The organism is Pseudomonas sp. Q12-87, assembly GCF_001269755.1.
GTDB lineage: Bacteria > Pseudomonadota > Gammaproteobacteria > Pseudomonadales > Pseudomonadaceae > Aquipseudomonas > Aquipseudomonas fluorescens_S.
Map to the genome: position 1 here is coordinate 115344 of NZ_LHVI01000036.1, position 114535 is coordinate 229878.

The following is a 114535-nucleotide window of genomic DNA, read 5'->3' on the forward strand; positions in this document are numbered from 1 at the left end:
ATGGCCTGAAAGCCGCCGGGCAAGCCCGAACGTTAAAGCGTTTGTAGGTTTTCTGAACGAGCTGTTTCCCACCCCCACGGCGTGGGACGAGATCGTAGCAAAGGGCGCCCTGAACTCCATCTAAAGTGTCCGCTTCCAGCTCATTACAGGAAGAAGGGCTGCTTCGCAGCCCAGCGGGAGCAAGCTCCCTCGACACGTGGAATATTCATTGAATCATTCCCCGTGGATAGCCGGGCGGATCATGCACCCAGGCGATAGGTGGACTGAACCAATCCCGAAGGAAAGCTGCGACTGGATACCAGCTTCAATTCAACGTCCTGCTGAAGGGCCCCGAACAACGGTCTACCCGATCCGATCAGCACAGGAACCGTGGTGATCACCATGTCGGCGACTAATCCATCACGCAGGAATGACTGCACCACTTGCCCGCCGTCGACATAGACTCGACGTACGCCCTGCGTCGCCAGTTCCTCCATCACGTCCCTGGGTGAGAGGTGGGAGAAACGCACCTTACCCTTCAGCGCCTCGGGCACCGGCGAATTCGCCAGTTGTTCAGACAGCACCACCACGGGCCTTTCATAGAACCAAGTGTCAAAGGTCAGTACCTTCTCGTAGCTTCCCCGCCCCATCACAATCACATCCTTGTCAGCAATGAAGTCTGAGTAGCCATGGTCCTCGGTTGGATCGTCGCGTTGCAAAAGCCAGTCGATGTCACCATCGGGCCGGGCGATGAAGCCATCCAGACTGGTGGCGATGAAAACGTGGGCAGTGGTCATCAGAATCTCCTTGCGGCGCATTGCGGTGCGTGATCAAAAGCCGAATGAGAGGCCTTCCTTGTGTTCTGCCGCTCCGGGGTACGGCACGCAAAGAAAGGTACAGCCCTAATAGTTCTGGACTACGCTCTCCCGTTTACCACTGGGCACGAGGGCGTTGCCTTGTGTGGAACACCCCAAGAATTTGAAGCCGATCACCGAGTACCCGATAGGGAATGAGATAGGACCAATTAGGAACTGCCCATTCCCGTGTGTTCTTTACTCGACCTTCACGGCCCATGGTTGGGAATTGGGCCAACCGTTCTACGCTGGCAAAGATTGCATCGGAAAAGTCGTCAGCAGCCTTGGGGGTTTCAAGGGCTATGTAACTGGCTTCGTCTTCCAGGTTTTTAAGGGCTTTTTCCAGCCACTCAACCCGCATCCCTGCTCCAGCGTCGGGAACGCATCGCGGCTACTTGACCATCGGAGGCGAACTTACCTTGATCGGCCTCCTCTACCGCCAGCTCGATTTGTGCGGTCAACGCCTTCTCGTGCTCGATGTAATCACGAAGAACGTCCATCGCCAAATAGCTCACTGTTTGGCCATTCGTCTTGGCCAGATCAGAGAGTGAGTTCGAAAGGTCTTCCGGCAGGTTCAGGGAAATCCCGGTCATGACAGCCTCGATAGTGAGCGTTTGTTGAGCATCTTACACCGGCAAGAGCCCGCTTAAATTAGCAGGTCGTCGCGAGATACTTCGGGGCACTGTAGGAGCGGGCCTCAATCCGTCCGGCTGGAGCTTGGGGGTTTGGGCATGGATAAGAAGCACCGCTCCGCAGCCCAACGGGAGCAAGCGCCCTCGCCACGGGTTCTGGGGATATTCACCTTATCGCTCCCCCCGCCGATAGCCTCAAATAAGAACATCGTCCGCCCCAGGGCTCTGCTGTCACTCGACTACACTTGCCCAGAAATCACCGCTCCAGGAGCAGTAAGCGATGAAGATCCGCACCAAAGTCATAGGCTCGGGGTTGGTCAGTCTTTCTTTTGCGCTGTTGCTCGGTGGCATCGGGTTGTGGGGTTATCACTCCATGTCCGAGGCCCTGGTGCAGAGCGAGACCAGTATTTCGGCCATGCGCAAGCACATGGAGGCGGACATGATGCACGACGCCATTCGTGCCGATGTGCTTGCCGCTTTGTTGGTGGTGCGCGGGGATGCTCAGGGGGCCAAGGATGTGCTGGAGGCGTTTGACGAGCATTCCCAGCGGATGCGCAAGGTTATTGCCGAGAACGCCGAGGCGAAGTTGCCGGGGGCGGTCGCTCAGGCGATTACTGAGTTGAAACCACAAGCCGATACCTACATCGAGAAAGCCAAGCAGGTGATCGGCAAGGCGTTGAGCGGTGCCCAGGATGGTCATGCGTTGCGAGCCGAGTTCGACACGGCGTTTTCAGCCTTGGAGGAGCGCAACGAGGCGGTCAGCGAACTGATCGAAAACCAGGCGCAGACGTCGCGCGAGCATCAGGACAGCAGCATCCAAACTTCACAAAGTTGGTTGGTCATTACCTTGCTGGCCACGTGCGTGGCGTTGGCGCTGTTGTCGTGGAGCTTGCTCAAGGCGGTGCTCACGCCGCTGAACAAGATCATCCTCAATACCCAGGCGATTTCCCAGGGAGATTTGCAGCGGTCGATGGGAGCGCAAAGCAAGGATGAGCTGGGCCAGTTGCAAGGGGTGATCGAGCAGATGCAAACGAATCTGCGCCAGATGATCGCCACGATCCGTGGCCAGAGCGACGAGTTGAACGGCACGTCGCGGAATCTGGGCGACACGGCGCGGCAGATCGTGGCCAGTGCCGATCAGCAGGCGCAGAGTGCGACCAGCATGGCCGCGAGCATGGAGCAGATGATGGCGAACATCAGCCAGATCCATCAACACGCCGACAGCGCCCGGACGATTTCGGCGCAGTCCGAACAATTGGCTAGCAGCGGCGGGCAGGTGATTCTCGGGGTGGTGGAGGGCATGAACCGGATCGCCGAGGTGGTCAACCAATCTTCCAGCAAGATCACGGCGCTGGATGCGTCCTCCGAAGACATTCATTCCATCATCCAAGTGATCAAGAGCATCGCCGAGCAAACCAACTTGCTGGCACTCAACGCGGCCATCGAGGCCGCGCGTGCCGGCGAGGCGGGTCGCGGTTTTGCGGTGGTGGCCGATGAAGTGCGCAACTTGGCGGCACGCACCACTCAGTCCACCCAGGAAATCACCGCGATGATCGAGCGCATCCAGACCAGCGCCCGGGATGCGGTGGCGAATATGCAGGCGTGCGTCAGTCGGGTGGACGAAGGCGTGAACCTGGCCCAGCAGGCCGGGGTGTCCATCAGCGAAATCCGCACCGGCGCCCGGCATGCCGCCGAGGTGGTGGAAGAAATTTCCCAGACCATTGCCGAGCAATCGAAGGCCAGCGATGAAATGGCCCAGCGGGTCGAATCGATTGCCGAGCAATCCCGGGAAAATACCCGCTCGATCCACAACCTGACGCAAACGGCGGATCAACTGAACGACGCGGCAGGGTCGATGCAGGCTTCGGTACAACAGTTCAAGATCTGACCAGATGCCCGTGGCGGGGGCGCTTGCTCCCGCTGGGCTGCACTGCAGCCCTCCTTCACACCTCGCTCACCTCGAACACAAACGATATCTCCCGCTTCTGGGCACTCCAGACGTACCGAATATGCTTGCCTTGCACCGGAATCGACACCGCCGGTGGGCGAAAAGCGGCTACGCATTCGTGGCCGGGCAGGCGAACGCTGTTGTAGAGCAGCCCCCAAGACAAAGTTTCGCGCAGTTGTCGGGCGAACACTTGGGACGGACCGTAGGCGGCAGGGTCCGGATTGTGGAGGTGCGGGTAGTCGTGGCGGATGTCGTGCAGGGGTTTGACGACCTTGTTGACATAGGTGCGCATGGTCAATTCGAGGTCGGGCTCGTTGGTCGCCCCAAGGAATCGCGCCTGGTGATAGCAGGTTTCGGCGATAGCGGCTTCCTGGCTGCTGGCGGCATAGTAGACGCCGAAAGTGCCGTCGCTGAAGCGGCTGCTTTTGCCGATATGGGTAAACGCCGCCATCACGGGCGAGGAGCCGGGCCCGGAAACCCGGTCTTCGGGGCGCACCCGCGACAGCACGCCGGCTTCAGCCATGAGCCGATCATTGGTCAATGCTTCAAGGGCATAGGCAGTGGCCAGGTCCTCGGGGTCGAGCACGTCTTCAAACAATGTGATCGGCGGGAAGCTGCTGTTGACGATCCGATAGGCCCGTTTCCATTGCGGATCCACCAGCGGTGGCGTCATCAACCGCGCACTCCGTCCAGATAGCGCCGTACATCGGCGATGTCCACCACTCGTCCGGCCAGCATGTAGGTCAGCGCCGACTGGCCGTTGAACGGCGCAGCGGTGTTAGGGCTGCTGACCCATTGATAGGCACGGTCCCGACTGTTGCTGAAGATAATGCTCAGCGCCTTGTGAATACCCATCAGATAGGAAATACGCTCAAGGGTGTCGCGAGGCAGCCGTACGTTTTCCGGCAATTGTTTGTACTTATAGAAAGTCGTGTTTCCAACCTTGCCCAACAATATGCGCTGCTGCTCGACAGTGCAGCCCCAAAGCGTCATGAGATTGAAGAAGAATTTCAACGCGACTCGACCCGCGTCCGGGGAATCCAATTGTTGCTGTGCGTTGAGGGCAATCGAGGAAGTGGCCATGGGATTTGGGCTCCGTTGTTACGGGTGACGCCTAAATAGTAGTACACATATGGATGTAAATTAAGTTTTTATTCGCAAGCGAACAGTCTTTATCAGCCAAAGATGATTTACGCGACGTACTACACACTCCAATACACACCGAAACGGCATGAACGCTAAATGTTGCATAAGCTCCAAAGATCGCCTGCCGGAGCTTTTCGGCACAAAATCGCGACAACCGAGCCAAGGTGCATGATGATAGCCAACACGCACTCCCTGGCACGGGCCAGGTGCACAACAATAGCGAGCCCACTTAAGCAGAGGGCATTACCTCATGGATAGCAGAACCCTACGCAACCTCATGCGCATCGTGCAGACCGGTTCGTTGTCGGCTGCGGCCGAGCATTCGTGTCTTACGGTGCAGGCCCTGGCGGCGCAGTTGAATAAAGTCGAGGAGCAGTTCGGTTTCCGGTTGTTCCGGCGCTCGAACAAGGGCCTGACGTTGACGAGCCAAGGCTCGGAACTGACGCCTTTTATGGATCAGGTGCTGATCGCTACCCGGCAATTGGAAGAGAAAGTCGCGGCGCTCAAGACGCCTCGGCAACGCACGCTCAAGGTGGCGCTCAATACCACCCTGCCAACGGACTTCAACCGACGGATGATCGATCGATTGATCGGCGTCTTTCCCCAGTACCAGTTGGAGTTCAGTTACGCCGAGTCGATGGAGAACCTGAGCAAGCTCAAGAACGAAGCGTTTGACCTGGCGATCCTGATCGGCCAACAGCAAAGCGGCTTTTCCAGTATCACCATGCCGGATGTGCAGGTGCGGGTGGTCGGCGCCCATTGTGGCGACGAAGACGATTCCCTTGGCTTGCTCGGTGACAAGTTCCAGGTGCGTCCGGCAGAAGAATGTCCGTATTCCCACAGCTTTCTTCGCTTTTTGGATGCCGGCCTGGGTGAATATGGGTCAAGCCAGCGGATGGTCTATTCCTGCAGTGAAACCCTGACGTTGTCGTTGATCACTCAGCTCGACGGCCTGGGACTGGTGTCCCGGGAGGCGGCGCTGCGCAACGGGCTGACGATTTTCCCGGACTTCGAGGATTTCCTTGAAGTTCGCCTGACAGTGAACAATCCGGAGTTGTCTAGCCAGGCCCTGCACGATGTAGTGGATTTGCGGCTACAGGAAGGAACCGAGCGCGATGTACGCCGCCGTGCCCACCGCCACACTGAGAAACAGGTTGCGACTGAAATACGCACATAACAGCGTCGGGATCGCGGCGTAAAACTCCGGGCGGTCGAGCTGTATTCGCTGATCCTTGATCAGCAGCGGGGTCAGGCTGATGGCAGCGACGATCGCCACCGGCAGGTATTCCAGCGCGCGGGCGACAAACGGCGGCCAGTGTTCGGTATTGACCTGCAAAGGCAAGGCCCGTGGCAGGAAGGTCACGGCCATCATCAGGGCCACCACCAGGATCAGGAACGTTTGGTCAGGCATACGCCCACCCCGCAGCCAACGAACGTGGCAATGAAGACGTTGAACGGCGAACTGCCCAGCAGGCTCAGCACGCCCATGCAGACGACTGCCGCCAGGGCGGCGATCAGTTTGTTACGGGTATTGCACAATGAGACCAGCACGTAGAGCATCATCGCGGTCAGGGCATAGTCGAGCTGGTACTTGATCAGGTGCGCCGCGTATTGCGCACAAACGGCGCCCAACAAGCCACCCAGCACCCAGGACGTGTGGCAAAACAGGTTGAAGCCAATCAGGTAGCGCACGCTCACAGGCGCCCCACTGCCCAGCTTGACGCTGTGGAAGGCAAAGGATTCATCCGTCAGCCCCGCCGCGTAGCACCAACGCTCGAAACGACTCAGCCCCAATGCCCGCAACGCCTTGGCCATGTAGACGGACATGAGCATGTGCCGTGCATTGATCAGGAAGGTGGTGAGCACGATGGTGGTCAGCGACGCGCCGCTGGAGATCAGTGCCAGCGCCGCAAACTGCGACGCGCCGGCATAGACAAACAGGCACATCGCCACGGGTAACCACAAAGGCAGCCCGGCGTTGACCGCCATCAGGCCGAACACAAACGAAACCGTAAAATAACCCGCTACCACCGGACTGGCTTCAGCGAAGGTACGCGAGGCTTGTGGTTCGACCGCCAGCGGTTGGCTGGAAGTCTTGTTCATAAATCCCTCTCGAAGGTAATTTCACCCCGAGGCTCGCAGAACCCCTGGGCAGCCCAAAAGCGCTTGCCGGCCAGATTAGCATCGTCGACAAAAAGGAACATGCGCAGCACGCCGACCCGCTTCATGTCAGCCGATGCGGCTTCCACCAGGCGCTGGCCCAGGCCGCGGGTGCGATGGAGCGGGCTCACGGCCAGGTGATTGATGGTGCCACGGGTGCCGAGCATGCCGCCAATCACTGCCCCGACCACTTCTCCACTGGCATCGATGGCCAGGTACGCGGTGGTGGTTTCTTGCAACAACACACCGCGCAGGAACCGCGCATCCTGCCATTCACAGAACGACACTTCGTCGAAACCGCGGAAAAACCGCTCCAGGCGCTCGGCATCCCTGACCATGGCCCGACGCAACAGAACCTGCTGTTGCCCCGCGTCGTCCATGGGTTCGAGCTGTTCAGCGAACAATGTCGAAAGCGGTCCCGGGCCGCGAGAAGGAAATCGCCAGGATCTGCCTGAACGCCATCTCATGGCCGTGGGTGTTGCGGGCCGGAGTGACGTAATGGCGCATGTCGCGATCGAGGAAGAACGTGGTGTCGAGGATGTCCTCGTAGGTCGTCGCCGCCAGTTGCTCTTCCTGGGCGGTATACAGCCGGCTCTCTGCGCCAGCCACGTTATGACGGCCCCAGAAGTGCACACCGCTGAAAGGATACCCGTCGCAATGAATCCCTTCGGGGGTGATCTCCAGCTGTTTGCCCGGCTTGATCTCGATGCGAATCTGATGAATCTGGCATTGCCAGATTTCGTCGTGCAATTCCGGCGGCAGAACATTCTTGTAAACGTCGAAGTCCGTGTCGATCAGGCTGCGCATGACGGGGGAATTGATCACTTCGTTGGAAAAATCCTCGAAGTGCCGCTCCAGTCCGCCGACATAGCTGTTGTTGGCTTTGGACTGCACATAGGCCCGGTGTTCGAGCTGCTTGAGCTCACGGGTCGTCGGGTTGTATTCGAAGTCGCTGTAGCGGCGAAAACGCATGCCTGACTCGGCCTGGCCGTAATAGCTGTCGGGCTCCATGTTTTCCCAGCTTTTGGTCAGCCGGACAAAATCGCCGAAATGACCGTAGAGATTGAAGTCTCCACCGCGGACGTTGACGAATTTGTCACGTCTTAGCGCTTCGCCTACTTCCCTGTTCAGAACGATCATTTTTCATAGGTCTCCGCTGCGTTGAGCGGCCTAATCTAGTAGGTGCAGGATTTACGTCCATGAGAAAGTATTTGAAGCATTTCAAGCCCTGCTTGAAACGGAGGCTGAAGATCTATCAATAGAACTTTTTCTATGGAAAACAGAGGGATTTTGCGGTGCTTTTGCCGCTAAACGTTAAAAACCCCCGAGCTTGCGGTCGGGGGTTTTAATCAGGCGCTTATAACGCGATCAAGCATCAAAAGACATTGATCGGGTAGTCCACGAACACCCGCAGTTCGTTACCGCTGACGTTGTACTCGCTGGATTTCTGCGACACACGCAGCACGGAACTGCGCAACCTTACGCTCAGATCCTTGGCCGGTCCGCTCTGGACCACGTATTTGAACTGGTTGAAGATCTCGCGCTCGGTCCCGCCTTCGCTGGTGGAGGTAGTGATGTTGTCACCCCGTACATAAGCGACGTTATAGGTCAGGCCCGGTACGCCGAAGGTGGTGAAGTCCAGGCCATAGCCCAACTGCCAGCTGCGCTCGTCCTCGGCGTTGAAGTCGGACCAGTACGAGTTGGCGAGGTAGATGGTGTTGCCGCCATCACCCACACGGTTCTGATCGCGCTGATAACCGCCATAGGCGTAGCCCAGGTTGCTGTCGCCGGTGCTGCGCTGGTGGGCAAGCGTGAAGCTGTGCGGACCTGTGGCGAAGGTGGCGGCCAGGCTCCAGATCTTGTTGTCGTCGCCGGTGACGTCGTTTTCGCGAACGTAGCTGTTGTCCAGCTTGGTGCGATACCCGTTGAAATCCAGGGTCAGGGACTGATCCTTGGCCAGCGGGAACACATAGTTGGCGTTCACATATTGCTTCTTCAACACGTCTTCGACGTCCGAGGCATAGAGCGAAGCCTTGAACTGCTCGGTGAACTGATAGCTGCCGCCCAACACGTTGATCGACTTCAGGCCACCGCTGTCGCGGCCTTCGGCGCTCTTACGCGACTCGGCAGTGAAACGGCCAGCGTTCAGTTCCAGGCCTTTGATCTCTTTGGAGGTGATCAATGTGCCGGTGTAGCTTTCCGGCAACAGGCGCGAGTTGTCATAGCTCAGCACCGGCAGGGCCGGCATCTGGTCGCCATAAGCCAGCACGGTATTGGAGACGCGGAATTTGACCGCTGCACCGAACTTGGACAAGTCATCGGCCGCATTGCCGCTGTCGCCTCGCTTGAAGAAGTCGATGCCTTGTGCCCCGCTACGGCCCTTGCCGCCGTCCAGACGCAATGCGTACAGGCCGAAGGCGTCTACACCCACGCCCACCGTGCCTTGGGTGAAGCCGGACGAGAACGTTCCGATGGCCGCCTGGCCCCATTCGGCCTTGTCTTTGTTGCCGTCTTTGTAGTCGCGGTTGATGTAAGCGTTGCGCAACAGCACTTTCAAGCTGCTGTCTTCAACGAACCCCTTAGACTCAGCCTGGTCGTTGGCCATGGCGTGTGTCGAGCTCAAAATCCCCAATGCGATCAGACCGATGCGCTTGTTCAACATGATTATTTTCCTTATACGGGTTGATACGCACTGCGGCGGGCAGCCGAAACGGCGCTTTTTGCGCTCTTTTCCGGACTCTTGCTCCTGAAATAATGAAAAGGCCCGCCCACGAATATTCGTGTCGGGCCTTTTTATTATTTAAGAGTCATGGCTGTTAGCCACAGGCGTAGGACGAATGCTAGTCGCGCCGTCAATAGCGTGTCAATTTCGTGAATCGTCTGTAATTAGGCGAAAAACGTCTAACAACCTATCAAAGGGAACAGCCATCCAGGCCACAGGCCAGCGCAGCAGCCGGTGCCTGAACCGGCAGGGCTTGCGCCAGCCATTGGGCGAACGCCTCGGGCTTGCCGAACCACTGGCTGACGTCGATCAGCGTGAACCGGCCATCGCGCTCCAAGGCAAAGGTCGGGAAACCTTGCCCACCAACCTTCGCCAACAAGGTACGGCTGGCCTTGATATGGCCCTGCACATCAACCGCGTCCAGCGTCGCTTGAAACGTGCGTGCCTCAAAGCCGATGGATTGTGCAAGCGCCAGCAGGACGGCTTGGTCGGCGATGCGCCGACCCTCGACGTAATGGGCGGTTTGCAGGTGCCCCAGCAGCTCCAGGCCGCGCCCGCCAAGTTGCTCGGCAGCGAGGATCGCCGCAATTGGCGGTGCCGAGTCGAACACCGCGCTGTCATCGCGTAGCAAGCCTTCATAATAAGCATGGCCAAACGGTTGCCCAGTGTATTCAGCGATACGCCGGTCGTGGGGCATCACGTAGTTGCGCAACTGTGGCGAGACCTGTTGGCGATTGGCTCCGGTCATCATGCCACCGCCATGCAGGATTATCGGCAACACAGCACCGGCGGCCTCCACCAAGGGCTTGGCGCCGTAGCACCAGCCGCACAACGGATCGTAGATGTAATGAAGGGTGCTCATGGAAACTCCACTGGCCGTCAAGATTCGAGGGCAACAGAGTAGCCCCGCAGGCTTTGCGGAAAAACGCCGAAATGGTGTCCAGTCTGTTTCATGTATCGGTCAAATGCGCCGCTTGGGTGGATGACCACCTCCCACAAGGGTTTGGTGTCGATTCGGGAATCTCTTCGCATAAAAAAAGCGCTGCCATCCCGGCCAGCGCTTTTTATCAATCCGTCGAATTCTTATCCTTGCATCACATCCCACAATGCTTCGAGCTCTGCCTCGCTGAACAGGCCAGCAGGGTAACGCTCGACAATCATCAGGCGCGGATCAGGTTCTCTGATCTGACGCGTTCCGTTGGACTTCAACCACTGCGCCACAGCTTGAAGCGACTCACCATTGACGGCCAAGGGATGGCATGTGCTCTCGCTTATCATATTCATTCCAGCGACCCTCCTGGTTGATGAGCGGCCAATTTATCCAAGGGTTATGACAAAACAACTCAGCTCCGCTCCCTGGGACTGTCGGCAAACAGATACAAGAGCTATGCCAATGTTATTGGCAACGCCAATAAACAGGCGCAAAAAACCCGCGCCCCAATCGGGCCGCGGGTTTGCTGGTGTGGATCCAAAAGCGCCGGTCTAGAACCGGCGCGATGGATATCAGCTGGTTGTTACATCGACACTCAATTTGCCCGGGGCGCAGGCTGTTGTTGGGTAAGGCAATGGATATTCCCGCCCCCCAGTAACAATTCGCGACCTGGCACCATGACCACTTCGTGCTGCGGGAACAGGCCCTGCAGGATGGCCATGGCCGGTGCGTCCAGGGGATCGTCAAAACTTGGCGCGATGATGCCGCCGTTGACGATCAGGAAGTTCACGTAGGAACCGGCCAGCCGCACGCTCGGGTTGCGCTCTTGGGAACCTTGCACCGCGTCGACGCCGGCGCACTCCTCTTCGGTGGCATACAACGGCCCCGGGATCGGCATTTTATGCACGATGAATGGGCGCCCCTTGGCATCGGTGCTGTTTTGCAACACATCCATCGCGGCGTGGCAGCGACTGTAGTTCGGGTCCTGCGGGTCATCGGTCCAGGCAAGCAGCACTTCGCCAGGGCGGACGTAGCAGCAGAAGTTGTCCACATGGCCGTCGGTTTCGTCGTTGAACAGGCCATCCGGCAGCCAGATGATCTTGTCCACCGCCAACTGCGCGCTGAGCACCGCTTCGATCGCTTCGCGGCTCAGGTGCGGGTTGCGATTACGGTTGAGCAGGCATTCCTCGGTGGTGATCAGGGTGCCCTCGCCATCGACGTGGATAGAGCCGCCTTCAAGCACAAAGCCTTCGGTACGGTAACGTGGGCTGCGCTCGATCTCCAGGATCTTGCCGGCCACTTGCGAATCGCGATTCCACGGCGCATACAGACCACCGTCGAAACCACCCCAGGCATTGAAATCCCAATCGACGCCGCGCACTTCGCCGTTGTTATTGATCACGAACGTGGGGCCGGTATCGCGGACCCAGGCGTCGTCGCTGGACATTTCCACCAAGCGGATATTGGGCACATCAAGCCGCGCCCGGGCATTTTCGTACTGCGCCGCCGACACCGCCACGGTCACGGGTTCGAAGCGGGCGATGGCCTTGGCCACCGCCGCGTGGGCCGCCTGCGCGGGCTTGCCGCCCAGGCGCCAGTTATCCGGACGCTCGGGCCAAATCATCCAGACCTGGGTCTGGGCCGCCCACTCGGCAGGCATGTGGAAACCGTCCGCGCGGGGCGTGCTGTGCAACGTAGTCATGAATCAGGACTCCAGTGAGCCATCGAAATCATCTTCTGAGCGATGGGCAGAGTGGACTTTATAGCCGATAAAAATCGGCTATAAAAGGGAAAAATACGCAGGACTTCCTGCTACAGCCTAAAAAAATATCGACAAAAATCGGCTAAAGCTCACCGCAACACCTCTGTGAAAGCGAGCTGGCTCGCGATAGCGGTTGGTCAGTCAGATAATTATTGACTGAAAAATCGCCATCGCGAGCAAGCTCGCTCGCTCCCACCTGGATGGGGTAGGGATCTGCTACAGCCCCTCCTCCAGCACCTTCGCCAGCATATCGACGAAGAAGTCGACGCTCTGGCGCGAAGTGACCATGGGCGGCTTGATCTTGAGGATGTTCAGGTAATCGCCCGTGGGTTGCATGAAGATGCCCAGCTCGCGCAAGCGGTTGCACAGCGCCGTGGTTTCTTCGGTGGCCGGCTCCAAGGTGTCGCGGTTGCGGATCAACTCCACACCCAGGTAAAACCCGGAACCATGCACCGCGCCGACCAATGGGTAGCGATCGATCAAGGCTTCAAGCCGAGCCTTGAAATGCCCGCCGACCACTTTGGCGTTTTCCCAGAGTTTTTCTTCCTCCATGACGTCCAGCACCGCCATGCCGATCTGACAACTGACCGGGCTGCCGCCAGCGGACGAGAAGAAGTAGCCCTCGGCTTCCAGCGCCTCGGCGATTTCCCGCCGGGTGATGACGGCCCCCAACGGCTGGCCGTTGCCCATGCCCTTGGCCATGGTGATGATGTCCGGCACCACGCCTTGCTCTTCGAACCCCCAGAAAAACTCGCCCATGCGCCCGTAGCCGACCTGGACCTCATCGGCGATGCACACCCCGCCACGCTCGCGCACCAGGGCGTAGACCTGCTTCAGGTAACCGGGCGGCAGCGCGATCCCGCCTGCGTTGCCGTACACCGGCTCGCAAATGAAACCAGCGAGCTGGCGTTTGCTTTCGGCGATTTTCGCCAAGTTATGTTCGACGCTGCGCACATAATCCGGCGCGCTGTCGGGGCCACGGAATTCGCCACGATAGGTATTGGGAGCAGTCACCGGATGCACCCAGTCCGGACGACTGCTCAGGGCCTTGGGGTTGTCGGCGATGGACGTCGACACCGCATCGGCCGCCACCGACCAACCGTGATAGGCCTCCAGCACACTGAGCATGTCCCGTCCGCCGCTGTAGGCCCAGGCCAGGCGGATTGCCAGGTCGTTGGCCTCGGTGCCGCTGTTGACCAGGAATACCCGGTCCATGTTGGATGGCGACAACGCCAGCAGGCGTTCGGAAAAATCGGCGATGGCCGCATAGTGGAACCGCGAGTTGGTATTGAGCAGCGACCACTGCCGCGCGGCGACCGCCGCCATGCGCGGATGGCCGTGCCCCAGCACCGCAACATTGTTGAGCATGTCGAGGTAGGACCGGCCCTGCATGTCGATCAGGTGATTGCGCCAGCCGCGCTCGATGCGTGGCGGGTCGATGTAATAATGCTTCTGGGACCGGGCAAAACTGGCATCGCGGCGGGCCAGCAGCGCATCCGGATCGATCTCCGGTTCAGCATCGCAAGCCAACCCCAACAACACCGCCGGAGACGGGCACAACGCCTGCCAGGCAGCGGCCCTGGATGGCGTGCAGAACAGCGGCGGGTTCAATTGAGCTCCCCGGCACAACTGCACTTGCAATGGCCCCGCCACTTCGCCCAGCACCTGACCCTTGACCAGCGCCGCCCCGGAATGCAGCGGCGACGTCACGCCCCACAACCGTACGCTGAGCTGGGCGCTGTCCAGTTGCAGCATGCCGTCGGCCGACTTGTGCACGACCCCGGCGAACGGTGATTCGAGGGGCGTGCCAAGCGGTACGTTCAGTTCCACGTGCAACGGATAGGTATCAGGCTCAACGGCGCTGTCCGGCCGAGTGCGAGACAAGCGGTACTGCCCGTAGCGGCTGGCGGCCAATCCGTGAATCGCAGCGGCTTCGCTCAACAAGCGCCGGTCGACGTCCGGTTGCTCCCAGTTGCCGGCCTCGAAATGCGGGCTCAACACGCCCAGGTCAATCAGCGCAAATTCGCGGCCGACCAGGGTTGGCAGCAGCGGTGCGAAGCCTTCGCTGGCAATGGCGGGCAGGCTGTGGCCTGCGGCGCTGAGAATCGCCGCTTCCATCAGCTCGAACGGCACCGAATGGGCGACACGAAAGATTTCCCATTCATGGGCCAAATTATCGCGGCTGTACTGGTTGTCCGGGTCGATGGAAACCTGCTGTTCGCCGCTGAGCACCAATACGGCGGCGCGCGCCACGATCAGCGGCCAAAGCGCCAGTAGTTCCTGGCGCTGCAACGGATTGACCGCGTGATAGGCCTTGATTGCCGGCAAGATAAAGAACGGATCACCGTCGGCATGATGCAGCAGGGCGGCGCAGGTCACCGACAGGTCAGTGATGCGCCAAGTGCGAACCAGGTCGCCGAAATCAATGACGCCCTGCATCTGCCACTGGCGCTGGGCATCGCGCTGCCAGACCACATTGTCATCGGTAACGTCCATGTGGATCGCCTGCACCGGCAGGCTGGCCTTGAGCGGCAGCAAGCGCCGCTCGGCCTGTTCGGCGGTCTCGGCGATCAGCGTGCGCCGTGGCTCGTCCTGGATCACCGGTAGCAGATGGCCGATCAACGCATTGGCATGACGGGCGTCCCATTGCAGCGTGCGCTCCAAACCAGGGTGATCGAACGTGGCCAGGGCCAGGTCGATTTCCGCGCACAGGCGCCCCAAGCCGGTCACGAGGGCAGGTTCCAGATACTTGAGCTGCGTGAGGGACTGGCCGTCGATGTATTCCAGCAGCCGGACATGAACCGCTTGCCCATCGACGTCCAGTGTCAGCAGGTCCGAACCGTTATTGGCGACGATCACCTTCGGCACTTTCACCGCGCTGTGCCCGGCCAGCCGCTTGAGGGCCGCATGCTGGGCCTGGAGCTCCTGGACGTCGTAGTCGCCATGGCAGATCTTCAGCACGAATCGCCCGCGCTCGCTGTCGACGCGGTAATTGAGGTCTTGTTGGCTGCCAAGGGGTCGCAGGTCGCCGCTGAGTCCGTAATTTGCGCGCAGCAGCCCCACCGCCTGTTCGGCGTTGAGCTGTGGGCTTGGCAAACTGGCACGGTGGACCAACGTAGCGAGTGGCATACAACGACCCCTGAGGTGGTTTTGTCGGACGCCTATATCGCCACTGAGTCGGGGGATAAGCAACCCCCTTCTCAGCTGTAGCGTGGCTTGGCATATCGGGCAGGCTGCCGGAGCCCTGATACGACAAGGGTCTTGCCAATCCCATACCGGACAAATCCCTTGCACAGCCTTGATCATGCCGACAAGCTATGCTCCTACTGTTTGGTCGTCTCATGGAAAAAGGCTTAACCGGATGCGCATTCTCATCACCGGCGGTGCCGGCTTCATCGGCTCGGCACTTATACGGCACTTGATCCTTGAGACAGGACATCAAGTCCTGAACCTCGACAAGCTGACGTACGCCGGCAATCTCGAATCGCTGAGCAGCATCGATCACGACAGCCGCTACGAATTCGTCCAGGCCGATATCATCGACCAACCGACAGTCAGCGCGATCCTGACGCGATTCGAGCCCGACGCCATCATGCACCTGGCGGCTGAATCCCATGTGGACCGCTCCATTGACGGTCCGGCGGACTTCATTCAGACCAACATCGTGGGCACCTATAGCCTGCTCGAAGCCACCCGCGCCTATTGGCAGACGCTGGCCGAGCCGCGCAAGGGCGAGTTTCGCTTCCATCATATTTCCACCGATGAGGTGTATGGCGACCTGCACGGCCTGGATGATCTGTTCACCGAAACCACCTCCTATGCGCCAAGCTCACCGTATTCGGCGAGCAAGGCGGCGTCCGACCACTTGGTCCGCGCCTGGCAGCGTACCTACGGCTTGCCCGTGCTGCTGACAAATTGCTCGAACAACTATGGACCGTTTCACTTCCCCGAGAAGCTGATCCCGCTGGTGATCCTCAATGCCCTGGCTGGAAAACCGCTGCCGGTGTACGGAAATGGCGAGCAAGTACGCGACTGGTTGTACGTTGAAGATCATGCCCGGGCGCTGCTCAAGGTCGTCACCGAAGGCACGGTCGGCGAAACCTACAATATCGGCGGCCACAACGAGCAAAAGAACATCGACGTGGTGCGCAGCATCTGCGCCCTGCTCGAAGAACTGGCGCCACACAAACCCGACAGCGTCGAGCACTACGCCGACCTGATCACCTTCGTGAAAGACCGGCCCGGCCACGATCAGCGCTATGCCATCGACGCGGGCAAGATCGAACGGGAGCTGGGCTGGACACCCCGTGAAACCTTCGAAACCGGTCTGCGCAAGACCGTGCAGTGGTACCTCGAAAACCTGCTGTGGTGCCGGCGTGTCCAGGATGGCAGCTATCAGGGCGAGCGCCTGGGCTCGCTTGACCACAAGGATGCGATTGCATGATGAAAGGCATTGTTCTGGCCGGTGGTTCCGGCACGCGCCTGCACCCGATTACCCTCGGGGTTTCCAAACAGCTGCTTCCGATCTATGACAAGCCGATGATCTATTACCCGATCTCGGTGCTGATGCTCGCCGGTATCAAGGATATCTTGCTGATCTCTACGCCCCAGGACTTGCCGCAATATCGCAACCTGCTGGGCGACGGTAGCCAGTTCGGCGTGCAGTTCAGCTATGCCGAGCAGCCGTCACCCGATGGCCTGGCCCAGGCATTCCTGATCGGCGAGCAATTTATCGGCACCGACCCGGTGTGCCTGATCCTGGGTGACAACATTTTCCACGGACAACACTTCGGCGAACAATTGCAGGCTGCCGTCAACCGTCCCAGTGGCGCGACGGTGTTCGGTTATTGGGTCAAGGATCCCGAGCGCTTTGGCGTGATCGATTTCGACCCTGAGGGGCGAGCCATTTCCATCGAAGAAAAACCCTCCATGCCGAAATCCAGCTATGCGGTGACCGGCCTGTATTTCTACGATAACGACGTGATCCAGATCGCCAAGACCATCAAACCCTCCAAACGGGGCGAACTGGAAATCACCGACGTTAACAATGCCTATCTGAACCGCGGGGAGCTGCACGTCGAGCGTTTCGGCCGCGGCTTCGCCTGGCTCGACACAGGGACTCACGACAGCCTGCTGGAGGCCTCGCAATACGTGCAGACCATCGAGCATCGGCAAGGCTTGAAAGTCGCGTGCCTGGAAGAAATCGCCTACCAGCAGGGCTGGGTCAGCCGCGAGCATGTCCTGGAACGCGCCCAGTACTTCGGCAAGACCGGTTACGGCCAGTACCTGTTCAAGATCGCTGGTGAGACCCGATGAAAGTCATCGCCACGTCACTGCCGGAGGTGCTGATCATCGAACCGAAGGTGTTCGGTGACGAGCGCGGTTTCTTCTATGAAAGCTTCAATGCCAAGGCGTTTGCCGAGGCCACCGGCTGCACGCTGCAGTTCGTCCAGGACAACCATTCGCGATCGGCCAGGCATGTCCTGCGCGGCCTGCATTATCAGATCGAACAGGCCCAAGGCAAACTCGTGCGGGTGACGGCGGGAGAAGTACTGGATGTGGCGGTGGACATTCGGCGCAGCTCGCCCACTTTCGGCCAATGGACAAGCGCGCGCCTGTCGGCACAAAACCACCGGCAACTGTGGATTCCGCCTGGGTTCGCCCATGGCTTCGCGGTGCTGAGCGATTCGGCGGATTTTCTCTACAAGACCACAGACTATTACGCGCCATCCGCCGAGCGTTGTATTCGTTGGGACGACCCGGAGCTGGCCATCGACTGGGAACTGGATGGCACGCCGATCCTGTCGCTCAAGGATCAGGCCGGCAAGCCCCTTGGTGAGGCAGACCTGTTCCCATGAATGCTTCCTTGCGCATTCTGATCATCGGCGAGAACGGCCAGGTATCCCGGGCGCTCCAATCGCGCCTGGCCGGCATGGGCGAGCTGATCGTACGCGGCAGCGGCCAGCTCGATCTGGCACGCCCGGATTCCCTGCGCTCGCCCATCGTGGCCCTGAAGCCCGACCTGATTGTCAACGCCGCAGCCCACACGGCAGTTGACCTCGCGGAGACCGAACCGGAGCGAGCGTTCACCATCAACGCCACGGCGCCAGGCATTCTGGCCCAGGCGGCGTCAGAGCTGGGCATCCCGTTGATTCATTACTCCACCGATTACGTCTTCGATGGTCTCAAACCCGCCCCTTATACCGAGGACGACACGCCCAACCCAGTGAGCGTCTACGGCCGCAGCAAACTGGCCGGCGAAGACGCCATTCGACACATCGTCGGCCAGCACCTGATCCTGCGCACCAGCTGGGTGTATTCCGTCGAAGGCCGCAATTTCTTGCTGACCATGCAACGCCTGCTACAAGAAAAACCGCAACTACGAGTGGTGGCCGATCAGATCGGCGCGCCAACCTGGGCAGGCACCATCGCCGACAGCACCGCCCAGTTGATCGAACGCTGGCAGACCGGCCAACATGGGGCGTGGGGCACGTATCACTTGGCGGCCCGGGGCGAGACGTCCTGGTTCGGTTTCGCCCAGGCCATTGCCGAAAGCCTGGTCGAACAACACAAGCCTTGCGCCGTGCTCGAGCCCATCCCGTCCAGCGCTTACCCAACGCCAGCCCAACGTCCTTTGAACTCGCGCCTCGATTGCACACGCCTGTATCGCGAATGGGGCGTGAGCCAACCAGACTGGCGCAGCGCGTTGCAGCAGTGTCTTGCCGGACAAGTCTAGTACGGCCTTACAAATAGTATTTGCGAGGCAACTAGGCATAATACGCCTGTCCCCACAGGCGCTCGATGCTCATGAATTCCACCCTTCCCCGCAGACCCCGTTGGCGCAGCCTGGCCTTGCTTGCCCTGTGCCTGGCGCCGTTGCTGTGGCCGCTGGAGCATTTGGCCGAGCGCTACTACCGCAGCGAACTGGCCGGGCAGAATCGCCAGACCCTAGACCTTTACGTCGCCAACCTGTTGGGCACCCTGCACCGCTATGAAGTGCTACCACAGATTCTCGCCGACCTGCCGGCCTTGCGCGCAGCGTTGTCGGCCCCGGACGACGGCGTTACTCAAGGCAACGCCAACCGGCTGCTGAAAAACATCAGCACCCAGACGGGGGCCGAAGTCATGTACCTGATGGACGCCACCGGCAAGACCCTGGCCGCGTCGAACTGGGACAAGCACGACAGTTTCGTCGGTCGCAACTTCGCCTTCCGGCCGTATTACATCGAAGCCATGGCCGGACGCCTTGGGCGCTTCTTCGGTTTGGGCACCACCTCGGCCAAGCGCGGTTATTTCTTTGCCGCCGCCGTGCGCGACCGCGAAAAAGTCATCGGTGTGCTGGTGGTCAAGGTCGACCTGGACCACACCGAAAGCCTGTGGGGCAAAACCCCGGAGCAACTGCTGGTGACCGACCATAATGGCGTGGTCATCCTTACGTCGCGACAGGAATGGCGATTCCGTGCGACCCGGCCCCTGAGCGACGACGAGAACAAGTCCATCAGCGCCGTGCAGCCCTATCCAACCCGCGACCCCAAGCCCTTGAACCTGGACGCCAATGCCTGGCTGACACAGACCCAGTCCATCGACGAAACCGGCTGGAGCGTAAGCATCCTGGCCCCGCGTACGTTGATCGATCGCCCGGTGCGCACGGTGGTCGCCATTGGCGGCGCGGCGCTGCTGGTCTTGATGTTATTGCTCGGCTTGATGATGCAGCGTCGGCGTCATTACCTGGATCGGATCGCCTTCGAAGCCAAGGCCCGTCATGAACTGGAAGGCCGCGTAGCCGAGCGGACCAGCGATCTGGAAGGCCTGAACCGGCGCCTGAAGCAGGAAGTACTGGAACGTGAACAGGCCCAGCAGGAATTGGTCCGCGCCCAGGATGACCTGGTACAGGCCGGCAAACTGTCGGCCCTGGGCACCATGTCGGCGAGTATCAGCCATGAACTCAACCAACCGCTGGCGGCGATTCGTAGCTACGCGGAAAACGCCGAGATCCTGCTCGACCACCAGCGCACCGACGACGCCCGTGGCAATCTCAAGCTGATCAGTGAATTGACCGGGCGGATGGCCTCGATCATCGCTCACCTGCGGGCCTTCGCCCGCCGCGACCGGCATGCGCCGGAGAGCGTTGCCCTGCAACCGGCACTGGACGATGCCCTGGCGCTGCTGGCCAAACGTCGGCGCAGCATGGAAGTCGAGCTGATCCGAGACCTCCCGGCCGCCACGCTGTGGGTCGAGGCCGGCGAAACCCGCTTGCGCCAGGTATTGGGCAACTTGCTGGCCAACGCCCTCGACGCCCTGACTGAAAAAGGCCCGCCGCGCAAACTCTGGCTCAGTGCCCAGGCCACCGAAACCGGCGTCAATCTGTGCATCCGCGATAACGGCCCGGGCTTCTGCATGGAAGCCCTTGGCCGCGCCGGCGAGCCTTTCTATACCACCAAGACCCGCACCCAGGGCCTTGGTCTGGGACTGGCGATCTGCGACACCTTGATGCGTGCCTTCGGCGGTGAACTGTCGTTCGCCAACCACAAGGAAGGCGGCGCCCTGATTACCTTGAAGCTGCGCGCGGGTGCGCCCGGAGTGAGCCTGCAACCGTCCGAGGACCGTAGTGTATGACCATCGATAACCAGATTGAGGTGGTGCTGATCGACGACGATGCCCACCTTCGTCAGGCCTTGAGCCAGACCCTCGACCTGGCCGGCTTGAAAATCCTGCCCCTGGCCGAAGCCCGGGGCGTGGCCGGACAACTGCCCCGGGACTGGCCGGGCGTGGTGGTCAGCGACATTCGCATGCCGGGCATGGACGGCCTCGAGTTATTGAACGAACTCCACGCCCAGGATCCGGAGCTGCCGGTGCTGCTGATCACCGGCCATGGCGACGTGCCGCTGGCGGTGCAGGCGATGCGTGCCGGGGCCTATGACTTTCTGGAAAAGCCTTTCGCCAGCGATCACTTGCTCGACAGCGTGCGCCGCGCCCTGTCCTTGCGCCGACTGGTGCTGGACAATCGCAGCCTGCGCCTGGCCCTCAGCGATCGCCATCAACTCAGCGCCCGCCTGGTCGGCCAATCCACGCCGATGCTGCGCCTGCGCGAACAGATCGGTGCCTTGGCGGCCACCCGTGCCGATGTGCTGATCCTGGGTGAAACCGGTGCGGGCAAAGAAGTGGTCGCTCGTGCACTGCACGACCTGTCGAGCCGGCGTAACGGGCCGTTCGTGGCCATCAACGCCGGAGCCCTGGCCGAGTCGGTGGTGGAAAGCGAGCTGTTCGGCCACGAACCCGGCGCGTTCACCGGCGCGCAAAAACGTCGCATCGGCAAGTTCGAGTTTGCCAACGGCGGCACCCTGTTTCTCGATGAAATCGAAAGCATGAGCCTGGATGTCCAGGTCAAGCTGCTGCGCCTGCTGCAAGAACGCATGGTGGAACGTCTGGGGGGCAATCAGCAGATCCCCTTGGACATCCGCGTCATCGCCGCCACCAAGGAAGACCTGCGCCAGGCTGCCGATCAAGGGCGCTTTCGCGCCGACCTGTATTACCGTCTGAACGTCGCGCCGCTGCGCATACCGCCGTTGCGGGAGCGGGGTGAGGACGCGCTGATGTTGTTCCAGCACTTCGCCAACGAAGCCAGCGCTCGCCACGGCCTGCCGCCCCATGAACTGCAACCGGCCCAACGGGCATTGCTGCTGCGCCACAACTGGCCGGGCAACGTGCGAGAACTGCAGAACGCCGCTGAACGCTTTGCCCTGGGCCTGGAATTGGCCCTGGACAACAGCGCACCAGACGGCGGTCCCGGCGCACCAGTAGAATTGGTCAGTGGCGGCTTGAGCGAACAGGTGGAAAACTTCGAGAAAACACTGATCGCCGCCGAACTGGCCCGCCCCCACAGCTCGGTCCGCAGCCTGGCCGAAGCGCTGGGCATTCCGCGCAAAACCCTGCACGACAAACTGCGCAAGCATGGGTTGAACTTCGATAGCAGCCACGGTGCGGCTGACGAATCCGATTGAACGCCCGTCAATCCACTTTCAAGCAAGAGGCCCGGCAATGAATCGCGACAGCCGTTACCTGGAATCGATCCTGCACCACGACATCCCGCTGACACGGGACATGGGCCTCAAGGTGCTTGATTGGCAAGCCCGGCAACTGCGCTTGTTCTTGCCGCTTGAGGCCAACGTCAACCACAAGAGCACCATGTTCGGCGGTAGCTTGTACTGCGGCGCGGTGCTCGGCGGCTGGGGCTGGCTGCACCTGGCCCTGCGCGAAGAAGGCATCGAAGACGGGCATATCGTGATCCAGGAAGGACAGATCAGTTATCCGCTGCCGGTCACCCACGACGCGGCTGTCGTCTGCGACGCGCCTGAGGAGAAGGTCTGGAAACGCTTCCTGGCCACCTACCGACGCTACGGCCGGGCGCGGCTGGCCTTGCAGACGCGGGTGATGAATGTCGCAAGCGAGGAAGTGGCGGTGCAGTTCGAGGGGCAGTACGTGTTGCACCGCTAAAAACACCGCAACTCCCCATAGTGAAGGGATTCATAGGGGGTACACCGCTGAAAAACACCATAAATCCCGTGGCGAGGGAGCTTGCTCCCGCTCGGTTGCGCAGCAACCGCCAAAAGCCGGGGCTGCTTCAGCCCAGCGGGAGCAAGCTCCCTCGCCACGGAACAGCAGCTACGGTTCAGGCGCGAGCCAGCTCGAGCAACTTGCCCCGCCACGCCGCTTTCGCCGGCAACGCCAGGAACGACGCGTTCAACAGCGATTCACGTGGCGGATAACAGAACGGCTCGCCGCTCAAGTCCAACACCTCGCCACCCGCTCCTTCCAGTACGCCCTGGGCGGCAGCGGTGTCCCACTGGGACGTCGGCGCCAGCCGTGGATAGCAATCCGCAGCGCCCTCGGCCAGCAGGCAGAACTTCAGCGAACTGCCAATATTGGTCAGTTGCAGTTCACCCAGGCTCGCGCTCAAGCCACTCAACAACCGCTCCTGTTCAGGACTGGTGTGACGGCGGCTGGCAACCACGGTGAACGCTTCACCCGGCGCCAACACGTTGCGAACTGCGATGTGCACAGGCGCGCCACCCTGGTCGCCACGCCAGGCACCCAGTCCCGCGCCACCGACGTAATAACGCCCATTGGTGGGCATCGATACCACGCCAAACACCACGCGGCCCTGTTCTACCAATGCGATGTTGACGGTGAACTCTTCGCTGCCGGAAATGAACTCCTTGGTTCCATCCAGCGGGTCCACCAGCCACCAGCGATGCCAGCCTGCACGCACGCTTTGGGCAATGTTGGCGTCCTCTTCAGAAAGGATCGGAATATCCGGGGCCAACGCTGTCAGCCCGGCCACGATCACATCATGGGCGGCCATGTCGGCAGCCGTCACCGGTGACTCGTCAGCCTTGTGGTTGACCTGCACGTTGGCCCGCCAGAACGGCAGGATCGCGTCTCCTGCCTGGAGCGCAAGCTCGATCACAGGCGCTATCAGCGGATGGGGGAAATTCATGACAGGAAGGCTCCGCGTTGGGACAGCAGGTCACGGGCCAGATAAAGCGCCGCCAGGGCGCGGCCTTCAGTGAATTGCGGGTTTTGCGCCAGGGCTGACAGTTCATGGAGATTGACCTTGTCGACGCGCATCGGCTCGGGCTCATCGCCCTCCAGTCGTTCTTCATAGAGGTCGGTCGCCAGCACCACTTGGATTTTCTGGCTCATGTAGCCAGGCGACAGGGACAACTCCGTCAGGTGTTCCAACTGACGCGCGCCGAAACCGGCCTCTTCCTTGAGCTCCCGCTCGGCCGCTGCCAACACGTCTTCACCCGGCTCGATCAGGCCCTTGGGCAGGGACAGTTCGTAGGCGTCGGTACCGCCGCAATACTCCTCCACCAATACCGCATGGTCAGCGTCGAGCATCGCCACAATCATCACAGCGCCATAGCCCGTGCCTTTGCTCGCCAGACGTTCGTAAGTGCGTTCCACACCGTTGGAAAAACGCAGTTTCAGTTCTTCCACGCAAAACAGGCGACTGGTGGCGACGATCCGACGATCGAGTATGGTGGGTTTCTGGCGCATAGACGGCTCCCTGGGCGATAGCGAGCTACTATACCCGGCCTATTCTGATTGTTTGTGTCGGATATCCGATTACCGCTGGAGAAGTTTTATGGCCATGCTGCCCTGGCATGAGATCGACACGGTGCTGCTGGACATGGACGGCACCTTGCTGGATTTGCATTACGACAACCATTTCTGGATGCAACACCTGCCCCAGCGCTATGCCGAACTGCATGGCGTGAGCCGGGCGATGGCCGAGATGGAGTTGCAACCGCTGTTCGAACGCAACGCCGGTCAACTGCAATGGTATTGCCTGGATTTCTGGAGCACCGAGCTGAAATTGCCGGTGCGCGAACTGAAACTGGAAACCGCGCACCTGATTGCCTTGCGCCCGGACGCCGATACGTTTCTGGCGGCGATCCAGCAAGCCGGCAAACGCGTGGTAATGATCACCAACGCTCATCGAGACTCGTTGTCCCTGAAGCTGGAGCGCATCGAGCTGGCCCCCTATTTCGAGCGCCTGATCAGTTCCCACGATTACGGTTTCCCCAAGGAAAACCCGCAATTCTGGGACGCCCTGCAAGCCGACCTGAACTTCGACCCGGCCCGTAGCCTGTTCATCGACGACACCTTGCCAGTATTGCGCAGCGCCCGGGACTTCGGCGTGGCACACCTGCTCGCCGTCAGCGAGCCGGACAGCCGCCAAGGGCCGAAGGATACGGCGGAGTTCGACGCGTTGATCGACTACCGGACGCTGATTGAAGGGCTCTGAGAAGACTTATGTAGGGAGGGCGCCTGCTCCATCCCCACAGAGGCCTGGTTACTCAGGGATACGCAACACCTGCCCTGGATAAATCTTGTCCGGGTGCGTCAGCATCGGTTTGTTGGCTTCGAAAATCTTGTTGTACTTGTTTGCATCGTGGTACTCAGCCTTGGCGATGGCGCTGAGTGTGTCGCCTTTTTTAACCGTCACGAAACGCGCCGCTTTTGCCACCGGACCGGTCACCGTGATCTGGTCGTCGACACTGCCGACACCGGCGATGTTACCCACCGCCAACAGAATTTTTTCCTTCTCTTCCTGGCTTTCCACTTCACCGGTAACCGTGACCTTGTCACCTTCGATGGTCGCCTGAACGTTCGGATTGCCCAGCCCGACCTTTTCAATGTGCTCTTTGAGCTGTTCGCTGGCATTGGCATTGCCGGGGGTCAGCAGATCGATCAGTTTTTCACCCGCTTCCTTCACAAAGCTAAAAATACTCATGGCGTACGCTCCTTGGGTTTAGTGTCCAGACGCAAAAGACTAGACCAGGCGAGGCGAACCCGGTTCCCAGCCGACCAATGACCCCGCCACCTGCAAGCGCTAGAATCCGAACCTTCCCGCGTCTTGGAGCGAAGATGGACATCAAGCAGCTGAAATTTCTGATCGCGCTGGACGAAACCCGCCACTTCGGCCAGGCCGCCGCCCGTTGCCATATCACCCAGCCGACCCTGTCGATGCGCCTGCGCAGCCTTGAAGAGGAACTCGACTTGCCACTGGTCAATCGCGGCCAGCGCTTTGAAGGTTTCACCGCCCCGGGGGAACGGGTGCTGGCATGGGCACGCACGGTGCTGGCGGCCTATGACGGCTTGCAGGCCGAAGCGGCGGCCTGTCGCGGCAACCTGGTCGGCACGCTGCGCCTGGGCGTGGTGCCGTTGTCGGACTTCGACCCGTTATCCATCATGCAACGCTTGCATGCCGAACACCCCAACCTGCGTTTCGAGCTGTCGTCCCTGAGCTCTGAAAACATCCTCGAACACCTGGCGAACAACCGCATCGACCTGGGCATTTCCTACCTGGAACGACTGGACAATGAACGGTTCGAAGCCCTGCCCTTCGCCCATACCCGCATGGGCCTTTTGTACGACCAACGCTACTTTTTCTTCGGCGAACAACCGCTGACCTGGGAAGCGCTGGTCGAATTGCCCTTGGGCATGCTCACCAGCGGCATGCATTTTCGCCAATCCATCGACCACAATTTCCACAGTCGGGGCCTCACACCACGCCCATTGCTGCAAACCGACGCCGTACATCAGTTGCTCCAAGCGGTACACGGCGGGCTGTGTTGCGCGGTGATGCCGTTGAACAGCGGCCTGGACGTACTGACTGAAGACTTACGTATTCAGCCCATGGAAAGCGCGCAAACCCTTGTCCCGCTTGGGCTGATCATGCGCCGTGGTGCCCCGCGCTCGGCCTTGGCCGAGGCCTGTTTCGCCCTCTATCAGAAATCATCAAGCCCTTCTTGATCGACGTCATCTATTGATGGATCAGTAATAGCAATTAGACGTGGCAGATTGCCGCATTTAGTCTTGTCACTATTCAAACCGTCGGTGATGCCATGAAAACCAAGCCTCCGGCCTGTCCGGTGCCCGCGGTGGAAGCGCCCGTGCCCGCCGCCAGCCAGAGCTATCGCTACTGCGATCTTGACCATTCCCAATCGGACAGCACCGCGCTGGCCGAGGAAGTGGCGTTGGCGATCGCCTATAACGGCATCAGCCAGGCCGTCATGCTGGTCACGCCTACCGATCTTGAAGACTTCATCGTCGGTTTCAGCCTCGGCAGCGGCATCATCAAAGATTCATCGGACATCTATGACCTGCAACTGAGCGGCGCCGGTTCTGCGCACTATGCCCAGGTGACCATCGCCAACCGCGCCTTCTGGAACCTCAAGCAGCAACGCCGGCAATTGGCGGGCACCAGCGGGTGCGGGTTATGCGGTGTGGAAGCGGTCGAACAGGCGCTGCCGAACCTAAAGAAATTGCCCGGCGCGCCGTTACCACCAGCACAGTGGCTCGAAGGCCTGCGCCAGCGCATCGGACAGTTCCAGCCCCTGGGCCAATACTGCGGGGCGGTTCACGCGGCGCTGTTCATGAATGCCGAAGGCGAGTTGCTGTTGGGCCGCGAAGACATTGGCCGGCACAACGCGCTCGACAAACTGATCGGCGCGTTGGTCCGGCAACAGGTCCCGGTGACCGGTGGCGTGGCGATCGTTACCAGTCGTTGCAGCCTCGAACTGATCCAGAAAGTGTTGCGCGCCGGCATCCAGACGCTGGTCAGCCTGTCGTCGCCCACCGGCCTCGCCGTGCAATGGGCCCGCCAGCACAACCTCAACCTTATCCACCTGCCGCAAAAGAGTGCGCCGCGGGTCTACAGCCCTGCGATGGAGAATCAAGCGTGAGCAATCATCAACAAGCCGACCAGAAACCCGTACCGCGCTACAAGCCTTACAAGGGCCCGGCCGGTGGTTGGGGTGCGCTGATCAGTGTCGCCCAGGCCTGGCTGACCAGCGACAATGCGTTGAAGAACATCCGCATGATGCTCAAGACCAACCAGAACGGCGGTTTCGACTGCCCAGGCTGTGCCTGGGGCGACTCGCCGGAAAGCGGCATGGTCAAGTTCTGTGAGAACGGCGCCAAGGCCGTAAACTGGGAAGCCACCAAGCGCCGTGTCGACGGGGCATTCTTTGCCAAGCACAGCGTGACGTCGTTGCTGGAGCAAAGCGATTACTGGCTCGAATACCAGGGTCGCCTGACCGAGCCGATGAGCTACGACGCCGCAACCGACCGTTACAAACCCATCAGCTGGGATGCCGCGTTTGCCCTGATCGGCCGGCACCTGCATGGGCTTTCCAGCCCCAACCAGGCCGAGTTCTACACCTCGGGCCGGGCCAGCAACGAAGCGGCCTACCTCTATCAACTGTTCGTGCGCACCTACGGCACCAATAACTTTCCCGACTGCTCGAACATGTGCCACGAAGCCAGCGGCGTGGCGTTGTCCCAGAGCGTCGGTGTGGGCAAGGGCACGGTGACTTTCGACGATTTCGAACACGCCGATGCGATTTTCGTCTGGGGGCAGAACCCCGGCACCAACCACCCTCGGATGCTCGAGCCGCTGCGTGAAGCGGTGAAACGCGGCGCTCAGGTGGTGTGCATCAACCCGCTCAAGGAACGCGGCCTGGAACGTTTCCAGCATCCGCAGCACCCGCTCGAAATGCTCACCAACGGTGATAAACCGACCAATACCGCCTATTTCCGTCCGGCCTTGGGTGGCGACATGGCGATCTTGCGGGGCATGGCGAAGTTCCTGCTGCAATGGGAACGTGATGCGCAAAACAGCGGCGCGGCAGCGGTGTTCGACCACGCTTTCCTCAACGAGCACAGCATCAATGTGCTGGATTACCTGGCCGTGGTCGACGACACCCCCTGGGAACAGATCGTCGAGCAGTCGGGCATGACCTTGGTCGAGATCGAGCAGGCGGCGCGCATGTACGCCAAAAGCAAGAATGTGATCATGTGCTGGGCGATGGGTATTACCCAGCATCGCCACTCGGTGGCGACCATCCAGGAAATCGCCAACCTGATGATGCTGCGCGGCAATATTGGCCGGCCGGGCGCAGGCCTGTGCCCGGTGCGCGGCCACAGCAACGTGCAGGGCGACCGGACCATGGGCATCAACGAGCGCCCGCCGGCGGCTTTCCTCGACGCGCTGGAGCGCCGCTTCCAGTTCAAGGTACCGCGCGAAAACGGCCACAACGTGGTCGAGGCGATTCATGCCATGGCTGATGGCCGGGCAAAGGTGTTCATCGGCCTGGGCGGCAACTTTGCCCAAGCCACGCCGGACAGCCACCGCACCTTCCAGGCCTTGGCCAACTGCGACCTGACCGTGCAGATCAGCACCAAGCTCAATCGCAGCCATCTGGCCCACGGCAAGGAGGCCCTGATTCTGCCGTGCCTGGGCCGTACCGACATCGATCTGCAAACCGAAGGCGCGCAAGCGGTGACCGTCGAAGACTCCTTCAGCATGGTCCATGCCTCAAAGGGCCAGCTACAGCCACTGTCGAACCAGATGCGCTCCGAGCCTTGGATCATCGCCGGTATCGCCGCCGCGACGCTGGGCAGCCGCCCGGTGGACTGGAACTGGCTGGTCGCCGACTACAGCCGCATTCGCGACCTGATCGCCGACACTGTCCCAGGGTTCAAGGACTTCAACGAAAAGCTCCAGAACCCCGGCGGTTTCTATCTGGGCAACAGCGCCGGAGCGCGTCGCTGGAGTACCGCTTCGGGCCGCGCCAATTTCAAGCCCAACAGGTTGCCGACTGACCTGGTGCACGAGCGCACCCGCGCTACCGGACAATTGCCGGACCTGATCATGCAGTCCATGCGCTCCCACGACCAGTACAACACCACCATTTATGGCCTCGATGACCGCTACCGCGGTGTGAAAGGCCAGCGGGATGTGTTGTTCGTCAACGAAGCGGACATCATTCGCCTGGGCTTCAAGCCGGGGCAGAAGGCCGATATCGTTTCGCTCTGGGATGATGGCCGCGAGCGCCGCGTCAAGGGTTTCACCTTGCTGGCATTCGACATTCCTGCCGGGCAGGCCGCTGCGTATTACCCTGAGGTGAATCCGCTGGTCCCGCTGGAAAGCACCGGTGACGGCAGCGACACCCCGACCTCGAAATTCGTGGCAATCCGCCTGGAAGCAGCAAGCGAGAGCGGGATGATCCTGGCCAAGTCGGCCTGACACAGCCTGGGTGATGGGGGCGCTCGCCCTCATCACGCTTTTCGAGCGCCCACAAAAAAGGCCGTTTTCCATAGAAAACGGCCTGTCCGAAGTAGCTAAAGACCGGCCAAACCTGCTTAAGTTCCGACCAGAAAACAATAACTTAGCGAATTGTGCACAAGTCGTGTTACTCGTCGGATTTCTATTGTCAGCAAGCGAAGCCAGCCTCAGGATCGCGCCGTCATCCCTTTGAGGCTCCTCTATGAAGTTCTCCTCCATTCTCTTGTTGTCCCTTGGCCTGATCAGTGGCGTCGCTTCTGCCGGCGGCACTGCCGAAGCAGGTGTTGGCGGCGCATTGGGCGGGGTTTTGGGTTCGGTCGTCGGCCAGTCCCTGGGCGGCAACACCGGTTCCACTATCGGCGCAGCCCTGGGTGGCGCTGGCGGTAGTGCGGTCGGTGCAGACAAACACAGCCGCGGCGAAGCAGCCATCGGCGGCGCGTTGGGCGCAGCGGGCGGTAACGTGGTCGGTCGTAGCGTCGGTGGCAGCACCGGTAGCCTGATCGGTGCGGCAGCCGGCGGTGGTGCTGGCGGCGCGCTGGGTAACTACATGGGCAAGGACGACGATGATGATCGTCGTTACGATGATCGTCGTGGTGACCGTCGCTACTACCGTGACGGCCATCCAGGTCGCGGCCATGCCTATGGGCATCGCAAGAAGCATCATCGCTACTACCGCGACTAACGGCTGATCGATACTAGCCGTTGAAGATCGCAGCCTCCGGCAGCTCACATAGCTGACTGGGGGCTGCGATTTTTTATTTCAGACCACCAAACGCTCCAAAGCCCCGCGCAACGGATCCGGAATCGCAACTGGCCGATTCGAGGCCCGATCCACGAACACATGCACGAAGCGTCCCGCCGCACAGGCCTCTTCCTCGCCGGCCTTGAACACCGCCAACTCGTACTGCACGGAACTGCTGCCCAGCTTCCCGACCCTCAAGCCGATTTCAATCCGGTCCGGAAACGAGATCGAGGCAAAATAGTCGCAGGCCGAACTCACCACGAACCCCACCACCTCTCCATCATGGATATCCAGGCCGCCGACTTCGATCAGGTAGGTATTCACTGCCGTATCGAAAAAGCTGTAGTACGTGACGTTGTTGACGTGACCGTACACGTCATTGTCGTGCCAGCGCGTGGTAATGGGCTGCAAGTGCGGGTATTCGTTACGTTGGGGCATCAGTTGCTCTTCATGGTTGTTCAATGGTCCACGGGATGACGACTTATCGGTTCGCGAATCCCTTGCCTTGTGCTGCCAGCTCCCCGATCAGTCGCGCAGGCTTCCACTGGTCGCCCTGCTTCGTTTCGAGCTCCAGCAGGCGTGCGTGGATATCGTCGAGTCCCTGCCCGTCGGCCCAAGCCATCGGGCCGCCCTTGTCCGCTGGAAACCCGTAGCCGTTGAGGTAGACCAGGTCGATATCATGGGCCGACTCGGCGATGCCTTCCTGCAGGATCTTGGCGCCTTCGTTGACCAGCGCCAGCAAGCAGCGCTCAAGGATTTCCTCCGGGCCAATCTCGCGACGCTGGAACCCCAACGCCTCACTGACCCGCAGCACCAGTGCATCGACCTCGACGTCATGCTCGGCCTGTCGACTACCCGGTTCGTAGTGGTAGTACCCATTGCCGCTTTTCTGACCGAACCGTCCCAGTTCGCACAAGCGATTGTCCACCTGCACCTCGGGCGCATCCTGGCCTTTGCCTGCCAGCTCACGGGCGCGCCATTCCAGGTCGATCCCGACGACGTCGTACATACGAAACGGCCCCATGGCGAAACCGAAGCCTTGCAGCGCCCCATCGATCTGATGGGGAAAAACCCCCTCCAGCAGCATCTTGCGAGCCTCCAGCGCATAGGGGTGGAGCATGCGGTTGCCGATGAAACCATGACAATTACCCGAGACCACGCTGACCTTGCCCATGCGCTTGCCCAACACCAGGGCCGCGTCCAGCACGGCTTTGGAGGTTTGCGCTCCGCGAACGATCTCCAGCAGTTTCATGATGTGCGCCGGACTGAAGAAATGCAGCCCCAGCACCTGGCTGGGCCGGCGGGTAGCGGCGGCGATGGCATCGATATCCAGCGCCGAGGTATTGCTCGCCAGGATGGCCTCTGGCTTGAGCAGGCCGTCCAGCTCGCGAAATATCTTCTGCTTGAGTTCCAGGTTTTCGTAGACCGCTTCGATCACCAGATCCACATTGCGGATCGCCGCGTAGTCATCCGCTCGCGTCACCCGAGCGATCCGGGCATCGGCCTCGTCCTTGTCGATACGGCCCTGGCGCACGCTATGGCCGTAGGTCTGTGCCACCGCCAGCAGCGCCTGTTCGAGCATCTGCGGGTTGTTGTCGACCCATTGCACCGCGACGCCGGCATTGGCCAGGCACATGACGATGCCGCGACCCATGGTGCCCGCCCCGACCACTGCGGCGCGCTGAATATCGAAGGTTGTCTGGCTCATGTTTGCTCTCTTGTTGGCGATCCAAGGACAGCGTTCACCATAGTCAGGCCCAGGGGGTTTTTGAAATTTATTCGTGTGATGGAGGGCATTCATCGGATGGATTCAGCTCAGAGATACCCCTGGGCCCACTGGCGAACTTCAGCGTACGGATACTCTTCCAAGGCGCCGTATCCGCGAATCTTCCGCGCCTTCAATCGGGTGAACAGCGGCACGCTGATCCCTAACAGGAACCGGGTCACTCGCTCAGCGGAAGGCACGCTACCGGTGTGCTGCTCATGCTTGTGGATAAAATCCGTGCACAGCGCCTCGAAGCTTTTATCCACAAGCGCGGGCAACTCAGGCGGATCCGGCAGGCGGGCGACCTGCCCATGGCACACTGAGCAATGGCCGCACTGCCGGGGCGCATTGTCATCGCCAAAATACTGCGCCAACCGATAGCCGAGGCAGCGATCAGTGGCAAACAACTCAAGCATGGCGTGGATCCGTGCGATTTCACCGCGCTCATGTCGGGTGAAATAAGCGTGCAGCTCGTGGCTCAGGAGCTGTGGGTCAAAGTCCGTCTCCAGCACGCTATACACATCGGTCATCTGTTTGCTTTCCAGCTCGATCCAGCCCTTCTCCTGGAAATAATCCAATGCCTTGACCACCCGATGACGCTCCGCGTGATACTGCTGGTATATCCCGTCGAAGTTCACCGTGGCCCAGGTCCGGGCACGGCTGGAGGTCTGGATGATCGCCGAGACGAAATCCCTTCGCTCACCTTCGAAGTGTTCCAGCAGCACTTGCGGCTCGCTCAGGAACTTGAAGCGGTACTCCGCGAAATAGGCATAACGCGGTGCGATCAGCCGGCGCAGCTCCAACTGGACGAGCAGCGTCTTGAGCGGTAGCTGGCGAATGTTGCTCTGGTCAGCCAGCGGCCCCAGCAGGAATTCCCATTGCCCATCGAGTGCGGCGGCTTTCAGCTCGTCCAGCACGCAACGAATGCCGTCCAGCTCGGGCGTATCGCCGTAGACGAAGTTTTCCAGCACATTGAGGCTGTCGCGGTTGGCCAGCACCAGGCAATCGGAGGGGCGCCCGTCCCGCCCGGCCCGGCCGATCTCCTGGCTGTAGTTTTCGATGGATTTGGGCAGGTCGAAATGCACCACGTTGCGGATATCACTCTTGTCGATGCCCATGCCGAACGCGATGGTCGCAACGATACAGTTGGATTGTCCCTCCATGAACCGTCGCTGGATGGCTTCGCGCTGCTCATGGGGCAAGCCGGCGTGATAGGCCTCGGCACCAATACCGTGCCGGTCCAGGTGCTCGGCAATCTGCTCGGCGGTTCGCTGCAGGGTGACATAGACGATGCTCGGTTGCCCGGGCCGTTCGCCCAACCATTGCACCAGTCGCCCACGCTTGTCCGCGCCGCTCACGGGCTCGACCAGCAAATTGAGGTTGGGCCGGTAGAAGCCGGTCGTCACCACATCGGCGGTGGCGATGGCGAACTTCGCCTGCATGTCGGCGATCACCGGCGGGGTCGCGGTGGCTGTCAGCAGCAACACCTGGGGGATGTCGAACTGACGCTGATAGTCGGGAAGCTTGAGATAGTCAGGACGAAAGTTATGTCCCCATTCCGAAATGCAGTGCGCTTCGTCTACTACCAGCAATGAAATCGGCACTTGCTGCAAGAAGTTACGAAAACGCTCGTTCTTCAGGCGCTCCACGGAAACCATCAGGATCTTCAACTCGCCCGAACGGGCCCGTGCCATGGCATCGCTGGCGTCGTCACGGCTTTGTGCCGAATCGATACTGGCGGATGGGATGCCATGGCGCTGCAGGAACGCCAATTGGTCCTGCATCAGCGCCAGCAGTGGCGAGACCACCAGGGTCAGGTGTGGTAACAGCAGGGCCGGCAATTGATAACACAGGGACTTGCCGGACCCGGTGGGAAAAATGGCGGCTGCCGACCGACCAGCCAGCACCGCGCCAATGGCAGCCTCCTGACCGGGACGAAACTGTGAATAACCAAAAACCTGTTCCAGGGTGCTGTGCATGCGCGGTCGCTCCTTTGACTGCTGCGATGCCCAAAGCCTAGCGGGGCTACGCAGCGAGTCGAGAAAAGGTCAGGGTAAAAAACGATACCGGATGATACAGCCTCAAGCTGCTTATGCTTTGCCACGAGGCGATACAAATCCAGGCACTTTGATGCCTCGTCCCGACTTCGTTGCCACGGTAAGGTGCGTCCCAAATCCATGCGTTACGTCAAGGCCAGGAAGCCTGACGCTCACCTCTATTCAAGGAACGAACCGTGCCACACCTACTTTGCGCTCTACGCGTCCTGACGATAATGTCGGTCTCACTGCTGGCCGGTTGCTTGACCGTCCCGGAACGATCCGGGGTGGATCCGGCTCTATTCGAAACGCCGGAGTATCAGGCCCAGCAAGGCCTTGCCGTCGTCAAGGCTTCCGCGCTCTATGCACGTGGCGGGACCGGCCAGGATGTTGTCGTGGCGCTGATCGACTCGGGGCTCGACGCCAGCCTCAAGGAGTTCGAAGGCAGGTTGGCTGATTCTGGATTTGACTATGTCGAGGACCGTCCCGGCACAGTCGACCGCATCGGCCATGGCACGCAGATGGCCGGCATTCTCGCTGCCAACAAGGACGACCAGGGCATGCACGGCATCGCGTTCAATGCACGGTTGATCCCCTTTCGTTTTGGCGATAACAACGAGCCGTTTTTCTTCGACAGCGAGATCGCCCAATCCTGGCAAAGCGGTTTCGACAAGGGCGCCCGCCTATTCAACAACTCGTGGGCCAACGCCATCCCCGCCACGGAAATCAACGAGGCACGCTACAACCAGGTGATGCCCGACTCCCTGGCCGTTGCCCGAAAATTGGTATCCGACGGTGCCGTGTTCATCTTCCCTACCGGCAACGAACTCAAGCGCGAGCCCCTGGCCGAACCGGGGTTGCCGGTGGCCTTGCCTGAACTGGAAAAAGGCTGGATCGCGGTGGTTGCATTAAAGAACGACGGCAGCGCCATCAATGGAAAATCCAACTACTGCGGTCTCGCAGCTGCGTGGTGCATCGCCGTCCCAGGCGGCGATGCGGGCGCACAGGCAGGCTTGCTCACGGTGGGCAAGGATGGCCTTTACGTCCAAACCGCCGGCACCTCCCCGGCCGCAGCCTTGGTCAGTGGCGCCTTGGCGGCGCTACAAAGCCTTTACCCGCAGCTCAGCCCTCAGCAGATACGCGAACATCTACTGGCGACAGCCAACCGCACAGGTGTCTACGCCAACAGCGAAGCCTATGGCCGAGGGTTGATGGACCTGGAAGCTGCGTCACGACGCGCTCCTGAACCAGTGGCGGTTCAATAATCACAGTGAGTCCAAACCTTCAGAAATCTGCTCGCAGCCTTCCAATTCTCAGTATGTCAAACACATCAATGCGAAAGACGTTCCCAGATGGCTAGCCATTGCATTACGGGCATCAGGCCGCTACCGACAAGCTGATGCACTGGTTCCGAGACCGTTGTGAGACCTTACTTCTTTCCCAACTGACGTCCGTTTCCCCTAAACTTTCCAGCGATACAGACGCGCCTCTTTTTACTTCGGACCTTTCACCATGCATCTCGCGCCAGACTTCCCCGACGACCACGCCATGCGCCAACTCATGGAACTGCTCCACGAAGAAATCGGCTTGCCTGAACGCAAGACGATTCGCCTGGAGACCGCGATCAATCTGGATTTGGGTTGCGATGGGGCGGACGCGCGGCATCTGATGGAAGCCTTGGAAGAGCGGTTCGCCATCGACCTCATCGATTACGACGCTTATCGCTATTTTCAGCCGGAAGGCTTCGATGTCTTTCAAAAGCGCAGGGCCAAGGGCCGTGGCAAGAAGGTGCCGCTGACCATTGCCATGCTCTACAAAGCAGTCAAGGCGCAGAGATGGGACACGCAGGAAGTGGAAGGGGTCTAGGGGACTCGAAAGTCTTCGACATAATCAGTCGCTCATAAAAAAGCCGCCCTGATCAGGCGGCTTTTTTGTCGGCTAACCGACTCTTACAACTGCGGACCCGCCGCCTTGATCGCGTCGCTCACGTCGAACTTCTTGAAGTTCTCGATGAACAAACCGGCCAAGGCCTTGGCTGCTTCGTCGTAGGCAGCTTTGTCGGCCCAGGTGTTACGTGGGTTCAACAGACCGGTCTCGACGCCTGGAACGGCCAGGGGCACGTCCAGGTTGATGATGTCCAGGTGTTCGGTTTCAGCACCGATCAGCGCGCCGCTCTGAATCGCTGCGATCACCGCACGGGTGGTCGGGATGTTGAAGCGTTTGCCAACGCCGTAGCCGCCACCGGTCCAGCCGGTGTTGACCAGATAGACCTTGGAACCGAAGCCACGGATACGCTTGATCAGCAGTTCCGCGTATTCGCCGGCTGGGCGCGGGAAGAACGGAGCGCCGAAGCAGGTGGAGAAGGTCGACTTGATGCCGCTGCCCGAACCCATTTCGGTCGAGCCAACCAGTGCGGTGTAGCCGGACAGGAAGTGATAGGCAGCTTGTTCTTCGCTGAGGATCGACACAGGCGGCAGCACGCCGGTCAGGTCGCAGGTCAGGAAGATCACGGCGTTGGGCTCGCCACCGAGGTTTTTCGGTGCGCGTTTTTCGATCAGTTCACGCGGATAGGCCGCGCGGCTGTTCTGGGTCAGGCTGTCGTCGGCGTAGTCGGCTTTCTTGGTGACTGGGTCCAGGACAACGTTTTCCAATACCGCGCCGTGCTGGATGGCTTTCCAGATAACCGGCTCGTTCTTCTCGGACAGGTCGATGCACTTGGCATAGCAACCGCCTTCGATGTTGAAGACCACGCCCACACCCCAACCATGCTCGTCGTCACCGATCAGGTAACGGCTTTCGTCGGCGGACAGGGTGGTCTTGCCGGTGCCGGACAGACCGAAGAACAGGGTTACATCGCCCTCTTCGCCCATGTTGGCGGCGCAGTGCATCGGCAGCACGTCAACAGCCGGCAGCAGGAAGTTCTGCACGGAGAACAGGGCTTTCTTCATTTCACCGGCGTAGCGCATGCCGGCGATCAGCACTTTCTTGGCCGCGAAGTTGAGGATCACGGTGCCGTCGGAGTTGGTGCCGTCGCGCTCAGGCTCGCAGACAAAATTCGGAGCGTTGAGGATCTGCCATTCATCCTTGCCACCGGCATTGTACTGCTCGGGGTTGATGAACAGGCAACGACCGAACAGGTTGTGCCAGGCAGTCTCGGTGGTCATCTTGACCGGCAGGTAGTGCGCAGGATCGGAACCTACATGCACGTGGGAGACAAAACGCTCGCGCTCGCCCAGGTAGGCTTCAACGCGATTCCACAGGGCGTCGAACTTGTCGGCTGGGAACTTGCGGTTGATCGGGCCCCAGGCGATAGCGTCCTGGGTGGTTGGCTCTTCTACGATGAAACGGTCGACCGGCGAACGACCGGTACGGTGACCGGTACGAACAACCAGCGCGCCAGTATCGGCAAGCTCGCCTTCACCGCGATTCAGGGCTTCTTTGACCAGATCATCGACACTCAGATCGGTGTACACGGCGTTATTGGCTTGCGTCATGAGATTCCCCGTCGGCCCGTGGCCGAGTGCTCCAAACGTTTTGTAGTAGGAAGTCGCGCACTACTACCCGAAAAAAGTGGGCCGGATTATGCCAGAAAAGCCCAAAAAAAGTAGGGCCCTCCCGTCAGTACGGCGTAAATCCGGCGTTTGCCAGGAGATTTACCTGCGCTGAAGCGTTTTAGTGACGGGTATCTGACGGTGTGTCGACACCCGCACCCGCGAACAATTGTGCAATGTCCGCCGCGTCGAACAGGTAGCGCTCGTTGCAGAACTGGCAATCCACCTCGATGGCCCCGCCATGTTCGATCACCAGTTGCTGCGCATCTTCCAGACCCAGACTGACCAGCGCATTGCCGGAACGTTCACGGGAGCAACTGCATTGGAAGCGCAACGGCTGGCCGTCGAACAGGCGCACCTGCTCTTCGTGATAAAGACGATGCAGCACGGTTTCGTTGTCCAGGCCCAGCAGTTCATCGGCGCTCAAGGTGCTGGCCAGGGCGGTGACGTGCTGCCAACTGGCATCGCGCTCTTCCGGGTCACGAATGCGATCGGCAGGCAATTGCTGCAACAGCAGACCGCGTGCGCGCCGACCGTCGGCATAGAGCCAGAAACGCGTATTGGTTTGTTGGGACATGACGAAGTAGTTGGTGAAGCATTCGGACAAGCTCGCACCGTCCAGATCGACGATGCCCTGATAGCGCTGCCCCTGGGTCGGGTCGACTGTGAGGGCCAGCACACCATTGGGCATCATGTCGGCCAGTGTCGCGTCGGGGGCGATCTGTTCGGCGTCATAACGGGCCAGGCCACGGATCTCGCGCTCACTGGAGCACTCGATCATCAGCAGCGGCACCGGGCCTTCGGAGCGGGCCTGGAGGATCAGCAAGCCATCGAACTTCAAGGTGCCGACCAGCAGCGCCGCGGCGGCCATCAGTTCGCCGAGCATCTGCGCGACCGGCTCCGGATATGGATGCTTGGCGAGGACTTCGGCGTAGCTACGCTCCAACGCCACCAGCTCGCCGCGGGCGTCGCTGTCATCGAAGATGAAACGCTGGGTGTAGTCGGTATCCGGTAAATCAGTCATAGGGTCTGGTATCTGAAGTGGTGACAAGTAATGACGGGCATTTTATGGGCATTGCCGGTGGGTTCCAAGCAAGCCGAGGGTTTGTCTGACCGGAAGAGCCTGATAACGCAATCTGAAATGTAATCGTGGCGAGGGAGCTTGCTCCCGCTCGGTTGCGCAGCGAGCGTAAGATTTCGGGGCCGCTGCGCAGCCCAGCGGGAGCAAGCTCCCTCGCCACGGGCCTTGCGCCAGCCTTTCTTATTCGCTGTTGCTGCCATGGAACCTGAACAAATCCCGGCGCTGTTTCTTGCTCGGCTTGCCATCGGTGCTGACACCCAGGGCGCCGGCCTTGCGTTGAGCTGCCGCGGCTTCGCGCTTGGCAATGCTGGCATCCGTTTCACGATAGAGCGCCTGCGCTTGCGGCGCGCCGCGCCGTACGATCGACAGGGCCTCCACCACCACGGTTTTTTCATCGAACCCGGTGCGAATGACAAACTCATCGCCGACACGCGGCTCTTTACCCGGTTTGCAACGTTCACCCCGGTGATGAACCTTGCCGCTTTCGATAGCGGCCTTGGCGAGGGCCCGCGTCTTATGGAATCGCGCCGCCCACAGCCATTTATCGAGACGGACCTTGTCGTCCTCTTCCTTTTTTTGTGTCACTGCAATTCCTCTTTCTGCCAATAGTCAGAACTGTACTACCGTTTTTGTCGGGCGCACGAATCCGGCCCGACAGATAGAATGCCGCCGAGCCGACTTCCCCGGCCCGGTTTGCCTGCAACGTCACGAGCGCAAACAGGCAGGTAGATAACTGTCGCCATTTTGTGATTATTCTGCGTGAATACCGCGATCCGCGGAGTCCACGATCCGATGCATCGATCGCAGGTTGTTTTTATTGAAGACTTTTAACCATTTGACCGTTGTCGGCCTGCGCGAGTGGGTAGCGCTCCCTGATTTGGGAGTCGCGGGCCTGCGGGCAAAAATCGACACCGGGGCCAGCACCTCCAGCTTGCACGCTACCGACATCGAGCCATTCGAGCGCGACGGCGAAAAATGGGTGCGCTTCACCGCGCACCTCGGCACGGTGGTGCAACTGCGTCATCGCCGCTGCGAAGCCCCCTTGGTGGCGCGCAAGACGATAAAGAGTTCCAACGGCCACGCTCAGGTCCGCTACGTGATCAGTACCACGTTGGCGCTGGGTGATCGGATCTGGCGAGTGGAGTTCACCCTCGCCTGCCGCAAGTCCATGCGATATCGCCTGTTATTGGGTTCCAAAGCCTTGATCGACGGCCAGTTGGTGGTCAATCCGGGTACCAAATACGTTCAGGACAAACCGGCATTCCCGGTGTCCACTCTCTCTGCCACAGGTGTTGCATGAAGATCGCTGTGCTGTCGCGTAACCCGCGTCTGTATTCCACCCGTCGCCTGGTCGAAGCCGGGACCGAACGGGGCCATGAAATGGTGGTGATCGATACCCTGCGCGCCTATATGAACATCGCCAGCCACAAGCCGCAGATTCATTACCGTGGCAAACCGCTGGAAGGGTTCGATGCAGTGATCCCGCGCATCGGCGCATCGGTGACGTTCTATGGCTGCGCCGTGTTGCGCCAGTTTGAAATGATGGGGGTGTTTCCCCTCAACGAATCCGTGGCCATCGCCCGCTCCCGGGACAAGCTGCGCTCCCTGCAGTTGCTGTCGCGGCGCGGTATCGGCCTGCCGGTAACCGGCTTCGCCCACTCGCCGGATGACATTCCCGACTTGATCGCCATGGTCAACGGCGCGCCATTGGTGATCAAGGTGCTGGAAGGCACCCAGGGCATCGGCGTAGTCCTGTGTGAAACCGCAACCGCGGCCGAATCGGTGATCGAAGCGTTCATGGGCCTGAAGCAGAACATCATGGTGCAGGAGTACATCAAGGAAGCCGGCGGCGCGGACATTCGCTGCTTCGTGGTCGGTGACAAAGTGATTGCCTCGATGAAACGCCAGGCGCGGCCTGGTGAGTTTCGCTCCAACCTGCACCGCGGCGGCAGTGCCAGCTTGATCAAGATCACACCGGAAGAACGCATGACAGCCCTGCGCGCCGCCAAGGTCATGGGCCTGGCCGTGGCCGGCGTCGACATCCTGCGCTCCAATCACGGGCCACTGGTGATGGAGGTGAATTCCTCGCCAGGCCTGGAAGGAATCGAAACCACCACCAGCAAGAACGTGGCAGGAATCATCATCGAACACTTGGAAAAGAATGGCGGGCCAAACATGACCCGGACCAAGGGCAAGGGCTGACCCTGCACAAAACCCTGTGTGCGAGCTTGCTCGCGATGGCGATATTTCAGTGACGATGATATTGGCTGACACACCGTCATCGTGAGCAAGCTCGCTCCCACAAGGCATCGGCGTGACCTAAGGGAAACTGCTAAACCGCATCCCTTGGCAACATCAGCCCCAACGGCAACCGCACCCGCGCTTCCAGCCCGCCACCCACGCGATTGCGCAGTTCGACGTTACCGCCGTGCATCGAGGCTATGCGCTTGACGATGGCCAGGCCCAGCCCCGTGCCCTTCCCGCCCCGGGCACGGTCGCCTCGGGTGAAGGGGTTGAAAATGGCTTCCAATTCCGACGGATCGATGCCGGCGCCACGGTCCATGACGCTCAGCACCACATAGGGCGCGCTGGTATCACCGGAGACATAAGCCGCCACCTCCACGCCAGTACCGGCATGGTTCAAGGCATTACCGATCAGGTTATTCAGCAAGCGTTTCATCGACACCCGGCGCAGCGGGAACGGCTGGATAGGCTCCAGGCGCAGGTGCACTTTCTCATCGTTCTGGTTATAGGGCGCGGCCACTTCCCGCACCAGCTCGCTGAGGTCCACTTCTTCCACGGACTCGTCGCGACCGTCACGAATGAACGCCAGGAACTGGTCGAGAATCGCATCCATGTCTTCAATGTCGCGGACCATTTCATCGGTCAGGTCGGTGTGCTCGCCCATCAATTCCAGCGACAGCCGCAGCCGGGTCAGCGGCGTACGCAGGTCGTGGGAAACGCCGGCCAGCATCAATTCGCGCTCCCGCCCGGCTTGTTCGACGTCCTCGGCCATCTGGTTGAAGGCGCGATAGACCTCGGTCATTTCGCTGGGTGTATCGCTGACGGGCAGTCGTACGCTGCGCCCTTGGCCCAGTTGGCGGGCGGCATAGACCAGGCGTTTCAAGGGTTGGTTGAGCTGACTGACGAAGATCCACGCCGAAGCCGTCGACAGCAGGCCGATGGCCAGGAACCAACCGAGCACGTTCCAGATCTTCTGGCCACGCAGCGGATGAGGGTACAACGGCACTTTCAGCCAACCATCGCCCAGGCTTGGCGCCCGCACCCACAACGCCGGTGGCGAATGCATGCGCAGTCGCACCTCGGTATCGGCGCCGAGTTCGGCCTGCATCTGCCGCTGATAGATTTCGCTGTAGGGCCAGTGTTGTTCGCCTTCCGGCACACCTGCACCGACGACCCGGATCAGTGTCGCCGCTTCAGCGATCTTCGCCCGGTTGGTCTCGTCCGCCGCCCAGTAAGCCCTTAGTGTCAGGGCAACGCCGTGGCTGTATTGCCGATCAACGAGCACATCCTCGTTCATCAGCAGGTACACCAGGGTCAGTGCCTTGGAGAAGAGCACGACAATGAGCACCAGCCAGAGGGTGCGGGAAAAGAAGCTCTGGGGGAACCAAACCGGGGTTTTCATGAATAACCGCTACACACTTGCAGGAGCGAGCGATGCTCGCACAATAACGGACCGCGAGTCGCCTGGAGGAAGACATTCAGCCCGCCAGGCCACCCGCTCCTACAAATCGCCGATCATTTGCTGGCGGCGCCATCCGGCACGAATACATAACCCACGCCCCACACCGTCTGGATATACCGTGGTTTGGAGGGGTCGGGCTCGATCATCCGGCGCAACCGGGAAATCTGCACGTCGATGGAACGCTCCAGCGCATCCCACTCGCGACCGCGAGCCAGGTTCATCAACTTGTCGCGGGTCAGCGGCTGGCGAGCATTCATCACCAAGGCCTTAAGCACCGCGAACTCGCCGGTGGTGAGCATGTGGATCTCGTTGCCGCGCTTGAGCTCGCGGGTCGCCAGGGACAGCTCATAGTCGCCGAAGGTCACGCTCTCGTCTTCGCTGCCCGGCGCACCAGGCACCGGTGCCGATTGACGGCGCAGCACGGCCTTGACGCGGGCCATGAGCTCGTCCGGGTTGAACGGCTTGGCCAGGTAATCGTCGGCGCCCAGTTCAAGCCCCTTGATACGGCTCAGCTCGTCGCCCTTGGCGGTGAGCATGATGATCGGGATCTGGTTGTTGGCGCCACGCAGGCGGCGGCAGGCGGTCAGGCCGTCTTCACCAGGCAGCATCAGGTCGAGCACCACCAGGTTGAAAACCTCGCGGGCCAGCAACCGGTCCATCTGTTCGGTGTTCGGTACGGTGCGGGCGCGATAGCCCTTGCTGACGAAAAAACGCTCCAGCAGGCTGCTCAGCCCTGGATCGTCGTCAACGATAAGAATTTTTTCGCCTTCAGCAGTTTGTGCTGTGCTGCTCATAGGAAGCTCCTTTGATCTCGGCGCGCATTATGGCCTAGCTGCCGTTATACGCACCGTGTGCATTGTTAGCAGATTTTTCCTCTATCGCCACAAATCCGGGTATCCAGCCTACAGGCCTCGCCCCCTTAAGCGCGGAACGCTGGTTATAATGCGCGGCCCTTTGTGCCAGGAAATGCCGGATCGATAACCCGGCGCGCCACTTTTCTTGCCCTGGCCAGGCAGCACTTTTTGAATTTCGCGGGTCAACAGGCAGCCTTTTGACCCAGGCAGCGGCGCAAGCCAGGCCGCTCAACCAGTCTCGCCGAGCCCGACTCACGCGGTGGCGAGCCTGATTTCACAATTTGTCAGGTGGTTTTATGGACAGCATCAACAGCCGCATCGCCGAGGAACTCGGCGTACGCCCACAACAGGTCGAAGCGGCCGTCGCGCTACTCGATGAAGGTTCGACGGTACCTTTCATCGCCCGTTACCGGAAAGAAGTGACCGGCAGCCTCGATGACACGCAATTGCGGCATCTGGAAGAGCGCCTGCGCTACCTGCGAGAACTCGACGAACGGCGCATCAGCATCCTGGCCAGCATTCAGGAACAGGGCAAGCTGACCCCGCAGCTCGAGCGCGACATCAAGCTGGCAGACACCAAGACCCGTCTCGAAGACTTGTACCTGCCCTACAAGCAAAAACGCCGGACCAAGGGCCAGATCGCCCTGGAAGCCGGGCTCGGCGACCTGGCCGACGGCCTGTTCAACGATCCGACCCTGGCGCCGGAAACCGAAGCCGCACGTTTCGTCAACGCCGAAAAGGGCGTGGCCGACATCAAGGCCGCGTTGGAAGGCGCCAAGTACATTCTCATGGAGCGTTTCGCCGAAGACGCCAACCTGCTGGAAAAACTGCGCAACTTCCTCAAGCAGGAAGCCATCCTCAGCGCCCGCGTGATCGCCGGCAAGGAAGAGGAAGGCGCCAAGTTCCGCGACTACTTCGAACACGACGAACCCCTCAAGAGCATGCCGTCTCACCGCGCCCTGGCGATTTTCCGTGGCCGCAACGAAGGCATTCTCAGCTCCGCGCTGAAGGTCGGTGAAGAACTGCCAGGTACCATGCACCCGTGCGAAGGCATGATCGGCCAGCAGTTCGGCATCCAGAACCAGAACCGCCCCGCCGACAAATGGCTGGCCGAAGTGGTGCGCTGGACTTGGAAGGTCAAGCTCTACACCCATCTGGAAACCGACCTGCTGGGCGAGTTGCGCGACGGCGCCGAGACCGAGGCGATCAACGTATTCGCCCACAATCTGCATGACCTGCTCCTGGCCGCGCCGGCCGGCCCGCGTGCCACCCTGGGCCTCGACCCGGGCCTGCGTACCGGGTGCAAGGTGGCGGTGGTGGATTCCACCGGCAAGCTGCTGGACCACGCCACGGTCTATCCGCACGTGCCGCACAACAAGTGGGACCAGACCCTCGCCGTACTGGCCGCCCTGTGCGCCAAGCATTCGGTGGACCTGATCGCCATCGGCAACGGCACCGCCAGCCGCGAGACCGACAAGCTGGCCGCCGAGCTGATCAAGAAATACCCAGCCATGAAGATGACCAAGGTCATGGTTTCCGAGGCCGGCGCTTCGGTCTATTCCGCATCGGAACTGGCTTCCAAGGAATTCCCGGACCTGGACGTATCGATCCGTGGCGCGGTGTCGATTGCCCGTCGCTTGCAAGATCCACTGGCGGAACTGGTGAAGATCGACCCGAAATCCATCGGTGTCGGCCAATACCAGCATGACGTTTCCCAGTTGAAGCTGGCCCGTGGCCTGGACGCGGTGGTGGAAGACTGCGTGAACGCCGTGGGCGTGGACGTGAACACCGCTTCGGTGGCGCTGCTGGCGCGGATCTCCGGCCTGAACGCCACGCTGGCGCAGAACATCGTCACCCACCGCGACGAGCACGGTGCGTTCAAGACCCGCGCCGCGTTGAAGAAAGTCCCACGGCTGGGTGAAAAAACCTTCGAACAGGCTGCCGGCTTCCTCCGGGTCATGAACGGTGACAATCCGCTGGATTCGTCGGCCGTCCACCCCGAAGCCTATCCGCTGGTACAACGCATCGCCGCCCAGACCGACCGCGACATACGCTCGCTGATCGGCGACGCCGCGTTCCTCAAGCGCCTGGATCCGAAAAAATTCACCGACGAAACCTTCGGCCTGCCCACCGTGACGGACATTCTCCAGGAACTGGAGAAACCGGGCCGCGACCCGCGTCCCGAGTTCAAGACCGCCGAGTTCCAGGACGGCGTCGAGGACCTCAAGGACCTGCAGCCAGGCATGATCCTCGAAGGCGTCGTGACCAACGTTACCAACTTCGGTGCCTTCGTCGACATCGGCGTGCACCAGGACGGGCTTGTGCACATTTCGGCATTGTCCGAGAAGTTCATCAAGGACCCGCGCGAAGCGGTGAAGGCCGGTGACGTGGTGAAAGTGAAGGTCATGGAAGTCGACATTCCGCGCAAACGCGTCGGCCTGTCGATGCGCATGAGCGACACACCGGGCGAGAAAGTCGACGGTGCCCGCGGCGCTCGCCCCGGCTCGACCCCGCGTCAATCGCAGAACACCGCGCCGCGCAAGGAAACCGCCACCGCAGCGCCGACGAACAATGCCATGGCCTCGTTGTTCGCCAACGCCAAGCAATTGAAGAAACGCTGATGGACGTGCCGGCCGGGTTGGTGGAGAGCGCGTTTTTCAAGTTGCTCGGCTGCCGTCTGCACAGCCTTGGGGACGGGATGGCGCAAGTCGCCCTGGGCCTTGAGCCGCCGTTGCGCAATCGGGGCAACAAGCTGCACGGCGGAGCATTGTTCAGTCTGGTGGACATCGCCATGGGGCTGGCGTGTTCCAGCGTCCACGGTTTTGACCAGCAGAGCGCGACCATCGAATGCAAGATCAACTACATTCGCGCCGTGTCCGACGGTGAAGTGTTGTGCACCGCCCGGGTCATCCATCCGGGCCGGCGCACGCTGGTGGTTGAGGCCGATGTGATGCAAGGCGACAAACTGGTCGCAAAAGCGCAAGGCACGTTCGCTGTCCTATAGCTCCCTGTCATCGATTTGGGGTAATTTCGACGCTACGAATGCGGCGCCGCAATTATCTGTGGGAGCGGGCTTGCTCGCGAAGGCGGTGTGTCAGCGACTTCCATTGCTGACAGATACGCCCTCTTCGCGAGCAAGCTCGCTCCCACAGTAATGGTGGCGGAGTCCTTAGCCGTACAAAAACCAGGCGAAAACGCCAGTTTTAACTTCACCCTTGTAGACCGTCTTGCCCACCCCCATATTGGGGCGACTGACGCGTGAAGGAATTCAACTTGAGCGACCTTTTAAACCGCCGCCTGGCCCTGCTTGGCGAGCGCGCCAACCTCTCCCTGCTTGAGCAATGCCTGCACGGCATCGAGCGTGAATGCCTGCGCGTCACGGACAATGGGCGCCTGGCCCAGACCCCGCATCCCGAGGCCCTGGGTTCGGCGTTGACCAACGAACAGATCACCACCGATTACTCCGAGTCGCTGTTGGAGTTCATCACGCCGGCCCTCGCCAACCCGGCCGACACCTTGCGCAGCCTGGACAAGATCCACCGCTTTGCCTATAGCAAACTGGGCGACGAATACCTGTGGAGTCCTTCGATGCCGTGCCCTTTGCCGGCCGAAGAGGACATCCCGATTGCGTACTATGGCACCTCGAATATCGGTCGGCTCAAGTACGTCTACCGCAAGGGCCTGGCGCTGCGCTATGGCAAGACCATGCAATGCATCGCCGGGATCCACTACAACTTTTCCCTGCCGGAAAAGCTCTGGCCGCTGCTCCGCCAGAGCGAAGCCGCCGAAGGAAGCGACCGGGACTTCCAGTCTTCAGCCTATATCGCGCTGATCCGAAATTTCCGCCGCTACAGCTGGCTGCTGATGTACCTGTTCGGTGCTTCGCCGGCGCTGGACGCCGGTTTCCTGCGAGGTCGCCCGCACCAGCTGGAACAACTGGACCCAGACACGTTGTACCTGCCTTATGCCACCAGCCTGCGCATGAGCGACCTGGGTTACCAGAGCAACGCCCAGGCCGGCCTCACACCGTGCTACAACGATCTGGAGAGCTACACCGACAGCCTGCGCAAAGCGGTGGCGACGCCCTATGCGCCTTACGTCGAAGTCGGCACCCACCAGAACGGCGAGTGGGTGCAGCTCAACACGAACATTCTGCAGATCGAAAACGAGTACTACTCCAATATCCGCCCCAAGCGCGTGACCTACACCGGCGAGCGCCCGATCCAGGCATTGATGGCCCGGGGCATCCAGTATGTCGAAGTGCGGTGCCTGGACATCAACCCGTTCCTGCCGATGGGCATCGACCTCACCGAGTCGCGATTCCTCGACGCATTCCTGCTGTATTGCGGCCTCAATGACAGCCCGCAACTGGAGAACAACGAGTGCGGCAACGCGACGAGCAACTTCCTCACCGTGGTCAAGGAAGGCCGCAAGCCTGGCCTGCAATTGCAGCGACAGGGGCAGCCGGTGGACATGCAAGCCTGGGCCGTCGAACTACTGGAAAAAATCGCGCCGCTGGCCTCGCTGCTTGATCAGAGCCAGGGCGGCGACGCTCACCGCCAGGCATTGGACGCACAATTGGCGAAGGTCCGGGACCCGTCCCTGACCCCTTCTGCCCAGGTGCTGGCCGCCATGGCCGAACATCAGGAAAGCTTCGCCCAGTTCTCCCTGCGCCAAAGCAAGGTCCACGCTGAATTCTTCCGTGCCGAACCGCTGCCTGTCCAAGAGCAGCAAGCATTCGAAGCAACCGCCCGCGAATCCCTGGTTCAACAAGCAGAACTGGAGCAGAACGAGGTGGGGGATTTCGACGTGTTCGTGGGCTCGTATCAGGCGAGCATCCTGGCGATCAGTAACTGAACACCACTTTTTGACTGGAATGCTCTTGTGGCGAGGGAGCTTGCTCCCGCTGGACTGCGCAGCAGGCCCTTCTTTACGGTTGCTGCGCAACCGAGCGGGAGCAAGCTCCCTCGCCACATGTAATCTCCACGCGCATAGATTTTTTCGCAAATAAGCTAATTCGAAAAAGTTATTTATTTAGCGATTCTTAGATCATTTAGTCTCCTCAAACGCCGAACACCCGGCGGCCTGTTGAGGAGCTTTCCCATGACGTTCAGTTTTCCCCTTCGCCTTCTCGCGGCCGCCTCCCTGGCCGTCACGAGTCTATTGACCCAGGCAGCCGACCTGACCGTCGCCTACCAGACCACCGTCGACCCGGCCAAAGTCGCCCAGGCCGACGGCGCCTATGAAAAAGCCACCCAAGCCAAGATCGACTGGCGCAAGTTCGACAACGGCGCCGACGTCATCACCGCCATCGCCTCGGGCGACGTGCAGATCGGTTACCTCGGTTCCAGCCCGCTGACCGCGGCCATCACCCGCAAGGTCCCGGTGGAAACCTTCCTCATCGCCACCCAGATTGGCGCCGCCGAAGCCCTGGTGGCCCGCGACGGTTCCGGGATCAAGACGCCCCAAGACCTGATCGGCAAGAAAATCGCCGTGCCGTTCGTTTCCACCGGCCATTACAGCCTGCTCGCCGCGTTGAAGCATTGGAACATCGACCCATCGAAAGTCACCATCCTCAACCTGGCACCACCGGCCATCATCGCCGCCTGGAAGCGCGGCGACATCGACGCCACCTACGTCTGGGACCCGGCGTTGGGCGTGGCCAAGGAAAACGGCAAGGTGCTGATCACTTCCGCAGAGCTGGCCAAGTTCGGTGCGCCAACCTTCGACGCCTGGATCGTGCGCAAGGACTTTGCCCAGAAGCATCCTGAAATCGTCACCGCCTTCGCCAAAGTCACCCTGGATGCCTACGCTCAGTACCGCAAGGACCCGCAAGCCTGGCTGGCCGATGCATCCAACATCGACAAACTGGTGAAGCTCTCCGGTGCCAAGGCCAGCGATATCCCGCTGTTGCTGCAAGGCAACGTCTTTCCCCTGGCAGCCGATCAGGTCGTGAGCCTCGGCGCTCCGACAACCAAAGCCATCACCGACACCGCAGTCTTCCTCAAGGAACAAGGCAAGGTCGAAGCCGTGCTGCCGGACTACGCGCCTTTCGTCAGCGCCAAATACATCACTCAGTGATCGATCAATAGAAGGAGCCACGGCAATGGCCTTGCTACAGCTGGAGCGTATCAGCGCACAGTACCCCGGCGCGGCGGAACCCGTGCTGGCGGATATCTCCTTGACCCTGGGCCCCCAGCAATTGCTGGTCGCCCTCGGCCCGTCCGGCAGTGGCAAGACTTCGCTGTTGAACCTGATCGCCGGGTTCGTCGAGCCCAGCGCCGGGCAAATCACCCTGGACGGCGTGCCCGTCAAAGGACCGAGTGCCGAGCGCGGCGTGGTGTTCCAGGACGATGCACTGTTGCCCTGGCAGGACGTGCTGGCAAACGTAGGATTTGGCCTGGAACTGGCCGGCGTCGCCAAGCAAAAGCGCGAGGCCCGAGCCCGGGAAATGCTCGCCTTGGTGGACCTCGCCGGTTTCGATCAACGCCGCGTCTGGCAGCTTTCCGGCGGCCAGAAGCAGCGCGTCGGCCTGGCACGGGCGCTGGCGGCTGATCCGCGTGTGTTGCTCATGGACGAGCCTTTCGGTGCGCTCGACGCTTTCACCCGCGAGCAAATGCAGGAGCTGTTGCTGCAGGTCTGGCAACGCACCGCCAAACCGGTGTTCCTGATCACCCATGACATTGAAGAGGCGGTGTTTCTCGCCACGGACCTGATCCTGCTGGCGCCCAACCCCGGGCAGATCGTCGAGCGCCTGCACCTGGACTTTGGCCAGCGCTACGGGGCCGGGGAATCCGCCCGGTCGATCAAATCCGACCCGCGCTTTATCGAAACCCGTGAGCATGTGCTCGCCAAGGTGTTCTCCCAACGCAGCGCCACTCGGCCACAGGAGCGCGCATGAGCAGCTACGAAATTCCAGCCGTGGTCAGCGAACCGGCAGACAAACGCCCGGCCACCGGCTCGCGGCTCAACCTGAGCACGCGATGGATCAGCGGCTTGACCCTGTTCGTATTGCTGGCCGTCTGGTGGGCAGTCACCGCCAGCGGCCAGATCGAACCCTTGTTCCTGCCTTCGCCCTCCGCCGTGCTGCAAAAAGGCTGGCTGCTGGCGACCAGCGGCTACATGGATTCCACCCTCTGGCAGCACTTGGGCGCAAGCCTTGAACGGATCGGCCTGGGTCTGTTGTTCGCGGTGCTGACGGCCGTGCCGGTGGGCATCGCCATTGGCGCCAATCGTATCGCAAGAGGGGTACTCGATCCGTTGATCGAGTTTTACCGACCGATCCCACCATTGGCGTACCTGCCATTGATCGTGATCTGGTGCGGCATCGGTGAATTGTCGAAGGTGCTGCTGATTTACCTGGCGATCTTCGCCCCGATCGCCATCGCCACCGCCACCGGCGTGCGCACCGTCGACCCGGCGAAATTGCGCGCCGCGCAGTCCCTCGGCGCCACGCGAGCTCAGTTGATTCGCCATGTGATCGTGCCCAGCGCCCTGCCGGATATCCTCACCGGGATTCGCATCGGGCTGGGCGTAGGCTGGTCAACATTGGTGGCCGCTGAGCTGATCGCCGCCACCAGCGGCCTGGGGTTCATGGTGCAGTCTGCGGCGCAGTTCCTGGTCACCGATGTGGTGGTGCTGGGGATTCTGGTGATCGCGCTGATTGCCTTCGCCATGGAAATGGGCTTGCGCGCTCTGCAACGCAAACTGGTGCCGTGGCACGGCCAGGCCCATTGACACCTAATGACCACGCCGACCATTCGGCGCCCAGAGCGAGAACGTACGATGAATCGCCCGACCATTACCCCGTTGAGCACCGCCCTCGGCGCGCAGATCAGCGGGATCGACATCAGCCAGCCGTTGCTTCCTGAACATCACCAAGTGATAGAGCAGGCGCTGCTTGAACATCAGGTGCTGTTTTTTCGCGACCAGCCCATCGAGCCGGTGCAGCAAGCACGTTTCGCTGCGTATTTCGGCGACCTGCACATTCATCCGATCTACCCCAACGTGCCCGAGCAGCCCGAAGTATTGGTGCTCGACACGGCTGTCACCGATGTGCGCGACAACGCCGTGTGGCACACCGACGTGACCTTCCTGCCGACGCCCGCCATGGGCGCGGTGCTCAGTGCCAAGCTGCTGCCGGCGTTCGGTGGCGATACGTTGTGGGCCAGTGGCATTGCCGCTTATGAAGCCTTGTCGGCGCCATTGAAGCGCTTGCTGGAAGGCCTGACGGCGACCCACGATTTCACCCGGTCCTTTCCGTTGGAGCGCTTTGGCAATAGCGCCGAAGACCTGGCGCGCTGGGAAGAAGCGCGGCGCAAGAATCCACCGTTGTCCCATCCGGTGATCCGCACCCATCCGGTGAGCGGGCGCCGCTCGCTGTTCGTCAATGAAGGCTTCACCACACGCATCAACGAGCTGTCGGAAACCGAAAGCGAGGCGATCCTGAAACTGCTGTTCGCCCATGCCACGCGCCCGGAATTTACCCTTCGCTGGCGCTGGCAGGCCAATGACGTGGCATTCTGGGACAACCGCGTGACCCAGCATTTCGCCGTGGACGATTATCGTCCTGCCCGGCGCGTGATGCACCGGGCGACGGTATTGGGGGATGTGCCGTTTTTCCGCTGAACACACCGCCCACCCGTGGCGAGGGCGCTTGCTCCCGCTGGGCTGCGCAGCAGTCGTAAAACCGGCTGACCCGGTCTGACTGAAAAAGTGCGTTATGCCGATTGGGGCCGCTGCGCAGCCCAGCGGGAGCAAGCTCCCTCGCCACGGGGGATTTGTGTTATTCAGCTGACGAAGGTTTTTCCCAAAGATTGATCCCGCCTTCCTGGGCAAACCGGTCGATCTCCGCCAGTTCTTCGGCGCTGAAGTTGAGGTTGCGCAGCGCTCCGACGTTCTCAATGATCTGCTCCGGCCGGCTGGCACCGATCAGGGCCGAGGTGACCCGTGGATCCCGCAAGGTCCAGGCCAGGGCCATCTGCGCGAGGCTTTGACCGCGGCGCTGAGCGATTTCGTTAAGGGCGCGCACGTGAGCGATATTGTCTTCGGACAGGTGCGAAGCCTGCAACGAACCGCCACCCGGACGATTGACCCGCGCGTCGGCCGGAATACCCTTGAGGTACTTGTCGGTCAGCAGCCCTTGGGCCAGCGGGGTGAAGGCGATAACACCGGTGCCCAGCTCCTCGGTAGCGTCCAGCAGGTCCTTTTCCACCCAACGATTGAGCAGGTTATAGGCCGGCTGGTGAATCAGCAGCGGGACTTTCCACTCGTTGAGCAGCGCGGCCATCTCCCGGGTCTTCACGCCCGAATACGAAGAGATACCAATGTACAGCGCCTTGCCCTGCTGCACGGCGGTGGCCAGCGCACTGGCAGTTTCTTCCAGCGGCGTGTCAGGGTCGAAGCGATGGGAATAAAAGATATCCACATAGTCCAACCCCAGGCGCTGCAGGCTCTGGTCGAGGCTGGCGAGCACGTACTTGCGCGAGCCACCGCCCTGGCCGTAAGGTCCCGGCCACATGTCCCACCCGGCCTTGCTGGAAATGATCAGCTCATCGCGGTACTGCTTGAAGTCCTCACGCAGCAATCGGCCGAAATTGATCTCGGCGCTGCCATAGGGAGGCCCGTAGTTATTCGCCAGGTCGAAGTGGTTGATGCCCAGGTCAAACGCCGTACGCAGCAAGGCGCGCTGGGCGTCGATGGGCGTGCTGTCGCCAAAGTTGTGCCACAACCCCAACGACAGCGCCGGCAGTACCAGCCCACTGCGACCGACGCGGCGGTAAGGAATGGACTCGTAGCGGTTTTCGGCAGCGGTGTAGGTCATCGAAAAGCTCTCTGTTCGGGCATCTGGATGGCAGACGCTAACATTTCACAGACGCATCGGTCAGGCCGAAAGTTCGCCTATCTCTGTGGGAGCGGGCTTGCTCGCGAAAGCGCTGTGTCAGTTTACGGTGACGTTGGATGTGCCGACGCCTTCGCGAGCGAGCCCGCTCCCACAGGGAATACTCGATGCCAGGCCAATGGAGACAACATTCATTAACGAGCCTTGGCAAACACCTCCGCCAGCCAATCCACAAACACGCGAACCCGTGGCGACATGTGGCGATTGTGGGGGTAGAGCACCGAAATCGGCATGGACGGTGGTGGCGTGGCGGTGAGGATTTCCTGGATCAGGCCTTGTTGGATCTGGGTTTCCATCCGGTAGTAAGGGCATTGGATCAGGCCCAGGCCGGCGATGGCGGAGGCGGCATAGATTTCGGCGCCGAACACTGAGATTGCGCCGTCTATGGCTACTTCCCGAAGTTCGCCGTCGACCATGAACTCGAACGGATACAGTTTGGCGGTGGTACGCGAGACGTAGTTCACCGCCCGGTGCTGGCTCAGGTCGTCGAGGCTTTTCGGCTCTCCGTACTGGCGCAGATAAGCCGGACTGGCGCAGGTGATCTGGCGCAGGTTGGCGACGCGGCGCCCTATCAGCGACGAATCCGCCAGCGTGCCAGCCCGCAGCACGCAATCGACCCCTTCGGTAATAAGGTCGACAAAACGATCGGCCTCGCTGATGGACAGCTCGATGTCTGGGTATTGCGCCATGAACTGCGGCAGCGCCGGGATCACAAAATGTCGGGCGAGCGTGCCATGCATGTCCACCCGCAACCGCCCCTTGGGCGCCACGCTGCGAAACGCCAGTTCGGCTTCTTCCAGCTCTGCTAGCAATTGCACGCAGCGCGGGTAGTAAGCCTCGCCATCGAGGGTCGGGCGCACTTTGCGGGTGCTACGCTCCAGCAAGCGCACGCCCAGCCAGGCTTCGAACTGGTTGAGGGTGTGGGTCAGCGTGGCGCGGGGCAGGTTCAAGTCATCGGCGGCCAGGGTAAAGCTGCTGCGTTCGTAGATGCGCACGAACACCTTCATCGCCTTGACTTGATCCATTTGGAATCTTACGCCCTGATTGTTGGCAACTATTGAACAGTCAAGGCAACTCTCCTGTATTTATCGCCGCAAGTAAACATGTGAATCTCGCTTCACCCCACTTCAAGAGGAGCACACCCATGACGACTCAAACGCCCAAAGTTGCCATCATCACTGGCGCCTCCCGCGGCATCGGCGCCGAAATCGCCAAGCATTTGGCCAGCGAAGGTTTTGCCGTTGCCATCAACTATGCCAGCAGCGCCACCGAAGCTTCGAAACTGGTGGTGCAGTTGCGCCAAGCCGGTCACCAAGCCATAGCGGTCAAGGCGGATGTGTCTTCTGCCAGCGATGTCCGGCGGTTGTTCGATGAAACCGAGGCGCAACTGGGCAAGGTCGATGTGCTGGTCAACAACGCCGGCATCCTTCAGGTAATGCCCTTGGCGCAGCACAGCGATGAGCTGTTCGAGCAGACGTTCGCCATCAACACCCGTGGCACTTTCAACACCCTGCGCGAAGCCGCAACCCGCCTGAATGACGGTGGCCGAATCGTGAATTTTTCCAGCAGCACCGTTGGCCTCAACCTGCCCGGCTACGCTGTGTACATCGCCAGCAAGGCTGCAGTGGAATCGTTGACCCAAGTGTTTGCCAAGGAGCTGCGCGGGCGTCAGATCACCGTCAATGCCGTGGCCCCCGGCCCCGTCGCCACCGAACTGTTCATGCACGGCAAGAGCGAAGAACAAGTGCAGCATTACGCCAAGATGCCGCCCTTGGAACGCCTCGGCCAGCCGCAAGACATCGCCCGCGTCATCGCCTTCCTGGTGAGCCCGGATGCCGGCTGGGTGAACGGGCAGATCCTGCGGGCCAATGGCGGGCTTGTCTGAGATTCAGCCCGCTCAGCGCACCAAGTGCAGGAACTGCATGTGCCGCTCGTACTGGTCGAGGATGTCGTTGATGACCTGCTCTCGGGTGTAGCCCACCAGGTCATAATCCTGGCTACCCTCGCTCAGGTGCACTTCGGCACGGTAATAACGGCGATTGTTGAGTTCCTTGGAACCCATGCCGCCCCGGGCGAAGGACGGCGTGAAGTAGCCGCGCATCTGCACCTGATAAATGAACGGATGCTGCTCGCCGTGGCCGATTTCCAGGCTGACGCTGTCATTGGCCGGGTCTGGCTGGGTCACGACCGTGAGGCCCTTCTCGGCGAATACCGCCTTCACGTCTTCAACGGCCGGGCGCACTGTCGTGTCGAGAAACCGATACACCTCGTCGCGAGACGGAAAATGCACCGCCTGGCTCAAGCGCTGGCGCCAGCCGCCCGTGCCCCGGCGTGAACCCGACACCGGTGCGAGGGAATGCAATTGCGCGATCTGCTTCTGGGACTCCAGGTAGAACGCCTTGTGCAACCCCCACATCATCAACAAAAGAATCAGCGAGAACGGCAACGACGTCAGCACCACCGCCGACTTCAAGGCATCGATGCTGCCGGAGAACAGCAATGCGCTAGTCACCAGGGCGGTCATCGCGCCCCAGAACACCCGCAGCCATTTCGGCCCGTCTTCATCGGGATTGCCGCCCTTGGCCGACAGCGTCGAAAGCACCACGGTGCCCGAATCGGCGGACGTGACGAAGAAGACGAAGCTGATGAACACCGTGACCGCGATGACGGTCTTGCTCCACGGGTAGGTTTCCAGCAACAGGTACAGGCTCATCGACGGATTTTCCAGGGCGCTCATGCCCAAGGCGCTCATGCCATGGTTCAGCACCTGGTCGATGGCGCTGTTGCCGAAGATCGACATCCACGCCAGGGTGAAGCCCAAGGGAATCAGCAACACTCCAAACACAAATTCGCGAATGGTCCGGCCACGGGAAATCCGTGCGATGAACAGCCCCACGAACGGCGACCACGCAATCCACCAGGCCCAGTAGAACACTGTCCAGCCGCCCAACCAGTCGCTGGGTTTGTTGTAGGCGTACAGGTCGAAACTCTTCATCGGCAAGGCGCCGAGGTAATCGCCGATGTTCTGGATCAACGTGTTGAGCAGATGCTGGGTGGGCCCGGCGAACAGCACGAACAACAGCAACGCGCAGGCCAGCAGCATGTTGATGTCGGACATGACCCGCACGCCTTTATCGACGCCCGCCACTGCGACGATGATTGCCGCGCCCATCATCAGCACGATCAGACCGACCTGGATCCACTGGGTATGGGCGATGCCGAACAGGTAATCGAGCCCGGAATTGAGGTGCAATACACCAAAGCCCATGTCCGCCCCGAGGCCGAACACGGTGGCGATGATGCCAAAGCCATCCACCGCATAGCCGATGGGGCCATTGATGCGCTTGCCGATCAGCGGGTACAGCGCCGAACGCAGGGCCAGTGGCAGGTTGTGCCGATAGGCGAAGTACGCCAAAGCCATGCCGACGAAAGCGAACACTCCCCAGCCGTGCAGCCCCCAGTGCAAGAACAGGATCTGCATGGCCTGGCGCGCGGCCTCGGCGGTGCCGGCCTCGCCCTGGGGCGGTTGCACCATGTGGGTCAACGGCTCGGAAACACAAAAGAAAAACAGGGTGATGCTGATCCCGGCGGCGAACAGCATGCCGGCCCAGGACAGATAGCTGAATTCGGGCTCGTCGTGGTCGGCACCGAGCTTGATCTTGCCGTAGCCGGACAAGGCGGTGACCACCACGAAGACCAGATACAGGGTCATCGCCAGCATGTAATACCAGCCGACCGTATTGGCCGCCCAGTTCTGCGCCGCCAGCAGCCAGGCGCCGGCCTGCTCCGGCACGGCAATGACCACCAGGCCAAACAGCAGGATGAAGGTCGCGGCGAAGTAAAAGACCGGCGGGTTCATGCGGACCAGGCCGCTGGCGGGAAGAGACGAGGCACTCATGGGCAGTGCACTCGGGAAAACATAAAAATGACGATCGAAAACGGACTCGGCAAAAGCAAGCCTCCTGTTGTGAGCGGGCAGCAAACCGGCGGTTTAACTTGAATGAACGTTCAATTTAAACATAGATAGGCAGCTAAGGACTAATCGCAGGGCTCGACGGTACGTTTCCTACGCTAGTCCATGGGGAGGTATGACGTTGCCTGGAGCGTATTCGTTCATTAGCGACACGAACCCTGTGGGAGCGGGCTTGCTCGCGAAGAGGCCGTCACATTCACCATAGTGTCGATTGAAAGTCCGCTTTCGCGAGCAAGCCCGCTCACAGGTTTTTCGTGATGAGCTGGGTATCCAATCCTCTGTCCGGTTTACTGTCTCAACCAACGATTGGCGGTTGCCCACAAATAAGCGCATGCCTATAGTCCAGGCATCTCCTACAACCAGTACGGCCCCCATGATCAAACAACAACTGGCGCGTTTTAATCGTCTCGACTTGCTCGGCCATCCGACGCCGCTGGAAAAACTCGACCGCCTCTCTACCTGGCTTGGTCGTGAGATCTATATCAAGCGCGACGACCTGACTCCGTTGGCCCTGGGTGGCAACAAACTGCGCAAGCTCGAATACCTCGCTGCCGATGCCCTGGCCCAGGGCGCCGACACACTCATCACCGCCGGCGCGATACAGTCCAACCACGTGCGCCAGACCGCTGCATTGGCCGCGAAGCTGGGCCTGGGTTGCGTGGCGCTGCTGGAAAACCCCATCGGCACCCAGGACGGCAATTACCTGGGTAACGGCAACCGCCTGCTACTGGAACTGTTCGACGCCAAGGTCGAACTGGTCGAGAACCTGGACAATGCCGACGACCAACTCCAGGCCCTCGCCGATCGTCTGCGCAACAATGGTAAAAAACCTTATCTGGTGCCGATTGGCGGTTCGAACGCCTTGGGCGCGCTGGGCTATGTACGCGCCGGCCTGGAACTGGCCGAGCAGATCAAGGACACCGGGCTCGATTTCGCCGCCGTGGTGCTGGCTTCCGGCAGCGCCGGGACCCACAGTGGCCTGGCGCTGGCCTTGAGCGAAAGCCTGCCGACGCTTCCCGTGATCGGCGTGACAGTTTCGCGCAGCGAGGAAGACCAGTTTCCGAAGGTCCAGGGCCTGGCCGAGCGCACCGCGCAGTTGCTGGACATCGCCCTTCCAGAAGCCTTCAAGGTGAACCTGTGGGACGAATATTTCGCGCCCCGTTACGGCGAGCCCAACGCCGGGACACTGGCGGCGGTCAAGCTGCTGGCGAGCCAGGAAGGCGTGTTGCTGGATCCGGTCTACACCGGCAAGGCCATGGCTGGCCTGCTCGACGGTATCGGCCGCGACCGCTTCGATGAAGGCCCGATCATTTTCCTGCACACCGGCGGCGCGCCGGCGTTGTTTGCCTATGACACAGCGTTTTAGGATGTTTAAAGATTCCCATGTGGGAGCGGGCTTGCTCGCGAAGGCGGCGGTACATTCAACATCGATGTGTCGGACAATACGCCTTCGCGAGCAAGCCCGCTCCCACAGAACCCTCATTCCAATTAAGTATATGCAATTGATTTAATATTATTTTCCAATCTATAGACGCCGTCTTATAGTCTCGCCGCAGGCGCATTTGCCGCGAGACGTCCAGGCTGCTTTAAGGCAGGATGTTGCAGATTTTTCCAATCGCGGCTACGCCTTTCTCATCCAAAATAACGTCTTCATAAGAAAACACAGGGGCTTGTCATGAATTTTTCCGCATTACGTCGCAACCTGTTGGTGGGTTCGCTGGGCCTGGCATTGAGCGCCGGCCTGTTGGGGCAAGCGGTTGCCGGTGAGCAGCTGCAAAAAATCAAGGACGCGGGCGTGATCAACGTCGGCCTGGAAGGCACTTATCCGCCGTTCAGCTTCGTCGACGCCGACGGCAAGCTGGCCGGTTTCGAAGTGGAATTTTCCGAAGCCTTGGCCAAAGAGCTGGGGGTGAAGGTCAAACTGCAGCCGACCAAATGGGACGGCATCCTTGCAGCGCTGGAATCCAAGCGCCTGGACGCAGTGATCAACCAGGTGACCATCTCCGAAGAGCGCAAGAAGAAGTATGACTTCTCCCAGCCCTACACCGTTTCCGGTATCCAGGCGCTTGTGCTGACCAAGAACCAGGGCGCCATCAAGACCGCCGCCGACCTGGCCGGCAAGAAGGTCGGGGTAGGTTTGGGCACCAACTACGAGCAATGGGTCAAAGCCAACGTGCCCGGCGCTGACGTGCGCACTTACGAAGACGATCCGACCAAGTTCCAAGACCTGCGCGTCGGCCGCATCGATGCTATCTTGATCGACCGCCTCGCTGCGCTGGAATACGCCAAGAAAGCCAAGGATACGACGGCCGCTGGCGAAGCGTTTTCTCGCCAGGAATCGGGCATTGCCCTGCGCAAAGGCGAGCCAGAGCTGCTGGACGCGGTCAACAAGGCAATCGACAAACTGCGGGCCGACGGCACTCTCGCCAAGATCTCGCAGAAGTACTTCAACGCTGACGTCACTCAATAATGGAAGCAGCTTTTCAACTCGCGCTGGATTCCGCGCCCTTTTTGCTCAAGGGCGCGTACTACACGGTCATCCTCAGCCTCGGCGGCATGTTTTTCGGCTTGCTGCTGGGGTTCGGCCTGGCACTGATGCGCCTGTCGCGCTTCAAGCTGGTGAGCTGGATCGCCCGTATCTACGTGTCGTTCTTTCGCGGCACGCCGTTGCTGGTGCAGTTGTTCGTGATCTATTATGGCTTGCCGCAACTGGGCATCGAACTGGATCCACTGCCGGCGGCCCTGATCGGTTTTTCTCTGAACATGGCTGCCTATGCGTGTGAAATCCTGCGGGCCGCCATCAGCTCCATCGAGCGCGGTCAGTGGGAAGCGGCGGCCAGTATCGGCATGACCCGTGCCCAGACCCTGCGCCGGGCCATCCTGCCGCAAGCCGCACGCACGGCCCTGCCTCCGCTGGGTAACAGCTTCATTTCCCTGGTCAAGGACACCGCGCTGGCGGCGACCATCCAGGTACCGGAGCTGTTCCGTCAAGCGCAGTTGATCACCGCGCGCACCTTCGAAATCTTCACCATGTACCTTGCCGCCGCGCTGATCTATTGGGTTCTGGCCAGTGTGCTCTCGCACTTGCAGAACGTCCTGGAAGCTCGGGTCAATCGGCATGACCAGGAGTCCTGACCCATGATTGTCGTGGAAAAACTGACAAAACAGTTCAAGGGTCAGGTGGTCCTTAACGGCATCGACTTGGAGATTGAAGAAGGTGAAGTGGTTGCGATCATCGGCCCCAGCGGCTCGGGCAAGACCACCTTCCTGCGCTGCCTGAACTTCCTGGAGGAACCCACCAGCGGCCGGATCAAGGTCGGCGACATCGAGATCGATGGCAGTCGCCCGCTGAACCAGCAGCAGAACCTGGTGCGCCGTTTGCGCCAGCAGGTGGGCTTCGTGTTCCAGAACTTCAACCTGTTTCCCCATCGCACCGCATTGGAAAACGTCACCGAAGGCCCGTTGGTGGTGAAAAAAACACCGCGTGCCGAAGCCGAGGCCCTGGGCCGCAAGCTTCTGGCCAAGGTGGGGCTGGCCGGCAAGGAGGACGCCTACCCACGGCGGCTTTCCGGCGGTCAGCAACAGCGCGTGGCGATTGCCCGGGCGCTGGCGATGGAACCGGCGGTCATCCTGTTCGACGAGCCGACCTCGGCCCTCGATCCGGAACTGGTGGGCGAAGTACTGGCGACCATTCGTGGCCTGGCCGAAGAAAAACGCACCATGGTCATCGTGACCCATGAAATGGGCTTCGCCCGGGACGTGGCGAACCGCGTGGTGTTTTTCGACAAAGGCGTGATCGTTGAGCAAGGCGAAGCCAAGGCCTTGTTTGCAGCCCCTAAAGAAGAACGAACTCGGCAATTCCTCAGCAAGTTTCTCTCCGCTGGGCACGCTCAGTAAGTTATTCGCCGCACTGTCACTTCCAGGGATGGAAGTGCCGTTGTGATAACAAAGATTACAACACCGCTCACTGAACTTTTAATATAGAAACAACTGGCAACTTCCCGCTGTCAATCTCTCGCAAACCTCCTCTAGCTCTATACATTTATCGCAACACTTCCCTCCGCGCCAAGCATGTATCAACCCTAGTCATCAGACCTCCTTAAAACCAGAGCCTCCCCCATCCGAGCCGAGGAAAAAGGCGCTGAATGCCGCGCATTACTAACTTCACCATGTAGGAAATTTCTGAAGCCTTGCTTTAAGAATTAATAAGCAAGTAGCTCTATTGACACTGAAACTATTGAACCCTTATCTAGTGCCCAACAGGCGTCGCACATAAGTTTAATCCTGCGCTTTGATTCATCGTTATCCATTGCAACTGCGTAAGCGTATGTCGCGATTATCCAGCGCTTTGTTCTTCCCGAAACGGACTTCGTTTTCAAGCATCAAGGAGAGCACCATGACATGTATGTCGAATATTCCCGAACTGGCCGCGCCCACCCTGGTCAATGCCCACCCTACCGGCGTGAGCATCGCCAGCGCCGCTCACCTGGAAATCGCCATTACCCCCTACCCCGGCATGGACGCCGGCGATCTGATCGAGCTGTTCTGGGATGACTGCTACGCCGGCTCGCGCCAACTGTCCCAAGCGGACCTGCAAGGCCCCGTCACGCTGCGGGTTCCGGAGAGCTTCATTCTCAACGGCACCTCGCACATCCATTACCGCGTCATGCAGATTGGACGCGGGCCCGCGCTTTCGGCCAGCCAACAGGTTCAGGTGAAACTCGATTGCCCCGGCGGGCAGCCGTCAAGCCTGAGCGGCGATGAAAACCAGGGCCTGGCGCCGGTGGGCATTCCCGAGGCCATCCGCCGCCAAGGGGTGAACCCCAACCAGATCAAGCGCGGCGTGCCATTGACGATCGAACCCTACCTGAACATGGCTGCCGACGATGCAGTCACCCTACGCTGGGGCGATGTGCGCCTGGACCTGGCGCCGGTCAAACCGGAAGAAGTCGGCCAGCCGATCCATATCTGGGTGCCGCCGCACATCATTTTGGAAGCAGGGGAAGACCTGCGTTTGGAGGTGACCTATTGCATCCTTGACCGGGTGGGCAACAACTCCCTCTGGGCACCGCCACGAACGCTGAAGATCGGCTGCGCCAATCCCAATCTGAAAAAGCCTTCCATAGAACTGCCCATGGTCGCTGAACCGCGTCATCGAGTGTCTTGATACGCGAGACGCTATCGTGAGGATCGCTTTTGTGTGGCGAGGGAGCTTGCTCCCGCTTGGGTGCGTAGCGCCCACCGTCAAAAAAGAAGGGTCGCTGCGCAACCCAGCGGGAGCAAGCTCCCTCGCCACAAAAGCCGCCTTGTCCAAGAAGCCCAAGTCTCGGATTTAAATCCAACCTATGCATATTCCTAAAAGTTAGTTCATAAAAAATTTATACGCGTTTAGGGTATATACACCGGACCACCGGACATTCTTGATTTTCCTCGCCGCATTGCATCGCGGCGTTTTTCTTAAGATGTGAGGTGGGTATGGAACGCAACACAATCACCCCAGTGCAGTATGCCCAGGCACTGCCAGCCGCCACGGAGTGGCAGTAATGTCGGACCTGGCGCAAGCAAAGGTCCAGAGCGACCAGGACATCGCACCGCTGCTGCTACCTGCGCAGGTGCTACGCAACGATGCCGAGGCGATCAAAGCCGCCCATGAACTGGCCCAAGTCGCCCGTCAGCAGGCGGCGCGGCGCGATCAACAGCGCAAGCTGCCTTGGTCGGAAATCGAGCAATTCACCCGCAGCGGACTGGGTAGCATCGCCGTCCCCCGGCAGTACGGTGGACCGCAGGTTTCGTTCGTCACCATCGCCGACGTGTTTGCAATCATTTCCGCTGCCGATCCAGCCCTCGGACAGATCCCGCAGAACCAGTTCGGCGTGCTCCAGCTGATCCTCGGCTGCGGCACCGAACGGCAAAAGAAAATTCTTTTACAGAGCGTGCTGGAAGGCTGGCGCATCGGCAATGCCGGGCCGGAACGTGGCGTTCGCAATACCCTTGAGCTCAAGGCCCGGATCACCTCCGATGGCGACAGGTATGTCATCAACGGTCAGAAGTTCTACTCCACCGGCGCGTTGTTCGCCCATTGGGTGGCGGTCAAGGCGCTGAATGACGACGGCCGGCAAGTGTTGGCGTTCGTTCGGCGCGGCACGCCGGGGCTGCGGATCGTCGACGACTGGTCCGGCTTTGGCCAGCGCACCACGGCCAGCGGTACCGTGCTGCTGAACAACGTGCGCGTCGACGCTGAACTGGTGCTGGATAACTGGCGCGTCAACGACACACCCGGTGTACAGGGTGCGATTTCACAACTGATCCAGGCCGCCATCGATGCAGGCATCGCCCGCGGCGCTATCGACGACGCCATCGCGTTTGTCCGCGAGCGGGCCCGGCCCTGGATCGACGCGAAAGTCGAGCGGGCCAGCGACGATCTCTACGTGATCGCCGACATCGGCAAGCTGAAAATCGAACTGCACGCCGCCGAGGCGCTGTTGCGCAAAGCCGGGCGGGTGCTGGACCAGGTCAGCGCTGCCCCCATTACCGCGCAGTCTGCCGCCCATGCCTCGATTGTCGTGGCCGAGGCCAAGGCGCTCACCACCGAGATCGCCCTGCAAGCCAGCGAAAAACTCTTCGAACTGGCCGGCAGCCGGGCCACCCTCGCCGAATTCAATCTCGATCGCCACTGGCGCAACGCGCGGGTCCACACCCTGCACGACCCGGTGCGCTGGAAGTACCACGCAATCGGCGCCTATCGCCTGAACGGCAGCCTGCCGGCCCGACATTCCTGGATCTGACGACCCGACCTCTGGAGCAGTACATGACGTTTTTCCAACACGTCGCGGTAATCACCAGCGATGAGCAAGCCCTGATCGTGGCCAGCGACCTGGCCGATGACTTCAAGCGCGACAGCGCCCTGCGCGACCGCGAACGCCGCCTGCCGCACCCCGAGCTGGAAGCCTTTTCCCGTTCCGGCCTGTGGGGTATCAGCGTGCCCAAGGCCTATGGCGGCGCGGGGGTTTCCAACATCACCCTGGCGAAAGTCATCGCCCTGATTTCCCAGGCCGACGGCTCGCTGGGGCAGATTCCGCAAAACCATTTCTACGCCCTGGAAGTGCTGCGAGTGAACGGCAGCGAAGCGCAAAAACAGCGCCTGTACGCCGAAGTGCTCGCCGGCCAACGCTTCGGCAATGCGCTGGCGGAACTGGGCACCAAGACCGCTCACGAGCGCACCACGCAATTGCGCCGCGACGGCGAGACTTATCGCATCAATGGGCGCAAGTTCTACGCCACGGGGGCGATTTATGCCCAACGCATTCCTACCTCGGTGGTGGATGAAAACGGCGTACAGCAGCTGGCGTTCGTCCCTCGCAACAGCAAAGGGCTGACGGTGATCGACGATTGGAGCGGTTTCGGCCAGCGCACCACCGGCAGCGGCTCGGTGGTGTTCGAGGATGTCCAGGTCGCCGTCGAAGACATCGTGCCGTTCCAGAGCGCCTTCGAACGCCCGACCCCAGTGGGGCCGCTGGCACAGATTCTTCATGCTGCCATCGACACCGGCATCGCCCGCGCCGCCTATGAAGACACCTTGCATTTCGTGCGCAGCAAAACCCGGCCATGGATCGACGCCACCAGCGACGTCGCCACCGAAGACCCGCACAGCCTCAAGAGTTTCGGTCAACTGAGCGTGCGCCTGCACGCCGCCGAAGCCCTGCTGGAACGCGCCGGCGAGTTTCTCGACCGGGCCCAGGCCGAGACCAACGCCCAGACGGTTGCCGCCGCCTCGATTGCCGTAGCCGAAGCCCGGGCCATCAGCACTGAAATATCCCTGGCCGCCAGCAGCACTCTGTTCGAACTGGCCGGCAGCCAGGCGACCCTGGCCGAACATGGCCTCGATCGCCACTGGCGCAACGCCCGCGTGCACACCTTGCATGACCCGGTGCGCTGGAAGTACCACGCGGTGGGCAACTTCTACCTCAACGATGAAAAGCCGCCACTGCGGGGGACCCTCTGATGGCGTCCGACAAGAAAAAAATCCTGCTCAATGCGTTCAACATGAACTGCATCGGCCATATCAATCATGGCTTGTGGACCCATCCCCAGGACACGTCGACCCAATTCAATACGATCGAATACTGGACCGGCCTGGCGCAGTTGCTGGAGCGCGGACTGTTCGACGGGTTGTTCATCGCCGATATCGTCGGGGTCTACGACGTTTACCAACAATCAGTGGACGTCACCCTGAAAGAGTCGATCCAACTGCCGGTCAACGACCCGTTGCTGCTGGTTTCGGCGATGGCCGCCGTCACCCAAAACCTCGGGTTCGGCCTCACCGCCAACCTGACCTACGAACCGCCCTACCTGTTCGCCCGGCGCATGAGCACGCTCGACCATCTGAGTCGCGGCCGGGTTGGCTGGAACATCGTCACCGGCTACCTCGACAGCGCCGCCAAGGCCATGGGCCTGTCCGCTCAGGTGGAGCATGACCGTCGATATGACCAAGCCGACGAATACCTGCAAGTGCTCTACAAGCTCTGGGAAGGCAGCTGGGAAAACGACGCCGTGCTCAACGATCGCCAGCAGCGGATCTACGCGCAGCCAGAGAAAGTGCACAAGGTTCGGCACCAGGGCGAGTTCTACCAGGTCGAGGGTTATCACCTGTGCGAACCCTCACCCCAGCGCACACCGGTGCTGTTCCAGGCCGGCAGTTCGCAGCGCGGCCTGTTGTTCGCCGGGCGGCATGCCGAGTGCGTGTTCATCAGCGGCCAGAACAAACCGGCTACCAGGGCCCAGGTGGACAAAGTGCGCGCCAGCGCCGTGGAAGCCGGGCGCAACCCTGCGGACATCAAGGTGTTCATGGGCCTGAACGTGATCGTCGGCGCGACCGAGGCCGACGCTTGGGCCAAGCATGCCGAGTACCGCAGCTACGCCAGCGCCGAGGCCGGAGTGGCGCATTTTTCCGCGTCGACGGGCATCGATTTTTCCCAGTACGAGCTGGATGAACCGATTCAATACGTGAAGAGCAACGCCATCCAGTCCGCGACCAAGACCTTGCAGAACAACGATTGGACCCGACGCAAATTGCTGGAGCAACACGCCCTGGGCGGACGCTACATCACCGTGGTCGGCTCGCCCGGGCAGGTGGCCGATGAGCTGGAGTCTTGGATCGCCGAAACCGGCCTCGATGGCTTCAACCTGACCCGCATCGTGACGCCGCAAAGCTACGTGGATTTCATCGACCTGGTGATCCCTGAACTGCAGCGACGCGGTTCGTACAAGACCGAATACGAAAACGGCACCCTGCGCGAAAAGCTGTTCCGCGAGGGGGCACATTTGCCCGAACAACACGCTGGTTCGAACTATCGACCGGGACAGAGGGACGCTTCGCGGCCCAGCGGGAGCAAGCTCCCTCGCCACAAGAGCCTGTGACTCATCAATCAATGACTGGAATAACCGACATGACCCACCCACTCCTGACCCTGCCAGTCAAAGCCATGGCCCTGGCCCTCGGCCTGTTCAGCTCGGCATTGTTCGCAGCCGATGCGCCGCTGAAAATCGGCACCACCGCCGCGTTCGCCATTCCCCTGGAAGCGGCCGTCGAAGAAGCCGGCAAGCAAGGCCTGGAGGTCGAATTGGTGGAGTTCACCGATTGGATCGCACCCAACGTCAGCCTGGCCTCCGGCGATATCGACGTGAATTACTTCCAGCACATCCCGTTCCTGGAAAACGCCAAGGCCGCCGCCGGGTTCGACCTGGTGCCCTTCGCTCCGGGGATCATCAACAACGTCGGGCTCTATTCGAAAAAGTACAAAAGCTTCGATGAACTGCCCGAAGGCGCGAGCGTCGCCATTGCCAACGATCCGATCAACAGCGGGCGCGGTTTGCAGCTGCTGGCCAAGGCCGGGCTGATCAGTCTCAAGCCGGGGGTAGGCTATAAGGCCACCGAGGAGGACATCATCGCCAACCCCAAGCACATCAAGATCCTGCAAGTCGAAGCCGTGCAGCTGGTACGCGCCTATGAAGACGCCGATCTGGTGCAGGGCTATCCCGCCTACATTCGCCTGGCCAAGACCTTCGACGCTTCGTCCGCCCTGCTGTTCGACGGCCTGGATCACAAGGAATACGTCATTCAGTTTGTGATCCAGCCCAAGAGCAAAAACGACCCGCGGCTGATCAAATTCGTCGATATCTATCAACACTCGCCAGTCGTGCGCGCGGCACTGGACAAGACGCACGGCAAACTCTACCAGGCTGGCTGGGAAGGCTGACCATGAACGCCGTCAACGCTCGTCTCCGACATGAAGTGCCCACGCCCCAGAGTGCCGACCACACCGAACTGCACCCGGAACTGAACCGCGCCCATGTGCGCTTCATCGGCCTGGGCAAGACCTACGACGGTGCCCAGGGTCCGGTGGACGCGTTGCAAGGCATTGATCTGGCGATCCAGCGCGGCGAAGTGTTTGGCATCATCGGCCGTAGCGGCGCCGGCAAGTCATCGTTGATCCGCACCATCAACCGCCTGGAACAACCCACCAGCGGGCGGGTGCTGATCGACCAAGTGGACATCGGCGAGTTCGATGAAGACCGCCTGGTGGAACTGCGCCGACGCATCGGCATGATCTTCCAGCACTTCAACCTGATGTCGGCCAAGACCGTTTGGCAAAACGTCGAGCTGCCGCTGAAAGTGGCCGGCGTACCCAAGGAGCAGCGCCAGCGCAAAGTCCGCGAGCTGTTGGAGCTGGTGGGCTTGCAAGGCAAGCACAAGGCCTACCCGGCGCAGCTTTCGGGCGGCCAGAAGCAGCGGGTCGGGATTGCCCGGGCGCTGGTCCATGACCCGCAGATTCTGCTGTGCGACGAGGCCACCTCGGCCCTGGACCCGGAGACCACGCAATCGATCCTCGGCCTGTTGCGCGAGATCAACCAGCGGCTGGGCCTGACCATCGTCCTGATCACCCATGAAATGGCGGTGATCCGCGAGGTTTGCGATCGCGTGGTGGTGCTTGAGCAAGGGCGAGTCGTCGAGCAGGGTCCGGTCTGGGAAGTGTTTGGCAATCCGCAACATGAAGTCAGCCGGACACTGCTGGCCCCCTTGCAACACGCCTTGCCGCAAGAATTGCAAAACCGCTTGCAGGCCGAGCCCCCATCGGCGGATGCCGCCACCGTACTGCGCCTGCAATTCACCGGCATCGGGCGGGACGAACCGGACCTCGCGGCCTTGTTCGGCGCTCTCGGTGGACGGGTGCGGCTGCTGCACGGCGGCATCGAACGGATCCAGGGTCACGGGCTGGGGCAATTGCTACTGGCGGTGAGCGGCTCCTCATGGGGCGCCGAGGAATTGCGCCAGCGCGCGGGCAATTGGGCACAACGGGTGGAGGTGCTGGGCTATGTGGTTTGATCGTTTGTTGCAGGGTTTTATCGACACCTTCCTGATGGTCGGTGTGTCGTCGCTGATTGCGTTGCTGGCGGGTATTCCCCTGGCGGTGATCCTCGTCACCAGCGGCAAGGGCGGGATCTATGAAGCGCCCGCCTTGAACAAGGCGCTGGGTGCGTTCGTGAACCTGTTCCGCTCGATTCCCTTCCTGATTCTGATGGTGGCGTTGATTCCGTTCACGCGGCTGATCGTCGGCACCACTTATGGCGTTTGGGCGGCGGTGGTGCCGCTGACCATCGCCGCCACGCCGTTCTTCGCGCGCATCGCCGAAGTCAGCCTGCGGGAAGTCGACCACGGCCTGATCGAAGCCGCCCAAGCCATGGGCTGCCGCCGCTGGCATATCGTCTGGCATGTGCTGCTGCCCGAAGCACTGCCGGGCATCGTCGGCGGTTTCACCATCACCCTCGTGACCATGATCAACTCCTCGGCCATGGCCGGGGCAATCGGCGCCGGTGGCCTGGGGGACATCGCCTACCGTTATGGCTACCAGCGCTTCGACAGTCAAATCATGCTCACGGTGATCGTTTTGCTGGTGGCATTGGTGGCGGTGATTCAATTGGGTGGCGATCGCTTGGCCCGGGGATTGAACAAACGCTGACACGCTACCTGAGGGGGTGAGCTTGCTCGCGATTGGCGGCGAAGGGGCCTGGCTGCTTGCGGTATAGTCAGCTCACGCTCCCCACCCAAGCCAGCAACCATGAAGCACACCCCCGAAGACCTGAAAACCATCACTGCAACGACCCTGGACCATTACAACTCGGTCGCCGACAGCTTTCGCGAAGGCACCCGCGATCACGATGTCAGCCAGAACATCGATGCGCTGCTGAGGCATATCCAGGGCCAGGCACCGCTGCATATCCTCGATTTCGGCTGTGGTCCGGGGCGAGACCTGCGAACGTTCACCGGCATGGGCCATGTCGCGGTCGGCCTCGACGGTTCGCAAGAATTTGCACGGATGGCGCGCCAGGACAGCGGGTGCGAAGTGTGGCAGCAGGACTTTCTGCAACTCGACCTGCCATCGGAACGCTTCGACGGGATCTTCGCCAACGCCGTGCTGTTTCATATTCCGGTCCAGGAACTGCCACGGGTGCTCAAGCAATTGCACGCCACGCTCAAACCCGGTGGCGTGTTGTTCAGCTCCAACCCTCGCGGCACGAACCAGGAAGGCTGGAACGGCCAGCGTTTCGGCGCCTACCACGACCTCGCGGCCTGGCGCACGTTACTTGGCGACGCAGGCTTCGTGGAGCTGGAGCATTACTACCGACCGGCGGGGCTGCCGCGGGAGCAACAGCCGTGGTTGGCGAGTGTTTGGCGCAAGCCTTGAGGACAGGTCCGTCTGGACGGGATAAAGAGTGCCCCCGTGGCGAGGGAGCTTGCTCCCGCTCGGCGGCGCAGCCGTCGTAAAACCGGCTGACCCGGTCTGACTGGAAAATGCGTTATGCCCACTGGGGACTGCTTCGCAGCCCAGCGGGAGCAAGCTCCCTCGCCACAGAAAGTCGCGCTTGATCCCGGATGTTCAATTGGCTGTCGCTGGCTTTTCCAACCACTTCTGCGACAACTGCTCCAACCGCCCGTCCTCCTTGATACGCGCCAAGGCGTTGTCCAGGCTGGCCTTGAACGCCGGGTTGCCCTTCTGGAACGGAATCACCAGGCTCGGCGCCGGGCCGCGCTTTTCCTCCGGCTGGAAAGACTGCGCCATGACCAGCGGACGCTGCGAGTCATCCTTGTTCGCCAGCAGTTGTGCATCCGGATGACTGTAAGCAGCGCTGATGTCGAAACGTTCCGCCAGTTCGGGGGTCATTGCTATGTGGTTGATGGCAACGTCGTACTTGCCGCTTTCCACACCGCTCAGCAAATCCACGGCATCGGTGACCACAAAGTCGGGGCGCACATCGAGCTCTTCGGCCAACATCTGGCCCAGTTCCACTTCGAAGCCGATGAGCTTGCCGTCTTCCTTGAAGTTGAACGGGGCGGTATTGGCTTCAAGAGCAATGCGCAGCTCACCACGGTCATTGATGTCATCGATCAGTTCGGCATGAGCCAGGGGGCTCAGAAGGGGTAGCAGGCAAATCAGGCCAGGCAGGAAACGCATGGTCACTCCTTGGTATTTATACAAGCGGCGCTCGTTTCGGGCTCGCTTTGCTATGGTTATTGCAGGCTTCGACAACGATTGGTCATGAAGTTGTCATGACCCAGCGGATTTCGTGAAAAAACTGGAGAAAAAAATGAAAAGCTTTATGTCTCGTGCCGCGTTGGCCGGCTTGTTGCTGGGTACCTCGATGCTGGCGAGCGCCGCGACCCCGGCCCCCAAGGGCGCAGAGGTGTTCATCGTCTCCCCGGAAGACGGCGCCACCGTCGCTCAGGAATTCAAGGTCAAGTTCGGCGTCAAGAATATCGCCCTGGCTCCAGCGGGGGATGTAACCAAAAACACCGGACACCATCATTTGCTGATCGATGTCGACAAACTGCCTGTCGCAGGCGCGCCGATTCCAAACGACCCCAATCACATGCATTTCGGCAAGGCACAGACCCAGGCCACCATCAAACTTGCACCGGGCAAGCATACGTTGCAGTTGGAACTGGGCGACAGCGGCCATATGCCGTTCGATCCGCCGATCGTCTCCGAGAAGATCACCGTAACCGTGAAGTAACGGCCCAGCCTGAAAAAATGCAGTATCCCCTGTGGGAGCGAGCCTGCTCGCGATACCGGTCTGATCGACACGTAAATATTGGCTGTTACGCCGTTTTCGCGAGCAGGCTCGCTCCCACAGGGTTTCCAGGTTGTGTCAGATAAAAAAACGGGAGCCTTTCAAGGCTCCCGTTTTTTTATTACAAGCCTGGCCTGCTTAGAACAACACGCGGCAACGAATGGTGCCATTGATGTGTTGCAGCTTCTCTTGCGCCAGGTCCGAGTATTCGGCGTCGACGTCGATCACGACGTAGCCGACTTTCTCGTTGGTCTGCAGGAACTGACCGGAAATGTTGATGCCGTTTTCGGCGAAGACCTTGTTGATCTCGCTCATCACACCCGGGATGTTTTCGTGGATGTGCAGCAAGCGGTGCTTGCCTGGGTGTGCCGGCAAGGCCACTTCCGGGAAGTTCACGGACGATACCGACGTACCGTTGTCGCTGTACTTGACCAGCTTTTCCGCCACTTCCAGGCCGATGTTGGCCTGGGCTTCGGCAGTCGAGCCACCGATGTGCGGGGTCAGGATCACGTTATCCAGGCCACGCAGCGGGCTTTCGAAGATATCGTCGTTGGAGCGCGGCTCCACCGGGAATACGTCGATGGCCGCGCCGATCAAGTGCTTGTCCTTGATTGCGTCGGCCAGGGCGTCGAGCTTGACCACGGTGCCGCGCGCGGCGTTGATCAGGATCCCGCCCTTCTTGATGGCGCGGATTTCCTTCTCGCCGATCATCCACTGGGTAGCAGCAGTTTCCGGCACGTGCAGGGTCACGATGTCGGACATGCCGAGCAATTCGTGCAGGTTATTGACTTGGGTGGCGTTACCCAGGGGCAGTTTGGTCACGGTGTCATAAAAGAACACCTGCATGCCAAGGCCTTCGGCCAGCACCGACAACTGGGTACCAATCGAGCCATAGCCGACGATACCCAGCTTCTTGCCGCGGATTTCGAAGGAGTTGGCCGCGCTCTTGATCCAGCCGCCACGGTGGCAGGAAGCGTTTTTCTCAGGGATGCCACGCAGCAGCAGGATCGCTTCGGCCAGCACCAGTTCGGCAACGGAACGGGTGTTGGAGTACGGCGCGTTGAACACCGCGATACCGCGTTCGCGTGCTGCGTTGAGATCAACCTGGTTGGTGCCGATGCAGAAGCAGCCGACCGCGACCAGTTTCTTGGCGTGATCGAATATCTCTTCGGTCAGTTGAGTACGGGAGCGGATGCCGATGAAGTGAGCATCGGCGATCTTTTCCTTGAGCTGGGCTTCCGGCAGAGAACTGGTGATGTACTCGATGCTGGTGTAGCCCGCCGACTTGAGGACGTCGACAGCCGATTGGTGGACGCCTTCGAGAAGAAGGAACTTGATCTTGCTCTTATCGAGAGAAGTCTTGCTCATCTGCGTAAACCTGTGTCCCGGAGAAAAATGGCAGGGAATCGGACAGCGCATGCTGGCCCGACCGGCGTGACAGCCGTCGCCGCAGAACAGCCGTTGGGCACTACGCTGCGGGGTCGGTATGCTAGCATATGCCCCCCGCAAACACTCATTCCTGCGACGTGAAGCGTTCTCAGGATGACCATGAATTGTTCGAGAGTTCTGTCGATGACCAATCCTGCCCTGATAGATGAGCTGAAGACCCTGGTTGAGCCTGGCAAGGTCCTGACCGATGCCGACTCCCTGAATGCTTACGGCAAGGATTGGACCAAACATTTCGCCCCCGCGCCTACGGCCATCGTTTTTCCCAAGACCACCGAGCAGGTCCAGGCCATCGTGCGCTGGGCCAACGAGCACAAGGTCGCGCTGGTGCCATCGGGCGGGCGCACCGGCCTTTCGGCGGCAGCCGTGGCGGCCAATGGCGAAGTGGTCGTGTCATTCGACTACATGAACCAGATCCTCAATGTGAACCTCACCGACCGCACCGCCGTGTGCCAGCCAGGCGTGGTCACCGAGCAATTGCAGAACAAGGCTGAGGAACACGGCCTGTACTACCCGGTAGATTTTGCCTCGGCCGGCTCCAGTCAGATTGGCGGCAATATCGGCACCAATGCCGGCGGGATCAAGGTCATTCGCTACGGCATGACCCGCAACTGGGTCGCGGGGATGAAGGTCGTCACCGGCAAGGGCGACCTGCTGGAACTGAACAAGGACCTGATCAAGAACGCCACTGGCTACGACCTGCGACAGTTGTTCATCGGCGCCGAAGGTACCCTGGGTTTCGTGGTCGAGGCCACCATGCGCCTGGACCGCGCGCCGAAGAACCTCACCGCGATGGTGCTCGGCACAGCGGATTTCGACTCGATCATGCCGGTGCTGCATGCCTTCCAAGGCAAGCTGGACCTGACCGCCTTCGAATTTTTCTCCGACAAGGCCCTGGCCAAGGTGCTCGGCCGTGGCGACGTGCCGGCCCCGTTCGAAACCGACTGCCCGTTCTATGCCCTGCTGGAATTTGAAGCCACCACCGAAGAAGTCGCCAACCATGCGCTGGAGACCTTCGAGCATTGCGTCGAGCAAGGCTGGGTACTGGACGGCGTGATGAGCCAAAGCGAAACCCAACTGCAGAACCTGTGGAAACTGCGCGAGTACATCTCCGAAACGATTTCCCACTGGACGCCATACAAGAACGACATTTCAGTCACCGTTTCGAAAGTTCCGGCCTTCTTGCAAGAAATCGACGCAATCGTCGGCGAACATTACCCGGATTTCGAAATCGTCTGGTTTGGCCACATCGGCGATGGCAACCTGCACTTGAATATTCTCAAACCGGAAAACCTGAGCAAGGACGAGTTCTTCGCCAAGTGCGCGACCGTGAACAAATGGGTGTTCGAAACCGTCGAGAAGTACAACGGCTCGATTTCCGCAGAACACGGTGTAGGCATGACCAAGCGCGACTACTTGACCTATAGCCGCTCGCCGGTTGAGATCGAATACATGAAAGCCGTCAAAGCGGTATTCGACCCGAACGGCATCATGAACCCGGGCAAGATTTTCGCTGTTTGAATCAACGAACCAGGAGTTGGTTAATGAGCTATCAGCATCAGTATGTCGACGGTACCCGTATTCATTTCCCGGTAGGGAAAGTGGTGTGCATTGGGCGTAACTACGCCGAACATGCAAAGGAACTGGATAACCCGGTGCCCACCGAACCCTTGCTGTTCATCAAGCCGGGCAGCTGCGTGGTGCCGCTGGAAGGCGGTTTCAGCATTCCGACCGATCGCGGTGCGGTGCATTACGAAGCGGAAATCGCCGTGCTCATCGGCAAGCCGCTGTCGACCCGGCCGAGTGTCGAAGAAGTCCTGGACGCCATCTCCGGCTTCGCCCCGGCCCTGGACCTGACCTTGCGCGACAAGCAGGCCGAGTTGAAATCCAAGGGCCTGCCGTGGGAGATCGCCAAATCCTTCGACGGCGCGGCGGTGATTGCACCGTTCGTGTCGAGCGGCACCTTCGCCGACCTGACGGACATCCCCGTGCGCCTGACCATCAACGGCGAAGTGCGTCAGGATGGCAACAGCAGCCTGATGCTCAACCCTATCGTGCCGATGATCCAGCACATGGCTGGCTGCTTCTCGCTGCAAGCGGGCGATGTAATCCTCACCGGGACACCGGCAGGCGTCGGGCCGCTGAACGTGGGCGATGAACTGATCGTGGAACTGCCAGGGGCGAGCCGCTTCGAAAGCAGCGTTCGCTAATTCGGTTTAGTGATCTAAAGATCCTGTGGGAGCGGGCTTGCTCGCGAAGGCGGTATATCAGTCGTCATAGATGTTGAAACTGACGCCCCCTTCGCGAGCAACCCCGCTCCCACAGGTATCAAGCTTTCGGAGACCGAGGTTTTACCGTTTTTTTCACATGCCATCCGGATAATTCCGGGGATTGCGGCATCTGAGCCTGCCAATCCCCAGCTCGAATTCCCTGGAACGCGTCCCCGATGGCTAGAACCCAAGTACAGTCTTCCGCCAAATCCCCCCGCCGCTCACGTTTCGCCCTGCCCTGGTATGCCTGGTCGCTGCTGGCGGTGGCCGCTGCTTATGGCTTGGCGTTTGCGATGCATTGGGACGATCGAGGCCGGCTGTGGCTATCGGAGCACTTCCAGAGCCCTGCCCAGCGCCAGGAAAGCATCTGGCTTCCGGACTACCACGTCGTGATCGATGCCAAGCCGCTGCCGGGCATGGAGAAGGACGAAGCCTCCGATGTGACCTACAACCCGCAAACCAAGACCCTGTTCGCCGTAATGGGCAAGAACCCGTTTCTGGTGGAACTGACCCTGCAGGGCGACGTGCTGCGCAAGATGCCACTGGTGGGCTGGAGCAATCCGGAAGGCGTGACCTATATGGAAAACGGCCTGCTGGCCATTACCGACGAGCGCGATCACACCCTGTCGATCGTCCAGGTGGACGCCAATACCCGCGAGCTGAACGGCAAGGATTTCCCGAAATACGACCTCGGCCCATCGAAAAACCAGAACAAAGGCTTCGAAGCGATCGTCTGGGACCCACGCAACCAGCAACTGGTGCTGGGGGAAGAACGTCCACCGGCGCTGTTTACCTGGAAAAGCGACGGTAGCCAATTGCTCAAGGGCGACAAGCAGATCCACGTGAGCAATGAACTGGACCTGCGCAATCTATCGGCCCTGGCGATCGACCCTCGTACTGGCCACATGCTGGTGCTGTCGGCCGACTCCCACCTGCTGCTGGAGCTGGACGAAAAAGGCGAGCAGGTCAGCTTCATGACGCTGTTGGGCGGCTTCAACGGCCTGAAAAATACCATTCCCCGCGCCGAAGGCGTCACTATGGATGAGGCTGGAACCGTCTACGTGGTCAGCGAGCCGAATCTGTTCTATCGTCTCGAAAAACAACCCTGACGGCACTCGCTCTGTAAGACTATTCCTCTTTCGTTGTAGGGTGTGGCACACAGCCATTAAGCTTCAGTTCAGGCAGCCGTGATATTTCCGAGCACCTGTTCTCATCCGAGCCCACCCACATGCGTCGACTCGCCCGCCCCAAACCCTTGCTCCTGATGCTGCTGACCATCGCGCTCATCGCCATGATCGCAGTGGGGCAGTACCTGCGCCTGTTCGAGCGCGCCTGGTTCAACCTCAACACCGTGTTCAAACCCGCCAGCGAGCAGGCGATTGCATTGGACCAATACCGAGTCACAGTCGAGGCGCAGGTGATCGAAGGGCTGGACGATGACGTTTCCGCGCTGACGTTCGATCCAGTGCGCAAAAGCCTGTTCACCGTCACCAATCAAAATGCCGAACTGATCGAGTTATCCCTGGAGGGCAAGGTCCTGCGGCGCATCGCCCTGATCGGCTTCGGCGATCCGGAAGCAGTGGAATTCATCAGCGAAGACACCTACGTCGTCTCCGATGAGCGTCAGCAGCGGCTGATCAAGATTCACCTGGACGAGGACACTCAGTTCCTCGACGCGGCCGAGTCCGAGCAAATGAGCCTCGGGGTGCACATGAGCGGCAATAAAGGTTTCGAAGGGCTGGCTTACGATTCGGTGGGCAAGCGGCTGTTCGTGGCGAAGGAGCGCGACCCGATGCTGATCTATGAAGTGCACGGGTTTCCCCATCAGAATCCGGAAAAATCCTACTCGGTCCATGTGATCAACAACCCCAAGCGCGATGCCGGGCTGTTCGTGCGCGACCTTTCAAGCTTGCAATATGACGAGCGCAGCGGCCATTTGCTGGCGCTGTCTGACGAGTCACGGTTGATTATCGAGCTGGATATAAACGGTCGGCCAATAAGCACGCTTTCCTTGAGCAAAGGCCGCCAGGGCTTGCAGAAAACCGTGCCCCAGCCAGAAGGCCTCGCGATGGACGACGACGGCAACCTTTATCTGGTGAGCGAGCCGAATCTGTTCTATGTGTTCAAGAAGCCGTAGCCTGATTGAACAGAGGAAAAGATCCCGCGGTAAGCCCACCCGATCACTCAAGACCGACCTGAATCATTGTGGCGAGGGAGCTTGCTCCCGCTTGAGTGCGAAGCGCTCACCGCTTTTTTGGGGCCGCTTCGCGCCCCAGCGGGAGCAAGCTCCCTCGCCACAGTCACAACAGCGGATTCAAGCCGTGAGGGTCTTCACCCCTTCAGCAGTCCCCAGCAACAGCACATCCGCCGGACGCGCCGCGAACAGGCCATTGGTGACCACGCCGACGATGGCATTGATCTGGCTTTCCAGCTCCACCGGGTTGGTGATCTGCAGGTTGTGCACATCCAGGATGATATTGCCGTTATCAGTCAGTACGCCTTCGCGATACACCGGGTCGCCGCCCAGCTTCACCAACTGGCGAGCGACGTGGCTGCGAGCCATCGGGATGACTTCCACTGGCAGCGGGAACGCGCCGAGCACAGGCACCAACTTGCTGGCATCGGCGATGCAGATGAAGGTCTTGGCCACAGCCGCGACGATCTTTTCGCGCGTCAGGGCCGCGCCACCGCCCTTGATCAGGTTCAGGTGCGCATCGCTTTCGTCGGCGCCGTCGATGTAGAACTCCAGGTCACTCACGGTGTTGAGCTCGTACACCGGAATGCCATGACCCTTCAGGCGTGCGGCGGTGGCTTCGGAGCTGGCGACCGCGCCGTCGAACGCGCCCTTGTGCCGAGCCAATGCGTCGATGAAGCAGTTCGCCGTCGAGCCGGTGCCGACCCCGACGATGCTCTTGTCATCCAGCTTCGGGAGGATGAGGTCGACGGCGGCCTGGGCCACGGCCTGTTTGAGTTGATCCTGGGTCATGCGAGCTCCGAAAGCGGGCAGGGAGTAAAGAGGGCCGCGAGTATAACCCAACAAAACCTTGGGATTCGTGTGGTCGCCCAGCCAAAAGCCGGGTTAGACTCCTTGACCCTGCCCAACCCGCTCAGTGATGCTTTCCGATGCTTGAACAGTACGTCAAAAAGATCCTCACCTCGCGCGTTTACGACGTTGCCGTAGAAACCCCGCTGCAGACTGCTCGCCAGCTTTCCGAGCGACTGGGCAACACCATTTGGCTCAAGCGCGAAGACTTGCAGCCGGTGTTCTCGTTCAAGATTCGCGGGGCCTACAACAAGCTGACCCAGCTCAGCGACGAAGAGCGCGCGCGCGGCGTGGTCACGGCTTCGGCGGGCAATCATGCCCAGGGCCTGGCCCTGGCGGCCAAGGTGCTGGGCGTGAAAGCCACCATCGTGATGCCCAAGACCACCCCGGAAATCAAGGTCGAAGGGGTGCGTTCCCGTGGCGGCAAAGTAGTGCTGCATGGCGACTCGTTTCCCGAGGCCCTGGCCTATTCGCTGAAGCTGGTCGACGAAAAGGGCTACGTCTACATTCACCCCTATGACGATCCGCACACCATTGCCGGGCAGGGCACGGTGGCGATGGAAATCCTGCGCCAGCACCCGGGGCCACTGGATGCGATCTTCGTCCCGGTGGGCGGTGGCGGGCTGATCGCCGGGATCGCCGCCTACGTCAAATACCTGCGGCCAGACATCAAGGTCATCGGCGTCGAGCCGGACGACTCCAATTGCCTGCAAGCCGCCATGGCTGCCGGCGAGCGCGTGGTATTGCCGACGGTGGGGCTGTTTGCCGACGGTGTCGCCGTGGCGCAGATCGGTGAGCACACCTTCGATATCTGCAAGCACTACGTCGATGAAGTGATCACCGTCAGCACCGACGAAATCTGCGCAGCCATCAAGGACATCTACGACGATACCCGCTCGATCACCGAACCTGCCGGCGCCCTGGGCGTGGCCGGGATCAAGAAATACGTCGAGTCGCGAGGCGTCAGCGGCCAGACGCTGGTGGCGATCGACTCCGGCGCCAACGTCAACTTCGACCGCTTGCGCCACGTCGCCGAACGCGCCGAACTGGGTGAGGGCCGCGAAGCGATCATCGCCGTGACCATTCCGGAAAAGCCAGGCAGCTTCAAGGCGTTCTGCGAAGCCGTCGGCAAGCGCCAGATCACCGAATTCAACTATCGCTACAACACCGGCAGTGAAGCGCACATCTTCGTGGGCGTGCAGACACACCCGGAAAACGACCCGCGCAGTGCGCTGATCGCCAGCCTGACCGCGCAAGGCTTCCCGGTGCTGGACCTGACCGACAATGAACTGGCCAAGCTGCATATCCGTCACATGGTGGGTGGGCATGCGGCTCACGTCATCGACGAAGTTGTGCTGCGCTTCGAATTCCCGGAGCGCCCGGGCGCACTGTTCAATTTCCTCAATAAGCTGGGGGGGCGCTGGAACATTTCGATGTTCCACTACCGCAACCATGGCGCGGCGGATGGCCGTGTGGTCGCTGGGCTGCAAGTGCCGCACGACGAACGCCACCTGGTGCCGGCCGCCCTCGAAGAGATCGGCTACCCGTACTGGGATGAAAGCGATAACCCGGCGTATCAGTTGTTCCTGGGGTGAATCCCGCAATTGCGACTCTTTGGACTGGGGACTGGGTGGACCTGTGGTGAGGGAGCTTGCTCCCGCTTGAGTGCGAAGCGCTCACCGCTTCTGTTGGGGCCGCTTCGCGACCCAGCGGGAGCAAGCTCCCTCGCCACAGAGGTCTAAGCTGCTGAACAAGTCATAAGGAAATCGAACGATGGAAACGTTGACCGCGCTGAAAATTGCTCACGTTGTGGCCACGGTGTTGTTGCTGGCGGGCGCCCTCGGGCTGGCCATTTGGGTCTGGCGCACGCGCCGCAACGGCGACGCCACGGCGCCGGCGCGCACGCTGCAACGTCCTCGGCTGTTCATCTGGCTGGTGATGATCCTGGCACTGGCGAGCCTGCCATTTACCGGCTGGTGGATGGTGCATCAGGTCGGCTGGCCTTTGGGCCAGACTTGGTTGCTGGCTTCCAGTGTGCTCTACACCGTGGCGGCGCTGGCTGGGTTCTGGCTATTGGTGCGGTTGAACAAACTGCGCCAGCTGTCGGCGGCGGGCAGTGGCAAATTCACCTTGGCTTTGGCGCTCTTCAGCGTTGTCTGCTTTATCGCCATTGCGGGATTGATGGGGGCCAAGCCGGTTTAAGGCTTTAGGCCGTGTCGCCCCTTTCGCGAGCAGGCTCGCTCCCACAGGGATTTGCGTCGCTCACAAAATCCTTGTGGGAGCGGGCTTGCTCGCGAAAGCGATTTCAGCCACGCAGACTGATCACCGGCCAGCCCCGCTTCTCGGCCTCAGCCCGAAGATTCGGATCCGGGTCCACCGCCACTGGGTGCGTCACCACCTCCAACAGCGACAGATCATTCATCGAATCGCTATAAAAATAGCTGCCGTCGAGCGAATGCCCGGTTTCTTCCAGCCAACGGTTCAGCCGGGTCACCTTGCCCTCGCGAAAGCACGGGATATCGGTGCTGCGCCCGCTGTAGCGACCGTCGATCATTTCGCATTCGGTAGCGATCAGGGTCTCGACCCCCAAGCGCTCGGCAATCGGCGCGGTGACGAAGCGGTTGGTGGCGGTGATGATCACCAGTTTGTCGCCAGCGTCACGGTGCTTTTTCAGCAGCTCGATAGCCTGGGGCAACACGATGGGCTCGATGCAGTCACGCATGTAGTCCTGGTGCCACTGTGCCAGCACCTCCATTTCGGTACGGCCAAGTATTTCCAGGCAAAAATTCAAGTACTCGGCGTTGTCGAGCTTGCCGGCCAGGTAGTCCTGGTAGAACTCGTCGTTGCGCGCCTTGTACGTGACGGCATCGAGAAAGCCGCGTTCGCACAGGTAATCGCCCCAGGCGTGATCACTGTCGCCCCCCAGCAAGGTGTTGTCCAAGTCGAATAAAGCCAGCCGCATTGCAGTTACTCGCTGAAAAATCTTGAGAAAGGCGTCCAGAATACGGACTTTTCACAAGAGTGCACATAAGGTGGTGGCCTGCGAGGTTAGTTCATTGCTGCCTTCACAACCTTTGTGGAACAATGCGGCGACATGCGTTTGCGAGGTTGTTGCCGTGATCGATCCCGATGGTTTCCGTCCCAATGTGGGGATCATTCTTACGAATGATGCTGGGCAGGTGCTATGGGCTCGCCGTATCAATCAAGACGCCTGGCAGTTTCCCCAGGGCGGGATCAACCCCCAGGAGACGCCGGAAGAGGCCTTGTACCGCGAGTTGAACGAAGAAGTGGGGCTTGAGCGAGAAGATGTCGAAATACTCGCCTGTACCCGAGGCTGGTTGCGCTATCGTTTGCCGCAACGCCTGGTCAGGACGCACAGCCAACCGCTGTGCATCGGCCAAAAGCAGAAATGGTTTCTCCTGCGCCTGATCTCCAACGAGCAGCGGGTGCGGATGGATTTGACCGGTAAACCGGAGTTCGATGGCTGGCGCTGGGTCAGCTATTGGTATCCGTTGGGCCAGGTGGTGACATTCAAGCGCGAGGTGTATCGACGCGCCCTAAAAGAGCTTGCCCCGCGCCTGCTGACGCGCGACTGACGACGGAGTTCGACCCCGAGCCATGCTCAATACGCTGCGCAAGATCGTCCAGGAAGTTAACTCCGCCAAGGATCTCAAGGCGGCGTTGGGGATTATTGTGTTGCGCGTCAAAGAGGCCATGGGCAGCCAGGTCTGCTCGGTCTACCTGCTGGACCCCGAGACCAACCGTTTTGTGCTGATGGCTACCGAGGGCTTGAACAAGCGCTCGATCGGCAAGGTCAGCATGGCGCCCAATGAAGGTCTGGTCGGCCTGGTCGGCACGCGCGAAGAACCCCTGAACCTCGAAAATGCCGCGGATCACCCGCGCTACCGTTACTTCGCCGAAACGGGCGAAGAGCGCTACGCGTCGTTCCTCGGCGCGCCAATCATCCACCACCGGCGCGTCGTCGGCGTGTTGGTCATCCAGCAAAAAGAACGCCGCCAGTTCGACGAAGGTGAAGAAGCCTTCCTCGTGACCATGAGCGCGCAATTGGCCGGGGTTATCGCCCACGCCGAAGCCACCGGCTCGATCAGCGGCCTGGGTCGCCAGGGCAAGGGCATCCAGGAAGCCAAGTTCGTCGGCGTACCGGGGTCACCGGGCGCGGCGGTAGGCACGGCGGTGGTCATGTTGCCACCGGCCGACCTCGATGTGGTGCCGGACAAGACCATCAGCGACATCAATGCCGAACTGGGGCTGTTCAAGACTGCCATCGAAGGCGTGCGCGCCGACATGCGCGCCCTGTCGGCCAAGCTGGCAACGCAGCTGCGCCCAGAAGAGCGGGCGCTGTTCGACGTCTACCTGATGATGCTTGACGATGCCTCCCTGGGCAGCGAAGTGACCACCATCATCAAGACCGGCCAGTGGGCCCAGGGTGCCTTGCGCCAAGTGGTGACTGATCACGTCAATCGTTTCGAACTGATGGACGACGCCTACCTGCGTGAGCGCGCCTCCGACGTCAAGGACCTCGGTCGGCGCTTGCTGGCCTACCTGCAGCAGGAACGCCAGCAGACCCTGGTCTACCCGGACAACACCATCCTGGTCAGTGAAGAACTGACCCCGGCCATGCTCGGCGAAGTGCCTGAAGGCAAGCTGGCGGGATTGGTTTCGGTACTGGGCTCGGGCAACTCCCACGTGGCGATCCTGGCCCGGGCCATGGGCATCCCGACGGTGATGGGCCTGGTGGACCTGCCGTATTCCAAGGTCGACGGCATCCAGATGATCGTCGATGGCTATCACGGCGAGGTCTACACCAACCCCAGCGACGTGCTGCGCAAGCAGTTCGCCGATGTGGTGGAGGAAGAAAAGCAACTGTCCCTGGGCCTGGACGCGTTGCGAGATTTGCCTTGCGTGACGCTCGATGGCCACCGCATGCCGCTGTGGGTCAACACCGGCCTGCTGGCCGACGTGGCACGGGCGCAGAAGCGCGGTGCGGAAGGCGTCGGCCTATACCGCACCGAAGTGCCGTTCATGATCAACCAGCGCTTCCCCAGCGAAAAGGAACAGTTGGCGATCTACCGCGAACAACTGGCCGCGTTCCACCCGCAACCGGTGACCATGCGCAGCCTGGACATCGGCGGCGACAAATCCCTGTCTTACTTCCCGATCAAGGAAGACAACCCGTTCCTCGGCTGGCGCGGGATTCGCGTGACCCTCGACCACCCGGAAATCTTCCTGGTCCAGGCCCGCGCCATGCTCAAGGCCAGCGAAGGCCTGAACAACCTGCGCATCCTGTTGCCGATGATTTCCGGCACCCATGAGCTGGAAGAAGCCCTGCACCTGATCCACCGGGCCTGGGGTGAAGTGCGCGACGAAGGCACCGATGTGCCGATGCCGCCGATCGGCGTGATGATCGAGATCCCTGCAGCGGTGTACCAGACCAAGGAGCTGGCACGGCAGGTGGATTTCCTGTCGGTGGGCTCCAACGACCTGACCCAGTACCTGTTGGCCGTGGATCGCAACAACCCGCGGGTGGCCGACCTGTACGACTACCTGCATCCGGCTGTGCTGCAAGCCCTGCAGAACGTGGTGCGCGACGCCCATGCCGAAGGCAAGCCGGTGAGCATCTGCGGTGAAATGGCCGGTGACCCGGCAGCGGCGGTGCTGCTGATGGCGATGGGTTTCGACAGCCTGTCGATGAACGCCACCAACTTGCCGAAAGTGAAGTGGATGCTGCGCCAGATCAACCTCAGCAAGGCCCAGGAATTGCTGGCGGAAGTGATGACCATCGACAATCCGCAGGTGATCCACAGCTCCTTGCAACTGGCGCTGAAAAATCTCGGGTTGGCGCGGATGATCAACCCGGCTTCGAACAAAACCCTCTGAAGAGCACCCTGTGGCGAGGGAGCTTGCTCCCGCTGGAGTGCAAAGCACTCCCGATTGCGGTTATATCGTTAAGGCCAGTGTCAGCAAAATTGCGACTGCTTCGCAGCCGAGCGGGAGCAAGCTCCCTCGCCACAGGTCATTGCTGCCCTTCAGACTTTTAGTTCAACCTCCCCCAAATGCCCCCCATGGGGCCCGAAGCTGCGCTCGACCAGGTGCCGCGTCCCATCGGCATGGACGATCAGCGCCGTGCTCGCCCGCGTCCCGTAGGCGGGGCTGGCAATGAACACACTCGACAACAGCGTCTCGGTCGCCAGGCCCACGCCCGTGTCTGGCAGCTCGGCCACCGGGGCGGGTTGCGGGTCGTTCAGCAGGGCCAACAGCGCCTCTGGCTGCGGTTCGTCCAGCACCTCGACCAGCGCCGCCCGGGCCTTGAGCAATTTGGGCCAGGGCGTGTTCAGTCCGGCGTTAGACAGGCCATAGACTCCTTCGGCCAACTGCTGCGGCCGGGTATCGCGAGCGTTGAAGTGCCACAGCTGCGTGCCGTCGCCAAGCAGCAGATTGAACCCGCCAAATTCGCCAGCCCGAGGCACCACTTCGCTGAGATACTCGGCAATGGGCAGGTTGCCGCTCAGAAAGCGCGCCACCAGCTCACCGCGCGACTTGAATGCCGGCAACTGGCCAGGGTCACGGATGTTGGTCAGCGCCGCAAAGCGACCGTCGGCGCCAACGCCCAGCCAAGTGCCGCCGGCCTCGAGATCGCGGCCGGCGTGGACGTGAGGCGCATCAGGCCATTGGGCCAGTGGCGAGGTCGGGCGCGCGTAGAACTCGTCGCGGTTGGCCGCCACGATCAGCGGCTGGGCGTGGCCAGGCCGCCAGGCAAATACGATCAGGCACATCAGGTCGTCCCGTTAACAATGCCAATCCGTTGAAAGGATAGAGCCAGACACACAGCTTTTGTGACGAGGGCGCTTGCTCCCGCTGGAGCTACGAAGTAGACCCAAAATCCAGAGGCCAGTTAGTTCAGACAATTGATCTGGACTTTATTGGGAGGGCTTCGCCCTCCAGCGGGAGCAAGCTCCCTCGCCACAACAGCAATTCGCCATCCAATATATCCAGGGTCCTCAGGCCACTCTACCCACACATCGCCCCCACATCCATCGCCTTCAGTGGAGCGCGGGACCCAGGATCCGGTACCATGCCGCTCTTGTTTCGGGGATGGCTGGGGAGACGCTGGTGGAATTTGTGCTCTATCTGCTGCTCGGCGCCTGTGCCGGCGTGCTGGCCGGGCTGTTCGGCGTGGGTGGCGGGATGATCATCGTCCCGGTGCTGGTGTTCAGTTTCACCTTGCAGGGTTTCGACCCTCAGGTGTTGACGCACCTGGCCGTCGGCACGTCCCTGGCGTCGATCATCTTCACGTCAGTCAACGCCGTGCGCGAGCATCAGCGCAAAGGCGCGGTGCGCTGGCCAATTTTTGCCTGGATGACCGTCGGGATCCTGATCGGTGCAGGTTTTGGCGCGATCACCGCCGAAGCGATTTCCGGCCCGCTCCTGCAAAAGATCATCGGCGTGTTCGCCATGATCGTCGCCGCGCAACTGGCCCTGGATTTCAAGCCCAAGGCCAGTCGCACGGTACCGGGAAAGGTCGGGCTGTCCCTGGCCGGCATCGTGATCGGCTGGGCTTCGGCGATTTTCGGCATTGGCGGCGGTTCGCTGACCGTGCCGTTCCTGACCTGGCGCAGCGTGCCGATGCAGCAGGCAGTGGCGACCTCGTCGGCCTGCGGTTTGCCGATTGCCCTGGCCAGCGCGTTGAGTTTCATGATTCTAGGCTGGCACGATCCGCTGTTGCCGGCTCATAGTCTCGGTTTTGTGTATTTGCCGGCGTTGCTGGGCATCGCCCTGACCAGCATGGTCTTCGCCCGCTTCGGCGCGCGACTGGCCCATCGCTTGTCGCCGCGCTTGCTCAAACGGCTGTTCGCCGCTTTGCTGTTCTGCGTGGGACTGACTTTCCTGTTCTGACGCAATCCTGGCTTAATCCCGAGGTGGCAGCGTCGCCCGGGTATTTTTGACGTTTACGAGGAATATCAATGCTGCCTTACCCGCAGATCGATCCGGTGGCCCTGGCCATCGGCCCGCTGAAAATCCACTGGTACGGCCTGATGTACCTGATCGGCATCGGTGGCGCCTGGCTGCTGGCGTCGCGCCGACTCAACCGTTTCGATCCGACCTGGAACAAGGAAAAGCTCTCGGACCTGGTGTTCTGGCTGTCCATGGGTGTGATCGTCGGCGGACGCTTGGGGTATGTCTTGTTCTACGACCTGAGCGCCTACCTGGCCAACCCGACACTGATCTTCGAGGTCTGGAAAGGCGGCATGTCGTTCCACGGCGGGTTCATCGGCGTGATGCTGGCGGCGTTGTGGTTCGGCAAGCGCAACAACAAGTCCTTTTTCGAACTGATGGACTTCGTCGCGCCGATGGTGCCGATCGGCCTGGGTGCCGGGCGCATTGGCAACTTTATCAACGCCGAGTTGTGGGGCAAGCCGACCGATGTGCCGTGGGCAATGATCTTCCCACCGTTCAGCGATCCGGCGCAGTTGCCGCGCCACCCGTCGCAGCTGTACCAGTTTGCCCTTGAAGGCGTGGCATTGTTCCTGATTCTGTGGCTGTTCTCGCGCAAGCCGCGGCCGACCATGGCGGTGTCGGGCATGTTCGCCCTGTTCTACGGGATCTTCCGCTTCATCGTCGAGTTCGTCCGGGTACCGGACGCCCAGCTCGGCTATCTGGCGTGGAACTGGCTGACCATGGGCCAACTGCTGTGCCTGCCGATGATCATCGGTGGCCTGGCGCTGATCTGGCTGGCTTATCATCGTGCGCCGGCTGCGGCGGCCAAGGTTTAAAAATTCGAATCCCGGGGCGCCGGCCTCGGGTTCAAGGACACAGGTAATCCATGAAGCAATATCTCGATCTGGTGGCCCACGTCATCAAGAACGGCACCAAGCAAGCCAACCGCACCGGTGTAAACACCATCAGCTTCCCTGGCGCCATGCTGCGCTATGACTTGAAGGATGGTTTCCCGGCCATCACTACCCGCAAAATGGCCTTCAAATCGGCCATCGGCGAGATGTGCGGCTTCCTCCGCGGGATTAACAATGCCGCCGAATTCCGTGCCTTGGGCTGCAAGGTCTGGGACCAGAACGCCAACGAAAACGCCCAATGGCTGGCCAACCCGTTCCGCCAGGGCGACGATGACCTGGGCGAAATCTACGGCGTGCAGTGGCGCAAGTGGCCGGCCTACAAGCAGATCCCGCTGAGCAATCCGGCAGCCATCGAACAGACCCTGGCCCAGGGCTACCGCCAGATCGCCGAAGGCGAAGAGAACGGACAGGCTTACGTGGTGCTGTACAAGGCCATTGACCAGGTTCGCCAGTGCGTCGACACCATCATCAAGGACCCTGGCAGCCGTCGCATTCTGTTCCATGGCTGGAACTGCGCCCAGCTCGATGAAATGGCCTTGCCGCCGTGCCATTTGCTCTATCAGTTCCACCCGAATGTCGAGACCAAGGAAATTTCCCTGACCCTCTACATCCGTTCCAACGACCTGGGCCTGGGCACGCCGTTCAACCTCACCGAAGGCGCCGCGCTGCTGAGCCTGATCGGTCGCCTGACCGGCTACACGCCGCGCTGGTTTACCTATTTCATCGGTGATGCCCACGTCTACGAAAACCACCTGGACATGCTCAACGAACAGCTCACGCGCGAGCCGTTCCCGATGCCGAAACTGGTGATTTCCGAGCGTGTGCCGGCGTTTGCCAAGACCGGCGTGTACCAGCCGGAGTGGCTGGAATTGGTCGAACCGAGCGACTTCTCCCTCGAAGGCTACCAACACCACGCGCCGATGACCGCGCCGATGGCGGTCTAACCAACACCACCTCTCTGCTGTGGAAGTGGGCTTGTGTGGGAGCGGGCTTGCTCGCGAATGCGGTGTGTCAATTGGCAAATATGCAATCTGACACACCGCATTCGCGAGCAAGCCCGCTCCCACATTGGATTTCCTGGGGGTTCAAGGCACTCAATGCCCATGACTCCTCCCCACATGTGAATGCTCCACCTCCGGCGCCACCGCCCCGCTGATCTCCAACCGCTGCAAGATTCCGCATTGCTCCAGGTCCGGGCCTTCGCCGCAGCGATGGCGCAGGTCGATCAGTTGCGTTTGCAAGGCCAACAGGCCGTCGATGCGAGCCTTGACGTGGAGGATGTGTTCGTCGATCAGCGCGTTGACGTTTTCACACTGGTCCTGGGGGCTGTCGCGCAGGGCCAGGAGGCTGCGGATTTCCTCCAGGGTCATGTCCAAGGTGCGACAGTTGCGGATGAACGTCAGCCGTTCAGCATGGGCCTGGGTGTAGACGCGGTAATTGCCGTCGCTGCGGGCCGGTTCCGGCAGCAAGCCTTCACGCTCGTAATAGCGGATGGTTTCGACCTGGCAGTCGGTGATCTTTGCCAGTTCTCCGATCTTCATCGCGTTGCCTCCCCAAATAGGTGCTTGACCCTATAGTGGCTACAGGGTCTTTACTGTGCAACAGGCACTTTTCACGGACGTCACCCGATGAGCGATTCCATTCACACCCACAAACCCGATCATGGCCATGACCACGGCCATTCCTGCTGCTCCTCGAAAGCCGCACCGTCGGTGGTCAACCTCGGCAACGCCCCGACGGACGGCGGGCGGCTGAGCAGTTTTCGCATCGAGGCCATGGACTGCCCCACCGAGCAGACGCTGATCCAGAACAAACTCGGCAAGCTCAAGGGCGTGCAGCAGCTGGAATTCAACCTGATCAACCGCGTGCTCGGCGTGACCCATGACCTGCCCAGTGACGCGCCGATCATCGCCGCGATTCAATCCCTGGGCATGCAGGCCGAGCCGTTGACGCCGGGCCAAGACAAACAAACCCACACCCCACCCGCCCCGGCCAAGCCGTGGTGGCCGTTGGCGCTGTCCGGGGTCACCGCCCTGGGCGCCGAGGTGATCCACTTCACCAACGCCGCGCCTAACTGGGTGGTCGCGCTGGTGGCACTGGTGTCGATCCTCAGCGGCGGCCTCGGTACGTACAAGAAGGGCTGGATTGCCCTGAAAAACCGCAACCTGAACATCAACGCCCTGATGAGCATCGCCGTGACCGGCGCCGTGCTGATCGGGCAGTGGCCGGAAGCGGCGATGGTGATGTTCCTGTTCACCGTGGCCGAGTTAATCGAAGCCAAATCCCTGGACCGGGCGCGTAACGCCATCGGCGGCTTGATGCAAATGGCTCCTGAACAAGCCACCGTGCAACAGGCCGATGGCACCTGGCTGGAACAGGAGGTCAAGGCCATTGCCCTCGGTGCGCGGGTGCGGGTGCGTCCTGGCGAGCGCGTGGGTCTGGACGGTGACGTGGTCGCCGGCCGTTCGACCATCGACCAGGCACCGATCACCGGCGAGAGCCTGCCGGTGGAGAAAACCGTAGGCGACAAGGTGTTTGCCGGCACCATCAACCAGGCCGGCGAGTTGGAATACACCGTGACTGCGGCCTCCGACCACTCCACCCTGGCGCGGATCATCCACGCCGTGGAGCAAGCCCAGGGCGCACGCGCGCCGACCCAGCGCTTCGTCGATCAGTTCTCGAAAATCTACACCCCGGCGGTGTTCGTCCTGGCCTTGGCCGTGGCTGTCCTCCCACCGCTGTTCATGGGCGCGGCGTGGTTCGACTGGATCTATCGGGCGCTGGTGCTGCTGGTGGTGGCCTGCCCTTGCGCGTTGGTCATTTCCACGCCGGTGACCATCGTCAGCGGCCTCGCCGCAGCGGCGCGCAGAGGCATCCTGGTGAAGGGCGGCGTCTACCTCGAAGGCGGCTACAAGCTCGACTACCTGGCCCTGGACAAGACCGGCACGATCACCCACGGCAAGCCCGTGCAAACCGACTACGTGGCGCTGGACCCGACGGTAGAAAGCACCGCTCCGGTCCTCGCCGCCAGCCTCGCCGCCCGCTCCGACCACCCAGTATCCCGGGCCATTGCCCTGGCCGCTGTGGATAAGCAATCGGCAGCGCTGGCTGTGGATAACTTCGAGGCCCTGGCGGGACGCGGAGTACGCGGCAACATCAACGGCCAGACCTATCACCTGGGCAATCATCGCCTGGTGGAAGATTTGGGCCTGTGCTCTCCCGAGCTGGAAGAAAAACTCTTCGCATTGGAAAAACAAGGCAAGTCCGTGGTGCTGCTGCTCGACGGCAGCGGTCCCCTGGCGCTGTTCGCCGTGGCCGACACCGTGAAGGACTCCAGCCGCGAAGCCATCCGGCAGCTGCATGAGCTGGGGATCAAGACCCTGATGCTGACCGGCGACAACGCCCACACCGCTGAAGCGATTGCCACGCAAGTGGGCATCGATCAGGCCCGGGGCGACCTGTTGCCGGAAGATAAGCTGCAAGCCATCGAAACGCTGTACGCCCAGGGACACCGCGTCGGCATGGTGGGGGACGGCATCAACGACGCCCCGGCCCTGGCTCGCTCGGAAATCGGCTTCGCCATGGCGGCAGCCGGGACCGATACGGCCATTGAAACGGCCGATGTCGCCTTGATGGACGATGATCTGCGCAAGATTCCGGCGTTTATTCGCCTGTCTCGCCAGACCTCAAGCATCCTCAAGCAAAACATCGCCTTGGCGCTGGTCATCAAGGCGATCTTCCTTGGGGTGACCTTTGCCGGGTTCGCGACCATGTGGATGGCGGTGTTTGCCGACATGGGGGTGAGTTTGCTGGTGGTGTTCAATGGGTTGCTGTTGTTGCGTAAATAAGAGCGCTGGCGCTGATTTTTCGACCCAGCACATCACACTTTGTGGCGAGGGGATTTATCCCCGCTGGGCTGCGCAGCAGCCCCCAAAGGCAGCCACCCCGGTATGTCAGGTTGATTGGGGTTGTCCTCTAAGGGGGCTGCTGCGCAGCCCAGCGGGGATAAATCCCCTCGCCACAGGTTAACTCGCCTGACCACAAGGTTTGCCCATGTTTCAATCACGCTTGGGCTCACGAATCTTGTACCAGGCCACATACAACGCCGGCAGGAATAGCAGCGTCAGCAGCGTGGCGATGATGATCCCGCCGATCATCGCGTAGGCCATCGGCCCCCAGAACACTTCCCGCGCAATCGGGATCATCCCCAGGCTCGCCGCAGCGGCGGTGAGCAGGATCGGCCGGCGCCGGTGCTGGGTAGCTTCCACCACGGCATCCCAGGGCTCGTAGCCGTCCCGTTCATATTCATCGATCTGGGTCACCAGGATCACCGAGTTGCGGATGATGATGCCGATCAACGCGAGAATCCCAAGGATCGCCACGAAGCCCATGGGCGTGCCCGTCGGCACCAGCGCCAGCACCACGCCGATCAGCCCGAGGGGCGCGACGCTGGCCACCAGGAACAGTTTCTGCACGCTGTGCAGCTGGATCATCAGGAAGGTCGCCATCAGGAACAGCATCAGCGGCACCACGCTGGCGATAGGTCCCTGGGCCTTGCTGCTCTCCTCCACCGTACCGCCAGTAGCGACTTTGTAGCCCACCGGCAGGCCAGCGGCGAACTTGTCGATCTCCGGCTGCAGTTGCTTCACCAGGTCTGTGGGCTGGATCTCATCGCGCACGGCGGCCTTGATTGTGATGGTCGGCTTGCGGTCGCGACGCCATACCAGCGGCTGCTCCAGTTCATAACCCACCGTGGCGAACGCCAGCAGTGGAATCGAGGTACCACTCGGCGTGACGATTTGCAGGTTCTGCAGGGTTTCCGGCGAATCGCGCTCGGCATCTTCAGCACGGCCGACCACATCGATCAGGTAAATATCGTCGTTGACCTGGGTCACCGGCGAGCCGCTGACGATGCTGTTCATCAGCTTGGCCACGTCATCCGAAGACAACCCCAATTGCCGCGCTTTGTCCTGGGCGATGTCGATGCGCAGGACCTTGCCCGGCTCGTTCCAGTCGTAAATGATTTCGCCGATGTGCGAGTTCTTGTCCAGCTCGGTGGCCAGCTCGATGGCGTGCTTGCGCACCTGGTCGACGTCCTTGCCGCTGACCCGGTACTGGATCGGCCGGCCTACCGGCGGCCCCATTTCCAGGGCCTGTACGTAGCTGCCAATGCCGACGAAGTCCTCGCGCAGACGCTTTTGCAGACGTTCAGTGAGGGCCGTGCGCGACTCCAAGCCCTTGCTGACGATCACCAGTTGCGCGTAGTACGGGTTCTGCAGTTGTTGGTCCAGCGGCAGATAGAAACGAATCGCCCCTTCGCCGATGTAGGTGCTCCAGCGCGCGATGTCCGGATCGCCCTTGAGGGTTGCCTCCAGACGGTCGACAGCCTTGCGCGTCTCGTCCATCGAGGCGTTTTGCGGCAAGTTGAGGTCCACCAGGATTTCCGGCCGGTCCGAAGACGGGAAGAACTGGTTCTGCACAAAACGCATGCAAAACACCGCCAGCACAAACAGCAAGATCGTGATGCCGATGGCCCACCAGCGATTGCGCATCGCCCACAACAGGCCGCCATTGAACGCCCGGCCGATCCGCCCCGGTTCGGCGCTATGGGGCTTCACGTTGGTGCTGAGGATGTGCACGCCAATCACCGGGGCGAACAGTACCGCGACGATCCACGACACCAGCATCGCCACGGCGATCACTGCAAACAGGGTAAAGGTGTACTCACCGGCAGAGCTGGCATTCAGGCCGATCGGCACGAAACCGGCCACGGTCACTAAGGTCCCGGTGAGCATCGGGAACGCCGTCGAGGTATAGGCGAAAGTGGCTGCCTGTTCCTTGGTTTCGCCTTTTTCCAGGCGCGTGACCATCATCTCCACGGTGATCATCGCATCGTCCACCAGCAGGCCGAGGGCGATGATCAGCGCCCCGAGGGAGATCCGCTGCATGGTGATGCCGCTGTACTCCATGAACACAAAGACCATCGCCAGCACCAGCGGAATCGAGCAGGCCACCACCAGCCCGGCCCGTACGCCAAGGCTGATGAAGCTGACGACCAGCACGATGATCACCGCCTCGAACAAGGCGCTGGTGAAGCCACCGACCGCCTCTTCCACCACTTCGGCCTGGTCCGATACGGTGTGCACATCAACGCCCACCGGCAGGTCGGCGGTCAGCTCGTTCATGCGCGCATGCAGCGCCTTGCCGAATTCCTGGATGTTGCCGCCCTTCTTCATCGCGATGGCAAGGCCAATGGCCGGTGTGCCGTTGAAGCGGAACATCGGCGTGGCGGGGTCGACGTAGCCGCGACGGATATCCGCGATGTCGGCCAATCGATAGAACCGATCGTTGAGCCGAAGGTTGACGTCAGCCAGGTCTTTTTCCGATTGGAATTGCCCCGACGTGCGCACGGAAATCCGCTCGGGCCCGGCGTCGATCACCCCGGCCGGGGTCACGGCATTCTGCGATTGCAGGCTTTGCACCACCTGGCGCTGGTCGATGCCCAGTGCGGCGAGTTTGCGGGTGGAAAAGTTCAGGTACAGCACTTCGTCCTGCTCGCCCAGCATCTCGACCTTGCCCAGGCCCGGTACCTCACGGATCTCGGCGCGCACCTGTTCGACGTAGTCACGCAGTTGGCGCATCGACAGGCCGTCGCCCGTGAAGGCATACACCGAACCGTACACATCGCCGAACTCGTCGTTGAACCCCGGCCCTTGCAAGCCTTGGGGGAAGTCACCGCGAATGTCGTCGATTTTCTTGCGTACCTGGTACCAGATCTCGGGGATTTCCTTGGCCCCGGTGGTATCGCGCAGGTACACGAATACCGTCGATTCCCCCGGTCGGGTGTAGCTTTTGACGTAGTCGAGGGAGTCGAGCTCTTCGAGTTTTTTCTCGATGCGATCGGTCACCTGCTTGAGGGTTTCTTCCTGGGTCGCACCCGGCCAGCGGGTCTGGATGATCATGGTCTTGATGGTGAACGAAGGGTCTTCTTCCCGGCCCAGGTTCATGTACGAAAACACGCCCATCAACAGGGCGACAAACATCAGGTACCACACGAACGACTGATGCCGCAGGGCCCATTCGGATAAGTTGAAAGGCCCTTTCATCGTGCATCCTCGTCAATTTTCACTTTCTGCCCCGGCTTGAGGCTGTTCACGCCGGCGCTGACCACGCGGTCGCCAGCCTTGATGCCGTTGGCCACCAGCACCGAGTCAGCCGAGCGTTCGAGAATCCGCACGTCGCGGGGCGAGACGGTCTGGGTATGCGGGTCAATGATCCAGATCCGTGCCTTGCCGTCGACCTCTTGCAGCGCACTGAGCGGCAGCTCGATGCGTGGCTCGATGGTCGAGCTCAGGGTCACGCCGATGGCTGTGCCCAGGCGAAAACCTGGCGGGGTGTCGGCCAGCGTCAAACGCGCACGACGCGTGCGGGTAGCGCTCTGGGCCTGGGGTTCAATCTCGCGCACGGTAGCGGTGGTATGGGTGGCTGGGTCCAGTTGCGCGGCGACTTCGAACACCACGTCCGCCGGCAGGCGCTCGGCCAGCCCGGCCGGCAGGTCGATCACCGCCTCCTTGATGTCGGGACGGGCCAGGGTCACCACTTGCTGGCCAGCGGTGACCACCTGCCCGGCTTCGGCATTCCAGGCCGTGACGACGGCATCATGGTCAGTACGCAGTTCGCTGTAGTTGAGCTGGTCGCGAGCCTGCTGCACCGAGGCCTGGGCCTGCTCGAGGGAGGCAGCGGTGGTTTTCAGGTCGGTCTGGGCGATGTCCAGTTGTGCCTGGGCACCGACGCCACGGTCAAACAATTGCTGCTGCCGACGGGCATTGGCCTGGGCATTGATGTACTGCGCCTCGATCCGTGCCAGATCGCCCTGGGCCGCGCGCAACTGGTTCTGTTGATCAGTAGGATCGAGTGTCGCGAGCAAGTCGTCCTTCTTCACTTCGGCGCCGACATCGACGTTACGACGGGCGATCCGTCCTGGTACGCGGAAACCCACGTTGCTCTCGTAACGGGCCTGGATATTTCCGGCGAACCGCCCGAAGGCCTGCTGGTCGAGCGCCTGGACCTCGAAGGACAACACCGGACGCACCGGTGCAGGGGGCGCTTCTTCCTTCGAACAGGCCGTCAGCAGCAGGGCGGCCAAGATCATCCACCAGCACCTCATGGCTGGGCTCCTGTCGGGGATTGCTCATGGGTGTTTTCAGCAATCTCCACGCGCACGCCGGGGTGCAGTAATTGCCCGCCGGCAGTGACCACCTTCTCACCCCCTTTGAGCCCGTCGCTGATGATGACCTTGCCGGTCAGGTACCGGCCAACGGTCACGTTATGCAACTGCGCCTTGCCCTCGCCGTCCACCAGCCACACGGCCGGGTCGCTGACGTTTTTGGTCAGCGCCGACCAGGGCAGTTCAACAGCGGTCTTGCCTGCGGACTTGGCCGTGGCACTGACTACCGAGCCCAGGCGCATTCCTTCGGGCAAATCGTCGAGGGTGACCTTGACCTGCACGGTGCCCGTCTCGGCAGACACCGCCGGGGTGATCTCGCGCACCGTACCGGTGGTTTTGATAGCCGCGTTGTCCAGCAGGCTGATGACGATGGAAGGGTCCGATGGCGGTTCGTGCAGCAAGGATTCGTAGATGTTGAACACCGCGTCGCGCTCGCCGTCCCGGGCCAGGCTGAAGATCGGCTCCGTGGCTTGCACCACCTGGCCTACCTCAGCCTGGCGCGCGGTGATAATGCCCGGCGCCTCGGCGATCAGGGCGGTGTAGCTCAGTTGTTCGCGGGCGTTAGCCAGCTGGGCCTGGGCAGCGGCCAGTGCGCTCTGGCTGCTGCGCAGCTGCGCCTGGGCCGCATCGTATTCACTCTGGCTGGTATAGCCCTTGGGCAAGAGTTTCTGCTGGCGCACGAAGGCCGCCGCACTTTGCTTGACCCGCGCCTGTTCGGCGGCCACCTGGGCTTCGGCGGAGTCGACGTTGGTCTGCAAGTCCCGAGGGTCGAGCCGGGCCAGCACCTGCCTGGCCGAAACCCGGTCACCGACATTCACCCTACGCTCGATGATCTTGCCGCCCACGCGAAACGACAGATCGGTCTGCACCCGCGCCTGGACATCGCCGGTCAAGGTCACCGAAGCCGCGTACTCGGAGGACTTGGCTTGCTGTACGAGCACCCGCGGAAGGGCTTTTTCCTCGGGCTTTTTATCACCGCATCCCGCCAGCAACGCGCACAGGCTCAGGCCAACGACCAGTTTGATTCGGGGACCCGCCATGCAGACTCCTTTTGGTGTACGGACGTGCCAGTGACGATACGACTGTGAGCTTAGAACAGGGTTCAATGAATACAACGGGTGCAGCAAATCAGGCAAACTGATCGCCTCCTGTAGGAGCTGTCGAGCGAAGCGAGGCTGCGATCTTGAGACTCGATTGGGTTTGGCCTCGCTTCGCTCGACAGCTCCTACGAACCCATGCAGCAGGAGTCTGCTCATGCTCAAGACATTGGCGGTAGCCAATTACCGCTCGATCAACAAACTGGTGATTCCCCTGGGTCGGCTGAACCTGATCACCGGCCCCAATGGCAGCGGCAAGTCCAATCTGTACCGCGCCCTGCGCCTGTTGGCGGAGACGGCGCAGGGCGGCGTGGTCAATGCCCTGGCCCGTGAAGGCGGATTGGACTCGACCTTCTGGGCCGGACCGGAAGAAATCAGCCGACGCATGCGCAACGGCGAGGTACCTGTCCAGGGTATCGTGCGTCAGGGCAGTAAACGCTTGCGCCTGGGGTTCGCCGGTGAAGACTTCAGCTATTGCATTGCCCTGGGCCTGCCGGAACCCAGTCGTTCGGCATTTTCACTGGACCCTGAAATCAAGCGTGAATGCATCTGGGCCGGCCCGGTGTATCGGCCTGCCAGTCTGCTGGTGGACCGTAACGGGGCAATGATCCGTGCCCGCGAAGGCCGCTCCTGGGATGTGTTGGCCCAGCACACACCCAGCTTCGACAGCCTGTTCGACCAGGTTGGCAGCCTGCGCACTTCGCCAGAGGTGCTACAGATGCGCGAGTTCATTCGTCGCTGGCGCTTCTACGACCATTTTCGCAGCGATGCCGACGCCCCGGTGCGCCAACCGCAACTGGGCACTCGCACGCCCGTGCTGCACCACGACGGGCGCGACTTGGCCGCCGCCCTGCAAACCATCCTTGAAATCGGCGACGCTGAAGCCTTGCACACGGCCATTGGCGATGCTTTTCCCGGCGCCCGGCTGCGCATCGAGGCACTGCAAGGCGGACGCTTCGCCATCGAGTTCTATCAGCAAGGCCTGCTGCGCCCACTGTCCGCCGCCGAACTGTCGGACGGGACGCTGCGCTATCTGTTGCTGGTGGCGGCGCTGCTTACCCCACGTCCCCCCTCGCTGATGGTGCTCAACGAACCGGAAACCAGCCTGCACCCGGACCTGTTGCCGGCCTTGGCGCGGTTGATCATCCGGGCGTCAGTCAATTGCCAGGTCTGGGTGGTGTCCCATGCCACGCGCTTGATCGCCGCCCTGGAGCAGGATGAGAATTGCAACTGCATCGTTCTGGAAAAGGATCTTGGACAGACCGGGATCGTGGGGCAACGAATGCTGGATGAGCCGGCATGGAATTGGCCGGATTGAGTGGCGCCTGATCGACCGAATCGCGAGCAAGCTCGCTCCCACAAAAGGTTTTCATCTGTCCACAGAGCTGTGTTCACCGAAGATCTACTGTGGGAGCGAGCTTGCTCGCGATAGCTATCGCAAGGCCTAAACAAAATCAGCGAATCACCCCTGCCACTTGCCACCCTCGACAATCACGCTCTCAGGCTTGGTGTCATCGCTCAGTTCCTTGCGCACGTACTGGTCATACAGCTTGAGCAGATACTTCTCCTCGCCCAGCTTTGCCAACTCGGTGTTGACCCAATCCCGCAGCTCGATGTTGCCCTTCTTCACCGCCGGTGCAATCGACGCTTCGGCGCCCAGCGTCTGGCTCAGTACACGGTAACCAGGGTTCTGCTTGGCCCAGCTGAACAGCACCAGATTGTCCTGGGCATAGGCGTCGCCACGGCCGTTGGCCAAGGCTTGCAAGGACTCTGAGTTTTTTTCGAACTTGAGCAGCTTCCAGTCCGGGTGATTCTTGGTCAGCCAGATGTCCGCCGTGGTGCCGGTGGTGACGATGGTGGTGCGGGTCGCCAGGTCATCCAGGTTCTTCACTTCACTGGCCTGGGGCACCAGCGCCTGTACCGCGACTTTCAGATTGGGGTTGGTGAAGTCCACCGCCTCCTTGCGCTCCGGGGTCACAGTCATGTTGGCCAGGATCAGGTCGACCTTGTCGCTTTGCAGGAAGGGTATCCGGCTCGCCGGTTCCACCGCGACGAACTCGACCTTGTTTTCATCGCCAAGCAGGTCCTTGGCGAATCGACGGCCGATGTCGGTATCGAAGCCGACGTAACGCCCCGCCTCATCGACGAAACCGAACGGCGGCTTGTCGGTGAAGACGCCGACGATCAGCTTGTCCCGCGCCTTGATCTTGTCCAGGTAGCTGGCCGGCGCGGCGCTCTGGCTGGCAACGTTCGACTTTGCCGGCTCTTCGGTTTTGTTGCAGCCGGCCAGCAATGCGAGACCGAGCAGCGGGAGTAGCAGCAGGGAAGACTTGGCAGTTTTCATAGCAGTTCCAGTTCCTTTGTTTGAGTCGTTTTGGGTAGTGCGGCGACGTAGGAGAACTTCTCCAGGAACTGCTGCGCTCGTGCGGTTTGCGGGTTCGTAAAGAAAATCTCGGGAGGGTTTTGTTCAAGGATCCGTCCGCTATCCATGAACACGATGCGGTCAGCCACAGCGCGGGCGAAGGCCATTTCGTGGGTGACGATCAGGAGCGTCATGCCTTCGCGGGCCAGGCCCTGGATGACTTCCAATACTTCCTTGACCATTTCCGGGTCGAGGGCAGCGGTGACTTCATCAAACAGAATGACCTTGGGATTCATGCACAGCGAACGAACGATGGCGATGCGTTGCTGCTGGCCGCCGGAGAGCTGGCGCGGAAACGCGTCGCGCTTGTCCAGCAAGCCCACGCGGGCCAACAACGCTTCGGCCTGGACGCGAGCCTCGCGGCGGTCGCGCTTTTGCACTTTGACCGGGCCGAGCAGCAGGTTATCGAGCACGCTCATGTGCGCGAACAGGTGATAGCTTTGGAACACCATGCCGATCTGCTGGCGCACGTCGCGCCAATCGGTGCCCTTGTCCAGCAACTCGCGACCGGCGAACACCAGGCTGCCGCTGTGGGCGACTTCCAGGCCGTTGAGGCAGCGCAGCAAAGTACTTTTACCGCAACCGCTGGGTCCGAGGATGACGATCACTTCGCCGGCCTTCACTTGCAGGTCGATGCCGTCGAGCACTTGCTGCTCGCCGAAGAATTTGTTGAAGCCCTTGAACTCGATCAATGTGCTCATGCTTGCGTCCAGCGCCGTTCCAGCACACGGGACGCGGCCGAGAGCGGATAGCAGATAAAAAAGAAAAACAGGAACAGCGCGCCGTAGATCAGCACGGATTCATAAGTGCGCTCGATGATTTGCTGACCGACCTTGATCACATCCACCACACCGATCAGCACCGCCAGGGAGCTGGTCTTGATGATGCGCGTGTAGACATTGATGGTCGGCGGGGTCATGCGTTTAAGCGCCTGCGGCAGCAACACGTAGCCGTAGAGCTGCGGGTCGTTCAAGCCGATCGACAATCCTGCCTCGCGCTGGCCACGTGGCAGCGAATGCAACGCGCCGCGCACCACTTCGCCCACTTCGCTGGCGCCCCATAAAGACAGCACCAGTACCGCGCACCAGAAGCTTGGAATGCTCAAGCCGAAAAAAATCGGTAGCCCGAAGAACAGCAAATACAACCAGACCAGCACCGGGATCGCCCGGAACAGTTCCAGGTACACCCGCAAAATGGCGTTCAACCACTTCACGTTCAGCGTGCTCAAAATGCCGTAGAGCATGCCGCCCACGGTACTGATCGCGATGCTCAGAAAGGAAATCGACAAGGTTTGCGCAGCGCCTTTGCCCAATTGCGGCAACGACACCCAGAGCAACTCAAGACCCGAACTGGCCATGTTGGAGCCTCCTTTCCAGACGACGCAACAACAGCGAGAGCGGCAAAAACAGCAGCACGCAAATCAGCGTCAGCACGGCCAGCATTTCGTAGGTCTTGTAGTAGAGCGCGATGTAGCTCTTGGTGGTGTAGAGAATCTCCGGCACCGCCACGGCGGAAACCACGGTGGTTTCCTTGAGCAGAAAAATGAAATTGGCGAACAGCGACGGCAGGCTGAGAATTCCGGCTTGCGGCAGGATCACGTAGCGCAGCAATTGGCCACGAGACAACCCGATGGAGCGACCGGATTCCAGTTGCGCCGTCGGCACCGCTTCCACGCCGGCACGCAGCACTTCGGTGAGATAGGCACCGCCCAGGAACGTCATGGTGATGATCGCCGCCGCGAAGCCCGACACCTTGATGCCCAACGCGGGCAAGGCGAAGTAGACAAAGAACAACTGAATGAGCAGCGGTGTGTTGCGCGCCAGCTCCACATACAACCCGACCAGGCGGTGCAGGTAAGGCGTGCGGAACACCAGGATCGGCGCGTTGACCAGCGCCACCAGCAGCGACGTGGCGATGGCGATGAGGCCGACCTGCAGCGTCACTCCCACAGCCTTGAGAAACGCCGGGAGGGTGCTGAGGATGAAAGCGTAATCGAAGTTCATTGAACGTCCTGGACGCCGCGCGATAAGCGGCGGTGGTGCGGTCCATAGGCAACGGGTAGCCACCTGGCAGGCACCGACTCTAAAGGTATAAGAAGAGGAATTTAAATACCGTTAAAGCATATTGATATCACGCAAATATCTATTCCCCCGATTTGCCGCGACGGAGGAAGACGGCTATTTTTCCTCACGTCGTAGGAAAGATCTTTTTTTCGAAATACCCCTCCAAGGACGCACAGCTTTTGGCCAGACTCCCCGGCCAAACCATCACAAGGAAGAGAACATGGCTGACGTAAAGGTGCCGAAGCGACTGGATCCGCAGGAGATGTTGAAGTTGTTGGTGGCATTGCGCAGAGCGTTGAAGACCAGGGCGGTTTGACCTTGTGGCGAGGGAGCTTGCTCCCGCTGGGTCGCGAAGCGTCCCCAAGAGTATCCGTTGGCTGTTTTTTACGACTGCTGCGCAGCCGAGCGGGAGCAAGCTCCCTCGCCACTCAGGTAAACATGTCCCTGGTCCAATATCTTGAGCACAAAAAACGCCGACGCTGTATCAGCCGTCGGCGTTCGAAACCTTGAAGAGGTTTACTGCCAGAATCAGAACGCCGGCAGTACCGCGCCGCTGTACTTCTTCTCGATGAATGCCTTCACTTCCGGGCTGGTCAGGGCCTTGGCGAGTTTCTGCATGGCCGGGCTGTCCTTGTTGTCCGGACGGGCCACCAGGAAGTTCACGTAAGGCGAATCGGCGCCTTCGATCACCAGCGCATCCTTGGCTGGGTTAAGACCCGCTTCCAAGGCGTAGTTGGTGTTGATCATGTCCAGGTCGACCTGATCCAGAACACGCGGCAGCATGGCCGATTCCAGTTCCTTGAATTTGAAGTTCTTCGGGTTCTTGGCGATGTCTTTCGGCGTTGCCAGGGCGTTTTTCGGGTCCTTCAACTCGATCAAGCCAGCCTTCTGCAGCAGGATCAGGGCACGACCGCTGTTGCTGCCTTCGTTAGGAATGGCGATGGTTGCGCCGTCCTTCAACTCGGCCAGGCTTTTGACTTTCTTCGAGTAGCCGCCGAACGGTTCGACGTGGACGCCGATCACAGTAACCAGATTGGTACCTTTGCCTTCGTTGAAGCTCTTGAGGTACGGCAAGGTCTGGAAGTAGTTGGCGTCCAGGCGCTTCTGGTCAACTTGCACGTTGGGTTGGACGTAGTCGGTGAAGACCTTGATCTGCAGGTCCACGCCTTCCTTGGCCAGGGCTGGCTTGATCAGTTCAAGAATCTCGGCGTGAGGCACGGGCGTAGCTGCCACCACCAGTTTTTCCGCGGCCTGGGCCAGGCCCGAGGTCAGCGCTGCCGCCAATGCGGTGAACAACAGAACCTTTTTCATGCAGTGTCCTTATCGAAAATCACTGTCGTCATGGACGACGGCCAAATGTGGGAGGTGCCAGCGAAGTGCTATCGTTGGCGTGAAGCGGACGATACCGATAATTTTTATGCCTTAACAATATCTTTTATTCAAGTTCATATTCGTTTTGCTCATATAGCGAGGCCGGCTTTTGGTGGCAGCCGCCTACAACGTCGAGCCCAATCGACTGAGTAGCGCTTTAAGGGCCGCACGCTCACCCTCCGATCCCGCTGCAATGACCTGCGCGACCTGCTGCTCGATCAGTTCCGACACTGAAGGCTGGAGCGGCAGATTCAAATGCTCCGGCAAAATCTCGTCACCGCTGCTTACCAGCAACGCGAAGTGGATGACATTTTCCAGCTCCCGGGTATTGCCCGGCCAACTGTGTCGTTCAAGGGCACGCTGGGCCGCCTCGCTGATCAACGGCACAGCCAGGCCGAGGCGCTGGCTATAGATGCCCAGGAAATATTCCGCCAGGGACAGGATATCGCCCACCCGCTCACGCAGGGCCGGCAACTCGAGGCGGCCTTCGCCGAGATAATGGAAGAGGCGCTCGTGAAATTTGCCGGCGGCCACCGCCTGCGCCAGATCGATGCTGGTGGCCGCGACCAGGCGGACGTCCACCGGGCTGGGCTGGTGGGCACCGACGCGGGTGACTTCGTGGTTTTCCAGGGCCGCCAGCAATTTGATCTGGATCGGCAGCGGCAAGTCGCCGATTTCATCCAGATAAAGCGTGCCGCCGTTGGCGGAGCCGAACCAACCGGCACGGCTGCTGGCCGAGCCGCTGTAATTGCCGGCCGCGTAGCCGAACAGTTCGGCGTCGGCGTAGGTCGGACTGATCGCGCCGCAATTGACCGAGACAAACAGCCCACCGCGGTCACTTTCGCGGTGGATGTGCCGGGCAAGCAGCTCCTTGCCGCTGCCGGTTTCGCCGCGTATCAGCACCGAGACCGCGCGCGGCGCCAGTTGCTCCAGCTCTTGGCGCAGTTGCCGCGAGCGTGGGTCGACGAACACCAGCGCCTTGGCGCGAATGCTCAAAGGGCTTTTTTCCGCATCGGGAAAAGTCAGCAATGGCTGACCAAAGGTTTCATGCAAACTCATGGCAGACTCCCGCCCCAAACCGCCGGGTGACGGGAGGGCACTACATTCCAAGGGCGTATTCAGGCGCGTCGCAGAGCGTGATGCTCCATGCGATTTTGTAGACGATAGAGATAAGCGAAGCCTTGTTCCCAGCGCTGGTGGCCGGATTTCACATTGATATGTCCCGCCCCGGCCAGGATCCCCGCCTCGGCCCCCCAGTTGCGCGCCAATTCCAGGGCTCGCGGGGCGCTCACGGCGGCGTCGTTGTCGGAACTGACCACCTGGCTTGGGAACGGCAGCAAATTGGCCGGTATCGGCGCGAAGTTGCGCAACGCAGGCGCGCAGGCCGGCCGCTCGACATCGGCCGGCGCTACCAGCAACGCCCCACGCACCTGCCGCAAAAACTGCACGGGCGCCGTGGCGGCCCAATGGGCAACGGTGATGCAGCCCAGGCTATGGGCAATCAGGATCACTGGCGTGCTGTCGGCGGCAACGGCTTCGGCCAATGCCGCGACCCAATCCTCGCGCCGGGGCGTCAACCAGTCGGCCTGTTCGACCCTGACACTGTTGGGCAGGCTGTTCTGCCAGTGGGTTTGCCAATGATTTTCCGGCGATCCTTGCCAGCCCGGCACAATCAGGTAGCGAATGGATTCGTTGCGCATGGGTGCTCTCCTGCGTGTCTGTTCCCGGACCAGTATAGGGAGGAGAGTTATATTGTTTAAGGAATAAGAAGCTATTTGTTAATACCTAAAACGAATAACAAGATATCTCTGTGGGAGTGTGCTTGCTCGCTCCCACTGGTATTGCACCGGTCTTACTCGCTGCGTCCCTTACGCAACAAAACATCCAACTGATCTATCACTTCCGCCCAGTCCGCATCTTCGAGGATTTCGTCCTGCAGCAATTGCCGCTGGCCCTCGCTCCAGAAAAACGCATCGGCCAAGTGAAGTTCAGGCTTGAGGGGGGAATGGACCGCGATGAATTTTTCGATATCAGCGGCATCATCAGACAAGCCCAATTGTTTGAACAGCGCGGGCAGGTTGTGAATCGGGGATTCCATGCGAGGCTCCTGAGTATAAGACGGGGGGTTGGGTTCTTTCCCGCAGTCTAGCCCTGAATGACCGCCAGACTGATCAAAATTCAATCAACCCATACCTCGACTAGACTTTGAATAACATCCCGACGAATACACGTTGCGGAGGGTCCTGTGAACATTCACTGGTTGACGGTTGCGCTGCTGGCAATCAGCGGACCTGTGCTCGGCGCCGATGGTTTCATGCTGCCAGGCACCGATCCCCTCGGGTTCTGGCTGATCGCCGTGGGCGCGACCCTACTGGTCTTCGAGGCGGCCCTGCCCAATTACGGGGTTGCGGGGCTGGGTGGCATTGTCCTGTGTGTGATTGGCGCGGTCATCCTGACCAACGCCGACGTACCGGTTCCCCTGATGATCGGCCTGGGCCTGATCAGCGCGTTGCTGCTGATTGTCCTGTTGGTCCGCGCGTTGAAAACCCGACCGCGCCAGTCCGTCAGCGGCGACGCCACGCTAGTGGGCAACGTCACGGCGGTCACCGCGTTGCAGGCGGACAATCATCACGGCTGGGTCCAGTTGGAAGGCGAGCGCTGGCAGGTGGCAAGCGCCACGCCGATGCGACCCGGGCAGGCGGTGCGGGTCATCGCCCGCAAGGGCTTGCTGCTGGAAGTGGCCCCCGCTGATTCGCAAGGAGTCTGAAATGGGTATGCAAATCGGTTTGACGATGCTGTTGCTGCTAGTGATCGCGCTGGCGGCATCGACGTTCCGGATCCTGCGCGAATACGAGCGCGCGGTGGTGTTCCAACTCGGCCGGTTCTGGCAGGTCAAGGGGCCAGGGCTGATCCTGTTGATTCCAGTGGTACAGCAGATGATCCGCGTCGACCTGCGCACCATTGTGCTCGACGTGCCGCCCCAGGACGTGATTACCCGGGACAACGTCTCGGTGAAGGTCAACGCAGTGCTGTATTTCCGCGTGCTCGACCCGCAGAAGGCAATCATCCAGGTGGAAAACTTCCTCATGGCCACCAGCCAACTGGCCCAGACCACTTTGCGCGCCGTGCTCGGTAAACACGACCTGGACCAACTGCTGGCCGAGCGCGAGCAACTGAACAGTGACATCCAGCAAGTGCTCGATGCCCAGACCGATGCCTGGGGCATCAAGGTGGCGAATGTCGAGATCAAGCATGTGGACCTCAACGAGTCGATGATCCGCGCCATCGCCCGACAAGCCGAAGCCGAGCGCGAACGCCGGGCCAAGGTGATCCATGCCGAAGGCGAGCTGCAAGCCTCGGAAAAACTCATGCAAGCCGCCGAAATGCTTGGCCGCCAGCCAGGCGCGATGCAGTTGCGCTACATGCAGACATTGGGGGCGATTGCCGGGGACAAGACTTCCACCATCGTCTTCCCGCTGCCGATCGAGCTCCTCAAGGGGATGGCGGAGTTGTCCGCCAACAAGTCGTGATGCCCACCAAAAAAAACGACACCGCCGCCTGTGGCGAGGGAGCTTGCTCCCGCTGGGCTGCGCAGCAGCCCCAGATCTTGCGGTCGCTGCGCAACCGAGCGGGAGCAAGCTCCCTCGCCACAAAATGTGTGCTCAACAGATCCTCAGCGTTTCAAGCGCCTCGTAAGGCCCTTGCGCCCATTGCATGACCCGCTCGCGCAATAACGCCGAGGCCTCCCGGCGCTTGTCCTCGCTATCGCCAGCAAACACCTGCATCGGTTGCTTGGCATGGCGCTCCACCCTGGCGAACGCTTGTCGGGTTTGTTCGTCATCCAGGCCAAAAAAGGTCGCGAGCCTGCCCGCCATCGCCTCGGGCAGTTCGGTGTAGTTCACAGCAACCCCGGCAAAGGCCTGGCAATGCTCCAGCCCCGAGTGCAGCAGCCGGCCCAGGCGTCGCGGGATGAAGTCCTCCTGGCCGCTGAACGGCAACCCATCGTCCAGTACGCTCGCGCCAATCATTCCCGGCACCATGTGCATGCCGGGCCGGCGCAGATGGGAGACTGCGATTTCCAACGGGTCACGGTACAAAAACAGCCAGGGCGTGTCGGGAAAGCACTCGCGCAACAGCGCCAGTTCACCGATGTTCCAGGCGTCGAGCTTGACCACCAACCGTTGCTCCGTGCCTCGACGGCGCTGCCCGTAGGCGGATAGCAATCCCCTGAGCGCCAGGCAGCGTTCAGTGGCTGGAAGGTCGCCGCGCAGCAGCGTATCCAGCGGGGGCGGTTCGGACAAAACGATATGGTCGTCCAGTTGCGCCAGCATCTGGCTGATCAAAGTCGAGCCGCAACGCGAAGCATGAAAAATGAATGCGCTGGGTGTCAGGCCCGGGCTCTGCTGCTGCCACTGGATGAGATCGTTCAGGGGCGTCTGGCGACGGAAAACCTGGTTGAAGGGCAAGCGCAGGGCGTCTTCCACGGCGTCGCCGAAGAACGGTTGCGACAATCGCGCCTGACCGAACCAGCACCAATCGACACGCCACTCTCCGGCCTCTTGCCAGACACGGATCGGCAGCCAGCCATCCAGACTCAAGCCTTCCATTGGTCACTCCACTGGCGACGGCCGTTGCGCATGGCCGCCCGTAACTCTTCCCGAGTGAAGTGCAAGCCTTGTCCGGCACCCAGCGCGATGGCGCACTCAACGAACGCCTCCAGCTCGTACAGGCTTTGCAGGGTCCGTGCGAGTGATGGATCGGCTTCTACGCGTTGCTGAAAACGGGCCAGGTCGCTTGGCCCGGCACCTGGGGTGGGCGTGGTCGGCAGCCCCTCGGCAATCTGCTGTTCCAGCCATGGTCCGGGACGGCAATCCAAGACCAGGTGAATCCGAGCCTGGGCACTGCGGTTAGCCACTCGATGAGGCCGCGACAGGTCGAGAAACCAGCACTCGCCCGCCGTCATCGGAATCCGTTGTCCGTCCAGCCAGAAATCCACATCCGGCGGGCTGAGCAGTGGAACGTGCAGGCGCAGGTCGGCGTCCGGCCCGCCGAGGTCATAATCGCGATGCTCATGAATGCAGCCGCCGGGCCCCAGCCGCAACAGCCGGGCCGAGACCACAGCCAGGGGCCAATCGCACAACGCCTCCTGCCAGCGACTATCTTGCAGCCAAGGCGCACGATGCACAGGCTGACCATTTCCCGGGGACAGTTCGGTCAAGGCGTCGGACGCCGAGATCAGCGCCACGCCGCTCCAGTCGCCGCTGTAATAGGCACTGTTGAAATGCCCCTGCCAACGCTCGTCTTCAATGGCTGCCAATGCCTGCAACAGCAGCGGCAGGTTCACCGCCACCGGCAGCCGGGAACAGACCGGGCGCGTCATGCCTGCGCCCGGTTATTGAGTCACTGCGGCTGTCTTCGGCAACGTGATATCGCCCTGGGCCCAGGCTGCTTCACGGTTTGCCAGCGCCGTGGCGATCGACTGCACTTGGGTCGATTGCACTTCGTTTGGCAGCGGGTCGAGGCCGGCGCTGGCGAAGATCTGCCCGTAGGCATTGCGCAGGTCGGCGTAGGCCAGGTCGCGGCGCAGGTCAGCCTGCAACGTGTTCAACTCACCCTGGATCAAATCCAGTTCACCGATGCCCGCGGCCTGGTGACGGCTGCGCAGCTGGCCCACAATCTGCCCATCGATGTCCGACAGCTGCTGGCTTGTCTTGAACTGGCGCAAGGCTTCACGGTAGTTGGCATTGGCGACATACAACTGCGCCAGCACCGCGATGGACATCGCCTGGCGCCGTGCCGTCGCCACTTCTTCACCGGCCTTGGCCACGTCGATGGCCGCCGGGGCAGAGATCACGTTGAACAGGTTCCAGGTGACTTTCACGCCGTAGTCGGCCCAGCCCTGCTCTACCAGGAACGAGTTGCTGTCGTAGTGTCCGCCAGCGGAAAACTCCAGGCCCGGCAGCAAACGCAGCATGGCCTTGCGGGTTTCAGCGGCAGTGATGCGCGTCTGGTAGTCCTGCTCGCGCAGCTCCGGACGGCTGGCCAAGGCTTCCTGTTCGAGGCGGGCCAGGTCGACTTTGAGTTCCGGGATTTCGTATTCATCCTGGGTCGCCAGGGTCAGATCGGTGCCCAGGGGCAGGTTGATCAGGGTCGCCAGTTCGGTCTTGGCCAGGGACAGCGCCCGGCGCTGTTCTTCGAGCTGGCGGGTGGCCTGGATCAGCGAACGCTGGTAACCCAGCGCCTGCACCGGGTCGCCGATGCGCTGCTCGCTCATGCTCTGGCTGTTGCCACGCGCCGTCTCGACCCGCGCCATCAGGCTGTCGATCTGCTTGAGCAGGCGCTCGGCGGCCATGGCTCGCCAGTACGCCGAACGCACGTCCTGAACGATGGTGTTGATGACCTTGCGCCGGCGCTCCTGCACGATCAGCCGTTGGTCACCGGCCTGTTTGGCACTGATATAACTCACGCCGAAGTCGAGGACGTTCCAGACCATGGTCAGGTCCGCCACCTCACGGTCGCGGTCTTGGGAAGTCGACGGCTCCAGGGACTGGGTGCCGGTTTCAACACTCTGGCTGCTGGAAGCATTGACGTTGTTGCGGCCCACATAGCCAGCATCCAAGGCCATGCGCGGCAGCATGTCGAAACTGGCCAGGTCCAGCTGACGCTTGGCCAGGGCCTCCTCCATGATCTTCAAGCGGCCTTCAAGGTTGTACTTCACCGCACGGGCCATGGCCTGGTGCAAGGTCAGCGGGCCGCTGAGAGGCTCCTGGCCCTTGTACATATTCTGCAGATCGGTTCGGCCGCGCTGTTCGCTGACGCTGCGATCGATCGGCTCGCTGGTGACCGCGCACCCACTGACCACCAACGCCAGCAGACTCATACCGAATAACTTCTGACTTCTATTCATTCCCTGTACTGCCCCTGGCTGCCCCAATATTTTTAGAATTCAGGCCTGCACTTGGCTGATGCCGACCTGTCGTAACGCGGTTGCCAGGCTGTCGACCTGACGCTGTTCAGTGTCCTTGAGGTGTTGCAGTTGCTGGCCCAGGGTTGGCGCGCCGAACATCCCGCGCAGCCCTTGGGAAACATCGCCGCTCTGGATCGACTGGTTGCCGAAGGCGTCCATCGATTCGCCCTCGGAAGCGGAGTCCTGGTTGAACAGCGTCGAAAGCGTGCTGCTGCCGAACACCCCTCCATCGCCCCCACCAAAGCCCAGGAACCCCTGGCCTGAACCATCGCCGGCGGCGTCGGTGCTGAACACCTGGGCGATATAGCTCGGCGCCAGTTGGCCGCGGTTGATGAAAATATCCCCTATCGGCTTCAGGCCACCGCCGACGTCCCGTTGTTCGAACAGCGGTGGGAAGCCCAACGGCGAGCCAAGGTTGCCCGTGGGAGGGGTGAAGACGACCGGTTGCAGCGGCACCTCGGACGGTGGAATGACCGTGATCGGGTCCGATGTGAGGAAGTCCGGCGGTGGTTTCACGTCGTTAGGCACGACGGTGTCGATTGCGTAATTGTTGGAGACCGCCACGCTGGCGCCGGCGTTGCCCGAAGCGTCACTGACGTTACGGGTGTCCAGGGCGATGAAGTTGCTCGGATCGGTGAGGTTTGCCGTTGGCGTGAACGTCGCAGTCCAGGTCTTGCCGCCGTCGCTGCTGGTCAGGTTGGTCAGTTCGCCGTTGGTGACGCTGAGGTCCGACAAGTCGAAATCCGTCACCGCTTCGCTGAAGGTGAAGGTCACCTGGGTCGACTGCCCTACGCTCAGACTCGGATTGGCAACCACGATGGTGGCGCTCGGCCGGGTGGCGTCGAGTGCGTAGTTGGCGGAGATCGCGATACCTGCGCCCGCATTGCCAGCCAGGTCCTGCACATTGCTGGCATCAAGCAGAATCAGGTTGGTGGCGTCGTTGACACCCGCCGTCGGTGTCAGCGTTGCCGTCCAGGTCAGCCCGCCGTCGCTGCTGGCAAGGTTGGACAGCACACCATTGGCGACGCTCAGATCCGACAGGTCGAAACCGGATACCGCCTCGGTGAAGCTGATGGTCACGGTAGTGCTCTGGCCGATGCCCAGGGTGGTGTCGCCAAGCGTAATAGTGGCGCCCGGGCGAATCGTGTCGATGGCGTAGTTATTGGAGTTCACCACACCGACACCGCTGTTGCCCGAGGCGTTGATAACACCGCTGGTGTCCAGGCTGATCAGGTTGCTGGTGTCGGTGATGCTGGCCGTCGGCGTGAAGGTGGCTGTCCAGGTGACCCCGCCATCGGTGCTGCTCACATTGCTCAGCGTGCCGTTGTTCACGCTCAGGTCGGTATTGTCAAAACCGCTGACCGCTTCGGAGAACGTGATGGTCACCAGCGAGGTTTCCCCTGCCTTGAGTGCGCTGTCGGCGACTAAGATGGTGGCCGTGGGCACCCGCGTCTCGACCGCGTAATTGGCCGAATCGGTTGTGCCTGCCCCGGTGTTGCCGGCTGCATCGCTCACCCCGGTATTGTCCAGGGTAATCAGGTTGGTCGCATCGGTTATCCCCAGGGTTGGCGTGAACGTTGCCGTCCAGGTCAAGCCGCCGTCGCTGCTGCTGACCGCGCTCAGGGTGCCGTTGGCAACACTCAAGTCGGCGTTGCTGAAGCCGGTCACCGCCTCGGAGAAGGTAATGGTGACCTGGGCGGTTTCACCCGGTTTCAACACCGAATCGCTCAGCACGATGGTGGCGGTCGGGCGTGCGGTATCGAGGGCGTAATTGTTGGAGTCGGTGGTGCCACTGCCGGCATTGCCCGCCAGGTCGGCGACACCGCCGTTGGCCAGGGTAATCACGTTGCTGGTGTCGCTGATACCTGCGGACGGCGTGAAGGTCGCGGTCCAGGTAATGCCCCCGTCGCTGCTGCTCAGCCCGCTGAGCGTACCGTTGGCGACAGTCAGGTCGGCATCGGTGAAACCTGTCACAGCTTCGTTGAACGTGATGGTCACCAGCGAGGTTTCGCCCGCGGCAATAGCCGTGTCAGCGACGACGATGGTCGCGGTGGGACGCACGGTGTCGATGGCATAGTTGTTGGAATCGGTGGTGCCGACGCCCGCGTTACCCGCGCCGTTGATCAAGCCGGTGTTGTCCAGGGTGATCAGGTTACTGGTATCGGAGATGCTGGCGCTCGGCGTGAACGTTGCCGTCCAGGTGACGCCGCCATCGGTGCTGCCCACGTTGCTCAGCGTGCCGTTGCTGACGGTCAGGTCCGCATTGTCGAAACCACTCACCGCCTCGTTGAACGTGATGGTCACCAGCGAGGTTTCGCCGATGCTCAAGGCCGTATCAGCCACCACGATGGTAGCGGTCGGCACCTGGGTATCGACGGCATAGTTGAAGGAAGTGGTGGTACCGGTACCGGCGTTGCCCGCCGCGTCGCTCACGCCGGTGTTGTCCAGCACAATCAGGTTGGTCGCGTCTCGCACGCCGAGGGTCGGGGTAAAGACCGCCGTCCAGGTAATGCCGCCGTCACTGCTGCTGACGGCGCTCAGGGTACCGTTGGCCACGCTCAGGTCAGCATTGGAAAAGCCCGTCACCGCCTCGCTGAAGGTGATGGTCACCAGTGAGGTTTCGCCAACACTGAGGCTGGTATCGGCCATCACAATGGTAGCGGTCGGCAGTTGGGTATCGACGGCGTAGTTGTTCGAGTCGGTGGTGCCGACGTTGGCGTTGCCGGCCGTATCGACCACCCCGCCACTATTGAGCGTGATCAGGTTGCTGCTGTCGACGATACCGGCGGCGGGGGTGAACGTTGCAGTGAAGGTGATGTTGTCGCTGGTGCTCAGCCCACTCAACACGCCATTGGCAACGGTCAGGTCGGCCAGGGTGAAGCCGGTCACAGGTTCTGCGAACGTAATGGTGACCAACGAGGTTTCGCCGGCGGCCATGGCCGTGTCCGCCACGACGATGGTCGCGGTGGGTCGCACGGTGTCGACCACGTAGTTGTTGGAATCGGTGGTGCCAACGCCTGCGTTGCCCGCGCCGTTGATCAGCCCGGTATTGTCCAGCGTGATCACATTGGTGGTATCGGAAATGCTGGCGCTCGGTGTGAACGTGGCCGTCCAGGTGACGCCGCCATCGGTGCTGCCCATGGTGCCGAGCGTGCCATTGCTGACGGTCAGGTCCGAATTGTCGAAACCGCTGACCGCCGAGTTGAAGGTCACGGTGACCACTGTCGTCTCGCCGATCCCCAACGTGCTATCGGCAATCACGATGGTCGCCGTTGGAACGTTGGTGTCGACTTGGTAGTTGTTGGAGCTGGTGGTGCCGGATCCTGTGTTGCCCGCCCCATCACTGACGCCGGTGTTGTTCAGGACGATGACGTTGGATGTGTCGCTGACGCCAAGCGCCGGGGTGAAGGTGGCGGTCCAGGTGATGCCGCCGTCGCTGCTGCTGACCGCGCTCAAGGTGCCGTTGGCGACGCTCAGGTCCGAGTTGTCGAAACCGCTCACCGCCTCGGAGAACGTGATGGTCACCAACGACGTTTCGCCGACGCTCAGCGCGGTGTCGGCAATCACGATGGTAGCGGTCGGTCGCTGTGTGTCGACACCGTAGTTGTTCGAATCGGTGGTGCCGCTGCCGGCATTGCCCGCCCCATCCACAACGCCACCGTTGTTCAGGGTGATCAAGTTGGAGGCGTCGGTAACCCCAACGCTCGGGGTGAACGTCGCGGTGTAGGTAATGTTGTCGCTGGTGCTGAGCCCGCTCAGGCTGCCATTGGCAACCGTCAGGTCCGCCAGGGTGAAGCCAGTTACCGCCTCGTTGAACGTGATGGTCACCAACGACGTTTCGCCGATGGCGACTGCCGTGTCGGCGACGACGACGGTCGCGGTTGGGCGCGCGGTGTCGATGGCGTAGTTGTTGGAGTCGGTGGTTCCGGCGCCGGCGTTGCCTGCCGCGTCATTCACGCCGGTGTTATCCAGGGTGATGAGGTTGGTGGTGTCGCTGGTGCTGGCGCTCGGGGTGAGCGTCGCGGTCCAGGTGATGCCGCCATCGCCGCTGCTCAGGCCGGTGAGCGTGCCGTTGGCGACCGTCAGGTCGGCGCTGGTGAAGCTGGTCACCGCCTCGTTGAAGGTGATGGTCACCAGCGACGTTTCACCGATACTCAGGGCGTTATCGGCCACGACAATACTGGCGGTCGGACGTTGGGTATCAACGGCATAATTGTTGGAACTGGTGGTGCCCGTACCGGTGTTACCCGCTGCATCCAGCACGCCGGTGTTGGCCAGGACGATGAGGTTGGTGGCATCGCTGATGCTGGCGCTTGGCGTCAGCGTCGCGGTCCAGGTGATGCCGCCGTCGCTGCTGCTCAGACCGCTCAAGGAGCCGTTCGCAACGGTGAGGTCGGCCAGGGTGAAACCGGTCACGGCCTCACTGAAGGTAATCGTCACCAAGGAGGTTTCGCCGATGCTCAGCGCGGTATCGGCCACCACGATCGTGGCGGTCGGACGCTGCGTATCGATGGCGTAGTTGTTCGAGTCGGTGGTGCCGGTGCCAGCGTTGCCGGAAGCGTCAGCGATGCCGCTGTTGTTCAGCGTGATCAGGTTGGTGGCATCGTTGGTGCTGGCGCTCGGCGTCAGCGTCGCGGTCCAGGTAATGCCGCCGTCGCTGCTGCTCAGACCGGTGACCGTGCCGTTGGCGACCGTCAGGTCGGCGGTGGTGAAGCCGGTCACCGCCTCGTTGAACGTGATGGTCACCTGCGAGGTTTCGCCGGCACTCAAGGCCGTGTCGGTCACGACGATCGTGGCCGTCGGGCGCAAGGTGTCGATGGTATAGTTGTTGGAATTGGTGGTGCCAACACCGGCGTTGCCGCTCAAGTCCGAGATACCGGTGTTGCTCAGTGTCACCAGGTTGGTGCTGTCGGTGACGCCCGCGTCCGGTGTCAACGTCGCGGTCCAGGTGATGCCGCCGTCGCTGGTACTCAGTCCGGTGAGCGTACCGTTGGCCACCGTCAGGTCGGCGGTGGTGAAGCCGGTCACCGCCTCGGAGAACGTGATGGTCACCAGCGACGTTTCGCCACTTTTGAGGGCTGTGTCGGTCACCACGATCATCGCCGTCGGCGCCACAGTGTCGTTGACGACGTAGTTGTTCGAGTCAGTGGTGCCCACGCCAGCGTTGCCGGCCAGGTCCGCAACCCCGGTGTTGTTCAAGGTGATGATGTTAGTGGTATCGGAGATGTTGCTTGCCGCTGTCAGGGTACCG

104 protein-coding genes (2 of these 104 only partly in view) are annotated in these 114535 nt (G+C 61.0%); 55 read left to right on the forward strand and 49 right to left on the reverse strand.

Annotated features, from left to right (window positions below):
- Positions 1-124, forward strand: the end of a protein-coding gene (locus AD663_RS26430) for a LysR family transcriptional regulator (protein ID WP_003186775.1). Its footprint begins 833 nt before the window's first position; the window shows 124 of its 957 coding nt (coding positions 834-957); its start codon lies beyond the left edge, outside the window; the stop codon is at positions 122-124.
- A 115-nt stretch (positions 125-239) separates the two neighbouring features.
- Here the strand turns inward: AD663_RS26430 and AD663_RS26435 are convergent, their stop codons facing one another.
- The 3 genes from AD663_RS26435 to AD663_RS26445 form a co-directional block, all read right to left on the reverse strand.
- The gene (locus AD663_RS26435) at positions 240-776 is read right to left on the reverse strand and encodes a dihydrofolate reductase family protein (RefSeq protein ID WP_003186776.1); all 537 of its coding nucleotides are present in this window, start codon (positions 774-776) and stop codon (positions 240-242) included.
- A 133-nt stretch (positions 777-909) separates the two neighbouring features.
- Complete coding sequence (locus AD663_RS26440) at positions 910-1194, reverse strand: type II toxin-antitoxin system RelE/ParE family toxin (RefSeq protein ID WP_003186777.1); 285 nt, start codon at positions 1192-1194, stop codon at positions 910-912.
- On the reverse strand, positions 1184-1426 hold the full coding sequence (locus tag AD663_RS26445; protein WP_003186778.1) for a CopG family ribbon-helix-helix protein: 243 nt from the start codon (positions 1424-1426) through the stop codon (positions 1184-1186). Before AD663_RS26445 ends, AD663_RS26440 begins: the two co-directional genes overlap by 11 nt.
- Positions 1427-1745: 319 nt before the next feature.
- Between AD663_RS26445 and AD663_RS26450 the strand changes: the two genes are divergently transcribed.
- The gene (locus AD663_RS26450) at positions 1746-3353 is read left to right on the forward strand and encodes a methyl-accepting chemotaxis protein (RefSeq protein ID WP_053214806.1); all 1608 of its coding nucleotides are present in this window, start codon (positions 1746-1748) and stop codon (positions 3351-3353) included.
- A gap of 55 nt (positions 3354-3408) precedes the next feature.
- On the opposite strand, the gene AD663_RS26455 is transcribed toward AD663_RS26450, so the two are convergent.
- Both AD663_RS26455 and AD663_RS26460 read right to left on the reverse strand, forming a co-directional pair.
- Entirely contained in the window at positions 3409-4086 is a 678-nt protein-coding gene (locus tag AD663_RS26455; RefSeq protein ID WP_003186782.1) for an RES family NAD+ phosphorylase, read from the reverse strand.
- Positions 4086-4496, reverse strand: a complete 411-nt coding sequence (locus AD663_RS26460) for an MbcA/ParS/Xre antitoxin family protein (RefSeq protein WP_003186783.1) — start codon at positions 4494-4496, stop codon at positions 4086-4088. Before AD663_RS26460 ends, AD663_RS26455 begins: the two co-directional genes overlap by 1 nt.
- Before the next feature lie 313 nt (positions 4497-4809).
- Here AD663_RS26460 and AD663_RS26465 point away from each other — a divergent pair, with 313 nt between their 5' ends.
- Positions 4810-5736 carry a LysR family transcriptional regulator gene (locus AD663_RS26465; protein WP_003186784.1) on the forward strand — a complete coding sequence of 309 codons (927 nt, stop codon included), beginning with the start codon at positions 4810-4812 and terminating at the stop codon, positions 5734-5736.
- On the opposite strand, the gene AD663_RS26470 is transcribed toward AD663_RS26465, so the two are convergent.
- The 9 genes from AD663_RS26470 to AD663_RS26510 form a co-directional block, all read right to left on the reverse strand.
- Complete coding sequence (locus AD663_RS26470) at positions 5653-5970, reverse strand: AzlD domain-containing protein (RefSeq protein WP_033046341.1); 318 nt, start codon at positions 5968-5970, stop codon at positions 5653-5655. The genes AD663_RS26465 and AD663_RS26470 overlap by 84 nt on opposite strands.
- Positions 5949-6662 (reverse strand): AzlC family ABC transporter permease, encoded by a 714-nt coding sequence (locus tag AD663_RS26475; RefSeq protein ID WP_003186785.1) that lies wholly within the window; start codon positions 6660-6662, stop codon positions 5949-5951. The genes AD663_RS26470 and AD663_RS26475 overlap by 22 nt, the downstream gene beginning before the upstream one ends.
- A complete protein-coding gene (locus AD663_RS26480; RefSeq protein WP_003186786.1) occupies positions 6659-7099 on the reverse strand; it encodes a GNAT family N-acetyltransferase in 441 nt (146 codons plus the stop codon). Before AD663_RS26480 ends, AD663_RS26475 begins: the two co-directional genes overlap by 4 nt.
- A gap of 13 nt (positions 7100-7112) precedes the next feature.
- Positions 7113-7859 carry a 2OG-Fe dioxygenase family protein gene (locus AD663_RS26485; protein WP_003186787.1) on the reverse strand — a complete coding sequence of 249 codons (747 nt, stop codon included), beginning with the start codon at positions 7857-7859 and terminating at the stop codon, positions 7113-7115.
- A gap of 235 nt (positions 7860-8094) precedes the next feature.
- Positions 8095-9381 (reverse strand): OprD family porin, encoded by a 1287-nt coding sequence (locus tag AD663_RS26490; RefSeq protein ID WP_003186788.1) that lies wholly within the window; start codon positions 9379-9381, stop codon positions 8095-8097.
- A gap of 250 nt (positions 9382-9631) precedes the next feature.
- Entirely contained in the window at positions 9632-10303 is a 672-nt protein-coding gene (locus tag AD663_RS26495; RefSeq protein ID WP_003186789.1) for a DsbA family protein, read from the reverse strand.
- 221 nt (positions 10304-10524) lie between these two features.
- The gene (locus AD663_RS26500) at positions 10525-10725 is read right to left on the reverse strand and encodes a hypothetical protein (protein WP_003186790.1); all 201 of its coding nucleotides are present in this window, start codon (positions 10723-10725) and stop codon (positions 10525-10527) included.
- A gap of 242 nt (positions 10726-10967) precedes the next feature.
- The gene (aguA, locus tag AD663_RS26505) at positions 10968-12074 is read right to left on the reverse strand and encodes an agmatine deiminase (RefSeq protein ID WP_003186791.1); all 1107 of its coding nucleotides are present in this window, start codon (positions 12072-12074) and stop codon (positions 10968-10970) included.
- A 276-nt stretch (positions 12075-12350) separates the two neighbouring features.
- A complete protein-coding gene (locus AD663_RS26510) occupies positions 12351-15263 on the reverse strand; it encodes an aminotransferase (protein WP_003186792.1) in 2913 nt (970 codons plus the stop codon).
- A gap of 232 nt (positions 15264-15495) precedes the next feature.
- On the opposite strand from AD663_RS26510, the gene rfbB reads away from it, so the two are divergent.
- From rfbB to AD663_RS26545, 7 genes are all read left to right on the forward strand, one after another.
- Positions 15496-16578 (forward strand): dTDP-glucose 4,6-dehydratase, encoded by a 1083-nt coding sequence (rfbB, locus tag AD663_RS26515; protein ID WP_003186794.1) that lies wholly within the window; start codon positions 15496-15498, stop codon positions 16576-16578.
- Positions 16575-17450: a glucose-1-phosphate thymidylyltransferase RfbA gene (gene rfbA / locus AD663_RS26520; RefSeq protein WP_003186795.1), complete on the forward strand. Its 876-nt coding sequence runs from the start codon at positions 16575-16577 to the stop codon at positions 17448-17450. The genes rfbB and rfbA overlap by 4 nt, the downstream gene beginning before the upstream one ends.
- Positions 17447-17992: a dTDP-4-dehydrorhamnose 3,5-epimerase gene (rfbC, locus tag AD663_RS26525; protein ID WP_003186796.1), complete on the forward strand. Its 546-nt coding sequence runs from the start codon at positions 17447-17449 to the stop codon at positions 17990-17992. Before rfbA ends, rfbC begins: the two co-directional genes overlap by 4 nt.
- A complete protein-coding gene (gene rfbD, locus AD663_RS26530) occupies positions 17989-18870 on the forward strand; it encodes a dTDP-4-dehydrorhamnose reductase (protein WP_053214807.1) in 882 nt (293 codons plus the stop codon). The genes rfbC and rfbD overlap by 4 nt, the downstream gene beginning before the upstream one ends.
- Positions 18871-18941: 71 nt before the next feature.
- A complete protein-coding gene (locus AD663_RS26535; RefSeq protein WP_003186799.1) occupies positions 18942-20750 on the forward strand; it encodes an ATP-binding protein in 1809 nt (602 codons plus the stop codon).
- On the forward strand, positions 20747-22135 hold the full coding sequence (locus AD663_RS26540; protein WP_003186800.1) for a sigma-54 dependent transcriptional regulator: 1389 nt from the start codon (positions 20747-20749) through the stop codon (positions 22133-22135). The genes AD663_RS26535 and AD663_RS26540 overlap by 4 nt, the downstream gene beginning before the upstream one ends.
- Positions 22136-22172: 37 nt before the next feature.
- Positions 22173-22628: a YiiD C-terminal domain-containing protein gene (locus AD663_RS26545; protein WP_003186801.1), complete on the forward strand. Its 456-nt coding sequence runs from the start codon at positions 22173-22175 to the stop codon at positions 22626-22628.
- A 175-nt stretch (positions 22629-22803) separates the two neighbouring features.
- Here AD663_RS26545 and cysQ read toward each other — a convergent pair whose 3' ends face one another.
- Together cysQ and nudE are read right to left on the reverse strand one after the other, a co-directional pair.
- Positions 22804-23631 (reverse strand): 3'(2'),5'-bisphosphate nucleotidase CysQ, encoded by an 828-nt coding sequence (cysQ, locus tag AD663_RS26550; protein ID WP_003186803.1) that lies wholly within the window; start codon positions 23629-23631, stop codon positions 22804-22806.
- The gene (gene nudE / locus AD663_RS26555; RefSeq protein WP_003186805.1) at positions 23628-24194 is read right to left on the reverse strand and encodes an ADP compounds hydrolase NudE; all 567 of its coding nucleotides are present in this window, start codon (positions 24192-24194) and stop codon (positions 23628-23630) included. The genes cysQ and nudE overlap by 4 nt, the downstream gene beginning before the upstream one ends.
- An 88-nt stretch (positions 24195-24282) precedes the next feature.
- On the opposite strand from nudE, the gene yrfG reads away from it, so the two are divergent.
- On the forward strand, positions 24283-24945 hold the full coding sequence (gene yrfG / locus AD663_RS26560; protein ID WP_003186806.1) for a GMP/IMP nucleotidase: 663 nt from the start codon (positions 24283-24285) through the stop codon (positions 24943-24945).
- 48 nt (positions 24946-24993) lie between these two features.
- On the opposite strand, the gene lysM is transcribed toward yrfG, so the two are convergent.
- Positions 24994-25434 (reverse strand): peptidoglycan-binding protein LysM, encoded by a 441-nt coding sequence (gene lysM, locus AD663_RS26565; protein ID WP_003186807.1) that lies wholly within the window; start codon positions 25432-25434, stop codon positions 24994-24996.
- 134 nt (positions 25435-25568) lie between these two features.
- Between lysM and AD663_RS26570 the strand changes: the two genes are divergently transcribed.
- The 4 genes from AD663_RS26570 to AD663_RS26585 all read left to right on the forward strand — a co-directional run bounded on the left by AD663_RS26570 (position 25569) and on the right by AD663_RS26585 (position 30454).
- On the forward strand, positions 25569-26456 hold the full coding sequence (locus AD663_RS26570) for a LysR family transcriptional regulator (RefSeq protein WP_003186808.1): 888 nt from the start codon (positions 25569-25571) through the stop codon (positions 26454-26456).
- A gap of 92 nt (positions 26457-26548) precedes the next feature.
- On the forward strand, positions 26549-27388 hold the full coding sequence (fdhD, locus tag AD663_RS26575) for a formate dehydrogenase accessory sulfurtransferase FdhD (RefSeq protein ID WP_003186809.1): 840 nt from the start codon (positions 26549-26551) through the stop codon (positions 27386-27388).
- Positions 27385-29733 (forward strand): FdhF/YdeP family oxidoreductase, encoded by a 2349-nt coding sequence (locus AD663_RS26580; protein ID WP_003186810.1) that lies wholly within the window; start codon positions 27385-27387, stop codon positions 29731-29733. The genes fdhD and AD663_RS26580 overlap by 4 nt, the downstream gene beginning before the upstream one ends.
- Positions 29734-29974: 241 nt before the next feature.
- Positions 29975-30454: a glycine zipper domain-containing protein gene (locus AD663_RS26585; RefSeq protein WP_003186811.1), complete on the forward strand. Its 480-nt coding sequence runs from the start codon at positions 29975-29977 to the stop codon at positions 30452-30454.
- Between the two features lie 78 nt (positions 30455-30532).
- Here the strand turns inward: AD663_RS26585 and AD663_RS26590 are convergent, their stop codons facing one another.
- From AD663_RS26590 to AD663_RS26600, 3 genes are all read right to left on the reverse strand, one after another.
- Positions 30533-30952: a thioesterase family protein gene (locus tag AD663_RS26590; protein ID WP_053214808.1), complete on the reverse strand. Its 420-nt coding sequence runs from the start codon at positions 30950-30952 to the stop codon at positions 30533-30535.
- Positions 30953-30995: 43 nt separating this feature from the next.
- Positions 30996-32222, reverse strand: a complete 1227-nt coding sequence (locus AD663_RS26595) for a 3-hydroxyacyl-CoA dehydrogenase (protein ID WP_053214809.1) — start codon at positions 32220-32222, stop codon at positions 30996-30998.
- A 107-nt stretch (positions 32223-32329) separates the two neighbouring features.
- A complete protein-coding gene (locus tag AD663_RS26600) occupies positions 32330-34258 on the reverse strand; it encodes an ATP-dependent DNA helicase RecQ (protein WP_053214810.1) in 1929 nt (642 codons plus the stop codon).
- Between the two features lie 293 nt (positions 34259-34551).
- On the opposite strand from AD663_RS26600, the gene AD663_RS26605 reads away from it, so the two are divergent.
- Together AD663_RS26605 and AD663_RS26610 are read left to right on the forward strand one after the other, a co-directional pair.
- Positions 34552-35580 (forward strand): S8 family peptidase, encoded by a 1029-nt coding sequence (locus tag AD663_RS26605; protein WP_033046344.1) that lies wholly within the window; start codon positions 34552-34554, stop codon positions 35578-35580.
- Between the two features lie 247 nt (positions 35581-35827).
- The gene (locus tag AD663_RS26610; RefSeq protein WP_003186816.1) at positions 35828-36181 is read left to right on the forward strand and encodes a DUF1493 family protein; all 354 of its coding nucleotides are present in this window, start codon (positions 35828-35830) and stop codon (positions 36179-36181) included.
- 83 nt (positions 36182-36264) lie between these two features.
- Here the strand turns inward: AD663_RS26610 and AD663_RS26615 are convergent, their stop codons facing one another.
- From AD663_RS26615 to AD663_RS26625, 3 genes are all read right to left on the reverse strand, one after another.
- Positions 36265-37809: a phosphoenolpyruvate carboxykinase gene (locus AD663_RS26615; RefSeq protein WP_003186818.1), complete on the reverse strand. Its 1545-nt coding sequence runs from the start codon at positions 37807-37809 to the stop codon at positions 36265-36267.
- A gap of 178 nt (positions 37810-37987) precedes the next feature.
- On the reverse strand, positions 37988-38890 hold the full coding sequence (gene hslO, locus AD663_RS26620) for an Hsp33 family molecular chaperone HslO (protein ID WP_003186819.1): 903 nt from the start codon (positions 38888-38890) through the stop codon (positions 37988-37990).
- Between the two features lie 237 nt (positions 38891-39127).
- On the reverse strand, positions 39128-39532 hold the full coding sequence (locus AD663_RS26625; protein ID WP_053214811.1) for an RNA-binding S4 domain-containing protein: 405 nt from the start codon (positions 39530-39532) through the stop codon (positions 39128-39130).
- A 250-nt stretch (positions 39533-39782) separates the two neighbouring features.
- Here AD663_RS26625 and AD663_RS26630 point away from each other — a divergent pair, with 250 nt between their 5' ends.
- Together AD663_RS26630 and rimK are read left to right on the forward strand one after the other, a co-directional pair.
- Positions 39783-40247: an ATP-dependent zinc protease gene (locus tag AD663_RS26630; protein ID WP_172680644.1), complete on the forward strand. Its 465-nt coding sequence runs from the start codon at positions 39783-39785 to the stop codon at positions 40245-40247.
- Positions 40244-41149, forward strand: coding sequence for a 30S ribosomal protein S6--L-glutamate ligase (gene rimK, locus AD663_RS26635; RefSeq protein ID WP_003186822.1), 906 nt, complete (start codon positions 40244-40246; stop codon positions 41147-41149). Before AD663_RS26630 ends, rimK begins: the two co-directional genes overlap by 4 nt.
- Positions 41150-41279: 130 nt before the next feature.
- Here rimK and AD663_RS26640 read toward each other — a convergent pair whose 3' ends face one another.
- Together AD663_RS26640 and ompR are read right to left on the reverse strand one after the other, a co-directional pair.
- A complete protein-coding gene (locus AD663_RS26640; protein WP_003186824.1) occupies positions 41280-42593 on the reverse strand; it encodes an ATP-binding protein in 1314 nt (437 codons plus the stop codon).
- Between the two features lie 113 nt (positions 42594-42706).
- Positions 42707-43447 carry a two-component system response regulator OmpR gene (gene ompR / locus AD663_RS26645; RefSeq protein WP_003186825.1) on the reverse strand — a complete coding sequence of 247 codons (741 nt, stop codon included), beginning with the start codon at positions 43445-43447 and terminating at the stop codon, positions 42707-42709.
- Between the two features lie 356 nt (positions 43448-43803).
- Here ompR and AD663_RS26650 point away from each other — a divergent pair, with 356 nt between their 5' ends.
- The 7 genes from AD663_RS26650 to tauD all read left to right on the forward strand — a co-directional run bounded on the left by AD663_RS26650 (position 43804) and on the right by tauD (position 52135).
- Entirely contained in the window at positions 43804-46128 is a 2325-nt protein-coding gene (locus AD663_RS26650) for a Tex family protein (RefSeq protein ID WP_003186826.1), read from the forward strand.
- Positions 46128-46511 (forward strand): PaaI family thioesterase, encoded by a 384-nt coding sequence (locus tag AD663_RS26655; protein WP_003186827.1) that lies wholly within the window; start codon positions 46128-46130, stop codon positions 46509-46511. Before AD663_RS26650 ends, AD663_RS26655 begins: the two co-directional genes overlap by 1 nt.
- Before the next feature lie 269 nt (positions 46512-46780).
- Positions 46781-48364 carry a glutamate--cysteine ligase gene (gene gshA, locus AD663_RS26660; RefSeq protein WP_053214812.1) on the forward strand — a complete coding sequence of 528 codons (1584 nt, stop codon included), beginning with the start codon at positions 46781-46783 and terminating at the stop codon, positions 48362-48364.
- A 246-nt stretch (positions 48365-48610) separates the two neighbouring features.
- Positions 48611-49588: a taurine ABC transporter substrate-binding protein gene (tauA, locus tag AD663_RS26665; RefSeq protein WP_003186829.1), complete on the forward strand. Its 978-nt coding sequence runs from the start codon at positions 48611-48613 to the stop codon at positions 49586-49588.
- A 25-nt stretch (positions 49589-49613) separates the two neighbouring features.
- Entirely contained in the window at positions 49614-50408 is a 795-nt protein-coding gene (gene tauB / locus AD663_RS26670; protein WP_003186830.1) for a taurine ABC transporter ATP-binding subunit, read from the forward strand.
- Complete coding sequence (gene tauC, locus AD663_RS26675) at positions 50405-51244, forward strand: taurine ABC transporter permease TauC (protein WP_053214813.1); 840 nt, start codon at positions 50405-50407, stop codon at positions 51242-51244. Before tauB ends, tauC begins: the two co-directional genes overlap by 4 nt.
- A 48-nt stretch (positions 51245-51292) precedes the next feature.
- Positions 51293-52135 (forward strand): taurine dioxygenase, encoded by an 843-nt coding sequence (tauD, locus tag AD663_RS26680; RefSeq protein ID WP_003186833.1) that lies wholly within the window; start codon positions 51293-51295, stop codon positions 52133-52135.
- A 157-nt stretch (positions 52136-52292) separates the two neighbouring features.
- Here the strand turns inward: tauD and mgrA are convergent, their stop codons facing one another.
- Positions 52293-53330: an L-glyceraldehyde 3-phosphate reductase gene (gene mgrA, locus AD663_RS26685; RefSeq protein ID WP_053214814.1), complete on the reverse strand. Its 1038-nt coding sequence runs from the start codon at positions 53328-53330 to the stop codon at positions 52293-52295.
- A gap of 212 nt (positions 53331-53542) precedes the next feature.
- Positions 53543-54433 carry a LysR family transcriptional regulator gene (locus AD663_RS26690; protein ID WP_053214815.1) on the reverse strand — a complete coding sequence of 297 codons (891 nt, stop codon included), beginning with the start codon at positions 54431-54433 and terminating at the stop codon, positions 53543-53545.
- 119 nt (positions 54434-54552) lie between these two features.
- On the opposite strand from AD663_RS26690, the gene AD663_RS26695 reads away from it, so the two are divergent.
- Positions 54553-55293 carry an SDR family oxidoreductase gene (locus AD663_RS26695; protein WP_003186838.1) on the forward strand — a complete coding sequence of 247 codons (741 nt, stop codon included), beginning with the start codon at positions 54553-54555 and terminating at the stop codon, positions 55291-55293.
- Positions 55294-55305: 12 nt separating this feature from the next.
- Here AD663_RS26695 and betT read toward each other — a convergent pair whose 3' ends face one another.
- Entirely contained in the window at positions 55306-57267 is a 1962-nt protein-coding gene (gene betT, locus AD663_RS26700) for a choline transporter BetT (protein ID WP_172680645.1), read from the reverse strand.
- A 487-nt stretch (positions 57268-57754) separates the two neighbouring features.
- Between betT and AD663_RS26705 the strand changes: the two genes are divergently transcribed.
- The 12 genes from AD663_RS26705 to AD663_RS26760 all read left to right on the forward strand — a co-directional run bounded on the left by AD663_RS26705 (position 57755) and on the right by AD663_RS26760 (position 70124).
- A complete protein-coding gene (locus AD663_RS26705) occupies positions 57755-58747 on the forward strand; it encodes a D-cysteine desulfhydrase (RefSeq protein ID WP_053214816.1) in 993 nt (330 codons plus the stop codon).
- 309 nt (positions 58748-59056) lie between these two features.
- A complete protein-coding gene (gene tcyJ, locus AD663_RS26710; protein WP_003186841.1) occupies positions 59057-59851 on the forward strand; it encodes a cystine ABC transporter substrate-binding protein in 795 nt (264 codons plus the stop codon).
- Positions 59851-60516, forward strand: a complete 666-nt coding sequence (gene tcyL / locus AD663_RS26715; protein ID WP_053214817.1) for a cystine ABC transporter permease — start codon at positions 59851-59853, stop codon at positions 60514-60516. The genes tcyJ and tcyL overlap by 1 nt, the downstream gene beginning before the upstream one ends.
- Positions 60517-60519: 3 nt before the next feature.
- Complete coding sequence (gene tcyN, locus AD663_RS26720) at positions 60520-61278, forward strand: L-cystine ABC transporter ATP-binding protein TcyN (protein ID WP_053214818.1); 759 nt, start codon at positions 60520-60522, stop codon at positions 61276-61278.
- 499 nt (positions 61279-61777) lie between these two features.
- Positions 61778-62548 carry a hypothetical protein gene (locus AD663_RS26725; protein WP_003186845.1) on the forward strand — a complete coding sequence of 257 codons (771 nt, stop codon included), beginning with the start codon at positions 61778-61780 and terminating at the stop codon, positions 62546-62548.
- A 376-nt stretch (positions 62549-62924) separates the two neighbouring features.
- Positions 62925-64166 (forward strand): SfnB family sulfur acquisition oxidoreductase, encoded by a 1242-nt coding sequence (locus AD663_RS26730; protein ID WP_053214819.1) that lies wholly within the window; start codon positions 62925-62927, stop codon positions 64164-64166.
- Between the two features lie 23 nt (positions 64167-64189).
- Positions 64190-65383, forward strand: coding sequence for an SfnB family sulfur acquisition oxidoreductase (locus tag AD663_RS26735; RefSeq protein ID WP_053214820.1), 1194 nt, complete (start codon positions 64190-64192; stop codon positions 65381-65383).
- Positions 65383-66798: an LLM class flavin-dependent oxidoreductase gene (locus AD663_RS26740; RefSeq protein WP_053214821.1), complete on the forward strand. Its 1416-nt coding sequence runs from the start codon at positions 65383-65385 to the stop codon at positions 66796-66798. The genes AD663_RS26735 and AD663_RS26740 overlap by 1 nt, the downstream gene beginning before the upstream one ends.
- 29 nt (positions 66799-66827) lie before the next feature.
- Positions 66828-67637 (forward strand): MetQ/NlpA family ABC transporter substrate-binding protein, encoded by an 810-nt coding sequence (locus AD663_RS26745; protein WP_053214822.1) that lies wholly within the window; start codon positions 66828-66830, stop codon positions 67635-67637.
- A 2-nt stretch (positions 67638-67639) separates the two neighbouring features.
- Positions 67640-68764 carry a methionine ABC transporter ATP-binding protein gene (locus tag AD663_RS26750; RefSeq protein WP_053214823.1) on the forward strand — a complete coding sequence of 375 codons (1125 nt, stop codon included), beginning with the start codon at positions 67640-67642 and terminating at the stop codon, positions 68762-68764.
- Entirely contained in the window at positions 68754-69398 is a 645-nt protein-coding gene (locus AD663_RS26755; protein ID WP_003186852.1) for a methionine ABC transporter permease, read from the forward strand. Before AD663_RS26750 ends, AD663_RS26755 begins: the two co-directional genes overlap by 11 nt.
- Before the next feature lie 99 nt (positions 69399-69497).
- The gene (locus AD663_RS26760; protein ID WP_053214824.1) at positions 69498-70124 is read left to right on the forward strand and encodes a bifunctional 2-polyprenyl-6-hydroxyphenol methylase/3-demethylubiquinol 3-O-methyltransferase UbiG; all 627 of its coding nucleotides are present in this window, start codon (positions 69498-69500) and stop codon (positions 70122-70124) included.
- A 192-nt stretch (positions 70125-70316) separates the two neighbouring features.
- On the opposite strand, the gene AD663_RS26765 is transcribed toward AD663_RS26760, so the two are convergent.
- A complete protein-coding gene (locus AD663_RS26765) occupies positions 70317-70892 on the reverse strand; it encodes a transporter substrate-binding domain-containing protein (protein ID WP_053214825.1) in 576 nt (191 codons plus the stop codon).
- Positions 70893-71025: 133 nt separating this feature from the next.
- Between AD663_RS26765 and AD663_RS26770 the strand changes: the two genes are divergently transcribed.
- Complete coding sequence (locus AD663_RS26770; RefSeq protein ID WP_003186855.1) at positions 71026-71451, forward strand: DUF4399 domain-containing protein; 426 nt, start codon at positions 71026-71028, stop codon at positions 71449-71451.
- A 195-nt stretch (positions 71452-71646) separates the two neighbouring features.
- Here AD663_RS26770 and serA read toward each other — a convergent pair whose 3' ends face one another.
- Positions 71647-72876, reverse strand: a complete 1230-nt coding sequence (gene serA, locus AD663_RS26775; RefSeq protein WP_003186856.1) for a phosphoglycerate dehydrogenase — start codon at positions 72874-72876, stop codon at positions 71647-71649.
- A 204-nt stretch (positions 72877-73080) separates the two neighbouring features.
- Between serA and AD663_RS26780 the strand changes: the two genes are divergently transcribed.
- From AD663_RS26780 to AD663_RS26795, 4 genes are all read left to right on the forward strand, one after another.
- Positions 73081-74475, forward strand: coding sequence for an FAD-binding oxidoreductase (locus AD663_RS26780; RefSeq protein ID WP_003186858.1), 1395 nt, complete (start codon positions 73081-73083; stop codon positions 74473-74475).
- Between the two features lie 23 nt (positions 74476-74498).
- Positions 74499-75164, forward strand: a complete 666-nt coding sequence (locus tag AD663_RS26785) for a fumarylacetoacetate hydrolase family protein (protein ID WP_003186859.1) — start codon at positions 74499-74501, stop codon at positions 75162-75164.
- 236 nt (positions 75165-75400) lie between these two features.
- Positions 75401-76333, forward strand: a complete 933-nt coding sequence (locus AD663_RS26790) for an SdiA-regulated domain-containing protein (protein ID WP_003186860.1) — start codon at positions 75401-75403, stop codon at positions 76331-76333.
- 119 nt (positions 76334-76452) lie between these two features.
- Positions 76453-77361: an SdiA-regulated domain-containing protein gene (locus tag AD663_RS26795; RefSeq protein ID WP_053214826.1), complete on the forward strand. Its 909-nt coding sequence runs from the start codon at positions 76453-76455 to the stop codon at positions 77359-77361.
- Between the two features lie 177 nt (positions 77362-77538).
- Here the strand turns inward: AD663_RS26795 and rpiA are convergent, their stop codons facing one another.
- Positions 77539-78210 carry a ribose-5-phosphate isomerase RpiA gene (gene rpiA / locus AD663_RS26800; RefSeq protein ID WP_053214827.1) on the reverse strand — a complete coding sequence of 224 codons (672 nt, stop codon included), beginning with the start codon at positions 78208-78210 and terminating at the stop codon, positions 77539-77541.
- A 137-nt stretch (positions 78211-78347) separates the two neighbouring features.
- Between rpiA and ilvA the strand changes: the two genes are divergently transcribed.
- Together ilvA and AD663_RS26810 are read left to right on the forward strand one after the other, a co-directional pair.
- Complete coding sequence (gene ilvA / locus AD663_RS26805; protein WP_003186864.1) at positions 78348-79862, forward strand: threonine ammonia-lyase, biosynthetic; 1515 nt, start codon at positions 78348-78350, stop codon at positions 79860-79862.
- Positions 79863-80040: 178 nt separating this feature from the next.
- Entirely contained in the window at positions 80041-80469 is a 429-nt protein-coding gene (locus AD663_RS26810; protein WP_003186865.1) for a DUF2269 family protein, read from the forward strand.
- A 103-nt stretch (positions 80470-80572) separates the two neighbouring features.
- Here AD663_RS26810 and AD663_RS26815 read toward each other — a convergent pair whose 3' ends face one another.
- Positions 80573-81229: an HAD family phosphatase gene (locus tag AD663_RS26815; RefSeq protein ID WP_003186866.1), complete on the reverse strand. Its 657-nt coding sequence runs from the start codon at positions 81227-81229 to the stop codon at positions 80573-80575.
- Positions 81230-81383: 154 nt separating this feature from the next.
- On the opposite strand from AD663_RS26815, the gene AD663_RS26820 reads away from it, so the two are divergent.
- Both AD663_RS26820 and ptsP read left to right on the forward strand, forming a co-directional pair.
- A complete protein-coding gene (locus AD663_RS26820) occupies positions 81384-81863 on the forward strand; it encodes an RNA pyrophosphohydrolase (protein WP_003186867.1) in 480 nt (159 codons plus the stop codon).
- 22 nt (positions 81864-81885) lie between these two features.
- Entirely contained in the window at positions 81886-84165 is a 2280-nt protein-coding gene (gene ptsP, locus AD663_RS26825; protein ID WP_003186868.1) for a phosphoenolpyruvate--protein phosphotransferase, read from the forward strand.
- A gap of 149 nt (positions 84166-84314) precedes the next feature.
- On the opposite strand, the gene AD663_RS26830 is transcribed toward ptsP, so the two are convergent.
- Positions 84315-85061: an NRDE family protein gene (locus AD663_RS26830; RefSeq protein ID WP_003186869.1), complete on the reverse strand. Its 747-nt coding sequence runs from the start codon at positions 85059-85061 to the stop codon at positions 84315-84317.
- Positions 85062-85398: 337 nt separating this feature from the next.
- Between AD663_RS26830 and AD663_RS26835 the strand changes: the two genes are divergently transcribed.
- The 3 genes from AD663_RS26835 (at position 85399) to AD663_RS26845 (ending at position 88081) form a co-directional block, all read left to right on the forward strand.
- Positions 85399-86181, forward strand: a complete 783-nt coding sequence (locus AD663_RS26835; RefSeq protein WP_003186871.1) for a sulfite exporter TauE/SafE family protein — start codon at positions 85399-85401, stop codon at positions 86179-86181.
- Between the two features lie 68 nt (positions 86182-86249).
- Entirely contained in the window at positions 86250-87059 is an 810-nt protein-coding gene (gene lgt, locus AD663_RS26840) for a prolipoprotein diacylglyceryl transferase (RefSeq protein ID WP_053214828.1), read from the forward strand.
- 50 nt (positions 87060-87109) lie between these two features.
- The gene (locus AD663_RS26845) at positions 87110-88081 is read left to right on the forward strand and encodes a thymidylate synthase (protein WP_053214829.1); all 972 of its coding nucleotides are present in this window, start codon (positions 87110-87112) and stop codon (positions 88079-88081) included.
- Positions 88082-88231: 150 nt separating this feature from the next.
- On the opposite strand, the gene cadR is transcribed toward AD663_RS26845, so the two are convergent.
- The gene (gene cadR, locus AD663_RS26850) at positions 88232-88678 is read right to left on the reverse strand and encodes a Cd(II)/Pb(II)-responsive transcriptional regulator (protein ID WP_053214830.1); all 447 of its coding nucleotides are present in this window, start codon (positions 88676-88678) and stop codon (positions 88232-88234) included.
- Positions 88679-88765: 87 nt separating this feature from the next.
- On the opposite strand from cadR, the gene AD663_RS26855 reads away from it, so the two are divergent.
- The gene (locus AD663_RS26855; protein ID WP_053214831.1) at positions 88766-90985 is read left to right on the forward strand and encodes a heavy metal translocating P-type ATPase; all 2220 of its coding nucleotides are present in this window, start codon (positions 88766-88768) and stop codon (positions 90983-90985) included.
- Positions 90986-91195: 210 nt separating this feature from the next.
- Here AD663_RS26855 and AD663_RS26860 read toward each other — a convergent pair whose 3' ends face one another.
- Genes AD663_RS26860 through AD663_RS26870 form a run of 3 tightly spaced genes read right to left on the reverse strand, consistent with a single transcriptional unit; the run spans position 91196 to position 96404 of the window.
- Positions 91196-94243 (reverse strand): efflux RND transporter permease subunit, encoded by a 3048-nt coding sequence (locus AD663_RS26860; RefSeq protein ID WP_053214832.1) that lies wholly within the window; start codon positions 94241-94243, stop codon positions 91196-91198.
- Positions 94240-95304: an efflux RND transporter periplasmic adaptor subunit gene (locus AD663_RS26865; RefSeq protein ID WP_053214833.1), complete on the reverse strand. Its 1065-nt coding sequence runs from the start codon at positions 95302-95304 to the stop codon at positions 94240-94242. Before AD663_RS26865 ends, AD663_RS26860 begins: the two co-directional genes overlap by 4 nt.
- A complete protein-coding gene (locus AD663_RS26870) occupies positions 95301-96404 on the reverse strand; it encodes an efflux RND transporter periplasmic adaptor subunit (protein WP_053214834.1) in 1104 nt (367 codons plus the stop codon). The genes AD663_RS26865 and AD663_RS26870 overlap by 4 nt, the downstream gene beginning before the upstream one ends.
- 214 nt (positions 96405-96618) lie before the next feature.
- On the opposite strand from AD663_RS26870, the gene AD663_RS26875 reads away from it, so the two are divergent.
- Complete coding sequence (locus AD663_RS26875; protein WP_053214835.1) at positions 96619-97779, forward strand: AAA family ATPase; 1161 nt, start codon at positions 96619-96621, stop codon at positions 97777-97779.
- A 144-nt stretch (positions 97780-97923) separates the two neighbouring features.
- Here the strand turns inward: AD663_RS26875 and AD663_RS26880 are convergent, their stop codons facing one another.
- The 8 genes from AD663_RS26880 to AD663_RS26915 all read right to left on the reverse strand — a co-directional run bounded on the left by AD663_RS26880 (position 97924) and on the right by AD663_RS26915 (position 104415).
- Positions 97924-98805, reverse strand: coding sequence for a transporter substrate-binding domain-containing protein (locus tag AD663_RS26880; protein WP_053214836.1), 882 nt, complete (start codon positions 98803-98805; stop codon positions 97924-97926).
- On the reverse strand, positions 98802-99584 hold the full coding sequence (locus tag AD663_RS26885) for an amino acid ABC transporter ATP-binding protein (RefSeq protein WP_053214837.1): 783 nt from the start codon (positions 99582-99584) through the stop codon (positions 98802-98804). The genes AD663_RS26880 and AD663_RS26885 overlap by 4 nt, the downstream gene beginning before the upstream one ends.
- Positions 99581-100240, reverse strand: a complete 660-nt coding sequence (locus AD663_RS26890) for an amino acid ABC transporter permease (RefSeq protein WP_003186885.1) — start codon at positions 100238-100240, stop codon at positions 99581-99583. Before AD663_RS26890 ends, AD663_RS26885 begins: the two co-directional genes overlap by 4 nt.
- Complete coding sequence (locus AD663_RS26895) at positions 100221-100886, reverse strand: amino acid ABC transporter permease (protein ID WP_003186886.1); 666 nt, start codon at positions 100884-100886, stop codon at positions 100221-100223. The genes AD663_RS26890 and AD663_RS26895 overlap by 20 nt, the downstream gene beginning before the upstream one ends.
- Before the next feature lie 588 nt (positions 100887-101474).
- Positions 101475-102257, reverse strand: a complete 783-nt coding sequence (locus AD663_RS26900) for a MetQ/NlpA family ABC transporter substrate-binding protein (RefSeq protein ID WP_003186887.1) — start codon at positions 102255-102257, stop codon at positions 101475-101477.
- Positions 102258-102440: 183 nt separating this feature from the next.
- A complete protein-coding gene (locus tag AD663_RS26905) occupies positions 102441-103376 on the reverse strand; it encodes a sigma 54-interacting transcriptional regulator (RefSeq protein ID WP_003186888.1) in 936 nt (311 codons plus the stop codon).
- Between the two features lie 59 nt (positions 103377-103435).
- On the reverse strand, positions 103436-104017 hold the full coding sequence (locus AD663_RS26910) for an alpha/beta hydrolase (RefSeq protein ID WP_053214838.1): 582 nt from the start codon (positions 104015-104017) through the stop codon (positions 103436-103438).
- Between the two features lie 152 nt (positions 104018-104169).
- Positions 104170-104415 carry a DUF2789 domain-containing protein gene (locus AD663_RS26915; protein WP_053214839.1) on the reverse strand — a complete coding sequence of 82 codons (246 nt, stop codon included), beginning with the start codon at positions 104413-104415 and terminating at the stop codon, positions 104170-104172.
- Positions 104416-104562: 147 nt separating this feature from the next.
- Here AD663_RS26915 and AD663_RS26920 point away from each other — a divergent pair, with 147 nt between their 5' ends.
- Together AD663_RS26920 and AD663_RS26925 are read left to right on the forward strand one after the other, a co-directional pair.
- Complete coding sequence (locus AD663_RS26920) at positions 104563-105084, forward strand: NfeD family protein (protein ID WP_003186891.1); 522 nt, start codon at positions 104563-104565, stop codon at positions 105082-105084.
- A gap of 1 nt (position 105085) precedes the next feature.
- The gene (locus AD663_RS26925) at positions 105086-105847 is read left to right on the forward strand and encodes a slipin family protein (RefSeq protein ID WP_053214840.1); all 762 of its coding nucleotides are present in this window, start codon (positions 105086-105088) and stop codon (positions 105845-105847) included.
- Between the two features lie 132 nt (positions 105848-105979).
- Here AD663_RS26925 and AD663_RS26930 read toward each other — a convergent pair whose 3' ends face one another.
- The 4 genes in view from AD663_RS26930 to AD663_RS26945 are tightly spaced (at most 39 nt apart) and all read right to left on the reverse strand, a layout consistent with a single transcriptional unit that may run on beyond the window.
- On the reverse strand, positions 105980-106924 hold the full coding sequence (locus AD663_RS26930; RefSeq protein ID WP_053214841.1) for an aspartyl beta-hydroxylase: 945 nt from the start codon (positions 106922-106924) through the stop codon (positions 105980-105982).
- Positions 106912-107697: an aspartyl/asparaginyl beta-hydroxylase domain-containing protein gene (locus AD663_RS26935; protein ID WP_053214842.1), complete on the reverse strand. Its 786-nt coding sequence runs from the start codon at positions 107695-107697 to the stop codon at positions 106912-106914. Before AD663_RS26935 ends, AD663_RS26930 begins: the two co-directional genes overlap by 13 nt.
- A gap of 12 nt (positions 107698-107709) precedes the next feature.
- Entirely contained in the window at positions 107710-109224 is a 1515-nt protein-coding gene (locus tag AD663_RS26940; RefSeq protein ID WP_003186895.1) for a TolC family protein, read from the reverse strand.
- A gap of 39 nt (positions 109225-109263) precedes the next feature.
- A protein-coding gene (locus AD663_RS26945) for an Ig-like domain-containing protein (RefSeq protein WP_053214843.1) crosses the window boundary here: on the reverse strand, positions 109264-114535 show its 3' portion. Its footprint extends 1964 nt past the window's final position; the window shows 5272 of its 7236 coding nt (coding positions 1965-7236); its start codon lies off the right edge, out of view — the gene reads right to left on this strand; its stop codon occupies positions 109264-109266.

Bases quoted from the DNA above. Each gene is read 5' to 3' on its own strand.
- yrfG (WP_003186806.1), top strand. From the start codon at position 24,283: ATGGCCATGCTGCCCTGGCATGAGATCGACACGGTGCTGCTGGACATG.
- AD663_RS26930 (WP_053214841.1), bottom strand. From the start codon at position 106,924: ATGGAAGGCTTGAGTCTGGATGGCTGGCTGCCGATCCGTGTCTGGCAA.
- AD663_RS26570 (WP_003186808.1), top strand. From the start codon at position 25,569: ATGGACATCAAGCAGCTGAAATTTCTGATCGCGCTGGACGAAACCCGC.
- AD663_RS26810 (WP_003186865.1), top strand. From the start codon at position 80,041: ATGGAAACGTTGACCGCGCTGAAAATTGCTCACGTTGTGGCCACGGTG.
- AD663_RS26815 (WP_003186866.1), bottom strand. From the start codon at position 81,229: ATGCGGCTGGCTTTATTCGACTTGGACAACACCTTGCTGGGGGGCGAC.
- AD663_RS26890 (WP_003186885.1), bottom strand. From the start codon at position 100,240: ATGGCCAGTTCGGGTCTTGAGTTGCTCTGGGTGTCGTTGCCGCAATTG.
- tauA (WP_003186829.1), top strand. From the start codon at position 48,611: ATGACGTTCAGTTTTCCCCTTCGCCTTCTCGCGGCCGCCTCCCTGGCC.
- AD663_RS26870 (WP_053214834.1), bottom strand. From the start codon at position 96,404: ATGGCGGGTCCCCGAATCAAACTGGTCGTTGGCCTGAGCCTGTGCGCG.
- betT (WP_172680645.1), bottom strand. From the start codon at position 57,267: ATGAACCCGCCGGTCTTTTACTTCGCCGCGACCTTCATCCTGCTGTTT.
- rfbC (WP_003186796.1), top strand. From the start codon at position 17,447: ATGAAAGTCATCGCCACGTCACTGCCGGAGGTGCTGATCATCGAACCG.
- rpiA (WP_053214827.1), bottom strand. From the start codon at position 78,210: ATGACCCAGGATCAACTCAAACAGGCCGTGGCCCAGGCCGCCGTCGAC.
- AD663_RS26655 (WP_003186827.1), top strand. From the start codon at position 46,128: ATGGACGTGCCGGCCGGGTTGGTGGAGAGCGCGTTTTTCAAGTTGCTC.
- nudE (WP_003186805.1), bottom strand. From the start codon at position 24,194: ATGCGCCAGAAACCCACCATACTCGATCGTCGGATCGTCGCCACCAGT.
- AD663_RS26480 (WP_003186786.1), bottom strand. From the start codon at position 7,099: ATGGACGACGCGGGGCAACAGCAGGTTCTGTTGCGTCGGGCCATGGTC.
- AD663_RS26600 (WP_053214810.1), bottom strand. From the start codon at position 34,258: ATGCACAGCACCCTGGAACAGGTTTTTGGTTATTCACAGTTTCGTCCC.
- AD663_RS26900 (WP_003186887.1), bottom strand. From the start codon at position 102,257: ATGAAAAAGGTTCTGTTGTTCACCGCATTGGCGGCAGCGCTGACCTCG.
- tcyJ (WP_003186841.1), top strand. From the start codon at position 59,057: ATGAATTTTTCCGCATTACGTCGCAACCTGTTGGTGGGTTCGCTGGGC.
- AD663_RS26915 (WP_053214839.1), bottom strand. From the start codon at position 104,415: ATGGAATCCCCGATTCACAACCTGCCCGCGCTGTTCAAACAATTGGGC.
- AD663_RS26865 (WP_053214833.1), bottom strand. From the start codon at position 95,304: ATGAGGTGCTGGTGGATGATCTTGGCCGCCCTGCTGCTGACGGCCTGT.
- AD663_RS26640 (WP_003186824.1), bottom strand. From the start codon at position 42,593: ATGAAAACCCCGGTTTGGTTCCCCCAGAGCTTCTTTTCCCGCACCCTC.
- AD663_RS26735 (WP_053214820.1), top strand. From the start codon at position 64,190: ATGACGTTTTTCCAACACGTCGCGGTAATCACCAGCGATGAGCAAGCC.
- AD663_RS26500 (WP_003186790.1), bottom strand. From the start codon at position 10,725: ATGAATATGATAAGCGAGAGCACATGCCATCCCTTGGCCGTCAATGGT.
- tcyL (WP_053214817.1), top strand. From the start codon at position 59,851: ATGGAAGCAGCTTTTCAACTCGCGCTGGATTCCGCGCCCTTTTTGCTC.
- cysQ (WP_003186803.1), bottom strand. From the start codon at position 23,631: ATGAATTTCCCCCATCCGCTGATAGCGCCTGTGATCGAGCTTGCGCTC.
- AD663_RS26785 (WP_003186859.1), top strand. From the start codon at position 74,499: ATGAGCTATCAGCATCAGTATGTCGACGGTACCCGTATTCATTTCCCG.
- lgt (WP_053214828.1), top strand. From the start codon at position 86,250: ATGCTGCCTTACCCGCAGATCGATCCGGTGGCCCTGGCCATCGGCCCG.
- AD663_RS26490 (WP_003186788.1), bottom strand. From the start codon at position 9,381: ATGTTGAACAAGCGCATCGGTCTGATCGCATTGGGGATTTTGAGCTCG.
- AD663_RS26755 (WP_003186852.1), top strand. From the start codon at position 68,754: ATGTGGTTTGATCGTTTGTTGCAGGGTTTTATCGACACCTTCCTGATG.
- AD663_RS26650 (WP_003186826.1), top strand. From the start codon at position 43,804: ATGGACAGCATCAACAGCCGCATCGCCGAGGAACTCGGCGTACGCCCA.
- AD663_RS26485 (WP_003186787.1), bottom strand. From the start codon at position 7,859: ATGATCGTTCTGAACAGGGAAGTAGGCGAAGCGCTAAGACGTGACAAA.
- AD663_RS26880 (WP_053214836.1), bottom strand. From the start codon at position 98,805: ATGAAAACTGCCAAGTCTTCCCTGCTGCTACTCCCGCTGCTCGGTCTC.
- tcyN (WP_053214818.1), top strand. From the start codon at position 60,520: ATGATTGTCGTGGAAAAACTGACAAAACAGTTCAAGGGTCAGGTGGTC.
- AD663_RS26465 (WP_003186784.1), top strand. From the start codon at position 4,810: ATGGATAGCAGAACCCTACGCAACCTCATGCGCATCGTGCAGACCGGT.
- aguA (WP_003186791.1), bottom strand. From the start codon at position 12,074: ATGACTACGTTGCACAGCACGCCCCGCGCGGACGGTTTCCACATGCCT.
- AD663_RS26470 (WP_033046341.1), bottom strand. From the start codon at position 5,970: ATGCCTGACCAAACGTTCCTGATCCTGGTGGTGGCCCTGATGATGGCC.
- tauB (WP_003186830.1), top strand. From the start codon at position 49,614: ATGGCCTTGCTACAGCTGGAGCGTATCAGCGCACAGTACCCCGGCGCG.
- AD663_RS26725 (WP_003186845.1), top strand. From the start codon at position 61,778: ATGACATGTATGTCGAATATTCCCGAACTGGCCGCGCCCACCCTGGTC.
- AD663_RS26475 (WP_003186785.1), bottom strand. From the start codon at position 6,662: ATGAACAAGACTTCCAGCCAACCGCTGGCGGTCGAACCACAAGCCTCG.
- AD663_RS26935 (WP_053214842.1), bottom strand. From the start codon at position 107,697: ATGACGCGCCCGGTCTGTTCCCGGCTGCCGGTGGCGGTGAACCTGCCG.
- AD663_RS26910 (WP_053214838.1), bottom strand. From the start codon at position 104,017: ATGCGCAACGAATCCATTCGCTACCTGATTGTGCCGGGCTGGCAAGGA.
- ompR (WP_003186825.1), bottom strand. From the start codon at position 43,447: ATGAGCAGCACAGCACAAACTGCTGAAGGCGAAAAAATTCTTATCGTT.
- AD663_RS26750 (WP_053214823.1), top strand. From the start codon at position 67,640: ATGAACGCCGTCAACGCTCGTCTCCGACATGAAGTGCCCACGCCCCAG.
- AD663_RS26765 (WP_053214825.1), bottom strand. From the start codon at position 70,892: ATGCGTTTCCTGCCTGGCCTGATTTGCCTGCTACCCCTTCTGAGCCCC.
- AD663_RS26595 (WP_053214809.1), bottom strand. From the start codon at position 32,222: ATGAGCCAGACAACCTTCGATATTCAGCGCGCCGCAGTGGTCGGGGCG.
- AD663_RS26610 (WP_003186816.1), top strand. From the start codon at position 35,828: ATGCATCTCGCGCCAGACTTCCCCGACGACCACGCCATGCGCCAACTC.
- tauC (WP_053214813.1), top strand. From the start codon at position 50,405: ATGAGCAGCTACGAAATTCCAGCCGTGGTCAGCGAACCGGCAGACAAA.
- AD663_RS26940 (WP_003186895.1), bottom strand. From the start codon at position 109,224: ATGAATAGAAGTCAGAAGTTATTCGGTATGAGTCTGCTGGCGTTGGTG.
- AD663_RS26895 (WP_003186886.1), bottom strand. From the start codon at position 100,886: ATGAACTTCGATTACGCTTTCATCCTCAGCACCCTCCCGGCGTTTCTC.
- AD663_RS26695 (WP_003186838.1), top strand. From the start codon at position 54,553: ATGACGACTCAAACGCCCAAAGTTGCCATCATCACTGGCGCCTCCCGC.
- AD663_RS26495 (WP_003186789.1), bottom strand. From the start codon at position 10,303: ATGAGCACCCTTCATTACATCTACGATCCGTTGTGCGGCTGGTGCTAC.
- AD663_RS26730 (WP_053214819.1), top strand. From the start codon at position 62,925: ATGTCGGACCTGGCGCAAGCAAAGGTCCAGAGCGACCAGGACATCGCA.
- AD663_RS26540 (WP_003186800.1), top strand. From the start codon at position 20,747: ATGACCATCGATAACCAGATTGAGGTGGTGCTGATCGACGACGATGCC.
- AD663_RS26845 (WP_053214829.1), top strand. From the start codon at position 87,110: ATGAAGCAATATCTCGATCTGGTGGCCCACGTCATCAAGAACGGCACC.
- rfbD (WP_053214807.1), top strand. From the start codon at position 17,989: ATGAATGCTTCCTTGCGCATTCTGATCATCGGCGAGAACGGCCAGGTA.
- AD663_RS26450 (WP_053214806.1), top strand. From the start codon at position 1,746: ATGAAGATCCGCACCAAAGTCATAGGCTCGGGGTTGGTCAGTCTTTCT.
- AD663_RS26740 (WP_053214821.1), top strand. From the start codon at position 65,383: ATGGCGTCCGACAAGAAAAAAATCCTGCTCAATGCGTTCAACATGAAC.
- AD663_RS26795 (WP_053214826.1), top strand. From the start codon at position 76,453: ATGCGTCGACTCGCCCGCCCCAAACCCTTGCTCCTGATGCTGCTGACC.
- AD663_RS26615 (WP_003186818.1), bottom strand. From the start codon at position 37,809: ATGACGCAAGCCAATAACGCCGTGTACACCGATCTGAGTGTCGATGAT.
- ptsP (WP_003186868.1), top strand. From the start codon at position 81,886: ATGCTCAATACGCTGCGCAAGATCGTCCAGGAAGTTAACTCCGCCAAG.
- AD663_RS26705 (WP_053214816.1), top strand. From the start codon at position 57,755: ATGATCAAACAACAACTGGCGCGTTTTAATCGTCTCGACTTGCTCGGC.
- AD663_RS26875 (WP_053214835.1), top strand. From the start codon at position 96,619: ATGCTCAAGACATTGGCGGTAGCCAATTACCGCTCGATCAACAAACTG.
- ilvA (WP_003186864.1), top strand. From the start codon at position 78,348: ATGCTTGAACAGTACGTCAAAAAGATCCTCACCTCGCGCGTTTACGAC.
- rfbA (WP_003186795.1), top strand. From the start codon at position 16,575: ATGATGAAAGGCATTGTTCTGGCCGGTGGTTCCGGCACGCGCCTGCAC.
- AD663_RS26585 (WP_003186811.1), top strand. From the start codon at position 29,975: ATGAAGTTCTCCTCCATTCTCTTGTTGTCCCTTGGCCTGATCAGTGGC.
- AD663_RS26510 (WP_003186792.1), bottom strand. From the start codon at position 15,263: ATGCCACTCGCTACGTTGGTCCACCGTGCCAGTTTGCCAAGCCCACAG.
- AD663_RS26885 (WP_053214837.1), bottom strand. From the start codon at position 99,584: ATGAGCACATTGATCGAGTTCAAGGGCTTCAACAAATTCTTCGGCGAG.
- rfbB (WP_003186794.1), top strand. From the start codon at position 15,496: ATGCGCATTCTCATCACCGGCGGTGCCGGCTTCATCGGCTCGGCACTT.
- rimK (WP_003186822.1), top strand. From the start codon at position 40,244: ATGAAGATCGCTGTGCTGTCGCGTAACCCGCGTCTGTATTCCACCCGT.
- AD663_RS26830 (WP_003186869.1), bottom strand. From the start codon at position 85,061: ATGTGCCTGATCGTATTTGCCTGGCGGCCTGGCCACGCCCAGCCGCTG.
- AD663_RS26770 (WP_003186855.1), top strand. From the start codon at position 71,026: ATGAAAAGCTTTATGTCTCGTGCCGCGTTGGCCGGCTTGTTGCTGGGT.
- AD663_RS26545 (WP_003186801.1), top strand. From the start codon at position 22,173: ATGAATCGCGACAGCCGTTACCTGGAATCGATCCTGCACCACGACATC.
- hslO (WP_003186819.1), bottom strand. From the start codon at position 38,890: ATGACTGATTTACCGGATACCGACTACACCCAGCGTTTCATCTTCGAT.
- AD663_RS26690 (WP_053214815.1), bottom strand. From the start codon at position 54,433: ATGGATCAAGTCAAGGCGATGAAGGTGTTCGTGCGCATCTACGAACGC.
- AD663_RS26435 (WP_003186776.1), bottom strand. From the start codon at position 776: ATGACCACTGCCCACGTTTTCATCGCCACCAGTCTGGATGGCTTCATC.
- AD663_RS26535 (WP_003186799.1), top strand. From the start codon at position 18,942: ATGAATTCCACCCTTCCCCGCAGACCCCGTTGGCGCAGCCTGGCCTTG.
- AD663_RS26445 (WP_003186778.1), bottom strand. From the start codon at position 1,426: ATGACCGGGATTTCCCTGAACCTGCCGGAAGACCTTTCGAACTCACTC.
- cadR (WP_053214830.1), bottom strand. From the start codon at position 88,678: ATGAAGATCGGAGAACTGGCAAAGATCACCGACTGCCAGGTCGAAACC.
- AD663_RS26860 (WP_053214832.1), bottom strand. From the start codon at position 94,243: ATGAAAGGGCCTTTCAACTTATCCGAATGGGCCCTGCGGCATCAGTCG.
- AD663_RS26460 (WP_003186783.1), bottom strand. From the start codon at position 4,496: ATGGCCACTTCCTCGATTGCCCTCAACGCACAGCAACAATTGGATTCC.
- AD663_RS26925 (WP_053214840.1), top strand. From the start codon at position 105,086: ATGGGTATGCAAATCGGTTTGACGATGCTGTTGCTGCTAGTGATCGCG.
- AD663_RS26855 (WP_053214831.1), top strand. From the start codon at position 88,766: ATGAGCGATTCCATTCACACCCACAAACCCGATCATGGCCATGACCAC.
- serA (WP_003186856.1), bottom strand. From the start codon at position 72,876: ATGAGCAAGACTTCTCTCGATAAGAGCAAGATCAAGTTCCTTCTTCTC.
- AD663_RS26790 (WP_003186860.1), top strand. From the start codon at position 75,401: ATGGCTAGAACCCAAGTACAGTCTTCCGCCAAATCCCCCCGCCGCTCA.
- mgrA (WP_053214814.1), bottom strand. From the start codon at position 53,330: ATGACCTACACCGCTGCCGAAAACCGCTACGAGTCCATTCCTTACCGC.
- AD663_RS26905 (WP_003186888.1), bottom strand. From the start codon at position 103,376: ATGAGTTTGCATGAAACCTTTGGTCAGCCATTGCTGACTTTTCCCGAT.
- lysM (WP_003186807.1), bottom strand. From the start codon at position 25,434: ATGAGTATTTTTAGCTTTGTGAAGGAAGCGGGTGAAAAACTGATCGAT.
- AD663_RS26780 (WP_003186858.1), top strand. From the start codon at position 73,081: ATGACCAATCCTGCCCTGATAGATGAGCTGAAGACCCTGGTTGAGCCT.
- AD663_RS26455 (WP_003186782.1), bottom strand. From the start codon at position 4,086: ATGACGCCACCGCTGGTGGATCCGCAATGGAAACGGGCCTATCGGATC.
- tauD (WP_003186833.1), top strand. From the start codon at position 51,293: ATGAATCGCCCGACCATTACCCCGTTGAGCACCGCCCTCGGCGCGCAG.
- AD663_RS26605 (WP_033046344.1), top strand. From the start codon at position 34,552: ATGTCGGTCTCACTGCTGGCCGGTTGCTTGACCGTCCCGGAACGATCC.
- AD663_RS26745 (WP_053214822.1), top strand. From the start codon at position 66,828: ATGACCCACCCACTCCTGACCCTGCCAGTCAAAGCCATGGCCCTGGCC.
- AD663_RS26760 (WP_053214824.1), top strand. From the start codon at position 69,498: ATGAAGCACACCCCCGAAGACCTGAAAACCATCACTGCAACGACCCTG.
- AD663_RS26590 (WP_053214808.1), bottom strand. From the start codon at position 30,952: ATGCCCCAACGTAACGAATACCCGCACTTGCAGCCCATTACCACGCGC.
- AD663_RS26440 (WP_003186777.1), bottom strand. From the start codon at position 1,194: ATGCGGGTTGAGTGGCTGGAAAAAGCCCTTAAAAACCTGGAAGACGAA.
- fdhD (WP_003186809.1), top strand. From the start codon at position 26,549: ATGAAAACCAAGCCTCCGGCCTGTCCGGTGCCCGCGGTGGAAGCGCCC.